We start from the raw sequence: 115343 nt of genomic DNA on the forward strand, positions 1-115343 counted from the left end.
CAGGCTCTCCGCCTCGCTATCGCACGCGCACTCGTTAAGGTGAACGCTGAGGACAAGAAGACTTTGAAGGATCACGGATTCATGACTCGCGACTCTCGTGCCGTTGAGCGTAAGAAGCCAGGTCAGCCAAAGGCTCGTCGTCGTTTCCAGTTCAGCAAGCGTTAATCCTCTGGATAGCTGGACAATGTTTAGCATCTAAACCGGCAAGACTCGAATTGCGATTACTCGCCGGCTGATTCTAACAAAAGAATAAAAAAGAAAGTAAACAAACAATTTTAAAAAGAAAAAGAAATGTCAAGAACAAATTTTGATATGCTTCTGAAGGCCGGATGTCATTTCGGTCACCTCACACGCAAGTGGAATCCTGCAATGGCTCCTTATATCTTCATGGAGCGTAACGGTATTCATATCATCGACCTGTATAAGACCGCAGCCAAGATCGACGAGGCTGCAGAGGCTCTTAAGCAGATCGCAAAGTCAGGCAAGAAGATTCTGTTCGTTGCTACTAAAAAACAGGCTAAGGACGTTGTTGCTGACAAGGCAGCTTCTGTAAACATGCCATACGTTATCGAGCGCTGGCCAGGTGGTATGCTCACCAACTTCCCAACAATCCGCAAGGCTGTGAAGAAGATGGCTAACATCGATAAGCTGATGAACGACGGAACATACTCTAACCTCTCTAAGCGTGAGATCCTGCAGATCACACGTCAGCGCGCCAAGCTGGAGAAGAACCTCGGTTCTATCGCCGACCTGACCCGTCTGCCATCTGCACTCTTCGTTGTTGATGTTATGAAAGAGGCCATCGCCGTTAAGGAAGCTAAGCGTCTTGGTATTCCTGTATTCGCTATCGTGGATACAAACTCTAATCCTAAGGACGTAGACTTCATGATCCCTGCCAATGACGACGCAAAGGACAGCATCGACGTTATCCTGACTGCTTGCTGCGAGGCTATCAACGAGGGTCTTGAGGAGCGCAAGGTAGAGAAGGCTGACGAGAAGGCTGCAAAGGAGCAGGCTGAGACAGCTGAGGACAAGCCAAAGCGCGCACGTAAGGCTGCACGCAAGGACGCACCTGCAGAGGCTGCCGCAGAGGAGGCACCAGCAGAGGCTTAATCAATGACAGTATAAAGAGATTAGGAACGTTGAATTAATGACTTACAGAATACTTAATTCAATGTTCCTTTTTCAATATTAATCCAAAACCTAATTCAATATTTAAGACTATGGCTGTATCAATAGCTGATATTCAGAAGCTGCGCAAGATGACTGGCGCCGGTCTTTCTGATTGCAAGAAGGCTCTCACTGAAACAGAGGGCAATTTCGACAAGGCAGTAGAGATTATCCGTGAGAAGGGACAGGCTATCGCTGCTAAGCGTTCTGACCGCGAGACTTCTAACGGTTGTGTTCTCGTTAAATACGCTGACAACTTCGGCGCTATCGTAGCATTGAAGTGTGAGACTGACTTCGTGGCTAACGGAGCTGACTATATCAAACTGACACAGGATATCCTCGACGCTGCTGTAGCTGCAAAGGCTAAGAGCCTCGACGAGGTTAAGGAACTGACATTGGCTGACGGAACAAAGGTTCTCGACGCTGTTGTCGCTCGCTCTGGTATCACCGGCGAGAAGATGGAGCTCGACGGCTACAACTTCATCGAGGGTGAGAACATTTCTACATACGACCACATGGGCAAGCACACTCTCTGCACAATGGTTCAGACCAACAAGGCAGCTGAGGAGCAGGCTCACGCTATAGCAATGCAGGTGGCTGCCATGAAGCCTATGTTCCTTGACGAGGCTTCTGTTTCTCAGGAGTTCATCGAGGAGGAGAAGAAGGTTGCTGCTGAGAAGACAAAGCAGGAGCTGGTACAGAAGGCTGTTGACGCTGCCCTGAAGAAGGCTGGCATCAACCCTGCACACGTTGACTCTGAGGAGCACATGGAGTCTAATATGGGCAAGGGATGGATCACAGCTGAGGATGTTGCCAAGGCTAAGGAGATCATCGCTACTGTATCTGCAGAGAAGGCTGCAAACCTCCCTGCTCAGATGATCGAGAACATCGTGAAGGGTCGTATCAACCGCATCTACAAGGAGAACTGTCTGCTCAACCAGGAGTTCATCCAGGACAGCAAGCTCTCTGTTGCTGACTACCTGAAGGCTGCCGACAAGGACCTCACAGTAGTTGACTACAAGCGCTTCTCTCTGAGCGCTGACTAATCCTGAGGATTAATCACAAACTTAAATATATCAGCCAGGCAAGGGATTCAAGAAATCGTTTGCTTGGCTTTTACTATTTTTTATCTGCCTGTAACCAATAACATTATACTTCGTATGAAAAATCTGAATAATATCATAAAATCACTGCTGCCGGCAATTGTTTCAGTGATATGCCAATGTGCATACAGCCAAATCACTGTGGTTGACGCAAACGACAAGCTGCCTGTCATCTCGGCAAGCATATATAACGGCAACGGAACAGACGTTATAGGCATTACCGACTACGACGGGAAACTACCCAAAACTGCAGAACAGCTACAAAGCATACACATCCAACACATAAACTACATGCCGGCAAACATAAACCTGCAGTCGCTGAAAGACTCTACGATTCTCCTGACGCCCCGCACACACAAGCTTCCTGAAGTGAAAATCTCGAAGCAGAAAGACGCAATGCTCAGGATGAAAGTATATATCAGACACATGACAGTTCTGAACAGCAAGCCTGCAGCAGTAAGCGAAAGCATGGCCTATCTGTATTTCAAAGAAAACAATGACGACGGCAAACCAAATTCATACAAAATACTGTCGGAAGACAAGTTCAAGGACGAAAAGGCTTATGAGGGTGAAAGCAAGATGCTGAAATCACTAGCAGACTTCAGCAATCCTACAGCTTTAGCATTCTTCGACGGATACAAACACTATAACACATTGAAAGGCTCGAGGAGAATGGGAACCAGTTGGAAAAGGGCTGGAGGAATATATTATATGAACGAAGACTCCATAAACAAACGCTGCGAAATAGTAAGAGACAGTTTGTTTTCTGACAAGCCCTTCAAGGTTCCACTCTTCGGATTCGCATTCAGTAACATATACAACAGCGAGACATACAGCACGGAATTGGGTACTCCGCGATTATACAATCTGATAAACATGACAGACAGATACCGCGTCTACCAGACAAAGACAATGGGTTACGTGGACATGGTTACGGAAATGTATATCCTTGGCATCGACTATGCCTCTAAGGAAGAAATGAAAGCGGACAAGAAACTCAAACTTTCACCTTTTGAAAGACCTGAAGGCATTGTGGCGGCAGACGACTGGCTCACAACTATTATAAAGGGCATGAAAAGGATAAAATAACAGAACATTAAACAAAACAATTATACAATGAAGATTTTCGCAGTAGGATTGAACTATCCTCAACACAATAAAGAGCTTAACGAAACGTTATACAAGGGAGAAGTCCCCGTGATTTTCACCAAGGCGGACTCGTCGCTGCTGAAGGACGGAAAACCGTTCTTCGTTCCTGACGACATGGGACGCATTGACTATGAAACGGAAATCGTAGTGCGCATCTCCCGACTGGGAAAGGCTATACCTGCACGCTTCGCCCATAGGTATTATGATGCCGTGACTGTGGGCATCGACTTCACAGCTCGCGAACTGCAGGCGGAACTGAGAAAAAAAGGTCTGCCGTGGGAGATGTGTAAGGGATTCGACGGTGCTGCTGCAATTGGTGAATGGGTGAGCGTGGAGAAATTCAGAGACGTGCAGGCTCTGCAGTTCCATCTCGACATCAATGGCAAGACCGTGCAGGAGGGCCGCACAAGCGACATGCTCTTCAAGATTGACGAGATTATTGAATACATCAGCAAGTACTTCACGCTGAAAACCGGCGACATCATCTATACTGGTACTCCTGTGGGCGTGGGACCGGTGAACATCGACGACCACCTCACTGGATATATAGAAGACAGAAAAGTGCTTGAATTTAATATAAAATAAATGATAAGAAATATACTCCTCACCATAGCAGTACTTCTTGCCGGCATGACCGCCAAGGCACAGAAGTTCTTCAATCTGACTGCCGACGAAGTCAGAATAGACTCCGTCATACCTTCATTCGGATATTCCAAAGACATGGGGTCTGCCTACGCAGACTCCACATACACCGTAACGATAGAATATCCGGAATTCATCGACATGCAGAAGGGCGACGTGGAGAAACTGAAGAAAATCAGCAACGTCACCTACCCTGCCCTGCCGGAGATAACGACAAAGACAGTGGTGGAAAGGAAGAAAGGCAGACTGGAAGTATATTTCTCACCTATCGTGATGCGCGACGGAAAATACCAGAAGCTCGTAAGCTTCATGCTGCGCATCACGGCCAAGCCTAAATCGAAATCAACAAGAAAGGCAAATGCCAGGGCTGACAAGACGAAGAGCGAGCGCTGGGCTAAGAACTCGGTGCTGGCAACGGGCAACTGGGCCAAGATACGTGTGCCGTCAACGGGTGTTTACCAGATTACTGACGCCCTGATACGTCAGGCGGGATTCAACGACCTGAGCAAGGTGAAGGTATATGGATATGGCGGAGCGCTACATTCGGAACAGCTGCTCGACAAGAAAATCGCAGAATATGACGACCTGAAAGAGGTTCCGACAGTCACCGTGAATGGCAAGAAGCTTTTCCGTGCCATAGGTCCGGTGTCGTGGGACAGCGCTACAAAGACTTCACGCATACGCAACCCTTATTCTGACTACGGATATTATTTCATCACACAAAGCGAGGGCGAACCGCTGAGCGTGGACTCGGCTGCCTTCGTGTCATCTTTCTATCCTGCCAACGACGACTACCACACGCTATACGAGGTGGATGACTACGCCTGGTTCCAGGGAGGAAGGAACTTGTTTGACAACGCTCCGATAAACCCAGGGGCAAGTCTGACATACGAATTGACCACTCCGGCACAGAAGACCGGCGAAGGGACTCTGTTCGTGAGGCTCACCTCATCGGCTGCATCTACGAGCGAGATTGCCATCAACGACTCGGTGGTGGGAACGATAACGACGAAGAATGGCGGCGAATACGACACTGGCGTATTGGCAGAAGGTTCGTTCTATCTGAAGGACATGCTCGCAAGCAGTTCGGCAAAGACAAACAAGGTGAAAATAACAAACAAGTCGAGCAACACGGTGAGACTCGACTACATCACCCTTACCTTCAATGATCCGCGACCGGAGCCACAACTCTCGAAGGCGACGTTCGCCACACCGGAATATGTGTACAACATAACAAACCAGAACCTGCACGGGGATAAGAATTACGATATGGTGATGATAATCCCGGCAAGTCAGAAACTGCTGAAACAGGCTGAGCGTCTGAAGGCTTATCATGAGGAACACGACAAGATGAGCGTTCGTATCGTGCCTGCCGATGAACTGTATAACGAGTTCTCGAGCGGTACGCCGGAGGCTGATGCCTATCGTCTGTATATGAAGATGATGTATGACAGGGCGGAAGACGAGGCGTCGATGCCGAAATATCTGCTGCTCTTCGGCGACTGTAAATGGGACAACAGAATGAAGGTCAGCGCTCTGAGGAACTATAGCCCTGACGACTTCCTGCTCTGTTTCGAGAGCGACAACTCTTTCAGTTACGTGAACAGTTTCATCGACGACTGCTACTTCACCGCTCTCGACGACGGTGAGGGTGCAAACGCATCGGCTTATTCCACCAAATCGGACAAATACGACATCGCTGTGGGAAGATTTCCGGTGAAGACTGCTGACGAAGCGAAGATAATGGTGGACAAGAGCATCAGCTATATGGAGAACAAGATGGCGGGGGCATGGCAGAACGTGGCTCTCTTCCTCGGTGACGACGGCAACAACAACGCTCACGTGACGTCGGTGGACAACACCGCCAAGGCTGTGGAGCAACTCGTTCCGGCAATACAGGCAAAGCGTGTGTTCTGGGACATGTATACAAGGGTATCGTCGGCAACGGGAAACACATACCCTGAGGTGACGAGTCTGTTGAAAAAGCAGCAGGCTGAAGGTGCGCTGCTCTTCGACTATGCCGGACACGGACGCCCGGACATGCTGTCTCACGAGCTTGTATTGTCGTCTGCCGACTTTGCCGCATTCAAGAACAAGGTGCTGCCTCTGTGGATTACGGCATCATGCGACATCATGCCTTACGACGGAACGGTGAGCAACATCGGGGTGAACTCCGTGCTTAATCCTAACGGTGGCACCTTCGCCTTCTACGGAACGGCACGCACGGTGTATATCACGCAGAACCAATATCTCAATGCCGAATACGTGAAGGCGCTGTTCACCAAGACAAACGGCAAGTTTAATTCCGTTGGCGAGGCTCAGAGAGTGGCAAAGAACAGAATCATCAGCGATGGCACCGACAGAACGGTGAACAAGCTGCACTATGCCCTGCTCGGCGATCCGGCGATAAGTCTGAAGATACCGGAGAGCAACGTAGTGATAGACAGCATCAACGGCATCTGTCTGGCTGAAGCCACCGAACTGCCACAGATAAAGGCGGGAGCGAAGGTGAACGTGAAGGGACATATCAAGAATGCCGACGGCACCACCGACGAATCTTTCACAGGAACGGTGAACATCGACGTTAAGGACTCCAAGGAGAAACGTGTGGGCAAGTTGAACAGCAAGGACACGGGATATGCATACACCTTCTTCGACTACACCAAGACGATATTCAACGGCAACGACAGCATACGCTCAGGAAAGTTCGACATCACCTTTGCCGTGACGAAAGACATCAACTATACTGACGAGAACGGAAGGATAAATGCCTTTGCAGTGAGCAGTACCGACAACAGGACAGTGAACGGATATACGGAGAACTTCATCGTGGGTGGAACGGAAATCGTATCCAACGACTCCAACGGTCCGTCGATATACTGCTATCTTAACTCTCCAAGCTTCAGCAACGGAGGCAACGTGAACTCTACGCCTTACTTCGTGGCGGAGATATCTGACAAGGACGGACTGAACACTTCGGGCAGCGGCATCGGCCATGACCTGACACTGGTAGTCGACGACGACCCGATGATGACATTCACTCTGAACGACAACTTCTCGTTCAACTTCGGTTCGTATACCGAGGGAACGACATGGTATAACATCCCGGAACTGGAGAACGGACCGCACAAGCTGAAATTCACCGCATGGGATATCCTCAACAACCCTTCGACAACGACGCTGAAATTCAACGTGGTGAAAGGTCTGACACCGAACATCACCAACGTCTATTGCTCCAACAATCCGGCAAAGACGAACACTACATTCATCGTCAGCCACGACAGAAGCGGCAGCAACGTGGAGATGACCATCGAAGTGTTTGACATCAGCGGCAGGCTGTTGTGGAATCATACGGAGAACACTCTGGCTGAGTCGGCAACATTCACATACGACTGGGATCTCACCACCGACAGCGGCGGCAGGTTGCAGTCTGGAGTATATCTGTATCGTGTGCGCCTGACAAGCGAGGGAAAGAACGAGGCATCGAAAGCCAAGAAACTGATAGTACTCAACTGAGAATGTAACTCTTTGACTGTCGTCACACAATAATATAACACAAAAAGAGTTATATAGAGGCGTGAACGAAGTTTTCATGTAATGCAGGCAGAAATGACAGACTGGCATTGAAGAATTGAGGACCATCACGCAATACATCATAACGAGAATAAAAACAAAAGACAAGATATAAATGAAGAACAGAATAAGAATCATTGCGGCAGTATTGCTCACCGTAATAGCAACTAACGTCAAGGCTCAAGACAAGCGCGAGATGTTCAACCCTATTCATACGGCTCTCGTTTCACAGACCATCGCACCGGATGCACGCGCAGCCGGTATGGGTGACGTGGGTGCCGCCACCGACCCTGACGTGAACTCCCAATACTGGAACCCGGCAAAATATCCTTTCTGTATCAGCCGTGCAGGTCTTGCCCTGAACTACACGCCTTGGCTGCGCTCACTGGTAAGCGACATGGACATCGCATATCTCGCCGGATACTACCGCATCGGTGACTATAGCGCCGTTTCGGCATCATTGAGATATTTCTCTCTCGGTGAGGTTTACACGAACTACGACGGTACGGGCGACATATCAAACGCACAGACCATCAACCCATACGAGATGTCGTTTGATGTGGCTTATTCTCTGATGCTGAGCGAGAAATTCTCTCTCGCTGCCGGCGTGCGTTTCCTCATGTCCGACATGCAGTACAGTTCTACAGAGGAGCGCTCTGCTTCTAACGCCTTCGCTGCCGACCTCGCCTGCTACTATAACGACTATATCAACATCGGTTCTCGCGAATGTCAGCTCGGCATCGGTCTGAACATCAGCAACATCGGTAGTAAGATAACATTCGGCGGCAGTGACTACAGTGAGTTTATTCCAACAAACATGAGATTGGGTGCTGCCCTGATGGTGCCTATCGACGAATTTAACCGCTTCACGATATCTGCCGACGCAAACAAGCTGCTCGTGCCTTCTTATCCTCAGCAGGAAGAGGGGGAAACGACAGAGGACTACCAGCAGCGTGTGGAGGATGAATACTACAACACGAGCAGCATCTCCGGAATGTTCAAGAGTTTCGGCGACGCTCCTGGAGGTTTCAAGGAGGAACTTGAGGAGATAAACTGGAGTGTCGGTGCTGAATATGTATACAACGACAAGTTCAGCGTTCGCGCCGGTTACCACCATGAGTCAGAGAACAAGGGTAACAGAAAATACTTCACTGTCGGTGCGGGCTTCCGCATGAGCGCCTTTACTCTCGACTGCGGTTATGTCATCGCTACTGCAAAGAGCAACCCTCTCGACCAGACTCTCCGCTTCACTCTGGGCTTCGATATGGACGGACTGAAGGATTTGTTCAAGAGAAGATAATTAAAATGGTAAAAAGTTATGAAGGTACGCGTAGGCTTTGGTTTTGACGTTCATAAGCTCGTTGAAGGACGTGACTTGTGGTTGGGCGGAATAAAGATTCCACACTCTCTCGGTCTGCTTGGCCATAGCGATGCTGATGTGCTGATACATGCTATCTGTGACGCATTGCTCGGAGCGGCAAACATGAGAGACATCGGTTATCACTTTCCCGACACATCGGCTGACACTCTCGACATAGACAGTAAGATACTGTTGAAGAAGACCATCGACCTGATTGCCACAAAAGGATACAGACTCGGAAACATTGACGCCACGGTTTGTGCCGAGCGCCCTAAGATAAATCCGCATGTTGAAAAGATGAAGGAATGTCTCGCCACAGTGATGAATGCCGATGTTGACGACATCTCCATCAAAGCTACAACAACAGAGAAACTCGGTTTCACTGGCAGAGAAGAGGGCATAAGTGCGTATGCCACGGTACTGATATACAAAGACTGAGAATCTGAATAAAAATAAGAAATCCTAAGAAAGACAGGAAATCTATACAGGAAACCTAAACAAAGACAGGAAATCCGAATAGAGACTGGAAAATTGAATAAAGGAAAAAAATCTAAATAAATACCCGGAACATTCTATATGATGCTCCGGGTGTTTTTTATATCATATTTGCCATCAAAGCTGTATCAGTCATTATGCTTTTCTGTTTCACTTTACTGAAATCACCAATAGTCTTATATGCAATTAAATCAATCTGTAGGGCATGGTCCGTAAAGGTTGTCCATCGGCACACTTGGTGATGCCAAGAAAACCAGAAGGATGATGGGACCGGCAATAGGAATCAGACACCACCAATAGTGCCAACCTGAACGGCCGGTATCATGAAGACGGCGCACCAGAACCGAAATAGTCGGAACAATGGCAACCAAGCTGTAAATTAGAGACAATACAAGTCCGATTCCCGATCCTGCCAATACACTTCCTGCATCACCGCCGCCGAAAATGCTACCGAGTACTGAACCTATAATCCCGAACACAAGCCATGCCAGACTATTAAACAAATAGAACCACCAAAATTCTGATCGTGATGCACGGCCACTGAATGTGGCAAACTTACTAAACACTGTCTTAACTGATTCTGTAAATCCCATAGTTTTTTGTTTTTATGTGTTAATAATAATTGAAAAAGCGTTCCTTTTTATAAATATTTCGACACAAAGATATTGATTATTTCAATATAAACAAACTTTTTGCTATGAATTATTAAAAATATTAGGTAATTTTGTTCACTGAATGCAAAATGGAATGTTTTTGTTCACTGAATGTAAAAAAACAGAATATTATGACAGACACGGGAAATGACAAAATCAACGTGCTTGGCAAACAAACGAACTGGGAAGATCTGTACTTCTATCAGAAGGCAGACATCATATACCAGATGTCATTTGCCTTTTGCAACAGATTCATACATCCTTATAAAGACCGCACTCGCGACCAGATAATACAGGCTGCACGGTCATGCAAGCAAAACATTGTAGAAGGTCTTGCCGACGGTGTTACGTCATCTGAGATGCAGATGAAACTGCTCAACGTGGCACGCGCCTCCCTAAAAGAATTACGTGAAGATTTCGAAGACTATCTCAAATCACGGCATCTACAGTATTACATCGCCGGCGAAGAACGGTATAACGTGATGCTCGACTACTGTCGCCATCACAACAGACTTCCTGACTACGAACCATTCTTTGACAAATGGAATGATGAACAGATGTGCAACTATGGACTCACTCTATGCCACATGATAGACAAGATGATGATGTCTTTTATGAAGCGCCTCGAACAAGAGTTCATCACCGAAGGCGGCATCAAGGAGCGAATGCACAAAGCACGTACCGGCTACCGCCAACAACAAGACACACGACTTAAAGAGCTTGAAACGCGCCTTCCAGAACTTGAAAGCGAACTTTCCAAGGCTAACGCCGAAATGATGAAATGGAAATCATCGTATGAAGACCTCCGTCAACGTGCCCTCAAATCCTACTATAAACAACAAGAAGAAATCAGCAGGCTGAAAGCACTAATCGAAGAGATGAAAAAGAAATAACAGTCTATTTCAGCTAGAAATACTAGAAAATCTAGATAGTCTAGAAGGTCTAGAAAGTCTAGAAAAACTAGATAGTCTAGAAAAACCTATATAAATAGAAAAGAACCAGAAGCCCCACTCATCATTTCTCTTTCAATATTCCCTTCAAGAGATATGTGGCATTCTGGTTTCTTGCCACGCCGGGAGAAATCTTGTAAGTATAAGTGATGGCATCTGAGAGTTTTATCTCGAAACAGAAGTTATGGAAGCGGGCAGGATATTCATCTGCCATCTTCGACAGTTCCAGGTCGTGGGTGGCAATGAGGCCGCTGACAGGCAGTTTGGCAATCGCCTCAAGAAACATACGTGACCCGTTGAGCTTGTCAAGAGAGTTTGTGCCCTTCAGTATCTCGTCGAGAATGATGAGAGTATGCGATGCCTGCCGCACATTGTCAAGAAGCTGACGAAGACGAAGCAGTTCTGCATTGAAATAGCTGATGCCATGCGTCAGGTCATCACTGGTGCGCATACTGCTGAAAAGATTGAAGACCGAAACACGCAAGCTCTCTGCAAATACCGGCATACCACACATCGCGAGGATATAGTTCACACCTATAGACCTCAAGAACGTACTTTTGCCCGCCATATTGGCCCCCGTCACGATATAATAATTACTATCCTGTATAGTGAAATCATTTTTCACCGCTTTCTCTCCGAGGAAAGGATGATACAGTCCTTTAGCCTCAAAAACGACCTCCTCAGAATCTGTAACCACCGGCATGACAGCCTGCGGTTCGTTACAGCGCATTGTCGCCATCGACACCATGGCATCCATCAGGCTCACGGCATCAACCCACCTCTCAAACGACGCCACATTATCCCGCTGCCAACGCAGATAACGCCTTACGAGAAAGAAGTCGCTATATCCCAAAGCATTGAAGATGACAAGACCAAGCACATTTGCCCGTCTGTCGAGAGCATCGAGGATAGCCTTCAGTTCCTTCAATGAATTGAGAGCCTCTGCCCCATTGCTGCCTTTAAGGACAGATGCCACCAACTTGTTGTCTTCCTCCCGGAATTGCGCTTCGGTGATTATATGCAGCAACGAGACGAACCGTTTTGTGCTGACACTTATTTTCTCCACACTTTTGCCAATCATCTTTATCGTCTTCGCCGATACTCCGATGCTGACGGCAAGCTGAGCAACAGTCCACAGACAAACGAAGTCGGCCGGGAGCGGCGTGAACACCGTGAGGATAAGTAACACGACGAATATCGCCATCGAAGAAACCACCATTGTCAGCCTTTTCCGAGACAACGCCGCTTCAGGGATTCCTGCCTCTTTCGCCTCATGCAGCGCCTTTAGTATAGCCCCGGTGTCGATATTTCCTTTATAGGCGGCTGAAAGGAAATCTGTTCGCCACTCCTCCATCTCTGCCAATTCCGAGATAGCTTTCTGCCTTCTGTCTATTTCTGAAGGAAGAGCAGGAACAGAAGTTACGCAACGCAACGACGGTTTGTCTTGTGACGCAACGAAACGGTCGGCAGCATAAGAACGGCATGCAGCACTATCCAGAATCCCGGCAAGCCTGTCTGCCCCACCCGTAGTGACAATACGACAAAGGCGGTTATACAAAGATCCCTTGCCGAATACGTCCATATCGAAGGAATATTGATGGAATGGATTCTCATATCTCTTGCCATCGTCAAATTGTGAGAAGTCGCCTTCCATATAGCGGATGTTCTGTCTGTAGACATCAATCCTCGCCTCCATCCTGTCAATGGCTACAGAATTCTGTCTGTCGAAAACCTTCACGCCCACAAACGAAGCCAGTGCGATACAGAAAGCCGGAATGAACACTGCTACTGATACATATCCACACAGATATACCACCGCCACGGCAACAGCCACGACAAACAACAGAATCTCTGCCGTTATGATATATTTCACCTTTGCCTTGCGGCTCTGAAGGACTTCATCCAGTCCTGTCATCTTGTCCGTATAATATTCCAACAGTTCTTTCTTGTTTCTCATATCTGTAGTTATGCTTTCCTTTTCAATTGACATATTATTAAATGCGAAACGGCAATTATGCCGTTTAACCCAAATCGCTTTCTATGTTAATATCCAAATGTTTTGACCATTATTTTCAATTTATGCTGAGATTTTATATTCAGGGGTGAATGTTTGGCGATTTCTGACCATGGCTGTGACCAAATGTACAAGTTTGTTCTTGACATTGTTCAGTGCAACCTGCTTCTTCTTTCCTCGTTCTACGAGGCGCATGTAGTACCTCGCCATAATGGGATTGAAGTTGACGGCAGCTAGTGCCGCTTGCGTCAGCATGGCCTTTATCTGGCGGTTAGCCATATAATGTACATGCGGATCGGAATGCACACTGGTTCCCGAATCTTTGCCAAATGGAGCTAGGCCGTAATAGCAGGCAATCTTGCGTGAGTCGTAGTTGAAACGCCGGAAGTTGTCGGTGTACACCATCAGGCACACAGCGTTCTGCGTTCCTATGCCAGGCACCGAGGTCACGATGGTGAACACCTCGGTGAGTTCCTCGTCCGACTTGATGAGATCGGCAATGCGCTTATCTATCTTCTCTATCTCCTTATTGAGTTCAGAGACGATGTGCCGTCCGCTCTGCGAAATCATTGTCTTGACTGGCGACTTCTCCATAGTGAGTCGCTTTTCGCCTCTACGCACCTGGAAACTGCATCTGTGTCTTACGATCATCTGACGGTATAGGAACAGCTCACGCAGTTGTGTAAGCGACTCGCTAAGAGGCTCGTACATAACGGCTTTATCGTAATTCCTCATGGCGTATTCTGCAATCATCGAGGCGTCAGCACGGTCAGACTTCAATCGTCTAAGACCAGATGCGTCTTTGATGCTCTTTGCGTTCTCAAGCCACATGTCGTAGCCTTTACCGTAGAGGAAGTTGCACAGTCCCTTGCTGTAGTCGCCCGTGTTCTCGCCACAGAAGAGCCACAAGGACGAGTCGATACCGCAGGAATTCTGCTCAACCCACTTGACCAACTGCCTATAGCCAGACACGGTTGTCTTGAACTCGTTGAACACTCTAGCAGCGGTTTCTGCCAGTCCGTCTGCAAAAAGGATAGCCACATCAACTTTTTCTTTCGAAAAATCAACTCCGATAAATAAATTCTTCATAACTTTGTACGAGTTATATTGTGTAGAATTGGTCAATAGTTGTATGGACTAACACTCTAACAAGGCTCAGAGCCGATAACTTTCTATCTGGTCTTTGCAACTATGTCGATGAGGACCTAAACGATTTATAGCTTTACGGCTGGGTCATTAGCTGGTTTACCTCTTCGACAGACCGATTCTACCTTTTTACAACAAAGGTACGAAACTGTCTTTAGCAATCATAGTTTTACCTTGATTATTTTGGAGTTTATGCGACTTCGTCGCAATCTTCTGCAAACTTAGAGGTCATTAGGGCTTGCTTGGATAACAAAACAAAAATGGGCAGCCAATTCAATCTGAACGGACTGCCACATTTATAACTTTTCGTTGTTCTTTAGAACCAAGCAAAGAGTCATTACTTCTTGAGGATAACTCTCTTCTCAGCGATACGAGCCTTCTTACCAGTGAGCTTGCGCAGGTAGTACAGCTTAGCGCGACGCACCTTACCAACCTTGTTAAGCTCGATGCTTGCGATGTTTGGAGACTCCATTGGGAAGATACGCTCTACACCAACAGTTCCAGACATCTTGCGTACAGTGAAACGCTTCTTTGTACCCTCACCGTTGATCTTGATAACAACACCACGGTAGAGCTGGATACGCTCCTTAGAACCCTCGATAATTTTGTAGGCTACAGTAACGGTGTCACCAGCCTTGAACTCAGGATACTGCTTCTCGATTGCAAATGCTTCCTCAGCAACTTTAATTAAATCCATTGTAATTTAACTGTTTAAAATTGTTTATCGTTCCAACGCAACATAACAGGCCACTCTTCTTCCTGCCAGCGATTACGCCGAAAAGCGGTGCAAAGGTAGTCATTATTCCCGTAACTGCCAAATAATTCAGCAGTTATCAAACTATTTTAACCCAAAACGGTCATTAGGCCGTTCAATGTAGTATTTTAATACTGCTTGCAGTTCTTTGCTTTTTATAAGGCGTCTTTTGTCCGTTTTTAATTCGCAATAGCCCGCTATTACTCATTAAAAGCCAAACAAAATCCATCCTTCTAAAAAACAAAATCCAAGCAAGCCCTAACGACCGATTTGGGTTTAATTCAAATCAAAGTCTTGATGACCGCTTTGGGGTTAAGAATTTCATTTCGGCCTCCTCATCGTGCGATAGCCGTATACGGATATCACGACAAAGCAAACGAGAGGCAACACGAACGACACGTTCACCGCCGGCATTCCCATCACCTCGTGCATGTCGATGATGCTTGCCTGCATTGCCGGCATCACGCTGCCTCCGAGGATTGCCATTATCAGACCGGCCGCTCCGAACTTGGCGTCGTCGCCGAGTCCTTCGAGGGCGATGCCATAGATAGTAGGGAACATCAGCGACATACATGCGCTGACTGCAACGAGACAGTATACTCCCCACACATTCTGCAGCATTATCACTCCCGCAACGAGGCATCCGCCCACGATGGCAAGTATCATAAGCAGTTGTCCGGCATTGAGATAGCGCAGCAGGAAGGTACACACGAACCGCGAACAGCAGAAAATGACCATCGCCACGATATTATACTGCTGCGATAGCACCTCTGCATCTATCTCCGTCATCCCCTCGTTCATAAACACCCGCGTGCCGTATTGTATGATGAAGGTCCAGCACATTATCTGCACTCCCACGTAGAAGAACTGTGCCACCACTCCTTCTCTGTAGTGCGGGATGTGGAGGATGCGCTTCAGTGTGGGGATGACGTTGAGCGACTTGTCGTTGTCTCCGTTCTTCGGCATCTTTACCATGCTTATTATGAGAAGCATCGCCAATATCACCGCTCCGATGGCGAGATATGGCATTATGAGCACCGAGAGGTCGTGTTCCTTCAGCACCTCAAACTGCTGGTCGGAGAGCCGTGCCCTCTCTGCCGTGCTCATCGGGTTGAGCTTAGCCTGGATGAAGTTCATCGCCACATACATGCCGAGCAGCGATCCCATAGGGTTAAACGACTGCGCCAGGTTCAGGCGTCGCGTAGCCGACCCCTGCGGTCCCATCGTCAGGATATACGGACTGCATGATGTCTCAAGAAACGACAGTCCGCAAGTGAGTATGAAATACGCCATCAGGAACATGGCATACTCCCCGGTCATCTTTGCCGGGAAGAAGAGAAAGGCTCCCAGGGCATAGAGCGCGAGACCGAGCATCACTCCTGCCTTATACGAAAAGCGCCGTATGAACATCGCTGCCGGGAATGCCATCGCGAAGTATCCTCCATAGAAAGCCACCTGCACCAGCGCGCCGTCTGTTGCCGACATGCGGAATATCTTCGAGAAAGCCTTCACCATCGGGTTCGTGATGTCGTTAGCGAATCCCCATAGGGCGAAACACGACGTTATCAGCACGAATGGCAAGACATAGCTCACGCCGTCTTTGCCAAAAATGGAATTGTTGTTTTTCATTATATCAGTCTATAGTTTTACATTTACCTGCAATAATATATTTGTCTATAGTATTTATTTGTCTGTAATATCATATCTGCCTGCAGCATCATATCTGTCTATAGCAACAGACACCTTTTATTATAATATAGTATTATGACTCCTTCCCCACGCCGGTTGTGGCGGCGTGGGAAAGGGAAGCATAGTTTTCGTCTTTCTATCATCCGTCATCTCCACAGGATTGGCGTTTATCTCGCCATCTTGTAGATTTCCTCCATGTCGTGACGGTTGAGTTTCTTGAATCCTCCGATGGTGCGTCCGTCGTCGTGGCTGCATTTGCGCGCCAGCTCCTTTATCTCGTCGTCGGTGATTTCTCTTCCTATCAGTTCATGGATGTTTGTAGGCATACCGATGGCCCTGTAGAATTTCTCCACAGCCTCAACTCCAGCCATTGCCGTAGCCTTGGTGTCGGTGAAATCGTTGGGCACTCCCATCACGTTCACTGCGAAGCGTGCGAATCTCGACACATTCTCGTCCATCACGTATCTCGCCCACGACGGCCATACTGCGGCAAGTCCGGCTCCGTGTGCCACGTCGAACATGGCGCTCAGCTCGTGCTCTATCTGGTGTGTCGCGAAGTCAGCATAAGAGCGGTCGCCTGTCAGGTCGTTGTGTCCCAGACTCGACGCCCACATTATGCAAGCGCGGTTACGGTAGTCTTCCGGATTCTTGAGCACATGGAACACGCTGTCTTTCACCGTTCTCATGAGCGCCTCGGCGATATTGTCTATCAGTGTCATGTCATCCACCTTTCCGAAGTATCTCTCCATGGTGTGCATCATGATGTCGGTGGCTCCGCATGCTGTCTGATATGGAGGCAGTGTGAATGTGCGCACCGGGTTCATGATTGCGAATTTCGGTCGGCAGATATTATTGGAGTATCCAATCTTCAGGTCGCCGTCTTCTTTCGTTATCACGCTCGAGTCACTCATCTCGCTTCCTGCTGCCGGTATGGTCAGAATCACTCCCACGGGGAGCATCTCCGTGGGCACATATTTCCTTGCGTAGATGTCCCACACGTCACCGTCGTATTTCACTCCGTATCCGATAGCCTTCGACGAGTCTATCACGCTACCGCCGCCAACGGCGAGTATGAAGTCAACATTCTCCTTGCGGCAGAGTTCTATTCCTTCGTGAACGAGTGTGAGGCGCGGGTTGGGCTTCACGCCGCCCAGTTCCACGAACGCTATTCCTGCGGCATTGAGCTTTTCGCGCACTGAGGCGAGCAGTCCTGACCGCTCAGCGCTGTGGCCGCCGTAGTGTACGAGCACTTTCTTGCCGCCATACTTGTTTATCATTTCCACGAGATGCTCTTCGGCATCCTTTCCGAACACCACTTCGGTTGGTGTATAATACTTGAAGTCTTGCATTTCTGATTTTATTTATATAACAGACCGCTAATGTAGTCATTATTTTTGTATTCTTCAAGCATTTCATGAATTTAGTGGCGGTAAGATAACAACTTGGTGCAATTTGAGTGAGGAATGTAACATACCTATATAGTGTCAGACCATAAAATCAAAGAAAAAGATTTCGGTGTCAGGCTATAAAAACACGAAAAAGATTTTGGTATTAGGCTATAAAATCAAAGAAAAGATTTCGGTGTCAGGCTATAAAATCGAGAAATAAATTTTGGTATCAGGCGATTTTCCTGTATATTTGCATCAAAAACAAGTATATGTCGGAAAGAATATTCAAGCGCAAGATCTACAGCAAACTTAAAGAATGGAAGGAGAACTCAAATGGCAAGAGCGCATTGCTGTTAGAGGGAGCAAGACGTATCGGCAAATCAACCGTCGTTGAAGAGTTCGGACAGAAGGAATACCGTTCTTATATTCTTATTGATTTCAACGAAGCCTCAAAAGGAGTCAAAGACCTGTTTGACGACTTGATGGATATGGACTATATCTTTCTGTATCTCCAGAATGTCTACAAAACCACACTGTATGAGAGGGAGTCTGTTATTATCTTCGATGAAGTCCAGCAATGCCCCAAAGCTCGCCAAGCAATAAAATACCTTGTCAAAGACGGCAGGTATGACTATATAGAAACCGGGGCGCTCATCAGCATCAGAAAGAACACAAAAGACATCAGCATCCCAAGCGAGGAACACAGACTCGAAATGTTCCCCATGGATTATGAAGAATTCAGATGGGCGATGGGCGATGACACCACGATGCCTATGACACAGAAATTTCTGGAAAAGAAGATGGTATTAGGCGACAGTCTGAACCGCCAGATGATGCGCGACTTGAGACTGTATATGCTGGTGGGAGGTATGCCACAGGCCATCAACGCATACATAGAGTCCAACAACCTGCAGCAGGTTGACATGGTAAAACGCCAAATCATCCAGCTATATGCGGATGATTTCCGCAAAATCGACGCCACAGGTAGAATATCCAAGTTATTCATGGCGATTCCTTCCCAACTAAGCCGCAATCTGCTGCGTTACCAACCCACTACGGTGGTAGGCAATGTGGGAAGCAGCAAGATCGGCGAAATGATTCTTTGTCTGGAAGACAGCAAGACTGTAAACGTGGCATATCATGCCGACGACCCTAATGTCGGTATGCCGCTAACTGCTGATTTCGGCAAATACAAACTATATATCGGTGACACAGGACTTTTCATAACACTGGCATTCTGGGACAAGGATTTTACGGAGAACATAATATACCAGAAATTGCTCAACGACAAACTCACCGCCAATCTTGGATATGTATATGAGAACCTGATAGCCCAGATGCTCAGGGCATCAGGCAACAAATTGTTCTACTATACATTCCCTAAAGACGAGACTCATTCATACGAAGTGGATTTCCTCTTGTCGAGAGGCAACAAACTCTGTCCTATAGAAGTGAAGTCATCGGGCTATAAGACTCACGCTTCGCTGGATGCCTTCTGCAAAAAATACTCCGACAGAATCAGCCAACCATACCTGTTATACACAAAAGACCTGCATAAGGATGGCAATGTATTGATGTTGCCTGCTTTTATGACTCCTCTGATATGAATTTCAAGAAGCAGCCGTATTGACAAGGAAACCTGAGAAACGTCATCTCATAATTGGAGAAGATATAGTCGCAATGTTGCACCTTACCGGTCGGCATTGCGACTATCGTATTATCTACCCGTTGGCGGAACTAATTTCTTAATTCTAATGACGGATTGGGCTAAAATTGGGTTCTTCCGTTAAATGCATAGATAGAAAAAAAAATTTTATATTATGATAAAAATAAAGCTGGCATCATCTATCTTTGTAGTGACCAAACTCAATGATAAATGAATGCCAGCATAATGCATAAAGCTTTTGGCATATCCTTGCAAGAATGTTTGGATATGCGTTGCGAAAGTAATAAAATAGTTTTGAATATCCAAACTCCATCAGACAAACTTTGCTGTCCGGAGTGTGGAAGCCATAATGTAGTCCGTAATGGTTTCACGGCCAGACGCTTTGTGAGCGTGCCGATAGGTTGTTCAAAGACTTTCGTCGAGATGAAGATCCAACGTGTCAAATGTTCTGATTGTGGCTGCATAAAGAACGAGGATGTCGATTTCGCAAAAGGCAAGCGCAGGCATACGACCGCTTTCGCCAATATGGTTATAGACTTGTCGCGCTTTGCAACTATACAGGACATTGCATGGTTCCTGGATGTATCTTGGGACATGGTGCGGAACATACAGATGGAGTTCCTGCAAAAGGAGTATGGCAGCCCTGACCTTTCAAACCTCAGATACATATCCATAGACGAGTTCGCTACCCACAAGGGACAAGTTTACAAGACGATAGTCGTAGACTTGGAAACCGGGCGGATTGTCTTTGTAGGTGACGGTAACGGCAAGGCTTCGCTTGAGGAATTCTGGAACAAGCTCGGAGACAGAAAGAATGACATAAAAGCCGTATGCACAGACTTGTCGTCTGCTTATACGGGGGCGGTAACGGCAAATCTCCCCAATGCCTCTCTTGTCGTGGATCATTTTCATGTGGTAAAGCTCATGAATGAAAGGATAGACCAGTTGCGCCGCCAGTTGTGGCATGCTGAGAAAGACGTTAACAAGCGTAAGGTAATCAAGGGCACGCGCTGGATATTGCTGAGAAACGGCAACGACATCTTTGACGCAAAATACAAGACAAGACTTGACAATGTGCTGAACTTGAATGAACCGTTGATGATTGCATATTACCTGAAAGAAGACTTGAGGGAAATATGGAACCAAACCAACAAGGATGATGCAGAATTGGTGCTAAACGAATGGGTGCGGCAGGCCATGGATTCAAAAATACAGCCATTGGTCAAAATGGCTGCTACCTTGCGGGCCTACAAGCCATATATACTTGCATGGTATGACTACCCGATATCAAATGGCCCTACTGAAGGTATAAACAACAAGATTAAAGTGCTGAAAAGACAAATGTATGGATTCAGAAATGATGAATTCTTCACGTTAAAGCTATACGCTCTACACGACAAGCGTCTACGCATTTAACGGAAGAACCTAAAATTGGGCACGCTGCTTGCCCAACTGGGGCAACGTGCTTACCCATCATGGGCAACGTGCTTGCCCCTGTTGGGCAGATTTGATGTCAGACGGATGCCCAATAAGCTGATGTTGTAATACTCATATTCCTGATTTCAGGATTCTGCCAACGCATGCCATTCCTGCAGTCTGAATTACTCACAGCTGACATTCCTTTCATCTGACAATTCCTCACACCTGACAATTCCTCACACCTGACAATTCCTTTCATCAGCCAAACCATCCAGACAATCGGCTGACAATCGCCAGGCAGTCAACTATCTGTTTGTCAGGATGTTACAGCCAAAAACCAGACAATCTGACAGTTTTTCGGCAATTCTTGGTTTTACTGAAAATCAGCGATATGGGCAACTTTTACTCATATCGACCAAATTAAATAAATACCACCAACGGGCTATTATCTGCGTGGCGACATCCGGAAAACCTATAAGTGAAAAACATCATTACAATAACGGAAAGCATTTTTCAGTCCTCAAACTCTTACAATTCGTTATTTAGATTAAAAAAATACGCAAAAACGCATCAGTATTTGCAGCAACATAAATCAATTTGTTGTACATTTGCAGCCGAAGCAAACAAATTAAGCCTAAATCGGTCATTAGGGATACCAAAACGGTATAATGACCGATTGGGGGATTAAACCTAACAACAAACAAAACGCAAGATGTCAGACAAGAAGATTCATTTCACCAAGATGCACGGTGCTGGCAATGACTACATATACGTCAACACATTATTATATGATGTAAACGACCCCAATTCGGCTTCCGTCAGATGGAGCGACCGCCACAAGGGTATCGGAGGCGACGGACTGGTGCTCATCTGCCGACCCACCACCGACGCTGCCGACTACAGAATGAGGATTTTCAATGCCGACGGGTCTGAGGCGATGATGTGCGGAAACGCATCGCGCTGCATCGGGAAATATCTCTATGAGTGTGGACTCACCGACAAGACGGAGATAAAACTGGAAACTCTATCCGGCATCAAGACGCTGATGCTGCATCTCGACAGCGAGGGAAAGACAGTGGAGAGCGTCACCGTTGACATGCTCGAACCGCTGACGGAGAACCACCGTCAGTATGCCGACCTCAGTGGGGGCATACTCTTGGCTGAGGGCAGACGGTTTGAGGGAACTTTCGTATGTATGGGAAATCCACACTTCGTGACTTTCCTCAACGACATCGACACGATAGACATCGCAAGATACGGTGCCGTGATGGAGCGCGACAGCAATTTCCCTGAGCGCTGCAACATCGAGTTCGCACAGATATTGTCCGACGGAGCCATCCGCACCCGTGTGTGGGAACGCGGCAGCGGCATAACGATGGCTTGCGGCACGGGGGCTTGTGCCACGGCGGTGGCGGCAGCACTCACCGGACGGGCATCGCGCCGGAGCGAAATCCGCATGGACGGCGGCACGCTGCAGATTGAATGGCGGTCTGCCGACAACCATGTATATATGACCGGACCGGCGGAAATCGTCTTCGACGGGGAAATCGGAGAATGACCTGCCGGCAGACAGAGACACAGATGAAAGAGGAAACGACAACTACACTCACAACAAGCGACAACGCTCACATAACAAACAACAACGACACTTACAACAAATAAAAAGAATTTCAATATGGCATTAGTAAACGAACATTACCTGAAACTTCAGAAGAACTACCTTTTTGCCGACATCGCCAAGAAGGTGAATGCCTACAAGGTGGCTAATCCCAAGGCCAGAGTCATCAGCCTCGGCATCGGCGACGTGACGCGTCCGCTGGTGCCTGCCGTCATCGACGCCATGCACAAGGCAGTAGACGACATGGCACACAAGGAGACATTCCATGGATACGGACCGGAGCAGGGCTATCTGTGGCTCCGCGAGGCGATAGTGAAAAACGACTTCCTGCCGCGAGGCATCCGTCTCGACCCGAGCGAGGTGTTCGTAAACGACGGAGCGAAGAGCGACACTGGAAACATCGGCGAACTGGTGAGATGGGACAACAGTCTGGGAGTGACCGACCCTATATATCCGGTATACATCGACTCCAACGTGATGTGCGGCAGGGCGGGAGTGCTCGAAAACGGCAAGTGGAGCAACGTCACCTATATGCCATGCCTGGAGACCAACGACTTCGTGCCGCAGATTCCCGACCATCGCGTAGACATGATATACCTCTGCTATCCCAACAACCCTACGGGCACGGTGATAACGAAGGAGGAACTCAAGAAATGGGTGAACTACGCTCTGAAGAACGATACGCTGATTCTCTACGATGCCGCATACGAGGCATACATCACAGAACCTCACATCCCCCACTCCATCTATGAGATAAAGGGAGCGCGCAAGGTGGCGACAGAATTCCACAGCTATTCAAAGACGGCCGGCTTCACCGGAGTGCGCTGCGGATACACCGTGATACCGAAGGAACTCACCGCCGTGACCATCGACGGCAAGGAGCGCATCGCCCTGAACACGCTCTGGTTCCGCAGACAATGCACCAAGTTCAACGGCACAAGCTATATCAGCCAGCGGGCTGCCGAGGCGATATACTCTCCTGAGGGAAAGGAGCAGACCAAGGCGGTGATTGACTATTATATGGGCAACGCCAGACTGATGTACGACGCACTGAAGAAGCTCGGCTTCAGAGTATATGGCGGAGTGAACGCTCCATACCTGTGGGTGAAGACTCCCGACGGTGTGGACAGCTGGAAATTCTTTGAGCAGCTGCTCTACGGAGCACAGATAGTATGCACTCCCGGTGTCGGCTTCGGACCGAGCGGAGAGGGCTTCGTCAGATTCACTTCCTTCGGCGAGCGCGAAGACTGCGAGGAGGCGATGCAGCGCCTTGCCAAATGGATGAAAGCATAAAATACAGCAGGCGCAAAGAACAATATTCATGACATTTATCAATAATAGACTACAAAAAGATATTAAACGCCACAAATATTATTACAAAAAGGTATACGGAAACAAGAAAAAGCATTACCTTTGCAAACTGAAAACAGAACATCAATAAAATCGACTTAAAAACAATGGCTAATTTAAGATTCCAGGTTGTAGAAGAGGCGTTCAAGAAACGCCCTGAAGAAGTTATAGCACCGGTGGAACGTCCGTCAGAGTATTTCGGAAAATACGTTTTCAACCGTGCCAAAATGTACAAATACCTGCCAGCCGACGTCTACGACAAGCTTATAGACGTAATTGACAATGGCGCCACACTCGACCGCAGCATCGCCAACGCCGTGGCTAACGGCATGAAGCAATGGGCTGAGGAGAATGGCGTGACACACTACACACACTGGTTCCAGCCGCTCACCGGCGGAACAGCAGAGAAGCACGATGCCTTCATCGAGCACGACGGCAAGGGAGGAATGATTGAGGAATTCTCCGGCAAGCTGCTCGTGCAGCAGGAGCCTGATGCCAGCTCGTTCCCAAGCGGCGGAATCCGCAACACCTTCGAGGCCCGCGGATATTCGGCATGGGACCCTACATCGCCTGTCTTCATCATCGACGACACTCTCTGCATCCCTACAGTTTTCATATCATACACCGGAGAGGCGCTCGACTACAAGGCTCCGCTGCTCCGCGCGCTGCACGCCGTAAACGTGGCTGCAACGAACGTATGCCATTATTTCGACCCTAAGGTGTCAAAGGTGACTTCCAACCTGGGATGGGAGCAGGAATACTTCCTCGTGGATGCCGACCTATACAGTGCCCGTCCTGACCTCATGCTCACCGGCCGCACACTCATGGGACACGACTCTGCAAAGAACCAGCAGATGGACGACCACTATTTCGGAACGATTCCTGACCGTGTGCAGGCGTTCATGAAGGATCTTGAGATACAGGCTCTCGAACTATCTATCCCATGCAAGACACGCCACAACGAGGTGGCGCCAAACCAGTTTGAGATAGCTCCTATCTTTGAGGAGACAAACCTCGCCGTAGACCACAACATGCTGCTCATGTCGCTCATGAAGAAGGTGGCTCGCAAACATGGATTCATAGTATTGCTTCACGAGAAACCGTTCGCCGGCATCAACGGCAGCGGAAAGCACAACAACTGGAGTTTGTCTACCGACACCGGCGTGCTGCTCCATGCTCCCGGCAAGACTCCGGAGGCAAACCTGCGCTTCGTGACATTCATCGTGGAAACACTGATGGGTGTATACCGCCACAACGGACTGCTCAAGGCGTCTATCATGAGCGCCACAAACGCTCACCGTCTGGGTGCCAACGAGGCTCCTCCAGCAATCATATCGTCATTCCTCGGTTCGCAGCTCACCCAGCTGCTCGACAAGATAGAAAACAGCGACAGCGAGGATGTGTTCAACATGGCGGGCAAACAGGGAATGAAGATGGACATTCCGGAAATTCCAGAACTGCTCATCGACAACACCGACCGCAACCGCACATCGCCTTTCGCATTCACCGGAAACCGCTTCGAGTTCCGTGCCGTGGGTTCTGAGGCTAACTGTGCCGCAGCGATGATCGCTCTGAACTCTGCCGTGGCAGAGGCTCTGGTTGACTTCAAGACTCGTGTTGACGCTCTCATCGAGAAGGGCGAGGACAAGGTAAAAGCTATCATCGACGTTCTGCGCCAGGACATCAAGACCTGCAAGCCTATACGCTTCGACGGCAACGGCTATTCTGACGAATGGGTAGAGGAGGCAAAGAAGCGCGGACTGGACTGCGAGACAAGCTGTCCGGTGATCTTCGACAACTATCTGAGCGACTCTTCCGTAGAGATGTTCACAAAGTTGGGCGTGATGACGAAGAAGGAGCTTGAGGCGCGCAACGAGGTGAAATGGGAGACCTACACCAAGAAGATTCAGATAGAGGCACGCGTGATGGGCGACCTCACGATGAACCACATCATTCCTGTTGCCACCCACTATCAGAGCATGCTGCTGAAAAACGTGCAGAACATGCGTCTGGTGTTCCCGGAGGAAAAGGCTGAAAAGCTGAGCTCGAGAAACATCAAGATTATCGAGGACATCGCCGAGCGCACACAGATTATCGAGAAGGGTGTGGAGGAACTGGTCAACGCGCGCAAGGTGGCAAACAAGCTTACCGACGAGCGTGCCAAGGCTGTGGCATACCACGACACGGTGGCTCCTAAGATGGAGCAGATTCGCTACCACATCGACAAGCTGGAGCTCACGGTGAGCGACGAGCTGTGGACTCTGCCTAAGTATCGCGAACTGCTGTTCATCAGATAACGACGGCTAACAGAAAAAGAGTTTGAAAAGACGTCATGGGGATTTTAGATTGGTCCCTCTGATATGACTACACATATTTATATGTACAATCTATTTCTTTTATTGGTTGTTTAAGTTTGGGGCTGCCTGGTTGTGAAACCGTGCAGCCCTTTTTTATGACCAAGAAAAGAGAAAACAAAAAAAACGATTTGTGAATATTTTGGACACAGTTTTGGGCACCACCGTGCCCACTTGTGGCAACGGTGGTGCCCATTTCCTGAAGAATTGCTATCCTTTCCAATGATTGTGATTTGGCTGTTTGACTCCACGTAAAACCGGGAATCATCTCACCATCACCTTGCGTGTCGTTCCGTCGCTGAGTTTCACGATGTTCAGCCCCTTCTGCTTGCCGTTGATGAGTTGTCCGGCAGCGTTGTAGCGTGCCACCTCAACGGCATTGCCACTTGCAGTGACGCTCTCAACCGATGAACCTACGGGAAAGTCGCCCTCTACAAGCACTTGGATACTAAGGTTTTTTCCGCCTGCGTCGAACTGGTTCCATGAATAGTTCGTACCGTTATACAAACACCAGTACCATATAGGAATGCTGCCATCTCCTTCTTTTACAAACGAGAGCGGAAACGAGTGGTCTTCTTGATCACCATACTGTGTGTATTCGAAAACTGCTGCAAGTTCTTCGCCTTCCTTTATGACGTAAGGCTTAGGAAAATCCTCCTGATTCCAGCCGGTTTTGCCATACTGAACGTAGTTAGAGGTAACTACCTGACCTGGAATACCATCAACAATTCGGTGAAGGTATACGCCAGACTGACCGATATCCTCACAGAGTCCGAAGCGGATGCCTACAATCTTCATACCGATATAAGGTTCAAGAATCGACTCCGTAAGGTATATGCCAACCTTGTTCTCGCCTGGATATGACGGAACTCCCATGCCATCGTCAGGGTCTGCGAGAGCATCCGAAGAGTAATAGCCCACCCAGCGCTGGTTGCTTGCTATCTTCTTCGGTGCTTTTGCCACTACCTGACTGTGCTGACGTTGAGTCATGTTCGGATTATTCTCTATCACGCTGATATTCTGCTGCGTTACACTCACCTGTGCATTGACTGCAATTGCCAGTGCGAAGGAGGCGATGGTAAGTAAAATCTTCTTCATAATTGTAGTTTTTTTATTGGTTAGTAAACGAGTTGACGAGTTGACAAGTAGACAAGGGGATTTGCTTTCCTATACAATCATTGTTTAAGTTTATAAACAAGTGATGCAAATCTCCTTGCCTACCCGTTATCTTGTCTACTTGATCGGATGCTTACGTGTATCGCTACCAGCCTGCACGAAGTAGTTCGAACCGTTGGCAGACTTGGTGAGAGTGCAATACTGCACGAAGCGCTTGCCGCCTTCCTTGGTGATGATAGCGATAGGAAGAGCGTAGGCTGTTATGCGGTAAGGATACTTAGACTCCTTGAACGTCTGCCATGAGCTCTTTGTGAACACAGCCTTCTCGAAGTTTGCACCTGCGAATTTCTTCGCTGCGGCGATACCGGCATTGCGGGTCTTGGCATCCACGGTGACGCCCTTAGGCTCTGAAACGGCATCAACGAAGTCATTCTGATAAGCGTCGAGGAGCTCTCCGATGCGCGGAGTATCGAGCTTCAGACTCAAGAGCCTCAACGAATCATCGTTCTTCGCATCCTTGTGTCTTGGCAGGAAGTCGTCAACGAGCACTTTGAGCACGAGGTGATAGAGCAGTCTTGAGAAACCGCTGCCGTCCTTTGCCGTGATGCCTGCAGCACATTCGTTGGCAAGCTTCAGCAGATTCTCGTATGGAGTGACGGTGACTGCCAGACCATAAGCCATGTTGTCGCGGTCGTAGCGCATTTGCCGGAAATTAGAAGGCAGTATTGCGTTGTCGCCGATCACGCCTGCCGTCTCGTCCTTCATGGCATAGTGGCGGATAGCTTTCACATTCATAGAATTGAGCCAAGTGTAGGCATAGACAAACTCCTTTAGAGCTTTCTCCGACTTAGGGTCAGCCATAAAACGGCAAGTCCAGAAGTTGAGAACGAACTCGTCGCAAGGCACCTGTATCTGGTCGTTAGCCAGATTCACAGGAGTGAAGTTAGGATAATGGTATGCCTTGTGAATACCGTCATACTTCAATGTTTCTGAAAACATTCCGAAGAAGATGTTGTAGAACGTGCCCTCTTCAGCTCCTATGCCGTAGAAGCGCTTGGCGTCGTCGGTGTAATAAGGTGAGTAGAGTGTAACGTCTTGAATCTGCTCATAGCAGGCATGGATATCGCCGATGCTCTTGGTGAATCCTTCCTGGATGGTCTGGTCGTTAGCCTGCGGGTCGGCAGCGAGAGCTTCCTTGCTTGGCTTATACTTGCGGTTGGGGTCGTAGTCGGCCTTCTTCATACCAGTCTTCTCCATGGCTGCGTCTTCTGCCTTGTTCCGAGCGTCGTTCTTTGCCTTTTTCACTTTATTTTCCACTTTTTCCTTGGCGGCTTTCTTTGCTTTGTTCAGGAGTCCGCCAATCTGTGCGTTTGTTGTTGCGCTGCATCCAAACAGGAGTGCGAGGGCAACGATAGTCTTTGTCATTTTCATAATCTTATAGTTTATGGTTGATGAATGTTATTGCCTCACTCTTTATATTATCAGTTTTTAATTATGGTTTCGTCTTTTCGCCTTATGTCTGTTTTCCGTCATCTATTTTCCGTCTTGAGTCAATGCATATATAATATGTATACCATTGCATCAATGGTCTTTCTCATCCTATCCATGCTGGCGGGGACTGGAGCCGGTATTGTTTATCCGGCTCCCGAGGCAAACGGTATGCCTCTGTTGATCCCCATCAACCATGATGTCTGCCTTTCGGCAACCTCCCGACGCCCACTTTCACACGGAGCGCAATATCATATATATCGTATTTTTGTGATGGTAGCGATGCAGCCTGGCTGTTCATCGCTCTTGCTGGTGCAAAGGTAAGGATGAAACAAAGGAAATCAGCTTGCATTTTCTTCCAAAAAAATTGCAAATCTTCTCAAATTGACATTTTGGTAAAATAACTTAATGAAATCGGAACAGACGCAGGAATATACAAAGATTTGAGGCATACAAGAAGGGGGATAGCCGATATAATGAATGCTAACAGGATATTACTGTATACACAGAGATGATTATTAGCATCATTGGCGATAACTTAGGAAAGCACTGAAAGATTGAAGGAAAATTGAATCTGAAGACTGGAAAATGATGTTTTTGAAGGAAAAATCAAGAATTATTGCCTCAAGGCTCTTATAGGCAACATCAAAATTGGCAAATCCTGTCAGAATCGTTATTTAACACATTATGTATCAACACTTTAGCAGTGTAAGTTTTGAAAATGTCGAGTTCGTCTAAAGTGGAAGATTTTGCTTACTGAAGTTGGCAAAAATTGCCGGTTTTGTCATCAGGGAAACGCCGCCGAAGACGGGAGGAGAAATGAAATAAGTAGGAATTGCAAGTTTTTTGAGAAGATTTGCAATGTGGGATATCCGGTTTCATCCGTAACTTTGCCCCAGACAAAAAACAAAGCGTGTCGGGAAATTTCCTCACAGAAACTGACAAAGGATAAATCCTGATAAATTGACAGAACAACAGGCAAAGGGGAGCAAAGGGGAAAGGAACTCCTCACCTGATGAAACCAAACAAGAAATATTAACCAATAAACATACTATTATGGCATACACAGAAACAACAACTACCAGCTACGGTAGCAGACTGAAAAATTCAGTAGGCGGTGTATTCTCCGGAATCCTCATGTTCATCATCGGAACCTGTCTATTATGGTGGAACGAAGGCAGAGCGGTGAAAACCACCAGAATGCTTGAAGAGGCACAGGGCAACTATGTGGAGATGAAAGACATCACAAACATCAGCCCGTCACTAAACGGCAAACTCGTACATGCCACAGGACTCGCCACGACAAAAGACACACTGACCGACGATGTGTTCGGAATCAAAGTTGGCGCAATTGCCCTGCAGCGCAGTGTGGAATACTATCAGTGGGTGGAGGTTGCCAAGAAGACGAAGAAAGACAAGCTCGGCGGCAGTGAAGAGACTGTAACCACATATACTTATGAAAAGGGGTGGAAGAGCAAACCGGTGAACTCCAGCGAATTCCACGACCCTCAGTATAAGAACAGCAACTTCGTGCTTGCCGACCTGAAGAGGGAGAGATGGGACGCTAAGGAAGTGACCTTCGGTGCCTACAAGCTGAACGAAAGTCAAGTGACGTCGCTCTCTACAAATACGGAGACAAAGGTGACTCTAACCGACGACAAGCTGCGCGAACTGGACAAGCAGATAGTGAAGATCTACAAGTCGAAACACGGCAGCAAGAGCAACGAGACGGCTGAAAACAAGGAGACCCAGAACGCTAACGACTCCGTGGAACAGAAGTCTGCTAACGCCTATAATGCTGAATGCATTCATGTTCAGGGCAACACGATATATATGGGCATGAACTCGGCTACTCCTGAAATCGGCGACGTGAGAGTGACTTACAAGCAGTGTGATCCGGGCGACGTGTCGGTCATCGCAGTGGTGAACGGCAACACATTCTCTAACTATACGGCAAAGAACGGCAAGCAGCTGTCGGTAATCAGACAGGGTGTGCAGACTGCCGACCAGATGTTCACCGAGCAGCACGAGGGCAACAGCATGCTGACTTGGGTGCTCCGCGTAATCGGCGTGCTGCTCGTAATCTCCGGTCTGCGCGGCATACTGGGCATCGCAGAGACTCTGCTGAAGGTGATACCTTTCGTGGCAAACATCTTCGCATTAGGAGTATCGCTCATCTGCGGCGTATTGGGCTTTGCATGGTCTGTAACAATCATCGCACTGGCATGGCTGTTCTATCGTCCGCTCACAGGAATCCTGCTCCTGGCTATAGTGGGAGCCGTGATTTTCGCCTTCTCTGCGAAGGGCAAAAAGCTGATTGCAGAGAAATTGAATACAAAACGCAACTAATGCAGCGAAGCCCATCGGCTGGCTGATATAGGATGGGATAAAAAGGAACCAATACTAAAAATTAATAATAACGCATGTATAAAGGAGCAGGGATCCATGGGATCAAAGAAGAAAAGAGTAAAGGATAAAAGGTTTAGGAATAAATATAGTATATAAGTTTGACATTAAGACTCCCACGGATCCTTGCTCCCACTACATGCTCAACATGATAACTAAAAACGAATTGACAATTATGAGAAAGTTTTTTTTGATGGCATTAGCCTTACTATCGCTCAGCCTCACATCATGCTCAAAAGATGATGACGGCACTGACAAGCCTAACAGCGGAACAAACACGGGCGGAACAAACACGGGCGGAACGAACAATGGCGGTTCATCGGCAAATGACCCGGGAGCGAACCTCGACGGCACACCGGGAGAAGTGGACACCACACCGCGCACAGAGACCTTCACTTTCAACGCCCTGCCAAAGAACCTGGCGGAAATGAAAGCTCTGCCCGAGGCGTCGCTCAACACTCCTCACAAGACGGCTGCTCTGTGTGTGGCTGCCCTGTGTAACATCAACAACGACCTCAACGCCACATGGGAGATGCTGGAATACCTGAACGGTCCGACACAGTGGTCGCAGTCGCAGAAGGAGCTCGTGAACAGGAGGCTGCTGAAATCGAAGGACAACAAGAGTTATATCACTTACGCCTTCTTCGACGGTGCGACACCTGCCAACAGCTACACGCCGACAATGCCGTACACCATCAAGGTGACTTCTGACAAGAACTCGTTCAGCGAGGACGGCGGCTACAAATGGGCAAAGGTGTATCTGCACAGCGGAGGCGCTGACTCGCCGGCTCCTATCACGATGAGATACAAGGAGTCTACGGGCAGATGGTTTGTAACCAACGTGATGATTGCCCTCACCGACATACGCACTCCGGCAGACAAAGACCCCTGGAAGTGACCAAGAAAACTATAACAACAACTTAAAACAATAAGACTATGAAGAAGAATATCATTATTGCTTCGCTTTTTGCGGGAGCGTTTCTGACGACAATGAGCTGTGGAAACAAGAAAGTGGACGGACCGAATCCTGACGCTGACTCTACAGAAGTGAATGAAGGTGACAAGGCAAAGGCTGGCAACGTGGACCCATGGCCATGGGACTTCCCAAGAGACGTGAAGATGGACGTGGAGAAGGGACAGACCGTTCTTACGCCGTCTTACTATCAAGAGTATCTGCAAGAAGACAAGGATCTGTCTAAAAGGACCTACGTATTCTATAGTGCTGAAGTGACGGAACCTGGAGTGGGCAGCACAAAGGTGGATCACATCGGCAAAGAATATGATGTGCCTAATGCCCTGATTATACCTCTGCCATCAGACGCCACGGCAAAGGTAGGCGACATCCTGCTCACATGGTGGCAGTCAGGATCTGGCCTGAAGCGTGCCATCGTGACCGATGCCTCTGACCCTAAGGCTCCTACGGTGTCTTACCTCGACTTGTCTTGGTCTATAAAGAACGGAGAGGTGAAGAAATTCAAAGAGGACGAGAAGATTAAGCCCGGCACATTCAGAGTGCTGAAAGAAGGCGAATGGGCTCCTGGCATGCAGGTGGCATACGAAGAGGAAGGACAGAAGAAGGCGGGATACATCATCTCGCTTACAGACGACAAGGTGCTCATCTCGGGTTTTGCAGGCCACATCTACGTTGCCAAGCGCAGCGACTGTAAGCTCATCAGTCTGAAACCTTCGTTCAAACCTGGAGACAAGGTGTTCGGTGTATACGTAGATTCTTATGAGGATAAGTTTACAGTGAAGAAGTTTGACAAGAAGAACGGTAGGGTATGGTTGGAAGACAACCGCAACACAACGTGCATCAAGAACATACTTGAAGTCTCAAACAACCTGTAATCCAACTCACAAGAAGCAACATATTTTCAAACATAAATCATGTTCTTAGAAAGTGAGGTTCTGAAATCTTGTCGCACATTATATATATATAGCGCATACAGGATTATCCTGAACAACTCGCTAATGAATTGTCAACCGCCCCGTCACTCGTTGGGAGACCAACGACGATGGGGCGGTTTTTTATCCGACACCGGTCATTAGGGTTTGCTTGGATTTTAGCCCGAATCAGTCATTAGGGTTTGCTTGGATTTTGACTTTTATCCCAAATTGCTCATTAGGCCGCTTGGAGTTTATATAACTACTGTATCATCAGCGGCGCAGCTTATGCCACTCCCCCACCGGGTCATGCTCCATCATGAATTGCTTCACTGTAATCCTGGCAATCTCCGGATCGAGCTTGTCGGTAGTAGTACTTGTGGCCTCCTCCACTTCTCCGTAGCATTCATTCACGAAGACATAATAATCTGCCTTGTCGGGGAACACGGAATATGTCCAATAAGAGACACACGGTCCTCCAGCCAACGCCGTCAGTCCTATCTTGCCGCCCTCTATCGACATGGAATAGAAAGCGAACTTCATTGGTGAGGTGTATGTCGTGATTGTCTTCACCTTGCCGTCGGTACTGTCCACGAAGAAAAAGCCTCCCGTTGCCTCATTCTCCGAAGCAAGGAAAACCACTTCGAGCCCCTCCGGCTTGTTTATCAGCGGCAGCGTGGTCCACTTGTCAAATGGTTGCTTGACGTTGGATTGCTGGTGGTCGTTGAACAGTCTCACCATCTCTTCGTATTGCTTCTTGGTGAACGGTTCGGCTGAAAGAGCCACACAGGTTTGCAGGAATGCAAAAATCATCAGTAACAATGCGCATCTTTTCATAATTCTTTCGTTTTTGTTATCGGTTAATATCTAATGTCACAAATGGCCGGCAGACCATCAATCTCGTTTTTCATCAATGAGTGCGGCAGACTACCCTACTCTTCTGCAAATATAAGAAATTCACTGGAAAAGCACAATAACAATCCTGACTAATACACTTTCAGACACATAAAACAGCCAGATCAATACACTTTTCGACACATGACGATGGCGAAAACTTACACTTTCTGACACATAATATCAATACAAAGCTACACTTTTCGACACATAAGAACAAATAAAGATTAAAAAGGAAGCGGGTTATTAAGATATTTTAAGTTCAAAACGGCAATCTGGGTTTGTTTGGAATATTCAACTCATATACTTTATTATTCCACTATTTGTCGTTATTTAGGAAAAAATGACTATTTTTGCAGACAAACAAGAGACGTACATATTACGACACTACTATCCTCGACAGACATAAAAGCATCAAGCTATGAAAAAAGACCAACTACGATACCTCTTCGCTATACTGTTGGCTATGCTAAACCTTACGGCATGCCAACGGCGAAACAATGCGTCTGAATCATACACCGAAAGCCAGCGGCTGCAGCTCGACACTTCAGCGATACGCAGCAAGAACATCGACTCGCTGACTGCACTCGTGAACAGATACAAGAAATCGGAAGAGCGCGACAAGGAGATGGCGGCATACGCCGAACTGGGTCACTGCTTCCTGAACGCCAACCGCTACACCAGTGCGATAGCGGCACACCAGCAGCAGCTCGAAATCGCCACAGAACTCGACGACACGCTGATGAGGGCTAGTGCTCTGAACGACCTGGGAGTGAACTACCGCAGAATGGGACTATACTACGATGCCCTGTCAAACCATCTCGCTGCCGTGGAGGTGAGCTCTCTGTCAATACAGGAGGCGAGATACAAATATCTGAAGTGTATGGCTATCGGATACAACGGATGCGGAAACTCGTATATGGCCGTGGGCCACTACCAGAAGGCTGACGAGATGCTGAGAAGAGCGCTCGCCATAGAGACGAGGCTGGGCAGCGACCTGGGAATGAACGTGGACTGCTCTAACCTGGGAATGGTGTTTGAGAAAAGGGGAATGATAGACTCCGCACGGATATACTACAACCGTGCCATGTATCACAGCAAGAAATGCAACTCGCGGACCGGAGTGGCATACTGCTACATGCATCTTGGAAGTCTGGAGATGAAAAAAAACAGGTATGAGAACGCCATAGAACTGTTCAGAAAATCAATGGGAACGATAAACCGCGACCGCGACGCATGGCTTTGGCTGCAACCTTGTTCGGCGCTCGCCGAGGCGTATGTGGCTGCAAATAAGCCGGACAGCGCATGGAAATATCTGGAGACTGTCAGAATGCAATCCAACGAAATCGGCACAAGGGAATATGACCCGAGAATACTGAAGATACTGTCGGAACTATACAAGAGCAACGGCAACTACCAGAAGGCACTCGACTGCTACGCCAGGGCAAAGAGCATAGAGGACAGCACGATGAACGCCAGAAACCTCTTTGAAATCGAAAAGCTGCACAGCGACCTGAACCAGAGGCAGAAGGAGAAGGACAGGATGCTGAACGAGCAGCACCTGAACGAGCAGAGGATGCAGAAAAGGATGCTTGCCGCCGCCATACTGCTGCTCGGCATCACGCTGATGATGGCATACACACTGAAGGCAAGACGAAAATCGTTTGCCATGCAGCAACGATACATGAAGATGAAGGAGAACTTCTTCACCAACATCACCCACGAATTCCGCACACCGCTGACGCTGATCCTCGGTCTGAGCCACGACATGGCGAAGGACAAGAAGAACCTGGACGACGACAGCCGGAAGAAGATGATGACGATAGAGAAGCAGGGACGCAACCTGCTCATGCTCATCAACCAGATTCTCGACATTTCGAAGATAAAGTCGAACATCGGCAATCCGGAATGGACAAACGGAAACGTGTGTGCCTACGTGGAAATGATAGTGGAGGGATACAAGCCGTATGCCACAAACAAAGGAATCGCATTGCAGTATGTGGAGAAAAACCAGATGGCAATGGACTTCATACCCGACTACATAAGCAAGGTGATGAACAACCTGCTGTCAAACGCCATGAAGTTCACTCCCAAGTCGGGCAAGGTGAGCGTCATCACATGGTGTGCCGACAACATGTTCTATCTCGACGTCTGCGACACGGGCAGCGGAATAGAGGCTAACGCCCTGCAGCATATCTTCGAACCTTTCTATCAGTCGGAAAACGGAAAGGAATATATCGGCACCGGCATCGGACTGCCCATCGTGCAGTACGCAGTGAAGGCTCTCGGCGGAGAAATCAAGGTGGAGAGCAAGGTGGGATATGGCACGACATTCCATATCTGCATACCGGTAAAGAACAACGTGAAGCGGCATTTCGAGATGACGGCAGCACCTGTCATAGTGGAGAACACGGAGTCTGAAGACATGACGAAGCAGAATGCCGACAAGAAGAGCGGAAAAGAATACACCGTGCTTGTGGTGGAAGACAACAGGAGCGTGGCACAGTATATCGGCGAACTGCTGGAGGACAGATATAACGTGCTGTATGCCGAGAACGGACAGGAGGGACTGGACAAGGCGAAGGACGCAATGCCTGACATCATCATGAGCGACGTGATGATGCCGGTGATGGACGGATATGAGATGTGCCGGAGACTAAGAGGCGACGAGAGCGTAGCGCATATACCTATAGTGATGGTAACGGCGAAGATTACCGACGAAGACAGGCTCTGCGGACTTGAAGCCGGTGCTGACGCATATCTCACAAAGCCTTTCAACAGCAGCGAACTGCTGATCAGAGTGGACAAGTTGCTGGAACAGCGACGCAAGATTGCATCTGACATACGCCCCGACAGTGAAACAGAGGCCAAGAACGAAGAAAACACGATAGGAGACGAGGACCGCATATTCATAGCCAAGGTTACCGACGCCATATATGCCATGATAAGACAGAACAAATGTGCCGACGTGCGTTCGATATCTGCAACGGTATGTATGAGTCCGAGCCAGTTCTACCGCAAGATGAGCGACACCACAGGTCTCACCCCGGCGTCATTCATCCAGCGCGTCAAGGTGAGGAAAGCCTGCATGATGCTCGATGCCGACCCTACCTCTCTGCTCACCGACGTGGCTCTGCGTTGCGGTTTCAACGACTATTCCTCTTTCATCCGCGCCTTCCGCAACGTCTGCGGCATCACCCCGAAACAATACACCAGAAGCGAATCAGCAAGACCGGTGGTGTAGAGGGAAGTAGTTTTGGCGCAATATGTAATTGAGGAATTCGCTTCTTTATGCAGACTGAGATGGAAGAGATAATTGTCAGCTGTGAGTAATTCAGTCTGCAGGAATTGCATGCGCTAGCAGAATCCAGAAAAACAGGAATATGGGTATTACAACATTAACTTATTGGTCAGACGTCTGACAGCAATTCTGCCCATCCGGGGCAAGCAGCGTGCCCCTGATGAGAAAGCAGCGTACCCCTGTTGGGCAAGCGTCGTGCCCATTTTTGTTCAAGTATGCTTGTCTACTGTCTGGCGGATATGTTTTCATCTTTGAAAATATAAATAAAAGAACTATCCGAGCTACTTGCACGAGACGTGTAGGTGGCTTTTCCTTTTATATATAATAATGTCTCCGCCCTCTATTTTCCAAAATCCCCAAATCGGCCGTTTGGGCAAAAAGCGACAAGGGCTAAAATATTGCAACGCAATATCCTAACCCTTGTATTGTCGGGATGACTGGACTCGAACCAGCGACCTCACGCCCCCCAGACGCGTGCGCTAACCAACTGCGCTACATCCCGAAACCTTGCGCATGAAAGGCGTTTGCCTTTTTAGCGACTGCAAAAATAGTCACTATTTGCGAGATTACAAAACTTTTCCGTGAGTTTTTGCTTTTATAACCACAATCAATTTATGAATATGGCTTATTCCACATAGTCTATCTTCAGCACTACGACGCGCAACGACTGGTCAGAGAATGGTGTTTTCACCTTTGCTATGTGCCAGTCGGAAGGGAAACAGATGACGAAACGCTTTGGAGTGGATGTGAAGAAATGAGACTTCTCGGGAATGTAATCGTAGCGTATCACATCTTTCTCCTCACTATATTCGCAGTTGGGAGTAGAGGTGTTGTGGTCGAGAAGCATAAAGCCCTCCGAGCCCTTAACTACATACATGAAGTCTATTTTCTTGCGGTGGGATTCCGACTTGCGCTTTTCCAGCGGTTCGTTCTTGCTGTCTTCTATGGATGCACGGATGTTGGTGCCCGGTATCATGAGTTTCCCTTTGGGGATATTCAGCAGATCGGTTTCAGCGAGCCATTTGAAGGCTGCATCCCATTGAGCCTTGTTCTTGTGATACTGCGCATAGAACTCCTGCAGGTTTACCGTGGCATCAGGCATGGCGTCGAATCCGTTTTTCCATTCTCCCTCTGCCACCCATGCAGCGGCTTTCTTCTTCGACACCTTCTTTGATTTGTTGCGCGCCTCAATTCCCTGCGCCGTGATTGCGATGAGCAGCAGGGAGAGGATGATTCTCAGACTTGTTGATTTCATTTGTGAGTAGTTTTGTAGTTTGTTCTTTATCTGTGTTTACCGTTTTGTACCGAACAAGTGATTCGTTTTTATATACTGCGTCACTTGTGGCGGCATGAGGTTGTCTGCCGGTTTCCCCTCACTGAGCAGAGTCCTTATCTCGGTGCTGCTCACATTGAAGAGTCCGGTGTCCACCAGTTTCACGTTGTGTGGCAGACTGCCGGCATCGATATGTGACCCCAGCCGCGGATATACGGCAATCTCATAGTCAGCCAATATCTCTTTACTGCCATACCATCTGTCGAAACATTCCCAATTGTCGGCACCTATTATCAGCACGAACTTCCGGTCGGGATAGTCATGGCGTATGGCATTGAGGGTATGTAGCGTGTACGACGGTTTGGGAAGTCTGAACTCATAGTCTGAGGCTATAAGCCCCGGTTCTCCTTCGAGGGCGAGCCTCACCATGTTCAGTCTGTCGACATCGGGCAGAAGCGAACCGGAGTTCTTCAGAGGATTGTGTGGTGAAACCATGAACCACACCTCATCGAGCCTGTCGAGCTGCATGATGCGCTTTGCCAGAGCTATATGTCCGTTATGGATGGGATTGAACGACCCACCGAAGATACCTGTCCTCTTTTCTGACATATTGTGTCTTTTCTGATATGGGTATATGAAAAACAGGGTATTACCCCTGTCTTTCTGTTAGTTAGTATGTTTCACTCTTGTCGCACTTACCAATCGGTCATTAGGGCCGGCTTGGATTTTTGCTTTTTAGAAGAGTGGATTCTGCTTAGCTATTTTGCTATGAACGAGCTCACCATTGAGAGAGCCTCCTGCTCGGCGGTCTGCAAGTCGTCGTTGACCACCACATGGTCGAACTTGTCGGCAAACGAGAGTTCGAACTCCGCACGCTTGATACGGTCTTCTATCACCTCCGGCGCATCGGTTCCCCTGCCGGTGAGACGCTTTCGCAGCTCCTCCACAGACGGCGGCTGGATGAAAAGGCTCAGTGCCTTGTCGCCATAATATTTCTTGATATTGCAGCCACCCTTCACGTCAACGTCGAGCACTACATTCTCTCCTTTTTCGAGCTGTTTCTCCACCTGCGCCTTCAGTGTGCCATAGAATCGGTCGGCATACACCTCCTCGTATTCCAGGAATTCCTCGTTGGCGATGCGCTGTCTGAACTCCTCTGGAGTGACGAAGAAGTATTCCACTCCGTCCTTCTCCGTTCCTCTTGGCTGTCGGCTGGTGCATGAGATGCTGAAAGCGAGGTTCAGTTCCTTGTGCTCGTTCATCAGCCAGTTTATGATGGTGCTCTTTCCGCTGCCGCTCGGTGCGGAGAAGATTATTACTTTTCCTTGCATTGCTTGTTGATTTTAAACAGATTACAGTCAGATAGCAGAATCCTGGTTAGAGGGCGTTGAGCACTTGCTCTTTTATCTGCTCCAGTTCATCTTTCATCTTCACCACGATGTTCTGCATCTCGGCGTTGTTGCTCTTGCTGCCGGTGGTGTTTATCTCGCGTCCCATCTCCTGGGCTATGAATCCGAGCTTCTTGCCCACTCCCTGAGTCTCCTCCATCGTCTCGCGGAAGTATTTCAGATGGTTGGCAAGTCTCTGCTTCTCCTCGCTGATGTCGAGTTTCTCGATATAATATATGAGTTCCTGCTCCAGACGGTTCTTGTCGTATTCCACCTCGGGGATTGATTTCAGTCCGTCGATGATTCGTGAGCGGATTTTCTCCACCCTCGCCTTCTCAAACGGTTCGATGCTTTCGAGCAGGGCAGCGATATTGTCAATTTTCTCGCTGAACTTCCTCTGGAGAGCCGCTCCCTCCTGCATACGGAATTCGGTGAGCTTTCCGAGAGCCTCATTGATGGCTTTGGTAGCAGCTTCCCATTCCTCGTCGGTTAGAGTCTCCGTTTCTGTCTTCGTCAGCACATCGGGCATTCTCATCAGCGTGGCGAGCCAGTCGGCAGGTTCCGGTATGTTGTTCTTCTGTATAATCTCCTTTATCTGCTTGTAGTAGCCTGCCACGAGCGCTCCGTTCACGGGTGTGGCATCCACCACGGTATCCTTCTCAATCCAGATGCTGAAGTCCACTTTGCCTCGTGTGAGAGCCTGCGACACCATCTGTCGTATCTGCATTTCCTTTTCGCGATAGATTGGCGCTATACGTGTTGAGAGGTCGAGAGTCTTGCTGTTAAGCGACTTCACCTCAACGTTTATTTTCTTTTCTCCGTATTCCACTACAGCCTTGCCGTAGCCAGTCATTGATTGTATCATGCTTTTATCAATATTAATTGTGCAAAATTACACATTTATTCGTAAATACGTCTATGTGGCGTGTTGTTTTTATCTTCAAGCCGGTCTGCAGACATTATGCACGGACTATGCCAGCAAATAGCCCACGAGCAGCGAACCGTTGTATATCAGCAGGAATGCCGTGATGATGCCCAGCAGCGCCCGGAGCGCAAGGAGCCTTCTGCCCTCAGCCTTCTTCATGGCAAAGGCTATGGCGATTGGGATTATGAACAGCCAGTGTGCTCCCATGATATATACCTCGTTGAGACCGAAGCCGAGAATCACATGTACGGTGAAGTCTATACCGAAGCCCAGGAGTGCCATCCACAGGAAGCGGCTCTTCCTGCCACACCATATTCCAAAGAGGAACAGCAATACGATGGCAGCCTCTACGATATAGTTGACGGCATTCCGGTAGCTTACGAACACGGGGCGGTCGCGCAGCGTGTCGCCCAGCAGGTAGTCCTGATGCAGCTGTATCGTCTCTCCGAAGACATTGTCTACAAGCGACTGCCAGCGTGGTGTCGTCATGTCGGTGTATTGCAGCATTCCCTTCTTCACCAGCGGTTTGCCCTTGTGGGCATTCCATGGCAGCTTCTGGTCTTTCCTGTATTTGGCGAGAATCCGCTTGTTGTCCCACACCTTGAAAGCCTTCTCAGCCTCAGCGGAGTCCATGATTGTGGTGGTGTCCATGAAGGCGGCATGGTTCTTTGCCCATTCTCTTTCGCTCGCCTTCTTCACGTCTGCCCTTCGCTGCTGCTCCACCGGCAGACGGTAATATCTGTATTCCGCATCCGACAGATACCACATTCCGGCACATGGTATGGCGATGGCGAAGATAAGGTATTTGGGACGGAAGAATCTCTTGCCCTCCACGAAGAGAGCGTCGATGACGATCTTCGCACCGTTGCTCAGCGTCGTACCGGCTGTGAATATGAACATGAGCACCGCCTGCCATCCGTTGAGCCGTTTCTTGTCGCGAATCTTCACTCCACAGACATAGAGCGCCATGAGCAGCATGAACATCGACGGTGCGAAATGGTCGGGCACGATGAATGTCAGCATTATATACGCGCAGCTGAACAGGAATCCGCTGAGCAGTGCGGCATCGGTGTTTCTCAGTCCGATGATGTCGCGGCATATCCTCATCATGAATATGAAGGAATAGAACATGAGGAAGAGCAGTATCAAGGCGATGATAAACTGCACGAGATTCAGTCCGGTGAGGTCCATCAGCGCCGTGTTCAGCAGATACAGCGGATATACGAAGAATGCGAGCAGAGGATGCCGGTGTATGTCGTATTTAGGTCCCCACGTGCTCAACACCACATACGTAATAGGGTCGAATCCCGACACGCTGAACTTCTTGATGAAGTTTTTCCAGAACGCCACGTGCACTTTGGAGAACGAGTCGTAGTAGCGCATTATTATCAGGGCGTTGAGGATGATGTAAACGGCGAGAGCCGAGAGAGAAGGTATCACCTCGTTTTTCTTCACTCTGAACATCCTGCCTATCTGTATGAAGATATTCTTCAGTTCTTTTATCGGATTTGTCATGCTATGCTGTTTCTTGTTTTGTCTTTTTTGTGTATTGTCGTGTTATCTGAACGGTGTATTGTCGCGTTATCTGAACGGTTTATAGAATCCCTCGTCGGCAAAGTCGAGCATTGCGATGTCGCCGCTGCTGTCGCCAAACGCCGTAAGGAAGTAGCTCTTGCGGTCGGGATGCAGGGCGAGTATCCGTCTCACCTTCTCCTTGCCGCGGCAGTTGGCAGATAGGAAACGCCCCGTCAGGTTGCCTTCCTTCACTTCTATCCTGGTGCAGAATATCTCTATGCCGGGGAATTCCCTGAAAAACGGCGCCACCCAGTTGTTGATGCTCGCACTCACTATCATCACCGTGGAGTCGGGTTCTGCCATCGCCTCCCTCACCCTCTCGACGCCTTTCGGGCGCAGGATGTGTGAATGTGTGGCGGCAAAGCGTTCACACAGGTTGTCGAACATGCTCTCCGGCATATTCTGGAAATAGTATGCGAAGATGCTTTCCTTCACTTTTCCGCTGTCAGCCAGTTTCAGTTTCATGGCTATCAGCAGATGTAAATGCAGTGCGAAACATTTCAGAAACTCTTTCCATCCTTTTGCAAACAGCAGGAAGGCTATCAGCGAGTCGCGTTTCGTCAGTGTTCCGTCGAAATCGAATGCGTAGATATTCTTCATCTCTTCTTATTTTTTAAAATGCCAGGAATGTCACGCCGCTAAAACACGTATATTATGAGCAGGAACGCCAGCAGCCACAGCACCACCACAATCTGCATCATCCTGTCGCGCAGCATCGTCTTGGTAGGGTCGCCACTCTTGTTGTCAACGAGTGTGAGCTGGAGATACCTCAGTATGCCGAGCAATACGAACACTGTGGTGAGATACAGATAGCGTGTGCCTATCCTCTTTTCCACCTCCGGCGACACGGTATACATAATATAGCATACGAGAGTCACCGTTGCCGTGATGGTAATTGCCTGGTTTATGAATTCCAGGTTGTATCGAATGGTGTTCTTCCGCGGCGCATGACCGGTTTCGTTCATCCTCACCACATCGTCGCGTCGCTTTGCCAGAGAGAGGAACAGCGTGAGCAGGAATGTCATGAGCACAATCCAGTTGCTCAGTTCTATACACGTGGCAAGTCCGCCTACGAGCAGCCTCAACACAAATCCGAACGCTATCACGCATACGTCCACTATGGCGAATCTCTTCAGCCACAGACAGTAGGCTATGTTCAGCAGGAAATACGTTCCAAGTGCCGCAGCCACTCCCATTGCCTGTTCGCCGATAAGCGTCGCGAGTCCGAAACTCAGCGCCACCATCATTGCCATGCAGACATATCCCTGTTTCACGCTCACCTTGCCCGACGCTATCGGCCGGTTGCGTTTCACGGGATGACGTCGGTCGTCCTCCACGTCGATGATGTCGTTAAGACAGTATATCGACGAGGCTATGAAGCTGAACGCCAGCGCCGCTATCAGCGAGGCTATGATGTCAGTGGTATCGAGAAGGCTGCCGCCGAAGAACAGCGGTACCATCACGAAGACATTCTTTATCCACTGGTGTGGACGGATTATGGATAGTATGTTCTTTATGTTCATTACGAAAGCTCTTGATGTTGTATGTTCTTGATGGCCATTGCAAAAGCCATTTGATGGTCATTGCAATATTCTGAATACCCTGCAGCCCATCACCTTTTCGATTATCCAATGCAGCAGGTATGCCACCGGCGTTGATATCACGATTACCAACAGTGCCGTAACGCAATATCCGAGCTTGTATTGCTGCAGCGGCAGCATGACGAACTGTATGTGAATGAGATATATCTCAAGACTAATAGTGCCGAGCATGGTCAGCACCCGGTTTATATTCTTCGGCATTACGGCTATGAGCTTGCATTCCAAAAGCAATGCCGTGACGGTGAGCGGTATGTAGACGATGCGCTCCATGAACAGCGGAAACCTTCTGTGGCCGATATATTCGAGCTGGAGACATAGCCAGAGGCTCATGGCAAAGATGATGACTATCATCCAGATGCTGCCTTTCTCCAGTGTCCGCTTTTCCATCACCCATTTCCCGGCGTTTATGCCGATGAAAAATATCGGTATGCGGCTGAAGAATATCTCCAGATGCCCCACGCTGTTGTGTATCAACGGTACATAGCGCACCATAGCCGCCAATATTATGAATGCCACAGGCAGCCAGCGGTAAGAAGGCCGCTCACGCACAAGTTCCATATATCCCGGAGCGAAGATATACAGCATCATCGTTGCCGGAACATACCAGAAGGTAAGGTCGTCTATTCGCCAGAAACTCCAGTTGAACAACACGTTGGCAATCAGATTGGGGATATCAGGACTATAGCCGCTGCCGGGAGCCTCAACGTATTTGCCGATATAGAATACCGACGCCACGATGATCCAAACGGGATAGATCCGCTTGTAGCGGTGCTTGAAGAAGCGTATCGTTGCCTGGCGGATTCCCATTGCCCCGTTGCCGTCGAGTTTCTTTCCCAGTCGCGAACGGGTCCAAGAGAACCACAGTCCCATACCGCTTACAAACAGGAACATGTCCACACCGATGTTTCCCAGCCTTCGGAGCGGATAGAAGAAATTGCTCTGCGGCATTCCTATATGAAACAGGATGACGAACAGGATGGCGAGTCCCATCAGTTCGCCACGGTATTTGCTCAGATCCTCAAACTTGACCATCTATTCAACAATGATTTGAATGTTAGAAAAATTATCGTATTCAGCGTGTCATCATTGCGCTGCCCGCCATGTGGCACTTTGACACGGCAGGCACCGTCAGCAGCGTTAGCATCAGATGCTTTTTGGCTTGGGTATGAACTTCAGCAGCTTCATGAACAGCCATGCGCAAAGGACAGACGCCACGAGATATACCACTATTCCCGTGAACACCTGTCCACGGCGCGACATCGGTATTATGATTTCCCTGAGAACAGGGTGTACGACAAAGAGCGACGATGATATCACTCCTGTCCACATACATGGTTTCAAAGCCCATTCGGGCAGGAGTTTGAACGTAGACACCGCTCCTATGACGATGAATGCCGGTACCCACAGCCATGAATGGAAATTGAAGCTTCCCCAGAACACCACCGCCGCCGACACCACCGCCAGAGCGGCATAGGCGCCCTTCGGCAACAGTCTGCCATGGCGGGCATACAGCATTCCCATGCCGAACGGCAGCATTCCTCCTATGAAATTGTATCTGATGCGGTTGAGAGAGTCCCAACTGCCATACATCTCCGGCGAGAACACCGTCTGCAGAATCCAGCATACGGCGATGAGCGCTATCGTGTAAGCCGACTTGCGGCGGTATAACAGCAAGCGGTATACGATATACAGCTGCAGGGTGAGTCCGAAATACCAGTATGGTCCCGGCTTGATGATATGGTCGGGATCGGGCAGGATGTTGATATACATGAACAGCTGCGCCACTACCCTGCCCACGGTATATCCATGATAGCCATGAGGGTCGAGATAGCTCACTACGGCGAAGGCGATGTATCCGAGGAACATGAGCCGGAGCAGTTTGGCATAGTTATACCAGACGAACGGCAGTATCCGCGTCTCCTTGTCCTTGTTCTTGTATTCATATTTCATCACCAGTCCGAAGCCGCTGATGAAGAGGAACACCGGCACTCCATAATGTCCGAAGAACGACAGTATGTGCACGAACAGATAATGGTTGAGCGAACAGAGCCTGTCCAGCATCATCATAGGTTTTTCTGCATCGAAAGTATACTCGTTCTCCTTCACGGCGAACCCCAGGAAGTGACAGTAGTTATGCAGAATGATGCCGAGAATGGCAATGCCTCTCAGCGCCTTCGATTCCGCTATGCTCAGTAATTGTTGCTTGTTCATCTGCTATGTTTCTTTATGCCCCTTCGGGCTTTCTTCTTGTCTTTCTTGTCCTTGGAGTTCTTCTTCGCTTCTGCCGCCTCCTTTTCCTTTTCGGCTTTCTCCTGAGCCATCAGCTCGTCGTAGTCGGCTTTTCCCTTGAGAATTCTTTTCCTCTTGGCGTTATACTTGTCGCTGAGGATATTCAGTTCGTCGCGGTATTGCGGACAGCTGATGCCGGCGAGGTCGAGCAGCAGATACGGCAGGGCGTCGGTCATATACGGACGCTTCCTGCTTGCCTTCACGCTTCTCCATATTTCCGGATGCGTGGCTCTGTATTTTCTTGACGCCCATATCCACATCGGTATTTCAAACTCGGCATGTGCGAGTCGTGGCGTCACCTGGGCTGAGTGCATCCTTCCGTAGAAGTGTGCACCGTCGTAGCACTCCTCGCCGTGGTCAGGCACGTAGATTACGATGGCATCCTGCTTTCTGAACTTGTCCACAATTGCCTTCACGATACTGTCGTTGTAAAGCGTGGCGTTGTCGTATTCGGCAAGTGCCGTACGCTCCTTGTCGTTCAGCTCCGGGCGCAGATCCTTGTAGTAGTCCTTGTCAAACTTCTTCTGCACCTTCGGGCAGCGGCTCTTGTAGTCCACATGCTGTCCTTTCAGGTGGAAGATTATCAGCTGTGGCTTTCCTTCTCCCTCGCCCTTCAGCGTCTCGTAGTTGTGGAGCAGTCCGTTGTCGAAGCGGTAGAGCGTTGTGTTGCGGGTGTCAAACTGTGCTTTGCTCAGCACTTCGTCATTGAGGAAGAATCCTCCGCTGAAGTCATACACCGCCTCCTTGGCTTGCGGCAGGAACTGGTTTGTCATGAACGTGACGTGATAACCTGCCTTTCTGAACACCTCGGGGAAGAGCGGATAGTCACACCATTCGCCTTTGTCTCCCACCGTGTATAGCGAGAATATATGCTTGAACACGAAGCTCGTCAGGTTCCATGGCGACACCACGTCGGTAAACGGCACCAGTTCGCCTCTTCTTCTCATCTTCACCTGTCGCGGAGTGTTCGGCGTTTTGTATCCGTAGAGTTGTGAGTGGTTGCGGTTGTAGCTCTCTCCTATGATAAGCACGATGTTGCGTGATTTGAAAGAACAGCTGTCCACCTTCACCTCGTTGAGACTCTCCTTGAGTTTCACGAGCTGCTTTGCCGTCAGTTCGTTGGCATAAAGACTGAACGCCAGTCTGTATATCGGTTGATATTGCACGGCATGCGGCTTCTTTGTCAGTTCATGCTCCACATCGCCGATGTTGTCATACGACATCAGCCTGTGGTACAGCACCTTGTTTTCCCAACACAGGTTGCCATACGAGAAGAAGAGTATCACGGCTGCCAGTCCCAGCGAAGCGCTTGCGTATGGCGCCATAATCAGGAATTTCTCCTTCACCTCTCTTGCTGTCTGCAGCAGGTTCTCGTTCTCAGCCAATTTGCTTTTTGCCCATCGCCACACCTTCTTTGAGAATGCGGCATAGAGGATATGCAACAGCATGAGCAGCAATACCAGTCCGACGCTGCTTCCGAGCAGGTCGAGACTGAGATACGACTGCAGGAATTCCGTGGCTTCATCTCCGTTTGTCTCGCCCACGAGCAGCAGCATCGTTGGAGTGAGAGTGGAGTCGAACCTCACGAAGCAATAGAGGTCTACTACTGCCGTGGCGTATGCCAGGACATAGAAAAACGGTCTTATCCATCTCCTCACCTTTTGTGGTATCACGGCGAGGACGACACACAGGAGGTAGACGTCGAAGAACAGTTCCTCCCATGCCAGACTGTATAATTCACCCTTCTTTGGTATGACGGCATACGCACATATCATACCCAGAATATACATCGTCACGAAGAAGGCGGAGTTGCGCCTTATCGGAAGCAGACCCAAGGACAATATCTTGCCCAGTTTTATCAGAAAACCCATTTGTTTCTTATTGCCTTAGTGCATGAAACCCAACCAGCGCAGCACATCATTCAGATTTGCCACCACCATGAGTAATATCAATATCGTGAAGCCCACGTATTCTGCCCTCAACAGGAACTTCTCGCTTGGAGCGCGTCCCGTCACCATTTCATATATGAGGAAGAGCACGTGGCCGCCGTCGAGTGCCGGTATCGGCAGTATGTTCATGAATGCGAGGATGATGCTGAGGAATGCCGTCATTCTCCAGAACAGCATCCAGTCCCAAACCGGCGGGAAGAGACTTCCGATGGCACCGAATCCGCCGAGCGACTTCGCGCCGTCTGCCGTGAACACGTATTTCATGTCGTCTACATATCCGCGCAACACGCCGATGCCATATTTGATTCCTGCCGGGAAACTCTCGAGGAATCCATATTCCGTCGTCACCGGCTTGTAGTATGTCATGAGACTCGTCTTGCCCACTCCCAACTGCAGCTCCGGCGACAGCACCACCTTTGCGGTGTCGAGCTGCCCTGTAGCCTTGCTCTTATACACGAGAGTAGTGGTGCGCACCTTCAGCGAGTCTTTCGTTGTCTTTGCCGTAGCCGTCATCACGTCGGTCATCACTCCTATCTGGTCGTCGAAATCGCACCATGAGTTCACCGGCGCTCCGTTGAACGCCACAATCCTGTCGCCCTTCCTGATGCCTGTCTTGGCGGCTGCCATGTCTGGCATCACGCTGTCTACCTCGGCTGGTATGATCGGACGCATGAAGGCCGGTTCTGACTTCAGCATCTTCAGCAGGCTCATGTCTTCGGGCAGGGTGATGGTGACGAGCTTTCCTTTTCTCTTCACCGTAACGGTCTTGGCATCAGCAATGTTGCGGAAAAGATCAACATCAAACTTCTTGAATTCCTTCTGGTCAGTGCCTACGGGCACGTCGCCGTCCTTGAATCCTATTGCCTTTGCCTCGGTGTTGAATTTCATACCCATCGTCATGTTCTGAACAGGCATGTATGAATCTCCCCAATAGAAGAGCACCATACTGTAGATAAACAAAGCGAGCAGGAAGTTGACGAGCACTCCGCCAATCATTATCAGTAGTCGCTGCCATGCCGGTTTGGAACGGAACTCCCATGGTTGTGCGGGCTGTTTCATCTGCTCCGTGTCGAACGATTCGTCTATCATTCCCGAAATCTTGCAGTATCCGCCCAGCGGCAGCCATCCCACGCCGTATGTCGTGTCACTCTTCTTCGGCTTGAATTCGAAGAGGTGGAACCAGGGGTCGAAGAAAAGGTAGAACTTCTCTACGCGCACACCGAAAAGTTTTGAGAAAAAGAAGTGTCCGCCCTCATGCAGCAGGACAAGGATAGAGATTGCGAGCATGAACTGCAGCAATCTGATTAAAAATATTTCCATCTTGTTTTGTTGATATTCTTGGGTTGTTATTCTTGAGTTGATGCGCCGTCATTCCAAAACGAACTGGAGTAAAACGGCTTCCACACTTTCTTTCTATATATATAATAATGTAAAGGACGATGTCTCTTTGCCGTTTCCGTCATGCTCCCATCAGCTCCGTTGCCACTCGTCTTGCCTCGGCGTCGGTAGCGATGTAGGTGTCGTACGACGGGTTGGCATCAAACGCCACCCTTGCCATGGTCTCTTCTATGATGCGCGGCATGTCGAGGAAACCGCATTTGTCGTCAAGGAATCCGCGGTTCACTATCTCGTTGGCGGCATTCAGTATGCAAGGCATGTTGCCGCCTTTGCGCATCGCCTCATAGGCAAGCGCCAGACAGCGGAATTTCTCCATATCCGGCTCGAAGAACTCCAGCGGATGCTCAAAGAGATTCAGTCTGTCGCCGTTGAGATGCAGTCTGTCGGGATATGAGAAGGCATACTGTATCGGCAGACGCATGTCGGGCACTCCGAGCTGTGCTTTCACAGCCCCGTCGACAAACTGCACCGCACTATGTACTATCGACTGCGGATGCACGAGCACCTGAATCTTGTCTACGTCAACTCCGAAGAGCCACTTTGCCTCTATCACCTCGAAGCCCTTGTTCATCATCGAGGCGCTGTCGATGGTGATCTTCGCCCCCATCTCCCATGTGGGATGGTGCAGGGCGTCTGCCTTCGTCACCTTGGCGAGCTGTTCCTTTGAGAATGTGCGGAACGGTCCGCCGGATGCCGTGAGCAGGATTTTCTCTATGTCGTTGTCGCCCTCGCCCACGATGCTCTGGAATATCGCCGAATGCTCACTGTCCACAGGGAGTATCGGCGAGTGGTTCTCTGCCGCGAGCCTGCATATCAGTTCGCCAGCCACCACGAGCGTCTCTTTGTTGGCGAGACATATCTTCTTGTGTGCCTTTATCGCACTGATGGTAGGGCTCAGTCCGGCGAATCCCACCATCGCCGTAAGCACCATGTCTATCGGACCGGCTGTCACGATGTCGTCGATTGCCTGTCTGCCGGCATATACATTGATGTCGGGACAGTCGGCGAGCAGCGACTTCAGTTCCTCGTAGTGTGCCTCGTTGGCTATCACCACGGCGGCAGGATTGAACCTGCGTGCCTGTTCAGCCAGTTCCCTCACCCTGTTGTTTGCCGTGAGGCAATACACCTCGTATAGGTCGGAGTGTTCTTCTATCACCTCCAGTGCCTGCGTACCTATTGATCCTGTTGAGCCGAGTATGGCTATTTGCTTTTTCATATCAGTTGTTGTCGTTGATGTCGATAAGACCTTCCGGAAGTTTTGCCCTGAGCAGCTTCTTCCCGGCGTCCACATCCACTATGATGTCTTCGCTTGCCGGGATGAGCGCGACGTCGCCGCCGGCGGTCTCCACCTCGAGCAGCACGTTGATGGTGCTCTCGTCGATGCCCACCACTTTGCCTACTATGGTTCCGCCCATATTGTCGTCGGCAAGGCTGAATCCCTTCAGCTCGTCCCAGGTCAGTTCGTCGTCGCCCCGGTCGGAGAGATGTTTGGGGAAATACACCTCGCTGCCCACTATCTCGCTGGCTTCCTCCTTGGTGTCGATGTCCTCAAACTTCACGAGTGCCGTCTCGCCCGACTTAAATCTCCACTCCTCCATATAGAAGGGCACGAGGATGCCGTCGATAAGGAGCACGAGATAGTCGGCGTCGACACGGTCGAACACATCGTCGTCGAAGAAGAGCGTCAGCTCTCCCTTCACTCCGTGCGGCTTGCCAATCTTGCCAATCTTATATACCTCTTCCTGTCTTATCATCAGTTTTTCACACGCTTAATGTTGGCGCCGAGAGCATTGAGGCGTGCCTCTATGTCCTCATAGCCACGGTCTATCTGGGCTATATTATCGATTCTCGACGTGCCGTTGGCGCTGAGAGCCGCTATGAGCAGCGCTATGCCGGCGCGTATGTCCGGGCTGGTCATCCTGCCGGCTTTCAGTCTCACCTTGTGGTCGTGGCCTATCACAACGGCGCGGTGTGGGTCGCAGAGTATTATCTGTGCGCCCATGTCTATCAGCTTGTCAACGAAGAACAGTCGGCTCTCGAACATCTTCTGATGCACGAGCACGCTGCCTCTCGCCTGTGTAGCCACCACGAGCAACACGGAGATGAGGTCTGGAGTGAGTCCGGGCCAAGGGGCATCGGCAAGCGTCATTATCGATCCGTCGATAAACGAATCCACCTGATAGTGAGGCACATGCGGTATGTAGAGGTCGTCGCCCTCTATCAATATCTTCACTCCCAACCGGCGGAAGGCATCTGGTATGATACCGAGATTCTCCACCGACACGTTCTTTATCCTCAGTCCGTTGCCCACCATCGCCGCCATGCCGATAAAGGAGCCAACCTCTATCATGTCGGGCAATATGGTGTGGTCGGCGCCATGCAGCTTGTCCACTCCCTCTATGGTGAGCAGGTTTGACGCTATGCCGCTGATTTTCGCTCCCATGGCATTGAGCATCTTGCACAGCTGCTGGATGTATGGTTCGCAGGCGGCGTTGTATATCGTCGTGGTGCCCTTGGCGAGCACGGCAGCCATCACGATGTTTGCCGTTCCCGTCACCGAAGCCTCATCAAGAAGCATATAGGTACCCTTGAGTCTGCTTGCCTTTATCTCGAAGGTGTTGCTGCCCTCGCTGTGAACGAACTTGGCCCCCAGATTCTTGAATCCCAGGAAGTGGGTGTCGAGCCGGCGTCTGCCTATCTTGTCGCCTCCGGGCTTTGCCACCACTGCCTTGCCGAAGCGTGCGAGCAGCGGACCGATCATCAGCACGCTGCCACGGAGCGACGAGCATTTCTTCACGAACTCCTCGCTGCCGAGATAGTCGAGATTTATGTCTTTCGATTCAAAAGTGTATTCGTTCTTGCCTATGCGCTCCACGCTCACGCCGATGTCTTTCAGCAGGAGAATCAGGTTGTTCACGTCCAGAATGTCCGGCACGTTTCTCATCACCACCTTCTCCTCTGTCAGGAGAGTGGCGCATATCACTTCGAGGGCCTCGTTCTTGGCTCCCTGCGGCGTAATCGTTCCGCTCAGCGGATGCCCGCCTTCTATGATGAAAGATTCCATAGTGGGTAGGTTAGTGGTTTTGTCTTCTTCGCTTTCCTTTCGACCCGCCGCCGCTCTTCTGTTGCGGCTGCGGCAGGTTGAAGCGGGCGTTCTGCAGTTCTCTCGGGTCGAGCTGGATTATTCCGTCGGTGAAGCGGGCGATGTCGTCTACCACCTTGTCATAATTGTTGGCGCCGTGGCTCCACTGCCCGAGGTTGCGCTTCATCTGCTCTGCGGTGAGCCTTGCCAGTTCGTCGCGCTCCTTTCCCGGCTCCATCTTCTTGAGCAGTTCGAAGCTCTCGAAAAGCAGGTGGCCATAGTGTCTCACCTTGATTTTCGTCATCGGATAAGCCAGCGGTTTCGGCTTCTCTGATATTTCCTTCGCCTTGCTCACGTCGTATGGATAGTCGATGTCGAGTTTGAAGTCGCTGATGATGGCGAGATGGTCCCAGAGCTTGCATTTGTAGTCGGCATTGTTGCGGTTCTGAGGCAACATGCGCTCCATCACTCTCACGATCGTCTCGGCACATCTCTGGCGCTCCTCCTTGGTGGGCAGATTCACGGCGATGTCTACCATCTGCTGCACCTCCCTTCCGTATTCCGGCAGGATGAGCTTTTCTCTCTCGGTATTGTAATCCAGTCCTTTTATATTCATCTTCTGTAAGTTATCTTGTTTTTCCTTAGAGGAGCTTACGTGGTGTCTTCGCCACGAAGTCCTTCAGATAGAATGGCACGAAATATGCCACGTCTTCATATCTCTCCTCTGCTATCCTCTTCTCTGCCAGCGGGTACATGAATTTCGACAGAGGTTCGATATCCTTTATAAGGTGGGCATTGGGATGGTTTATGGTCTCCATGCATTTCTCTGCTCCGTTGCCGAAGAAATACACGGGCCCCTTGTCGAGGAATTCCTTGTAGGTGTCGGCGTCTACGACGTCGGCCTGTACCTTCCTGACTTCCTGCAGACGGCGGTTGTACACGGCGGCATACACCTCCATACGCCTTGCGTCGATCATCGGACAGAGCAGTGCGTCCTCCTCTATCTCATGATGCAGCAACACGGGCACCGCCATCAGTTCGAGCGTCGGTACGGCAATGAGATTCACTCCCCTGCCGTAGCAGATGCCTTTTGCCATCGACACTCCGATGCGGAGGCCGGTGTAGGAACCGGGGCCGCAGCTCACGGCAACAGCATCAACGGGTATGGCATGACTGTCGGCGAACGACAGTCCCTCGTCTACGAATTCTCCAAGTTTTACGGCGTGGTTAGGTCCGGAATGGTCTTCTTTCGTAAAGATGTCGGCGCCGTCCTGACTCACTGTTAGAGAGCACACGTTTGTGCTCGTTTCAATATTGATAATGCACGACATATATAATAATGTATTCGAATAACAGTTTGCAAAGATAGTACAATTAGCTTGCAATTCAAAATAATTCATCTATTTTCACTTTTCACACTGTTCCGCACCTGTGTTCACCGCTACGAAATTGGGCACGGTGCTTGCCCAGTTGGGGCAACGTGCTTGCCCATGTTGGGCAACGTGCTTGCCCCGGTTGGGCACATTTGCAATCCTGTCCGTGCCCAATTCGGAAAAAATCACCGAAAACAGTCGCCGATTTGAACACACGACAATTTAGCCATCCACAAAAAACAGGATGACTAAAGATAATCTAAAGGGAACGGCCCGAACCATCCAGACAATTACCAGACAGTTCGGGTCGTAAATAAAAAACTTAAATATCTATGATTCAACAACTTACACGTTCAAGACCAGATGGTTGACGGTTTTTCGCATTTTTTTATTTTTATGCAAAAATCAGCCATCAGGGCATGTCTGTAATCATCCTTGCGTCAGACTGCATCACCCTTCACCTCCTTAATCTGCCTGAGGAGTCGGTTCATGCGCTTGAGGTTCTGGTAATAGTTGATGAAACCGAAAGTGAAACCGATTATCACTCCTATTATGCCGCCCCATACCGAACCGCGCACCAGCTCTGACTCATAGCCCCTTGTGAGATAATAGAAGAAGAAGAATATCCACACGAGCAGCAACGGGATGGCATAGAGGAACCATTTCAGTTCGAAACGCTTGTATTTCACGATGCCCAGCGCCACCTCGGTGAGATTGCCAGAAATCATGTCGGCTGAAGCATAGCGCCTGAGCGAATACACCGAAGCCACGAGCGCCGAGAGGAGAAACAACACGGTGAACACCAAATACCATGTGGGCATTCCGATGAGCGGCAGCAGCACCACCTGCAGCGGAATAGCCACCACCTCGAGCACGATGGCGAAGATAAGGTCCTTGCGCACCTTGTTGTAGTCGCCCTTCATCGCCCGGCGCGCCATCTTCTCGTTTACTATCTGCTGGTCTTTGAGCATCGACTTGAGTTCGCCGAACTGTGAGCGCATCTCGTCGAGTTCCATCAAAATATCTTTTTCCATTTATAGCCTCCTGAATAAGTTAATCGTTAGACATTTTTTTGAGCTGTTCACGAATACGCACCAGTCTCACCGACACGTTTGCCGTGGATATTCCGAGCATCTTGCCGATTTCATCATAACTGATGTTCTCGAGCCACAGCAACACGATGGCACGGTCGAACGGCTGCAGCTTGCTGATGCGCCTGTGGAGCATGCCAACCTGCGTAGTACGCTCGTCGGAGGGTTCAAAGGGGTCGACGTCCATCGTCAGCCTCACCGTGGGACGGCTTTTCTTCTTTCGTCCCATAGAGATGCAGGTGTTCAGAGCCACCCTGTAGACCCAGCCTCTCACATTGCCGTCGCGCTTCATCTGCGGCATGCCCTTCCAGAGATTTATCAGCGTCTCCTGATAGAGGTCTGCCACCTCGTCCTGGTCTTTGGAAAACATATAGCACACGGTGTAGATCGTGTCCTTGTTTTCTCGTGCCAGTTTTTCGAATTCATCTTTCCTTACATCCATCGCAATACTGTTTTATCGGAATATCTACTCTTAATACGCAGGAGTGGCGCGATTCACTACGCCAGGGGTGCGTGTTTTTTCTTTTTTTCCCTTTTTCCTTATATGTCCAACTTTCAGAGAGGCCGTGTGTCGTCTCATCTGTTGCTGAATGTCTGTGTCATCATAAGCCCCAACCGGCATAATCACCGATTGGGGCTATAATAGTCGCCGGTAGACCGTCGTTACAGATATTCCTCGCCGTGGTCCATCCTCACCTCGTTGATGTATTTGCGCACGAGGGCTGACGAGTCTTCTTTCTTGCAGACAAGGAGCACGTTGCCCTTCTCTGCCACGATATAACCGTCGAGACCGTTGAGCACCGCCACATGGTCGTCGGGCATCTTCACGATGTTGCCATGGCAGTTGTCGAGTTTCACCTTGTTGCCTATCACCACATTGTCGCCCATACACTTGCTCATCGTTTCATACATGGAATGCCAGGTGCCGAGGTCCGCCCAGCCGAAAGAGGCGTTCTTGACATACACATTGATGCCCTTTTCCAGCACGGCAGAGTCTACCGAGAGGTTGGGGTAAGCCGAATAGCGCTTGGCGATGTGTGCCTGTTCTGCCTCAAGGGAATATACCGACGCCGAATCGATGACGCTCAGCACTGGCGGAAACAAGGCTTTCAGGCTGTTGCGCATCGTGGAGCAGCGGGCAATGAAGAGTCCGGTGTTCCAATAGAACTCGCCGCTGTTCATGAACATCTCGGCAAATTCCCTCTCCGGCTTCTCCGTGTAGCTCTTCACCTTGTATATGCCGCTGGCATCGGCTTCGCCTTCAAACTGAATGTATCCATATCCCGGCTCCGGACGTGTGGGTTTCACCCCTATGGCGAGCAGACCGTCATGGGCACCCACCCAGTCGAGACCATCGCAGACATCACGCCTGAAGGCATCGGCATCCATCACCATCTGGTCTGCCGGCACCGTGACGATCCTTGCCTTCTCATTGCGGTGGAGGATGCGGTAGGTGGCCCACTCCACACTGGGAGCGGTGTTGCGGCTGACGGGTTCGAGCAGCACATTCTCTTCGGGCAGCTCGGGAAGCTGCTCGCTCACGAAATGTCCATACTCCTCATTGGTTGTCACGAGGATATTCTCAGGAGCGATGATATTCTTCATCCTGTCGAAGGTCTGCTGCAGGAGCGTACGTCCGGTGGAGAAGAAGTCGAGGAATTGCTTCGGAGCGTTCTCACGGCTTGCCGGCCAGAGCCTTCTGCCCTTTCCGCCGGCAAGTATCACGCAGTAGTTATCGTTGTTGTAATTCATATCGCATTAAATTCAATGAATGGTTTTTATCTTTATTACGCACTAAGTTACTCATTATTGTAGAGTCCCACAACATTTTATGTTTTTTTCTCTTTTATTCGAAGTGCTTAGTAATGTTCAAAAACAATTTGGACATTACTTAAAAAGAAAAATCCGCAAAAGTTTGCGTATTGCAACAAAATGTATTACCTTTGCACCGCATTTAAGCCCAGATGGCGGAATCGGTAGACGCGCTGGTCTCAAACACCAGTGGGGCAACCCGTGCCGGTTCGACCCCGGCTCTGGGTACGAGTTTAACTTGATAGTAATCGCTAAACCCTTAAAAATAAGAGGTTTAGCGATTTTTCTTTCCCAAAATTTCCCCACATCTTCCCCACATCTGCAAGAGTTTGTGCAAAGTGAGCCCCATTTTCCCCACCAGAAAAACACGAATTTGGGATGAATCGTAGATCTATTCCGGAATGAAGAGTGTATTGCAGGAAGTCAATAAATGTCTTTAATCGTCAATCAATACGATTAAACAATCTATATTTCGGCAGTTAGAACTGCCAAATTAGGATTCTAATCATTTCGACGAACGAATTTTACTTGCATCCTCCGCCTTCGTAGGGAGTGACAAGTCGATATTGCACTCAAAGATTGGTCAAGGCCTCTCTGCCTTTGTTGGTTAAGTAGTAGGACTGCATCGGATGATGCGGTGTTTCTGGGTATAGCATGGCTATATATCCAGTCTCTATGTTAGGAGTAATATATGTGGAAACGAACCCCTTCCTATCCTTACGCTGCATCGCTTCCATAAGAACTTTCAGGCTAGCACCATTTTCTCCTATTGCAGATAATAATGTTCTCAACCGTTTCAACTTAGCCGCCTCTCGCTTGGAGGTTGAGGGGGTTGTGGGGGTTGAGGGGTTTTTATCTTGTGGGGTTGTGGGGGTTGAGGGGCTGTATGCTTGTATGGCTGTCCTTCTAAACGTAACCCAAACAAAAGATGCATTCTGATTATATTCAGGTTCAGGAAGGTTAGCCTCTCGACAAGCATCCATGATTCGACCAACACCACTACCCCAATTCTCCAAGAATGTTGTCTTGAAGAGTACATCGGCAATGGTTGGGTTCTGTGGGAAGGAATGATGTGACTGTTTGATGGTCTCAGTAGTCAGTTCCTCTGGCAGATGACCAGAGTTCTCAATCTCGATACGGTCATCGTATATGGCAATACCAACAGAACTACTTGTATTGTGGAAAAATCGATGGCAAAGAGCATTTGTCAGTGCTTCTCTCAAGGCTTCAGCAGGAACTTCCAACTTCTCTTCTCTCGTAAAGCCAACAATCTTACCGCTAATAGAAAGATGCTTGAAGAAGAATGCCATGCCAGCATCTAATAGCGTGAAGAAGTTTCCATAGGCACGTTGATTGTCGAAAAACTCATTCTTATCCGTGCCACGGAAACGAGCCATACGGAGCAGGAACTGAGGGAACTGGCTGGTGTCATGCAGGAACAAGGCGGCAGCAGCATTCTTCAGTTTCCCATCTTGAGTGGTCAGTTTCAATTTCTTGACAAGGCTTTCTGTTGTTTCCATCAATGAAGACTCTGGCATTCGGCCACGTTCAACGCCAAGACGCACTCCACCTCTAATACGTTGCTCCTCCAAGTCTGCAATGGTGATGCCTTCGCATACTTGGTCTTCCCATTTGTATCGGTTGTTCTTGCTCCGCATCAGTCTATCTTCAAACATGTCACGAGGCATAACAACGGTTGTACTTTCTATCCGAATGTAGGGTTTGCTATCGTAAGTATAGGGAGCATTCCAATAGCCAGCTGCATTCACATGAATGGCAATGACTTGATGACCTGGACGATCTGGCACATCAATGTATTCTACCGGCAGGTCTATCAGCGGTTCCAGTTTGGCAATCTCTCTGGCAATCTCCTTTCGTGTATTATCTGTCACCTCCTGACCGAGAATCTTCAAGGTTGTTGGGGTAATGCCGAAAAACAGCCAGCCGCCAGCAGTATTGAGGAAAGCACAAACAGAACGCATACCATCCTTCAACTCGCCCGTTGTCTTCTTCAGTTCCAACGTGCGAGTCTCATCACCATGAATCAATGCTTGTATGTTTTCTATTGTCATACTGACTTACCCTAAAAAACTTGACACTTTTGGATGCCTAAAACAAAAGTGTATGAGAACAAAAGTAAAACGTGAAAGAGATCGTGTCCTAAATGAAGCGACAGGTCAGTATGAATGGGTATGGGTAGAATCCACTCGCTACATTCATGATGAAGAAGATCGAGTACTTGCTGCACTTGATTTCCTTAAAGGCGAGAATACGCCTGAGGAATTAGTTGAGAAACATCATATTTCCAACATTCAGGTGCTGTTTTCTTGGGTAGGTCGTTATCTTTCTGAAAATCGTTTAGTATCTTTGCAGGAGAACAACGATGACACTATGGCAAACAAAAGTAAAGACGAGCAGATCAGAGAATTGAAAGCAGAGCTCAAGAAAGCAAGAAAAGAGGCAGAACTAGAGAAACTACGTGCCCATGCCTACGACACAATGATTAACCTTGCAGAAGAACGATTCAATATTCCAATAAGAAAAAAATCTGGCACCAAACAGTAAGTCTGCTCCGCGAAGAGTCTTCACCAGCATCGATGAATACCCTTTGCAGGCTGTTTGGTTATAGCAGACAGTCGTTCTACAACCGTGAAGATCCAGACAATGACTTTGTCGATAATGCCTTAGAAACCATGATAGTGGAGAAGGCCAGAGAATACCGTAAGGATAACCCTGGACTTGGTTGTGCCAAACTATACCTCATCGTCAAACGCTTGTTTGAATCCACTGATCGTATGCCTGGACGAGATGCGTTCATAGAATTGCTCCGTGCCAATGGATTGATGGTGCAGTTGAAAAGACGTCGTCACTACAAGACAACTGACTCCAGTCATCATTACCACAAGTATGACAACTTGATAAAGGATGTGGTTCCCATGCGACCTAACGAAATATGGGTCAGTGACATAACGTACATAGAAACAACTGAGGGTGTGTGTTACTTGTCGCTTATCACGGATGCCTATTCTCATAAGATTGTGGGATGGGCAGTAGGACCGACCTTGGAAACCATATACCCATTGGAGGCACTGCGTATGGCACTGGCAACAATTGACGATGAAACAGCATCCCGTCTCATCCATCATTCTGATAGAGGAAGCCAGTACTGTAGTGCTGCATACGTTAAGGAGCTAAAGGCACATAATATAATGATAAGCATGACCCAAAGCGGTGATCCTCTCGAAAATGCCATTGCAGAACGCGCCAATGGCATCATCAAAACAGAATGGCTCTACAAGATGAGCATACCGTCAATAGAGAATTGTAAGGAAGAACTGACTCGTATCATACGTTTCTATAATACAGAACGTCCGCATATGAGCATTGGATACAAGACTCCCGAAACGGTACATACAGAAGTTGGAGAACAAAAAAGGTGTTGGTGCAATCCATGGAACAGACCTGCTGCCACAGGCAGCTGATAGGTTTTTCTTAGCCATACAGCATCTCCTAAAATAATGGGCGCTGCCCCGAAAGACAACGCCCATACCACTATTTCAGTGTGATGCAGAAACCTATTGCTGGCGAGTTGCTCCTCAGCAGAGCTCGCTTCCTCTTCGGCTTCTGACAGCAAAATTACGAAATATTTTTATTTCTTGCACTAATCAAAGGAATAATCATTAACTTTGCAATTGGAATGCGAGAAGGTAGTAAAGCAAATCAGTTTACTGATGAAATCTTGTAAAACAAATCAGTTCAACTAACAGAACTTGTAAAGTAAAACAGAGAACTGAATAAAAGTAGTAAACCTAATTAGTTAATCGCATCCAATTCTGTCAACTAATTTTAGGAATAGTCAAATAATGCCTTTTAACCCAGTTTATGCTACAAAATCATTATTTTATAAAAATAAATCAGTAAATTTGTCCCAGAATTTAATAAGTTAAAGAATGGAGAATTTGAATCGACTAAAAGCGGTACTCGCTGATTCTGGCAAGACGAACAAGTGGCTGGCCGAGCAACTTGGCAAAGATCCAGTGACCATTAGCAAATGGTGTACAAATACGACTCAGCCAGATTTACTTACATTGTCTAAAATATCAGAATTGTTACACGTTAATATTAGAGAAATATTAGTGGACCAAATTTTCTAAGTATATTTTGTTATTATGAGTACAATTTCCGAACACATATTCAGTCTATACAATCAACTGAAAGATAATGAGAGTCAGCACATTGATGATTATGTTATTGATGAAGCGGTGTCTGTTGTTAAAAACACCGAACTTACGGACTCTTATTCGCTTTTCTATATCCTTGCAGCTGTAAATCTTCTAAACACAGCTATAAAAGTAGAACGGTATAAATCCCAACTGTTTTATGGATTTATCAAGTCAAAAATTAGTAAACTAGCAGACATCTCCCTTGTTAATCCGGAAAAGTTTGAAGCTGTTGCCATTTATTACGATAATAATCAGAAATGCATTTATTTTGACGTTTATGGAGTAATATTCAGTTTTCATCAGATTCAGGAGTCGAAATATATAAAGAATATAGCTTCTAACAATGAACCTATCATTTGGGCTGGCATTAGACTTCAAAGGATTGCTCAAAGCGTTTTTACATATGCAAAAGAAATATATGAAAGATATAGTAATAAGGATAATTTGCTTGGACAAGAGTATTTAATCGGCAATGTGGGGTCCAAAACGCTTTTAAGTGCAAAGAGAAATCTATTTCCATGTCCTGATTGTCAGCATTTAATATCCCCTTCAGCTATCTTTTGCCCTAATTGTGGATGTACACAGATAAAAGATAATGATATAGCTGAAGGGGTCGTTTTAGGAGACGCTGTTCAAGTTATGTGTGACGGGACAGAGCACTCTGGGATAGTTAGCAACGTAGGCAAACTTTATTTGGAGATTTCATCTGGAAGCGAAAGGTTAAGAATAAGATATGACGCAATTAGAAGCTTAAAGATTCTTGAAGTTGACTCTACCAGCCTGCAACACGACTCATCAGCAGAATCTTTCATACAACAAATCAAAACCAATTTAAAGAATATTTTTGATATTGAGGGCATAAATGAAACAAGTGCTATTTCAACAAATGCAACCATTACTAAAGGCGGAACGGGCCCATTTATGGTAATTACAGACGAAGGAAAAACAATAACATGTACTAAACAAGGATGTGTCATATGGGGCAACAAGAAGGCATTTTTGAATGACAACATAATAGGGAAACGAGTATTTTGTGGCAGTTTGTCACCTGATGGAATCTGCAGATGTTCCATTGTAGAGATGACATACGACGCCATATTGAGGCAAGTAGAAAAGGGGGTTACAAAGAAAGGTTCCAAAGCACGAACGATTCTATTTGCAGTCATTTCATACCTAAACCATTTTGTAAGCAAGCCTAAGGCATATTTAGAACTCAAGGAATTTGAAAAGAATGCCGAATTTTTCTTTGGAAAGTTTGATGTAATTATTAATAAACCTGACGAGAGGGATGATAAAGAGATCAATAATGAAGATGGAGAAAATGCCAGAAATAAATCAGTAGCCTTATTTAAAACTGAAACTGAACAGCTTCTTGCTACATCAGGGTGGTCGCCACAGCTGAAGATTATAGGGAAAATAGATATTGACCCTATCTCTGGAAGAATAAAGAATCGAAGTGATATTACTTCGTTAAGAAATGACACTTTTGAGAAGCCATCTATTTTGACATCTACAGATACATTAGATTTTTTGAATAAAAAATTAAAAAATCTTTCGGAGTCAAGGTGTAAAGCTTTGGAAAAAGAGTTAGACTCATTAATTAGAAATGGCAAGAAGGAAGAATGCCTCAAAAGGTCCTATGATATAATCAGCACAAGTCGACCTACGCCCAAATATTTAAAAAGCTATTTGGACCGAATAGTTAATACAGAAATCGCATTGGATCATGTTAGTGAGGCAATCCGTTCTCTGGCCTTCCTTATTGCTGTTACAGAACAGCAAGACGGTTTAAATGCGAATAGTCTTGGCCATTTATATTCAACTATGGCAAGATTGTATTTGAAAGAAGAAAATAAAGATGAGGCTTTAAAGGCTATTTTATATGCAGAGAAGTTAAGACCGGACAACAACGCCATTAAGAAGCTGAAGGAGTCAATAATGAATTTGGGAGCAGATGAAAACGAGAAAAAGCCGGGAGAAATTAATAGTTTTATTGACTCTCTTTCTCGCGATATTGTTGATGAAAACATAAGCAAAATGCTTCTTCAGGATGTTGAACAAGAAGCTCATCGTCAAGAATTGTTGCCAAGTAGTGAAATAGTGCCTGCAGAACAATTGTTTGGAAAAGCACAGAACAATAGAAACAGCCTGTCAGACACTTACGATGACAAGGCATATTCTTTTTTGGAAGCTGCTGCAGCATATTATAACAATAAGCAAACGGATACTGTCATGTTCAAAATTTCAATTGCAAATTATGCGCGATTTAAAGGACATGGTATGTTTACTCGTTTCTCAAATCATTTAAAAGCGAACTCCTATAGCCTTAATGAATTGCAGGCTTTCCGCGATAGTGCTTGTAGTTATTACATAGAGGCCTTGGGTATTTTTAATACATTGGGGGAGAAGAACCATCTACAAGAACTGTTATTAAAATATCTTCAACTGCATTTTGTTGTTTCGCAATTGGAAGGTGGTAAAACGCCAGATCCAGAGTGGGATTCATGTACACTGAAACAACTTCAGCAAGATTGTTTAAATAATGATAGTACCGAAAATTTTAGAACGTTATTATCGGCTTACATAACAGTAGGTGCTGCTGCAGAAGGAGCTTGGGGTACATTAGCGAGCGATGCAGATGGTACAGGGGTTTTCACTGGTAAGTGTAAAACAATGGAATTTAGGCGCAAGGCTTTTAATTTGTTTAATGAAATCGAACATTCGACGATTGAAAACAATTCTTCTGTAAGTTTTAATTCATTTGTCAAACAAATTTTTTCTCATCGAAAAACAAGAATTAAAGAACTCCAATTATTCTTGGACAACTGCCTTTCATGGGGATTCAGCACGTTTGACATTTCTACATTTGAAACGAAATGGAGTAAAGTTGCTGAATTTGAAGAATTAATGACATCAACAGATAGAATTGTAATGAAATCTATAAAAGAAGTCATTGAAGTTTTGAAGCCTTATGCTGGAATACTAAGAGAAAATGAAAGGACAAAATTCCTTGTCCGTTCTCAGCAAATCTTGTTGGGAGCACAGAAAATGGTCACTGAGACAGCGACGTTTTATGGAAGGACATTCTTCTCTCATCTAATATCTGCGTGGTTAAAAGAAATTGCTCAACTATTGGAAGAACGATATGTTAGCACGTATCCCAAGTTGGAGATAACACCAGACCCCTGCTATATAAAAGAGAATGAAGATGGTTATGGAGTCATTGACTTCTTGGTAACCAATATAGGTGATTCAACGGCTCAATCTTTTACAGTAAGAGCAAGCATCAATGGTAAAGAATATACGATTAATCATAATGACGAACTTTCAGCAGGAGATTGCTGTGTTGAGAGTTTCGTATCTGCAGATTTTCTTAATGTAGAGTCTCTTGACGTGAATTTCAGCTTGACATCTAGATACGAAGGAAAAGAGTTACCATCAACAGAATCAGAAGCAACATATGAGGTTGAAAGTGGAGAAGTACTAACAGACGAGATTCAAATTCCATGGAAGATTTCTGACACGCCCAAAGAAAACATTTTTAAAGGGCGAGAAGAAAATCTCTCCACTTTAATTAACCATTATTTGTCGAAAGACAGGACACAAACATATATTCTATATGGCTTAACTCGGACAGGAAAGTCATCTATTCTTGACTATCTTTGTGAAAGAATCGATGGGCAACCACTACGTGAAGATTCTGAGAAAAAAATAAAGACATTCAAGTGGGACTTCTCAAAAATCTCGTTTAAGAATGCCTCTGTGGCTGATTTATGGATGAATCTTCTTGAAATAAATATTTATAACAAACTTCCAGAAGACATTCTTGATGTTGTTGATGGCTTCTTTCCTAATAGGAAATTACCAGAGACTCTATGTCAGTCTGACTTAGATATCATGGTTGGCGCATTAAATTCATGTGGGTTCATACCGTTAATTACTATAGATGAGTTCTCTAATATAAAGCCCATGTTAAAAGAAGGCTTGGTGGATGCAACCTTTATTTCTGAATTGAGAGATTTGGCATTAAAAGGAAAAGCTTGTTTCGTTTATGCAGGAACTTATGATATTAAAGAATTGCCAAAAGAAAAAGAATTTGGTATTGAAGGTCAAATGACCAATACCCTATCTATGCCTATTAATGAAATAAAACAAGTATATGCTGACGAGCTGATAGATGCCTGCGAATCCATTGTTTTTGTTGAAAAAGCAAAAGCATATATTCGTTCCTTGTCAGGTTGCGTTCCCTATTGGATTCAATGGATTTGTCTTGATTGTGGAAAATATGCAGTTGCTCATAAAAAGCGACATCTTGGATATAGAGATGTGGATCATGTTGTTAAAGTTCTAACAGGGGAAGAACAACCATCAAAGATGGACACATGGGAAGCTATGGATGAAACCAACTTTCATAACAACCAAATTTCGCCAAAAAATATCGCTGAGCATCAACTAATCTCTTGTATTTCATATCTTATCAGAGAGAGCACACAAATTGAAAGAGGAGTTAGTATGGATGAATTAACAAGGCTTTGGGACAAATACAATGTTCCATCTGATAAACGTTTAAATATGACACGAGCTCTTAAAAATCTGGAAGAAAAAAGAGTTGTTCGCCAGTTCACGGATGAAACACGTGAAGTTTATAGGTTGAATGTGGATCTTTTCCGACGCTGGTGGTATATGCATCATAGAGATTTAGCACTCGAATTTTCACTTTAAAAATACAAAGTATAATGGAACCGTTCATTGTTGGAGTTGACATCACAGATGTAAATAAACTGTATGGTCGTAAACGTCAAATAGACATTCTAACCTCATGTGCTAAGCGCAAAGGGAATGCAGGCATCATTGGTGCACGTCGATTTGGCAAAACATGCTTGTTGAAATCGTTAGAAAATTATCTAAGATTTAGCGACGAGTCCTGTGCTTATCCAGTATATTTCGATGTTAAAACTCAGACAGGGATAAAAAAAGGTTCTTCCGTTAAATGCGTAGACGCTTGTCGTGTAGAGCGTATAGCTTTAACGTGAAGAATTCATCATTTCTGAATCCATACATTTGTCTTTTCAGCACTTTAATCTTGTTGTTTATACCTTCAGTAGGGCCATTTGATATCGGGTAGTCATACCATGCAAGTATATATGGCTTGTAGGCCCGCAAGGTAGCAGCCATTTTGACCAATGGCTGTATTTTTGAATCCATGGCCTGCCGCACCCATTCGTTTAGCACCAATTCTGCATCATCCTTGTTGGTTTGGTTCCATATTTCCCTCAAGTCTTCTTTCAGGTAATATGCAATCATCAACGGTTCATTCAAGTTCAGCACATTGTCAAGTCTTGTCTTGTATTTTGCGTCAAAGATGTCGTTGCCGTTTCTCAGCAATATCCAGCGCGTGCCCTTGATTACCTTACGCTTGTTAACGTCTTTCTCAGCATGCCACAACTGGCGGCGCAACTGGTCTATCCTTTCATTCATGAGCTTTACCACATGAAAATGATCCACGACAAGAGAGGCATTGGGGAGATTTGCCGTTACCGCCCCCGTATAAGCAGACGACAAGTCTGTGCATACGGCTTTTATGTCATTCTTTCTGTCTCCGAGCTTGTTCCAGAATTCCTCAAGCGAAGCCTTGCCGTTACCGTCACCTACAAAGACAATCCGCCCGGTTTCCAAGTCTACGACTATCGTCTTGTAAACTTGTCCCTTGTGGGTAGCGAACTCGTCTATGGATATGTATCTGAGGTTTGAAAGGTCAGGGCTGCCATACTCCTTTTGCAGGAACTCCATCTGTATGTTCCGCACCATGTCCCAAGATACATCCAGGAACCATGCAATGTCCTGTATAGTTGCAAAGCGCGACAAGTCTATAACCATATTGGCGAAAGCGGTCGTATGCCTGCGCTTGCCTTTTGCGAAATCGACATCCTCGTTCTTTATGCAGCCACAATCAGAACATTTGACACGTTGGATCTTCATCTCGACGAAAGTCTTTGAACAACCTATCGGCACGCTCACAAAGCGTCTGGCCGTGAAACCATTACGGACTACATTATGGCTTCCACACTCCGGACAGCAAAGTTTGTCTGATGGAGTTTGGATATTCAAAACTATTTTATTACTTTCGCAACGCATATCCAAACATTCTTGCAAGGATATGCCAAAAGCTTTATGCATTATGCTGGCATTCATTTATCATTGAGTTTGGTCACTACAAAGATAGATGATGCCAGCTTTATTTTTATCATAATATAAAATTTTTTTTTCTATCTATGCATTTAACGGAAGAACCTAAAAAAAGACACCCCTGCTGTTTATAGATCCATGGCAGCCTTGCTGGCATCAAAAATGTGTGATGACGGGCTGTTACAAGAAGGTGATTTCAAGATATCGCGTCGATGCACTCTGGATGTTTCAGATGACAAATTGGACATGCTCGTACAAATGAAAGACTGGAATCCAGAATATCAGAAAGAAGTGCTTTTCTTCCTTGCCGATAAAGTAGCTGAGTCAGGTAAATATGTGCTCCTTTTATTAGATGAAATAGATTATCTATTACTTGAGGCGTTGGAAAGTCCTTCTGATTTTTCTAGGATTAGAGGGGCTGCAACAGAAAAAAGCTGTAATCTCAAATTTTGGGTTGCTGGGACATCAACATGGAGTTCCATATGTACAACTATCGGTTCACCTGAATTAAATTGTGGTTTGGAGAATGTTTCTTTACCACCGTTGACTAAAGATGATTTTGAAGAGATGTGGAAACAAGAATGTTCTCTCTTCGATGATGAGGAACAAAGGGGGAAATTTCTTTCAATTGGAGAAACCATATACAGACATACAGGTGGTATTCCATATTATGCAAAGTTTGTAGGTTCACACATGATTAATAATGGAACGATTGAGATTCCTGATTATCAAATAATTCGTGATTATTTAGCAGAAATTGTAAACAATCGCTTTACATCCGATGTGGAGCGCTCAGTTTTATTCTTACTCTCTAGTGGAGAAAAAACGTTTGAGGATACCATACCTGATGGTGTTAGTGGATTATTATCAAAGGGGCTTATAAAAGTTGACGGCAATGTATACAGTATAGGTATAGGCTATTTACTCGATTACTTAACAGCTCGTAAACAAGACACTTCTGTCTCTGATGATGCAATAGATATTGAAAAGAAAGAACGAGATTCTTTAGTAGATGAGATTGCGCGATTGCGCGATTGCGCCAATAATTCATATGCTACAAATAAGCCATTCATTGCAACAACAAAAGACACATCGTATTTTAATGTCATGAAGAAACCTTGCCTAGACGAAGGGGCTTTGACTGCCTTTGCAACATCTGTTTGTATTCTTTATTATGAAGGTAGCGAAACTGGCAAACGCCTTCCTTCTGACTTTTATACGCATGAATTCTGCTACATGATACGAGCATTGCGTAACAAATATGATCATAGTGACCATAGCTATGAGGCAAGGCAAATGGACGATGACAAGCTTTTTCTCATTGTAAACGACGGAATTGTACCTTTTACTTTAGAGCATTATAAGAGCATTCAATCAAAAGTGCTTAATTATTTTCGTGATGAACTACTATTGATGATAGAAAGAGCACCCCAAAAGAAAAAAAATATAAAAAAAAGCAACCAAGTATCGGTACCATCTTGTTCGAAAAATCTAGAAAATGGGAAATATTATGAAGGAGTTGTGGTTGAGGTGAACAATCAATATGGAACATTTTTGAATGTTAAATGCAATTTGTATCCTTACCCACTTCAAGTCAAATCTAAGCGTGGGGAAATCTTTGAAAATGATAAGGTCTCTTTTAAGGCCGTGAGTGAACCTAATTGGGCAGATCCTAACAAATTGTTTTGGAAAGCTGACGATGTCCATCGAACTGAATAAAGGCTATGATACGCAAGAATCTCTTTGATGGCGATTGTGATTTTGCTGCTTTTGCACAAATAGCATATAAATTACTCATGACACGTGAATGGGTAACATATAAATCCATAATGGATATTTGTTACCCAAAAGATAAACAATTTACCGTTTCTTCAGGAACAGGATATGGAGAATTGAAGAAGGCATTTCCGGCAGTTAGAAAATCTATTCAAGAAAAACTTGGCACAGAATGCTTTGAAGAAGAAGGAAACAACAGAAACAAGCGATTTCGCTATATCGGAAATGATGATGACCCCTTAGCGGATATGCGTAATGCGAAAGTGATTAATGACTTGAGACAATATTGGAGGTTCTGTCAGGATTCTGCAGGTTTCTTTCCATCCTCTTGGCTTGAATACTTCTTCAAGGATAGCCGAGATTTATTAGAAATAAAGACTAAAAGGAAAAAGGGTGAACAAGTGTTGAGTGTGAGTATAGATAGGATGCTGACAAACATTGAGATTCTACCTTTTCTCTATGAAGCAATCGTCCGCAAGCAAGTGCTTTCTATTGTTTATAAACCATATAATGAGGAAAAACGTACACTTATTTTCCACCCCCGGAATACAATGGTAGGTGGAACCTTTTTGGACATGCGGAAGGCCATTCTCCAGAGAATGGTTACAATATTCCATTGGATCGTATTCAGGCCAAGCCATGTGTGAGACCAGGAATAGAGTATATTGCTGCGCCACCATTGTTTTACGAACATTTTTTCAAGGATATTGTCGGAGTTAGCCATACAAAAGATACCACAAAATATGATATGGTTTTACGCGCGCATACATATTATATGTATAAACTGACCGAAACGAAACCAATACATCTGTCACAGTCCATTGCCACTCCATGGGGTGACCATGAAGATGGAACCTATGGTGAGTTTTCTCTGAAAGTGGAGGTGAACAATGAGTTCTTTGGGCGAATTCTACAAATGGGGGCAGGACTTGAAATTGTATCACCAAAAGAGGTGAGAGATTTATTCAAACAACGAGTAAAAGATTTGGCAAAACTGTATGAATAGCACATCATTTGCGCCATAGTCTCTGTATACGAATGGTTCCAAATAGAACGGAACCAATGTATTGATAACCATTCTTCATAGCACGAAGAAAAGTCAATATCTTTGCAGCGTCAAAACATCGAAACTACCACGATGATTGGCGCTGCAAACTGTTGGTAGGAACAAAACGAAAAACTATGGAGAACAAGATGAACTTCAACTCCCCCAAGACCGGACTTTTGAAGCTCGGTTATGTGACGAACCTCAAAAGCTGCAAGGCAGAACTCAACGAGTTGCTCACCGATGAGAAACAAGTGAGCACGGCGGAACTCAACGCACTTGTTGATGGAGCAAGTATTGTGTACCTTAACAAGTATGGCTACGCTCAGAGTCGTTCAGGTGAGGACGTAACACGCAAGGATGCCGCCTACCTGTATTTTGAGACAGGGCTGGCAGACACTACAGGCAATCCCATTATCGGTTGGTTTGAGAAAAGAGGAAAAGAGCCTGTCTTCAAGGGCGTGTCATGGGGTTATAAGGCAACACTTGATGCGAAGATCCGAGCCAGCAGGATGTTCCACTGGGGAGACCTCTACTTCAAGAACGAGGAAGAAGGTCTTGCATTCCTTGAGGACATCGCCGCCAGCACTATTCCAGAGACGTGGTCGTTCAAAAACAAACCGTCTGCTGTCAACCATCCCATTCTGAAGTCGTACATTGAGAACACCTTCGAGGTCCTCAAGAAGGAGGCAGAAAGGGGGGCGAAGAACAAACTCGTGTATAGTCAGGATAGCAGGTTCCTCGTCTTCAACACCAATTTGCTGGACAAGTTTTTTCACGAAATTCTTATTGTGGTGGAGGTGCGTAAGCAAAAGGATGGAAGTGAACTGCTGATGAGTCCAAGGCGAGTGAGGAAAGAACTGGAGTTGCGCAAACTCGGGTTTGCAAAAGATGTTCACCCAGAGCAGCCGCACTTCTTTGAGAAAGTGGAGGAGGTGATATACCAGCCGACCTGGACAATAGACAAGGACTTCGACAAGTTCACCCACATCATCGAAGAACGTAGGCAGCGATTTCCGATAGAGATGCAGGCCGCTTCCTCTGACGAACTCGGTCGCAAATTGGATGATGCGATTACGTTCGCTGTTGCAATCGCTCAACGCAACTACAAGTTCATCGTGCCGATGTATCGCCCACAGACAGGGAAGATCCAACTGCTGATGCCCATTTACTTGAAAGGTACGTATAGCAGCAAGCCAGACTTTGCACTCATACTCACTCCTGACAAAGAGAACGAGTACTACACACCTGAAACGATCTTACCCCTGGATGCCGTGTATCAGAATGCGCGCTTGATTGCTAAGCCTGATGACACTTGGCTAAATCCTGACACCATCCTCTGATACTCAAATGATGTTCCCCTTGGGGTGGCAAATGGTTCCACCCTACAGGGAACCAATCATTCCGAAAAACTCTTTCGCTGGCAAGAAAACGATATGTATCTTTGCAGCGCAAAACAGAACAACAAACCCCAAAAATCGACAACTATGAAGAACAACAGCAACAACGAAAAGACCGTGATGAACAGCTCAAAGAAGGCAAACAAGAAGATGAGGCAGAGAGCTAATCAAAAGCGCATCCAGACAGAAGCCAATGCCCGACGCAAGGTGGCAAAGAGTTGGGAACTTGTGGCCAGAGGCGTCAAATATCGGAAGGCTGCGGCGAAAGAGTCCTGCGGCCGTTTGACTCAAATCTTGGAGGGAGAACTCTTTGACGGTATACTTCTCAACCTGAAAGGGCGTAACGGAATGAAATCGTATGCTTGTCAGAAACGCATTCTCCGCCGGATTGTTGAGAAGCGTCAGGCACAGTCAGCCCATCGTCGGGCTGGGAGGAGTGGCAACAGGTTTACAAAGCAATTGCAGCACTACTGCGCAAGCCAAAGTCTGGATTGCTTGAAGCGCTATCAGCTATGCGCTTAAAGTAAACAGGCATTGGTTTCCATTCTGCAAATGGTTCCAAGTCAGAGGGAACCAATGTCTTTGCCAAAAGATTCGATAAACAGAAAAATAGGTTGTAAATTTGCATCGCAATTCCGAGAGGGTTGGTTTCGTTTAATACATTATTTAATATCATCGGCGACGGCCTATTCCGTCAAAAACACAAAAACACAACGAAAATGAGCACAGAACTCGCACTCGTTGCCGCAAAGGCACTCCCAGCCCTCTCGGGCAGTTCTCTCACCTACAATCCTGAGAAGAACGTGTATCTCACCCTCGGTTACACCAGCGCAGCTGGCAACACCTACTACCGAGCCATCCGTCTCTCAAAGAGACTGGCGGTGTACTACCACATCGGTGAAGGCTATGCTCACACGTTCCTCAACGGCATCACGCTGTTCTGTTGGGATGGGCAGAAAGCAAAGATCATCGCCCAGAAGTTCTGGGGAGGTTGCAACTGGAGATGCTTCTCTGAGCAGTTCGCTAAGGAACAAAGCATCATGATGCTGAAAGATTTCCTAACTGGACAGGCAAAGGCACTCGGCTCACACGTCAGCGAGCAGCAGATGCTCTCCTTCTCTCGCGAGATGATCGAGGAAACACAGCGTAAGCAGCTTGTATAAAGCAGCTGCTACGCTAAACAGAGAACAAAGCGAAACAAATAACAAACCTCAAAATCGAAACACATGGCAACACTGACAAAAGCAATCAGCAAGAACCTGTTCGATAGCATTCTGCCAACCTTTGGCAGCCCAAGAGTTCATGTCCCTGCATGGGATAACGGTCAAAAGATGTTCATCTGCGACGAGTACGAAAGTGCCAGTGGCAATCGCTACTATCGTGGCATCCGCTTTTGCGACCGAGTGGTCATTGTTGAAAAGGTAGGCCTCTACCACAACTGGACCTATATCGACGGTATCGAACTCTACGCCTTCAATGGCAAAAGGGTCGAACTCATCCAAAAGCGTGACTATGACAAAGTGCATCGTAACGAGGCATTTGTCCGCATGGAGTCCGAGGCTATGGTCAAAGACTTCCTCGCTGGCATTCTGAAGGCACAACGTACGTCAGTACCTGCAGATCAGCTCGAAAGCCAAACAAAGGAACTCATTGACGGATGCTACAAGAGTTTCCTCGACAGCGATTTCAACACACGTCTCACCCAAATTCTCCCAGCAATCGAACAGCGATGAACATGGAACACACACAGATAGACACACAGAACCAGCAGCAAGTGCTCGCATACGAGCTCATTGCCAACACCAACAGCAGCTTTTTCCTCACAGGCCGTGCAGGAACCGGTAAGACAACCTTCCTCCGCAATGTGCAGAAGATGGTAGACAAGCAGTTCATCACACTGGCACCAACCGGTGTGGCTGCAATTCTGGCAGGTGGTGACACCATACATTCCTTCTTCGGTCTGCCGATGGAGGTGTGCACACCAGGAACATGCGGCAAACTGAATGAGGCACGTATTCTCACTCTTCTCCATGCAGATACCATCATCATCGATGAAGTGTCAATGGTAAGATGTGACATCGTGGACGCCATTGACTACACTCTCCGCAGAGCGCTTCGTACAACTCAGCCTTTCGGTGGGAAGCAAATCATCTTCGTAGGTGATATGTTCCAGTTGCCACCGGTTGTGAGACAGGGCGCTGAACGTGAACTCCTTCACGACATCTACCAGACAGATGATTTCTTCTTCTACAAAGCAGATGCGATCAAACACATGCGCCTCGTGAAGATTGAATTTCAAAAGGTGTATCGTCAGGACGACGACCAGCAGTTCCTTCACATCTTGGAGAACGTTCGCATGAACAAGGTAACCCCAGAGAATATCATGCACCTCAATCAGCGTGTGACCCATCCGCAAAATAAAGATGGCATGGTCATTACGTTGGCATCGCTCAACAAAACCGCTGACGGCATCAACCAACAGCGTTTGGCTGAGATTGATGCAGAAGAGTTCACTTACGAGGGAACCATCGCAGGAAAGTTCGATGACAAGAAACTGCCCGTAGAGCTAAACCTACGATTGAAAGTTGGTGCTCAGGTGATGTTCACACGCAACGACCAGCAAAAACGCTGGGCGAATGGCACTCTGGCAAAGGTGGTCAAACTCACAAAAGACGAAATCCACGTAGAACTGAGCAATGGCGATCAGTACGTGGTTCCATGTACTTCATGGGACTCGGTAAGCTATGAGTACGACCGTGAAGCACGTAAACTGAAGAAGGAGGTGACAGGAACCTTCACTCAGTACCCACTGAAACTGGCATGGGCCATCACCATTCATAAGAGCCAAGGCATGACATTTGACAAGATGTCGCTTGACCTCAGCAGAGGCCTCTTCGCTGCAGGTCAACTCTACGTTGCACTCAGCCGTGTTCGGTCGTTGGATGGACTGTTCCTCTCAAAGGATGTTATCCCACAGTATGCTCACACAAGTCGTGAGATTTTAGCATACGCAAGTGGCTACAACGACGAACAGGTAATCAACAACGAGATAGAAAGTGGAAAGGCTGTCTATGGTGCGCTGCAGAAGAACGACTACGACGAAGCTGCCAAGCAATACCTCTTGTTGGTATGCAAGAAAGCACAAGCCGGCGACATCAAAGAGGCAATGCAACAGGCAAAGCGATTCCTTGACACTCTCATCTGTGACGATGATCTCATGGGGTGTATAGAGAGTGTTCCTGAGGAGCTGCTGACGTCGGGCCATTGGACATCCCAGTTCCTTGCAGCCTTGCTTAGCCTCTATTCTGGCAAGTACGAGCAGGCATTGGAATTTGCAGATGCTGTACTCGAAAACCACCATTGCCAGGAGGCTCTCTATGTGAAGTCACGCGCTTTAGCCATGCTTGAGCGTTACACAGAGGCTGACGCAGTGAACGTTCAGATGGGTGATGTGTTTGACATGGCAACACCAGATGCCAAGGTGCTCTACATGATTGCCATGCTCAACGAAATGCACATCGGTGACCCGGGACTTGATCTGATGCGTAAACTTGTTGAAGCAAAGCCAAAGTATGACAAAGGCATCCATGCGTTGCGCTTGCTGATGAAGCGTCATAACATCATGCTTGACTCTCCAAAAGAAAGCGAACTGATAGAAGCATTCAACTCAGACCTGTCAGACGAAGACTTTGATGCTCAGTTGAAAGAGTGCCGTTCCAAGGCTCCGAAGTCCGTCAGCTACCTGATTCAAAGAATCAAGAAGCAAGAGTTCAACGAAGAGTTACCCCTTGAGCAATAAGGGGTTATCTTCGTTTGACTCCAATTGTTGAGAGTTAATAAAACAGAATATTCACAACCCAAAGTGACATGAAAAACAAAATTGTTGAAAGAATTCAATCTCTTTCGTTTTACGCCATTACTACCTACCATCTTCGATGCTTGCAAAAGGCATCTTCTGCGGTAGGCATCCTCCTCTTCATCAGGGTTGCGCCCATCCCATCTCAAATCGGATGTCGTACCTCCACCTCCTCCAGATGACGGGATTGGCCTGCCTCCAATAAGAGCATCGGCAATAGCTAGAACCTGGACTCGTAAGGATGGTACACTCAACTGGTCAAGCAACTGGCGATAGGCATAATCTTGCTGATGACTGCTGTCCGTTAGGGATTCGTAGTCACCACGCAATTGATTCAACTCTCGATAGTCTGCCAGCACGTTCTTCTGTGCTGCCTTCACTTGACGTTCTGCATCCTGCATATAAAGAGACTCAATCTTTCTGACTATTGATGTGAAGCGTTTAGCTATCTGGTCGTTCTGTTTGTCAAGCCATTTGTCAACACCGAACAATGGCGGTTTCTCAGTAATCCTTGGCGGGTCAAACTCGATCTTGTGGTTGCGGAACGGCTGAATGACACTGCTGACAGTTTCCACCTCCTTGGTCAGTTTCGCCAACTCGCTTTCCTTCCTGCCGATGGCAGCCATCTTGTCATAGACTTTGTTATGTAAATCTACAATCTGACGCTGCAAGCTTTTCCTCTCGTCCTCATAGTCTTGCAGGTGTATCTTGCCACTACGCAGCTTTCCTTCGAGGTTTTCCAATTGCTTTTGCCGTTCCTCTATCTGAGTCTGTAGATTCGCCAGCATAGTTTTGAGTCCTTTGATAGCTTTCTCTGACTGTTGTATGTCCTTGTTGAGCTTACGGATGTAGTCACGCTTGCCAAGATGTTGAACTTGCCGTCCGTCTATACTGTCACCACGGTCAAGGCCATACTTGTTACCGACCTCCTCATAGAGCGACGTATGCATTTCCTTCAGAATCTGGCCATATTCATACTTGTTCTTTCCGAACTTGGCCGACCACATGACGCATTCCAGACCACTCTTTCTGCTGCCAACAGGAACTATCAAGGCGTGAATGTGCGGTGAAGTTTCATCCAAGTGGACCTGAAAGCCGATGATGTTTTCCCGTCCATAGCGACGTACGCACCAGTCATAGACATCCATCACCCATCGTTCAATTTCTGGGCAGCGGTGCAAGTGGCTATTGTCTGCACCTCTGTCTGTACTAACAGTCTGGTCACCAAATGCCATCTGGAGTGTACGGTCATGGTTCCCACCGAAGATAAATTTGGCACACATGTTTGGTTGGTTCTTGCTTCCTTCCTTGAAACTGTGCCAGCCCAGTAGCTCCAATCTCTCTGCCAGACGCACCTCCAAAGATTTCTCTTGATAGCCGAGTGGGTGAATTTTCCCGTCTGGGCCAATCTCAAAGTTAAGATGCTGCCGGGTTTTGTCATAGTGATTGGTTGGATCCTGGTTCTTTTGGTCAAACCGTTCCTCGTTCCAACGACGTTCATTCTCGTTTGCTTCTGCCGTGCTGAAGGACTTCGCTGCATCCATGTGCATGGCTTGTTTGATATCTGTTCTCATAATGTTTCCGATATTTTATAAAGGTTGTTGATTGAGCTTGCTCGTAACGGTCGGGGCTGGTGCTTGCCAGATACCCGACGGGACTTTATTGCTGAAACGCAAAAAGTCCTTATTGTGTTATGGACTTTTATTCTCAGTCCAAGAGAGCAAGCTCTTGGTTACTCTACTAATTCCAGTTGCAGTTTGTCGATTAGTAGTTGCAAAGCAGGATTGCGTTCTATCATTCGCTGGAGAATCATCTGCTTAGTTTCCTGCATCAGGAGAAAGTCGGAAATGTCAAGTCCTGCTTCACGCTGTTCATCAGTTGCCATCTGTTCCAAGACAGTTGAAATGGTTACGCTCTTGCAGATGGGAGTGAGGATGGCGGACTTCTTCGTCCATTTCCCTGTCGCCCCCAGGTCCGGCATCAGAATCACATCCCTGCCATGAAGTACCTGCATGGTTTCCTCATTGAAACAACCATCTTTGCCACCTGTGGCGAGCCAAAGGAAATCTGGCATGAAGTGGGATGCTATCAGACTGGTTTTTTCACTTTCCACCAGCATGACAGTGGCAGAAGATGTAGCAAGCAGATGCTCTCCGAACAGGCATTGCTTCAGATGGAAGTCTGGCAGTTTTAGTTCTGAGTGTACCCAGCAGACCTGCGGTATCGGCTCTTTGATACGGTGTCCGTCCTTGGGATTATACCCCATCAGCTTTCCTGATCGGACGTTACCATCTTTATCAATCTGCCAAAAGACTGTCGCACCTCCCCATTTCTTGGATGTTCCCACCTTATAGCGTTCAAACTGTCTGTTGACTGCTTCCTTGCCAATGGTCCTGCATAGGAACTGGTATAAGGGATTGATGTCGTAGTGGGAAAGAGTCTTTTGAATAGTGTCGGGAGGGATAAAAGACGGAGTAACAGGCTCAGCCTTAACCTTGGCTGGCATGATAGGCTTGTTAGTCATATCATATCTCCATGTTTCATTATCATAGTTGTTGGGCTTCATGTCGGGATTGTCCATGAAGAAGTCTTTAGGCGTATAATGGTAGCCACACGAATTCTCATGGTCGCATCTTCCCACATAGTCGGGGAACTAAATCTTACCTTCCTCGTCAACATATCTGACAAAGCATCGCTTTCTGCCGCATTGGGGACATGTTTGTTTTGGGGTCTTCCCAGCTATGTATTTCTGTAAATGGAATCGGTATTCATTCATAATTATAAATCTTTTTGAGTTATTGAATAAGGGTCGTTACACGACGGAACTTTACACTTTTACACTTTGGGAAAATGTAAAGTGTAAAATGTATCGGGTGTATCAGAGTCGTTTTTTGTAAACACCATGTGCCGTTTTCTGAAGAATCCGTTCCTCACACATTCTGGCTAAGTCCTTCTTCACAGTACTCTCGCAGACACCAATTTCTGCACCTGCTTTGATAGCATCAGCAGTGGTAAAATCTATCTGTACTAAATCAAGAAAGGCTTTTTTCAAAGGAGGCATGGTCTCTGTCCGGATGTGTGACTTGATGCTCTGGTACGACAGTTCCAGATAGTCATACAAGCGGATGGCAGCCTGAACAGAACGGACATCTATGTACTGCATGTGGATTTCGTCACAAGCCCAGCCCAAGAGCTGAAAGACCAGAGCAAGTCGGGCCACATTGGAATCGGCTTTCATCATACGACTGTCAATAAGCCTTTCGTCCTCAATGCTATTGGCTTTCTCAACGAGGGCATTTTTCCATTGGGCAAAGAACCTGTAGGCTTCTTCGCTCATGTATAATACCTTGGGCAAGATAATACCTTTCTCATCATGATCAGGTTCCAGTGAAAGTAGCTTATCAATAATCGCTTTCCACTTCCGATAGACACTCTCTGCCCTGTCGTTACCTTGGGAACCAGCATTCAGGTTTTCCTCCATCTTTGGGATGTCACGATTCTTGGGATGAAGGAACAAGATGCGATCTATCAGTCCACTTGATACATTCTCTTTCGTGAAGAGTTCCCCAATGCGTTGCGTCTGGGTAGTGCCGATAATGTTGACACATGGATGTGGAATGATGATGGGAACTGGATTATTACAACGGGACACCTTCAAGGGTTTTCCGCTATAGGCAGTCAGTAGTTGAGTAAGCAAAGGACTGTCATTGTAGCGATAGATACTGTTGAAGAACCCCATGATTTCATCCACAAGGATAACAATACCACGTTGATTATCATTATGGATCCTCATCATAGCCTCCTGTGTGAGATCGGAGAGAATGGTCTGCACGAGAACTGGTTTGCCGGTATCAGTGGCATTGCCTTTGTTTCCGGCATTCAGTTCTGCATAGCGTTTGTTTTCTTCAATGAACTTGCTGATCAGGAGAAAGTCATGTTCTTGAAGTGGACGGAACGCATAGTCAAGTGGTGGAGTTTTACCCTGCCCAGGTCTTCCTATCAGGATGACATACAGGGCTGGGCAACTCTTCCATGAGCCACGGATGCGAATGTGACAGCTGTTTCCGATAGCGGTAGCTGCTGCCGACAGCATACTCAGGGTCAGATACTCCAAATCGAACTGCTCTATGCGGGCCACCTCAAAGATGATGTCCTGCAACTTGTGCGGGAAGGCATCGAGGGGAATACCGATGTCTTTCACGCCTTTGGCTTCCATGCGGATTTTGTTGGTTAGAGCCAGAACACCTTGGCTGTTATTCTCAATCTTTTCCATAGTCACCAAATGATTTGTTCTGAACTCCGAGAATCTTCTTTACATCCGATTCACGATACTTTACTTTGGAACCAACCTTAACAGGCTTCAGATAGCTCTTCTTGTCCCAATGCCAGAGGGTGGCATCGCAAACACCGAGGCGTTTCTTTGTTTCTTCTTTGGTTAGCAGACAATCTTGCTTGTTGTCTTGCATGACCATCGCAACCTCATTGACTGCGCGACTTATCAGTTCCTCAGAGAAGTTGCGCAAGTCCTCACCAGTAATTTCTAACTTGATGTTAGCATTACCTGTTGAAAGAATAGACATTAAATCTGTCATAGCCATACATGCGCCACCAGATTTTTGACCCTCTCATCTTGGTGGCATTATAGATGAAAAAGCCACCGCTCCACTTGGAACGATGGCACAAAAGTATAGCTAAAAATAATTGATTTTCAACGATTTGCAATTCTTGTATTTCAGCGAAACAGGAAGCGAAATACAAGAAATCGATTTGGACTGAAAAACATTGAAGACGTGCTCAAATATTCGGATTATTGAGCAGAATTATCCGTTGATTGCAACTTCTTTTTGAAGTCATCAATGTACTTCCGTTCAAGGTTTGTAGGCAATAGCAAGTCCCCTGCCTCATCAAAGATTTTGCGAAACGCAATCTGGAAATTCCTTGTTCCTTTCAAGTCTATTGTTGGGACAAGTTCTTGAAGTAATTTGTGGAAGGTTGTAGCATTACACCTATCAAGGAAACCGAGTTCCTGCAATGCAGCATAGAGATACGACATATCTGGGGCAGTATGCCTGAAAGCGAGTATGGCTTTGATGCGGTCTATCACCTCTTCCTTGTTTGAGCAAAGAAGGTAATCCTCGAATGAAATCTTTGGCGTTGCAATGTCTGCCTTTTCGACTAATGGACTTGTACTCTTCACTTCCTCGATAACATCATCAGCCACATTTCCATTTCTCATAGCTTCTTTGTCTGCCTTAAAGAGGGCCCAGTCTTCCTTGGTTCGCATCTTGTTCCTGATACTTCCTTTGATGACGAACTTAATCATAACCTTGTATATCCATCGCTCTGCCTTACCACATTTAGGATCAGCGATTTCTGTCTCCAGACGTTCCACCATTGTTTCATAGCACTTGCCATAATAAAGCCATGCTAAGAGACAGGGAACAATCGATGAGGATTCCACGTTATGAAACTCATCGACTAACTTGGATGCAGTACCTTCGTCTGCGACAAACGTTTCAAAGTCTTTCTCTTGGGGAGTTATGTCACCATGAAACTCACTCCTTGCCTTTTTCATCAGCTTGGGTGCCAATCGCATCGCCAGAGAGTATACCTGTTGAATACTCTGGTATGACTTGCTATTGATGTCTTCCACGAAGGCATCGTATTCATCGAGATGGTTGTCAAGCCAGTTCTTTATTTCCTGCTTGAATTGCTCAAAATCTTGCTTAGCCATAGTCTAATCCAATAATTTAACCAAGTCTTTTTTCATTTCCTCATCAATATCTCTATATCTCTGGAAAGCCTTGCTGCCTTCTTTATGACCAGACAGGGCTGAAACGAGATTGGGGTCCTTTACCTTTCTATAAATGTTACCGATGAAAGTCCTTCGTGCCATGTGGCTACTGGCAACTTCGTGTATGGGGCGTTTCACCTCTTCTCGTGTCAGAGGGTCTAACGTGGTGACAATCCTATCAATGCCTGCAAGTTTGAAAAACTCTTTGATGGCCGTATTGTATTTCTGTTCTGAAATGAAGGGAAGCAGTCTTGGTCCATCATAGTCCTTATAGCGCTTGAGGATTTCTTTCGCTTTTTCGTTTAGCGGAACACGAACCGTTAAAGGACGACCTTCTTTTGTCTTCTTTGGTATATACTCAACAGCACCATTGACAACGTTCTGCTTAGTCATCCTATAGAGGTCGCTCACACGACAACCTATGAGCGACTGAAAGATGAAGATGTCACGTTGGATGGCAAGTTGTGGCCGGGCAGACAGGTCTGCATTCCATATTTTTTCCCTTTCTTCTAATGAAATATAAATAGGTGTACCATACTTGCACTCCTCAATGGGGAACTTGTCAAATGGACGATTGGTAGTTTTGTCATTCTCGTAGCACCATAAAAAGAAAGTTCTGATTCGCGAGAAGCAATCTATCAGCGTATTCTTGCCTCTGGGTTGTGGCGTTCGCTTTTCAGGAATATCTTCGTAGATTTGAGGATATTTCTCAAAGTACTTATATTCGTTCTCAAAGAAGTCCCACATGTCAGCCAGCGTCTCTTTGGTGACATCATTCACATCAAGCACAAAGTCTTTCTTGTTCCGCTTAACCTTCCTAACATAAAGTTCGTATCGGAGCATGGAGCGTTTGACAACCTTGAAATTCTTTTTGCGAACTTCAGAAAGGCGGTGCTTCTCCAGAAACTCATCAAAAAGTTGCTCAAAGGTCTGTTTCTTTTCTCCTTCGGGCGTAAACTTATCGGGATTATAGTATCTGACAAGAGCTGCCTTCAACCAGTCCTTATCCAGATTATCCTTGTCTCGGTTGTATTCCTTCTCGATGAAGCCTTTGAGTTTACGCAGTTCCTCATTGGTCTCAGAGCGAAGTTTGGGGTCACAAACAGCCTTTGACTTGACGCATTCATTCTTTTCATCCCATAAGTTGGGGTTAATGGAAAGTGCAGTTTGAGCAACGGAGTCTAATCGCCTGCCATCCCTTAGGCGCAGGTATATGGTGGCAGTCGATTCCGTGTCATAACGCTTTGCTGACTTTTTGATAATGAACGTAACTTTCATACTTCTTTATTGATGGTGGGGAAATCTGGGGACAGAGGTAATACTTTTTCTGGGTACCACCAAAGATTTTCCCCACATTTTCCCCACATCTGCTAAATATCTCGCAAACTGACTAAATGCGATTAAATTTATAAGTATAGCGTAAATTGTTGGAAATCAATGTGTATTAAGCGAATTTGAATGATTTCCATTTTCATCCCCTTTAATCGATTTCAGAATATTCAAATGCGGCTCTGGGTACTGAAAGGAGAGAAGCTTGCTTCTCTCCTTTTTTTGTTGCCTCCCTTTGATTACTCATATCCTATTGACACCCGTTGGCGAATTAATTTTGTGCGACACTTTTATGAGTACAAGAAGACAAAAAATTGCATAACAAAAAAAAGAGCAAGCGGCTTCAGAACATGTAATGTAATGTCATGATTCTGAAACCGCTGAACTAATATTTTCACAAAAAGCCATCAGACCGTAAATGCGGTGTTAAACTGATGACAGATTGAAGCAACTTTCCAAACGACTATTCGTCTTCTCTTTCCTCACGGTAGCATTCGTATACCGATGCCATGTCTGGACAGCACACACTTGCCTTCATTGCCAGGCTGTCAAACTCCTTGCGCTGCTTGCTGGAACCGCGTGCCATGGTGCCGGCAACGATGAGGTCTGCCGTATAGCTGCTCGACGAGAAGGGCACGTTGACTCCGTTCGTCATCGCCGACAGTTCCTTATACCACGGCAACGGATTGATAGACACGGTGTCGATCTTGATGCGGCGCTTCGATGCCTTCTTTGCCTCATGGCGCCAGTCAATCTGGTTGCGCACCACATAATTCTTATAGGTGTAGCCCAGTTCGTGGGGTTCGGCGTCGGAGATGAGCAGGATGCTGCGTGTGGAACCATGGCGCCACGAAGTCTCCTCCACTATCTTCTTTATCACCAGCTCGTAGAACTCGTCGCCGTCGCCGCCGCAGGTATCCTTGGTATTCTTTATAAACTTTATGATGCTGTTCTCATTCCGCGTAAGCGGCAGACACTGATAGGCGTCGCCGAAATCATTCTTGCCGTTCATGTCGCAATAGTCGCCGAAAGCCACAATGCCGAGACGCAGGTCGTCATTGTCCTTGAAGAGTCGTGGAATAAGGTCGGCCACCTGACGGCGCACGTCGTCGATATATGCCGCCATCGAACCGGTGGTGTCGAAGGCAATCACCATATCGAGCATTCCCACCTTCTTGGGAGCGATGTCTTTCATACCCTTCTCGTCTGCGCCACCGATAGTTGTAGTCGTGTTCTCTACGATAGTAGTTTCTTTCTTTGTATTGAAAATCTTTTTCATAATGGTAATGTTTAATTGTTTACTTCTTTTCTATTTATAAGACCATTTCAGAAAAAAATTAAGCAAGAAACGGAAAATAATAAGTTTTTTCAGAAGAACAATGGAATCTTTCAATAAGACAAGCGGCACCTCAACAATAAAAACAAGCAGGCTTGCTTTGTATTGTCTTCGGTTTGCATTATCTTTGAATAAGATAAGCGGCACCTCAACAATAAAAACAAGCAAGCTTGTTTTGTATTGTCTTCGGTTTGCATTATCTTTGCCATGGAGAATAAAATCGGCATACAATAACAACATTCAGCTTATGGCTCATCTTCCAGACGACATAATACTAAACGGCTTCATATCCTTCAACGGCGATATGACCAAAGAGTACTTCTATGGCTACTGCCGGCGTGCATACAGCATATACGACAGGAAATACCAGCTACACGGCAAGGCGGGACTTGACTTCTATTCACTCGCCCACGACTACTACATACAGTTGCTCACCCACCATTTCGAACCTCTGCTCAAGAAACCGAAAGCGGCCAAACTGTCTACATGGATGGTGAGGGGTTTCCATTTCGTGGTGCTCGATGCACTGAAGGCTTACAACAAGGAGTATGAGCATCTCTCTGAAGAGGCTTCCGATGTGGTGTTGGAATATGTGCGGTCCACCGACAAGGAGGAGGGCATGCTGCTGCAAGTGGCAGAGGCTGTGGCATCACACTACCACGACCGCATGATGCAGGAGATAGCCCACATGGTGTTTTATGCCGGATTCAAACAGAAGGACGTGGCGGCACAGCTCGGCATCACTCCGGCTGCAGTGAACATGAGATACAAGAAGATGATGGAGGAAGTGGTGACTCCCTACGTAATCGAGAATTACGGCGAAGGTCTCACCATGGCTCCGGTCATGGAACGCTGCATGGAAGACAGTTCGGCAGACGCATGCTTCAGCAAGGCAAGTCCGATGTCAGCAGCTTCACTCTCACGCTTCGCCAACTGGCAACAGGAATCAGAACAAAATACAGATATCATGAACAGAAGAATCACACCATCACTAATCACCGCCCTCAAGCCGAACGAGATATTCGTGTTCGGTTCAAACCTGCAGGGCATCCACGCCGGCGGCGCGGCACGTGCGGCGAGACTGCATTTCGGTGCCGTAATGGGACAGGGCGTAGGAATGCAGGGACAGTCGTATGCCATCCCAACCATGCAGGGAGGCACGGAGACCATCAAGCCCTACGTTGACGAATTCGTGGAATATGCCCGTAAGCATCCCGAACTCCATTTCCTCGTCACTGCCATCGGCTGTGGCATAGCGGGATTTGATGCCGACGACATCGCCCCACTGTTTGAAGAGGCAAAGGACATTGAGAACATCTCGCTGCCCGATGAGTTCTGGGATGTGCTGGAATAAGCCAACAACAGACTGATGACCGATTGGGGAATAACAGAGTATGATGACAACAGGACGTTCTCTCCACCAACGACAACGCATAATAGATAAGGTATAATCAAGAACAATAAAAAACAATAACATCATGAAGAAACTGAAGATGCTACTGCTGACCTGCTTTATGGTCATGACCAATGCCGCCATGGCGCAAGACCACCTCAATCTGCCATACTTCATCTCCGGACCGATACAATACGGAATGGTGTCGGAGACGGCACTGACATACCAGGGAGAGGCCACCGTGCAACGGTGTATGGAACCGGGCCTGAAGCATGTCAAGATTCCATACAATGTGTCAAGAGGACTGACGAACTGGACCATAGAGGTGATTGCCTGCGGTGCCTTCGACGGTTGCTCGCTGGAGTCGATAACGCTAAACGATGCCATAAAGTTCATCGAGTCACAAGCATTCACCAGATGTCCGCTGAAGACTTTCACCTGTCCTGCCAAGCTGCGCCACATCGGCATGAGTGCCTTTCAATGGTGTACGGAGCTTGAATCGATACATACCGACAACAACCTCAAGGGCATCGGTAACGCCTGCTTCTGGGGATGCATCAAACTGAAACGCTTCGACTGTCCGAAAGACATGCACACTATCGGTGAGAACGCTTTCAGATGCTGCACCTCGTTGGAGTATGTCACTCTTGGCGATGACATGATAAACATCGGCGAAGGTGCATTCAGCGACACTCCAAACCTGAAGGCGATAGCAATAACCAACAGGAATCCTCACGACGCTCCTAACGCTTTCTGCCGCGAAGTGCTGCAGAACACATGGCTCGTAGTTCCTGACGGATGTGTGGGAAAATACAAGGCGAAGAAAGGTTGGCAGGACTTCGTGCACGTGATTGAGCGGAGCAAACTGAAATAAGACCTTGCATCTGCTCCACCAACCTTTTTATCCCAAAACGGTCATTAGGCCTTGTCGACCTAATGACCGTTTTGGTACTTATATACATAGCTGAAAAATTCTACAACATAGTTCGGAATGAATCCACCACGCCAAGCAGATGCTTCTCCTCGTCAACCACGAGAACACAGTGTATCTTGTTCTGATGGAGCACCTGTTCTATGTCGGTAATCTTCATTTCCGGCGACACCATCTTCGGCGTCTTCGTCATGATGTCGGCAACGGTGAGTTGGAAGAATCTGTCCTGCGAGCTCTCCATTGCACGGCGTATGTCGCCGTCGGTGACGAGACCCACCACCTTGCCGTCAACCACCGGCACACACAGTCCCAGTCTGCCGTTGCTCACATGTATAACGGCCTCGCCGAGCTTCGTCTGAGGGTCTACTACAGGCAGGTCGTCGGAACGCATCACGTCCTTAGCCCTGGTGAGCAGTCGTCTGCCGAGCGAACCGCCTGGATGGAACTGTGCGAAATCGGTAGCCTTGAAGTTGCGTGCCACCATCAGCGCACATGCCAGGGCGTCGCCCAGGGCGAGGGCTGCCGTAGTGGATGATGTGGGAGCGAGTCCCAACGGACAAGCCTCACGGCTCACTCTGGAGTTCAGATGGGCAGTGGCATATTTGGCGAGCAGCGACTCCGGGTTTCCGCTCATTCCGATAACAGGGATCTTATGTTCGATGAGATACGGCAGGAAGCGCAGCAGCTCATCGGTCTGTCCGGAATTAGACAATGCCAACACCACATCCTCTGCCTGTATCACGCCGAGATCGCCGTGGAAGGCATCAAGGGGATTGATGAAGAAGCTCGGCGTTCCCGTTGAAGAGAGCGTAGCGGCAATCTTCGCACCGATATGTCCGCTCTTGCCCACTCCGGTAACGATGAGCTTTCCCTTACACTGTAGTATGATATCGACAGCCTTGTCGAAATTGTCATCGATATTGGGTATGAGTTCAAGGAGAGCCTTCGACTCGTCCTCGATACATTTTATTGCTGTATGTGTGTATTTCATAATTCTACTTTTGTTTTCCGATTATTCCCATCAGCACAGACTGACGGGACGGCAGTTTCTGTTAGTCAAGCAGACTCTTCACCACTCCTTCGAGGTCTTTCAGATAGAGCATGTTCGGTCCGTCGCTGAGGGCATGGTCCGGGTCGGGATGCGTCTCGAAGAAATATCCCTGTGCTCCGAACGCCTTTGCCGCCAACGCCATCATCGGCACATACTGACGGTCGCCGCCAGTCTTTCCGCCGGCTCCTCCTGGCCGCTGCACGCTGTGTGTGCAGTCCATCACCACGCGGTCGGCATACTGCGACATGGCTGGCAGATTGCGGAAGTCCACCACAAGATTATTGTATCCGAAGCTGTTGCCTCTCTCGGTAAGCCACACCTCCTTGGCACCTGCCTCACGGCATTTCTCCACGGGATAGCGCATGTCTTCGCCAGAAAGAAACTGCGCCTTCTTGATGTTCACCGTGCGTCCGGTGCGTGCTGCCTCTACGAGGAGGTCGGTCTGGCGGCACAGGAATGCAGGAATCTGCAACACGTCCACCACCTCTCCGGCTGCCTTTGCCTGCCAGCTCTCATGGATATCGGTGAGCAGCGGCAGATGGTATTTCTCTCTCACGTCGGCAAGCATCTGCAGTCCGCGTTCCAGTCCCGGGCCGCGGAAGGAGTGTATCGACGTGCGGTTTGCCTTGTCGAAGGATGCCTTGAAATAGAATGTGCGGCCCGTCAGGTCGCTTAGTCGCTTTATCTCTGCCGCTATGGTGTCGAGCAATTCTGCCGACTCTATGACACATGGTCCGGTGATAAATATTGGATCCATTTGTTGATGATAAGTTTTGTTTCTAATAATTATAACAATCCCTGCCTTCTCCCGCCCTCACCTCAACGGACTACAAGGACGCAAAAAAGCATATTTCTCAATTTCACGGCAAATATAACACATCAACTCCAAGCAGCAAAGGATTTTCCTGAAAATCTTTGGCCACTATATTCCTTTAGCCCATCCGATACAGAAACTAAAAATCACATGAACATATATGAACATCTGTTTAGAAGGCTTGCCATGTCAGCAATAATCATTAACGACCTATTATCGCAATAAGGTGAGATTGGTGTAATTCTTAACAGTTGTTTACGAGCACAGCATATTCTAAATGTTAATATTTTATAAACTAAACATATTATCTTACTTATTTTATCTATCAGAATAAATTATATATATATTTGCAATACATAATAGCTTGTAAGCAACAAAGTGTTAATTAACATAGTACGAACCTAATTTTTTACATCATGAAAAAAGTACTATTTTATTTATTATTATTTATCTGTAGCTTTTCCACGGCAACATTTGCTCAGAGCTATCGCAGAGTTTCCGAAAAAGAAGCACTGTACATTGCCCAAAAACAATTTACAGGTAAAGATGTTGATTATTACATCAACAAGGACATGAATTCAGCCGTATGGATAATCTTTGTGGATGCAGAACCTATGAAAGGTTGGGAACACGACTGTTTCATTTTGGGCATTCCAAAGTCAACATGTGGCAGCATCGATGAGATCGTACCTAACATTAAGCGAATGAGCATGCCTCCAAATGACAAGTTCACACCACTTCTTGTAAAGAACAGGTACGGAAACAATGTGAATTTAAAACCTCAAGTTAAAAAGAGCAATTCCACAAACGAAGTTCCCGAGGTTGCACAAAGAACTTATGCCATCATTATAAGCGGTGGCGGAAATATGAATACCAACTATGAGCGCTACTGGAATGACTGTTCTTTTATTTACCAAACATTGGTAAACAAATATGGTGTACCAAAAGAAAATGTATACCCCATAATGTCTGACGGTAACAATCCTGCAGCAGACATGAGATCCATATCTGGAACTTACCTGTCTCAACCACTCGACCTTGACAATGATGGCGTAGACGAAATCAAGCTTGCCGCATCAAAAGAAAACGTAAGAAAGACCCTTGATCTTTTAAGCAGCAAACTAAGGAAAGACGATCATCTGTTCCTATATGTTATAGACCATGGCGGAACGGATGACAAGAAAAGCATATCTTATATTTGTTTGTGGAACAATGAAAGACTATACGATTACGAATTAGCATCATTGCTTGAACCGTTTACTTCTAAGCTCGTTAATGTCAACGTTGTCCTTGGACAATGTTTTGCCGGCGGTTTCAATGATAATTTAACAAAAGTGGGATGCGTCGTGGCGGCAGCCTCAAAAGGAAGCGAGTCGTCATGGTCTTGCAAAGACATCCCTTACGATGAGTTCGTATATCAATGGACCTGCGCAGTAAATGAAGCGACCCATGATAATGCCCACATACAGTCAGACGTTGACAACAATGGTAGAGTAACCATGGAAGAAGCTTTCAATTATGCAAGAGCCAATGACAGGCGACCTGCAGAACATCCTATGTATGTCTCCACGCCTGTTTCCGTAGGAGAAGATTTGGCATTTAACCATCTGGCTCCATCTGTAGACTTATATATTAAAGACAACCCTGAAGATACAGGCAAAGAACCCAACTTGACTACTAAGGAATTTTGGAAGAGCCCTTCAATTTGGGTACGAAATAAAAAAGACAGCATATACGAGCATCAAAATCCAGAATATTCTTCAGACCACCCTGCAGCATTTGTATATGTCCGCATTCACAATAGGGGCAAAGAAGATTTCAATACCAATAACAAATGGCTCTTGGTATATTGGGCGAAAGCATCTACAGGATTAACGGCAAAAGCTTGGAAGGGGCGCGAATTATACAATGGCGAATATGTGACTGGCCATTATATGGAACCTCAAAATATCGGCACAATCAAAGCAGGGGATTATAAAGACCTCTGCATTAGTTGGGCACTACCTGTAATCATGTCCAAAGAGCCAGACGACGACTCTCATTATTGTCTATTGGCTAGAATAATGGATACCTCATACGATGACGGATATGAAAAAGGTAAAACTTATTTCGACTTGCTTGGAAACAACGACCAAGCTCAGAAGAACGTGACAATCATTCGGAAAGAAGACGTTGAGAAGACGTTTAAGGTATATGTGAGGAATGTGCACCCCGTAGACAAAGCGTACACGCTAGAACTTATTCCTGCAACCCACGCTGACTCAACTATATATAATAGAGCGAAAGTAGAAATAACGATGAGCCAAAAGATATATGACGCTTGGGAACGAGGAGGATTTCAATCTCAAGATATAAGGCAAACCAATACGTCGAGTCCGCGAAAAGTGAAGTTTGTATCTCCACAGAGCAAGATCCTAAATTTGTCTCTTAAGGCAAATGAATTTGATGTGATTCAACTAAAATTCGATTTTAACCGGTATGAAATAGGCAGTTCTACGTACACACTTGATCTGGTTCAGAAAGACATGGATGGGAATATTATAGGCGGAGAAACGTTTATCGTCGAATCGCCAACAGTCCCAACAAGTATGCCTGTTACTCCTGTAGTAATGTCAACTCCACAAAATGACGGGAAATACCTGCTTGAAGTTGAAAATTATAAAGAATTTACTAATCTGAAATGGATTGATGGAAGAGGTGAAACTTTAGGAAACAACAAAACCATTGAAGTAACGCCATTAGAAAACGGAAACACTTTCACAGTTGCTGCCATGATGGACGACGGGAATGTTGTGACAGAAAACATATCTTTAAGTAGCAACATCGGAATAAAATCTGCATCAGCAAAGGACAAAACCATTTTCATTAATTTGAAAGGCAATGCACCTAAGAATGCGGCAATATTAGTAACTTCTACAATTGACGGCACCACTAAAATAAACGAGATGGTACAAGAAGGGAATGCCACTATGACATTGGACGGTTCTAATCTTAAAAAGGGAATATATGTCGTTTCCTTTAGCGTAAATGAAAATGTGGTTGATCGACAAAAAATCGAAATTGAATAGTTGTGACAAGAAGGAAATCATAGCGTTTCCATAGTCAATATGATTTCATATATTACAAATTAAAATAATAATAATTATGCGTTTATTTTATTTATTCTTTTTGCTAATTTGCTCACTATCAGCACATAGCATATCTAACGACACGATTCCTCTCTGCATAAGACAAGCTGACGTTGCCAACAGATTGTCTATGAGGTATCCTTTTAGGTCGAACAATGCCGATGAAGTTCGAGAACAGCCTGTATATCTGAACGTCACGACTACCGCCGCCGGTCAACTGGCAGAAAAGGTTGGTGACGATATAAACAATGTGGATTCATTGATAGTAAACGGCCCTATCAACGATACGGATTTCTACACCCTCTGGAGTGGGACATTCTATGGCAGGCTATCCGTCATCAATTTGGAAAACGCCGAAATTATTAATGGCGTAATACCGGAATGGGCTTTTTGCCGTCCAAAAGAACAAGTGATTGATGGATTTATATACTCGATAGGCCTAAGAAGAATCATTTTCCCTGAAGGATTGAAAGTAATAGGTCAGAGCGCTTTTAATTTTGTGGATAATTTAGAGGACATTAACATTCCAACCAGTCTCCAACGCATAGAAAGTTCTGCTTTCGAGAATTGTTGGTTATTGAAGACCAACCCTCTGGTGTTTCCCGAAGGCTTCGAAAAGTTAGAAGAGCGGGCATTTATAAACTGCTCAGAATTGAAAGGCAGCGTCGTGTTGCCTTCCACAATCAAAGAAATAGGGGCATTAGCCTTTTATTTATCTAAAATAACATCTATAAACTTCCCTGAAGGATTGGAGGAAATCGGGAATGAGGCGTTTAGGGGTTGTCGGCTTAAAGAGGTGGTCATCTCGAATCCGAATATTATCTGGTCAGGCGAATCACAGTTTGGATATAATTTCAAACTGGAAAAAATATCTTTGCCCGAAGAAATGACATACATCCCTCCTCGATTTCTTGAGTGTTGTATAGAATTGAAAGATTTCAGCATACCATCTGATGTCAAGGTCATCAAGAGTGGTGCATTCAACGAATGTTATAATTTACAGAAATTGGAATTACCTGCAGGATTGGAAGAAATTGAAGATCAGGCGTTTAGCGAATGTAATGCATTAGAAGAAATTGTTTTCCCCGCATCCTTGAAGACCCTTGGAGCTGAAAGCTGCACAAATTGGACAAATATAAAACGCATCTACAGCATGGCTGCCGAGCCGCCAGTATGCAAAGTCAATATGAATTCAGGAGCAACGCCTTTCTATCCAGGTACTCCTAATGACATCCCGGTATATGTACCTACTGGTACAGCCGAGAAATACCGCAATGCCAAGGGTTGGGATTATTTTACGAATTTCATAGAAACAGACGATTTCCCGACTTCAACTATAAATGACATCAATATAGAGCAGCAGGAATCCAAGCAAGGCATTTATGACCTGAGCGGCAGAAAAGTGACAACTACCGAAAAAGGAAAAGTATATATCATCAACGGCAAGAAAGTAATTACTGACAACAACAGCCATTAAGAAAGACTTTCAGTTATCATTTGAAGGCCAAAAGGCTATAACGACATATTAGAAACGATAGCGGTCATCCCACATTGCAAATACAGCAAAGAGGGATGACCGTTTTGGGTATTACGTTGAACGACCTGATGACCGCATTTTGGGGGTTATGCAGGTCTACGCTCTGCAAATCACAGTTTATAGAACTCCGTGAATGCCTTGATGCAGTATTCATGGTCTGCCACAGAACCCGTCTCACGCACGGAGTGCATGCCGAGGACAGGGTTACCCATGTCTACGCCACGCAGAGGCAATGATGAAGCAAGGATATTGCCGAGGGTGCTGCCGCCTGCCACGTCGCTATGGTTGACGAAGCGCTGGCATGGCACACCGGCTTTCTCACAAATGCCTGTGAAGATGGCTGCCGAAACGGCGTCGCTGGCATACTTCTGGGCTGCATTGAACTTGATGCATGGACCACCGCCAAGCATAGGATGGTTGGTAGGGTCGAACTTCTCAGGATAGTTAGGATGCCAGGCATGGGCATTGTCGGCAGAAATCATGAACGACTTCTCCACGCTGCGGTAGAAATCCGACATTTGGCCACCCTGTGCGAACACCAGACGCTGCAACAGACTGCTCAGGAACGGGCTGCCGGCTCCCTGCTTTGTCTGGCTGCCCGTCTCCTCATTGTCGAATACGGCAAGCACCTGTGTAGTCTCCGGCACACCGCCACTCATCATCAACGCCATGAGTCCGGCATGAACCATGCTCAGGTCGTCGAGTCTGCCGGCAGAGATAAACTCGTCATGCACGCCGAAGGTGCTGGCAGGAGCAGTGTCGTAGAGATAGAGGTCGAAGTCGAGGATATCCTGCGCCTTTACACCGAGTTCGCCGGTGATGACGTTCATCAGCATGTTGCCAGCCTCAAGCTGGTCGTTCACGATGCCGAGCAGCGGGAGCATGTCTTTCTGCTTGCTCAGTTTCACACCGTCGTTTACCTGACGGTTGAAGTGGATGGCGATATTGGTAATCTGCAGCAATGGTCGCTTCACATGCAGCAGACGGGTTTCCGGCTGCAGCGGATTGCCGGTGCGCAGGATGACTCTTCCGGCGAGGCTCAGCGGACGGTCGAACCATGTGCTCATGATAGGTCCACCATATACCTCGGTGTTGAGTTTCGTGATGCCTCCCTCACATACCATTTCCGGATTCGGCTTGATACGGAAGGTGGGCGAGTCGCAATGGGCGCATATCAGATGGAATCCCGCATCGGCGATAGTCTGCCTGCCTATGCGGACGGCATAGAGCGAGGAGTCGTTCTTGGTGAAGAACAGCTGGTCGCCTGGCTCAATGGTGCCTATGGGAGCAGTGGAATCCATCTCTTTGAAACCGGCAGCGGCAAGACGCTCCTTGAGGGTCTTCACTGCGAGGAAATTCACTGGCGATGCATCGAGAAATGCGAGAAGGTCTTTTATCATAGTACTTTGTTTTTAAGTTATACAATCAAGGCACGTCGGAGAATGACAGACGCCTCATTCACACCATATTATATATAACAAGAAAGGGACATGCCCGACGTGACGATGCATCATCCGGCTGTCCCTTTCTTTGTATTTGCTTATCAGTCGTTCTGCTTGCTTCTATAATTGTCCAAGCCCTCCTGGAGGAAGTTCAGATAGTCTGACACGTCTTCCTTGAATGAGAATGGACGAGAGAGAGGCATACCGTCAGGACCGAGGGTCACGTAGTATGGCTGTGCGAGAGCACCGAACTTGCTCTGCTGCAGATAGCTCCACTTGTCACCGACAGTACGCAGAGTGCGCTTCTGTCCGTTCACGGTCACCTCGATAGGCTTGGCCAGCGGCTGCTTGTCGTCAACATAGAGAGAGATGAGCACATAGTCGTTGTTGAGTTTGTCGGCAACGCGTGGGTCTGTCCATACGGCAGCCTCCATCTTACGGCAGTTCACACAACCGAAGCCGGTGAAGTCGATGAGGATAGGCTTGCCCTGTGCTGCAGCGGCAGCTACACCCTCTTCATAAGAAGTGTACTTAGGTTTCACCTCGTTGGTATTGAGGTTGAAGTCCTGTGTGTTCATCGGCGGTGCGAAGGCGCTGACAGCCTTACAAGGAGCACCCCAGAGACCAGGAATCATATATACGGCGAATGCCAGAGAAACAAGACCGAGCATCACGCAAGGCACTGGCATTGGCTTTGGCTCACCGAGCATCACGTCGCTCTGGAACTTGAGCTTGCCGATGAGGTAGAGACCCAAGAGGAAGAAGATAGCTATCCAGAGAGCGAGGAATGTCTCACGGTCGAGGATGTGCCATCCGTAAGCGAGGTCGGCAACAGAGAGGAACTTCAGAGAGAATGCGAGCTCCACGAAACCGAGGCTCACCTTCAGTGTGTTCATCCAAGAGCCAGACTTAGGAGCTGACTTGAGCCATGCCGGGAACATGGCAAAGAGTGTGAACGGCAATGCGAGGGCAATAGAGAAGCCAAGCATACCGACTGCCGGAGCGGCGATGTTACCCGATGTAGAGAACTCAGCGAGGAGCAGTCCGATGATAGGTGCGGTGCAAGAGAATGACACGAGCACGAGGGTGAACGCCATGAGGAAGATAGACACGAGACCTGTTGTTGCAGAAGCCTTGTTGTCTACGGAATTTGTCCACTTAGAAGGCAGCTCAAGCTCGAACCATCCGAAGAATGACACTGCGAATACAACGAGCACGAGGAAGATGATGATGTTGAACACGGCGTTGGTAGAAAGACTGTTCAGTCCGTTACCACCCGAAATAAGAGTGATAAGGAAGCCGAGCAACACGTAGATCACGATGATGGAAACGCCATAGGTAACGGCGTCGCGGATACCCTTCTTCTTGTCCTTGTTGCGCTTCATGAAGAAGCTTACGGTCATTGGGATGATAGGCCAGATACATGGCATGAGCACTGCGAGCAGACCGCCCACGAAGCCCATGATGAGGATATAGAAGAGAGAGTGGCTTGCGTTGCCACCTTCCTGATATGCCTTCAGCTCATTGATAACCGGTTTCCAGAGGTCGCCGTCGGCAACTACGGATGCCGAGTCAGCCTCAACAGCCTCGCCGGCCGGTGCCACGGCTGCAGTGTCGGCAGCGGCAGCCTCCTCTGTAGCTTCCTCCTGAGCCTCAGGAGCATCGGCAGGACCGTTGCCCTTGTATGAGAACTCCACAGAGGTTGGAGGCATACAGCCAGAGTCGTTGCAGGCGCCATACTCCAGATAACCCTTCACAGAGTATGTCTTGCCCGTAATCTTATAGCGCTGCACGAAGGTAACGCTGTTCTCATAATAGCGAAGCTGCATACCGAAAATCTGGTCGTACTCCTTGATTTCCCTGCCCTGGGCCTTGAGCTTGCCTACAGCCTTCACGCCCTCAGCCTTCTCGGTGTGCATAGTGGCAGGGATTGGTCCGTCAGCAGGGATGTTGGGGGCATATACATGCCAGCCCTTGGCGATCTTACCCTTGAAGACCACATCGATTTCGGTGTCAGAAACCTGCTTCTGACTAACTGTGAAATGTACTGGACTTCCTTGTGCCCACAGCATGATAGCCATAAGCATCATGAGCGAAGTCGTAAACATTCTTTTGATTACTGAACTTTTCATTATTACTTTATTGTTTTTTTATTTTTATTTTTCTTCGATTGTTTATCAAGGTGACTCCAACAGGAATCCTTATATAGTTACGTCAATCCTCCTTCACACCTTTGTGGGTCATGATGTCGAGCACGAAACGGTCGGTATCGTTCATGCCGCGGCTGCCGATGGCTGTGAGGTTGCGGATGCTCTGGTCCACATCGTCGTCGATGATTCCCTCGTATGAGGTGACATATTTGTGCTGCATGGCGAGCATCGCACTGAGCACTGCCGTGCTCACGCCGCTGGTGAGCTTCAGGGCGCAACTTGGCTTCGCACCGTCGCAGATCATTCCCGTAAGGTTTGCTATCATATTCTTCACCGAGAAGCAAATCTGCTCGAAGTTGCCGCCCATGAGATATGTGATACCGCAGCTGCTGCCCGTGCTGGCAACCACGCATCCGCAAAGTGCAGACAGCGTGCCAAGGTTTTGTTTGATATATATTGCCGTGAGGTTACTCATCACAAGCGCACGGATAAGCTCCTCCTCGGTGTTATGGTTCTCCTTGGCAAATACCACCACCGGCATGGTGGTGCAGATACCCTGGTTTCCGCTGCCGCTGTTGCTCATCACCGGCACCATGGCTCCCGCCATACGTGCGTCGCAGGCACAGCTTGTGGCAGACAGTATTCTGGAGAAGATGCTGTCGCCCATGATTCCATGACCGAGCGGACTGCAGAGCGTCTTGCCCAGCTGGTGGCCATAGTTCTCGCGCAGTCCTGCCGCAGATGCAGCCTCGTTGAGCTTCTTGGCGTCGAGGATGAAGCGGATGTCGTCGAGCTTGGCAGTGTGGGCGAATTCATACACTTTACCCAGCGTCAGCCTGATGTCGTCGGCAGCCTGTGAGGCTTTAGCGGCACACGAAGCCACGTTGAGCAGTTCCTCTGCGTCCTTGCGCATGAAGACGAAATTGGTGTGGGAGCTCTTGATGCGAGCCTCAGCTTCCTTTCCGCCAGCCTTGCAGAGGGCGTTGATATACAGTTTGTCGGCGTCATCATGTTCGAGGGTTATCTTGATTCTTCCCTCGTCGATGTATTTCTTTCCACGCTCCACATCGTCCTTCGTGCAGTCGCGGAGCACTTCCAGACTGAGTTCAGGCTTTCCCGCCAGCGCTCCCAAAGCGATGGCGATGGGAAGACCGATCATTCCCGTGCCAGGGATGCCTACTCCCATGGCGTTCTTAAAAATGTTTGCACTAAGTCTGACATCAATAGTATCAGGCTCCGCTGCAAGCAGCTCTGTTGCTTTTGCCACACAAAGTGCCACAGCAATTGGCTCGGTACATCCAATAGCAGGCACAACCTGACGATGCATCAAGTCCAAAATAGCATTATACTCTGAAGGTGTAATCATAATATAACAAGGATAATAAAAGTATTGCACAATTATGTAGCTGCAAAAATAAGCATAATTATATTAACAAACACGTTTTTAGCCAATTTTTTATTTTGTAATTATGAAAAATATGCCTATCTTTGCAAAAATAATAGACATTTGGTGAGAATATAATGGATTCCGGCAATAATTTCTCTGCCGGAATCCATTATATTATATTGCCAGGAAACACATAAAATCAAATAAAAAATAATTTTCATTATGGCTTACATGTCACAAGATGGCTACGACAAGATGGTAGCCGAACTGAAACGTTTGGAAAGTATTGAGCGTCCGAAGGCATCTGCCGCAATCGCAGAGGCTGCCGACAAGGGCGACCTTAGTGAGAACTCTGAGTATGATGCGGCAAAAGAAGCACAGGCTCATCTGGAAGACAAGATCAACAAGCTGAAGCTCGCCATCGCTGAAGCGAAGATCGTTGACACGTCACGCCTCAGCACCGACACCGTACAGATTTTGTCGAAGGTGGAGATGACAAACATCGCCACTAAGGCAAAGATGACATACACTATCGTCAGCGAGAGCGAGGCGAACCTCAAGGAGGGAAAAATCTCCATCAAGACTCCTATCGCACAGGGACTGCTCAACAAGAAGGTGGGCGACGAGGCTGAGATAAAGATTCCTCGTGGCACCATAAGACTGAGAATCGACAAGATTTCCGTAGAATAAAAACTATAGATTATGGACATTTTTTCTAAGATTGCTGCAGGCGAGATTCCAAGCTGGAAATGCGCCGCAAACGAGAAATTCTATGCGTTCCTCGACATCAACCCTCTGGTGAAGGGTCACACTCTGGTGATTCCACGCCGTGAGGTGGACTACTATTTCGACATGACCGACGAGGAGATTGCCGAAATGGCGGTGTTTGCAAAGAAGGTGGCAGTTGCCATCAAGAACGCTTTCCCATGCCGCAAGGTGGGCATGGCGGTGCTCGGACTGGAAGTGGCTCATGCCCACGTTCACCTCGTGCCGATGCAGAACGAGAAGGACATGCTCTTCTCTAACCCTAAGCTGAAACTCACCGACGAAGAGTTCAAGGAAATCTCCGACAAGATCTTCGCTGAGTTCAACAAACTGTAATTACGCTGCCCCACTCTGGCTGAAGGAAAACTAAGAGCAGGGCACGACGGAAACTCCAAGAGATTTTTTAACCCCAAACGGCATGATGACCGTTTGGGGTTAATTTTTTTATGGACAAATCGCCATATAAGACAAGAAATGACGACACTCCTACCCTATCTCCGGACGGCTTTACTATTTCAACACACACTGTTCCACATTATATCCCGTAAGCTCGACAAACGGTACTTGCTGTCGCGCATCGGCATTGTCCCATCTGATATTGACAGTGCGCTCCTCTCCGGGCATGAGGTGGAAATAATTGTCTGAATAGTCCACGGGCAGCACCTGACAACCATCGCCGGTCTTGAGGTTCAGCCTTATCATCATTGCCGGTGTGGAATCGGTGTTCCGCAAAGTCAGAGTCATGCCGTTGCCGGACGGGCGTTTTACTGAAGCCGCCACATTCACCTGGGGCAGTGTGGCAAGCTGCTGCAGATTGCCTTCGTCGGTAGACAGCACATAGAAATTGGTAGACAACGTCGCGTTATTGCTGTCGGCAAGTCTCAAACGGATGTAATACACCGTTCCGTCGATATTCCCGGGCACGGAGTCGGTGGCGAGAGCTGCCAGTTCTACGGTGGAGTCACCATTGGAGTTTACCATATTGCTATCCACACGGACAATATTGCCACGGATATCGAGCAGTTCGCGGGTTGCCACAAGGTCTTTATAGTTATCCGCCGTGCGGTTTACCACCTCGATGCTGCGTGTCAGGGCGTTACGCTGGATATGCAATGGTTCGCAAGCCTTGCGTGCGCCGAAGAAGGCTGCCGTAGGTTCGAAATAATAGTCATAACACTGCCATGTATAGCTTGGCCAGCAGGCGTGGCTCATCCAGATGAGCAGTCCCTGGCGGTATTTCGAGTCTGCCTCATACATCGCACGATAACCTTCATAGTTTTCCCATTGTGCCAGACGGGTGAAGTCGTCGGCAGACTCCGGTTTGCCGAACATACGTTCGACGATTGCCATGAACGAAGCGCCTCGCTGAGCGCCTGCCTGTGTGAAATCATGCTGTCCCCAGGCGTCGCCGGGTTCCCATTCTATCGGTTCTGCGAGTGTGCGGCGTGTGCCTTCCGGCGTCATCACGTTAGGCATGCCACGCTCGGTATGCAGTTTTCCGCTCTGCTTGGCGAAGTAGGTACGTGGCGGTTCCGCCCAATACGGTCCGTGTCCGCTCACTCCATCATCAGCCGAAGATGATATGTAGAGTAACTTCGGGTTCATCTCTGCCACAGTCTGCCGCAAACCGTCGTCGAGGGTCTTTGGAGGATAACCTTCGTTTCGTCCGCAATAGAGAGCAATCGACGGATGGCGGCGCATACGGCTTGTGAAATCACGGGCATTGCGCATGAACATCACCTCGTCGTCGGGATCCGGTCCGTCGGCAGGGTTGGCAAGCCAGAAGTCCTGCCACACCATGATGCCATACTTGTCGCAAGCGTCATAAAACTCCTCGTCGCCGGTCATTCCCACCCAGTTGCGAATCATGTTGAAGTTCATGTCGCGGTGCAGGCGCACGGCAATGTCGTATTCCCTCTGGCGATAGTTGAGGTTAGACTCCGGGAATCCCCAGTTTCCGCCGAGCGGCACGATGCGTCGCCCGTTGACGAAAAGTTTCAGCTGCGTGTCAGGGTCGGCATATCGCATCTCCCTTATACCTGCCTTGTAGTGGATGCGGGCAGTGGCGTTGTGGCTCTGCTGATTGTCTGCCAAAAACTCAAATCCGGCATCATGCAGATATGGCTCGCCTTGTCCGTTTGGCCACCAGAGGCGTATGCGCCGGTCGCACAGGGTCTGGTATTCGTCGGGACTGAACACCACCTCTCGCTGTTCTCCGGCTTTCAGCGTGATATTCTTTTCAAACTTCAGATTGCCTATCCATCCTCTCAGCGTTCCGCTCACTTCCTTGTCGAGCCAGTTGTGCGCCAACACGCGTGGCGTCATGGTGGCAAGGGTGTCGGGCAGATTGTCGAAACGGGTGCTTACTACGGGGTCTGCGAGTGTTACGGAAGCAGTAGAAGTAAGATAGACATCGTTCCAGATACCGATATCACGACCGCGGATAGTTGATATCCAGTCCCAGCCGATAGTGGCATGGAAGGTGGGGTTGTCTGCTCCGAGTATGCCGCCGTTGAAATCGGTGTTCAGATGGTTTTTCTCCTTTATCGCTCCGGGATGTGCATTCTTGTGGATAAGCACGGCGAGTGTGTTTCCTCCTCCGTTGAGATATGGAGTGATGTCGGCTACGGAACGGGTGAAGGCTCCCTCTATACGGTCTATCTTCTTGCCGTTGACCCACACATCGGCTTTCCAGTTGATGCCGTCGAAATTCAGAAGCACCCGCTGTCCGGCCATCTCCTTCGGCAGGGAGAAGGTGCGGCGATACCAGAAGTCGGAGTTGAAATATGAATCGCTGATGCCGAACATATTGTCGGCATAGTCTGGATTGGCAAGAGCGCCATAGTTGACGAAACTGGTGAGCACGGTGGCTGGCACGGTGGCTGGAATCCAACTGTCATCGGTGGCAAACTGTCCGGTGGATACCTTCTCACCTCCTGCTTTCACCTGTGACGCGCGGCACACTTTCCAGTCTCCGGCATTGAGCATCATGCGGTTGTCGGCATATCCACCGTTTGCTGATTCCATACCGGGGCGGGTTGCAGACTCCGTGTCGCGCCGAACGCCCTTTCCTTCAACCTTCAGTTCGCTCAGCACGTATGCCTTGGTTGGCACATCGCCGGTCTTCGCCACATCAATGCTGCCGCCGTCCATGGTGACTCTGACATAGCGGCAACTGACGCCGCTGAGTTTTATGCGGTCGGTGCGCCGCTTGCTGTTGTCGGGCAGCGTTGCCACACGGCGCCATTGCCGGGCATCGTCGCTGACTTCTATATATCCATGCTTGGGTCGGCGTATCCACGAAAGGTCAACGAACGACACCTCTGACTTTGCCGCCAGGTCTACCTGTGCCCATTCATGCCCCTCGCCGGCACTCATCCAGGCACTTCCGAAACGGGAGTTTGGTATGACATCGGCAAGCACCCGCCCACCGTCCTTGTAGAAGTCGATATTGAAGACTGTCCAATATACAGCTCCTTCCATATCCAACTCCAGGCGCATGGCCGTGATGTCCCGGCAGTCAGCGGGCAGGTCGAACTGCAGATTGATGTCGCGCTGCGGCAGCATGCTTGTCCCGGTCTGTTTGTTTGGGTCGCTGCTCACCTTGCTCTTCGACAAAGTGCCGGGCAGCTTGCCGCCCCGGTCTTCTGCCACCACACGCCATCCGCCTTTCTTGCCGGTCGGCACAAGCACTTTTATACTGTAGCCTCCATGTGCCTTCGCCTCATCGTATGCCACGTAGCAGCGCAACTTTATGCGGTCGGCTTTCACCGACATCGCCGTCCACTGATATTGCAGGCTGTTGCTGCTGCCCATCAGCGTGTTGCGGGTCCACTCCCCACCGTCGATTGCCCATTCCCGCTCGCGTCTTGGCAGCGGTCCGGCGGCATCGCATACGGTGAGTGTCGGCGGCATCGTGGTTGTCACGATGCCATCGGTGAGAAGTTGTCCTGTGAGATTGTAGTCGAAACATGATGATGTGCGCACCTGGCGCATCAACGACAGGTTGTCATCGGCATCGGGATTGGCAGCAAAGGCTGCTGATGCGAACAAAAATGCCATTAGGCTATTGGCTATTCTACGGTAACAGATCATATATAATAGGTTTTAGATGCGAAGTTAAGAAAAGTATTTGAAACGGCAAGCGTTAATTCATGAAACAAACGTTCAGTGACGAAAAAAGCCAGAGACCATCGGGCTATCAACGCCCATTGGCCTCCGGCTATATCACAAGCGGCTGTCATACCGCGCAAAAGTCCGTTATGGCATCTTACCATGTCACGCTCATACCCATCGATATGCTGGCGTTTGAGCTGAGAGGGATACATTCCTTGCTGGTCTTGCCAAGGATGTGGTCCATGCCGATGAAGAAGTTGTAGCCCTTCGGATGGATGTTCACCACATATCCCATGCTTGTAGCAAAGCTGCTTGCCGCAAAGCTGATGCCCCCGTCAAGCCACTTGAGGGGTTTCCAGTTGGCGCTCAGTCTGCCTTCTGTCCATGAGTATTCTCCCTTGATGCGTGTTGTGCTGAGCAGACCAAAGCTTATCTTGCGGTATGCCGGCAACTGATACTCACAGCCCACATTCAGTGTGGCTCCCAGACCTGTGGTGCGACTTCCCTTGTCGCCTTTGTCCTGCAGGTTTATGAAGTCTGTTATCTGGTCACTGTATTTGTCTGTCTGGTCATCGATGGTTCCCGGGCGGTCGCTATTCACTGAAGTGTCATGGAATCCGCAGAACTCGAAGCTCTTGTTCTTGTTGGTTGCCAGCATATCGTTGCTCCAGCTCATGAATCCGAGGTCGAGCACCGAGGCGCTCACCGTCCAGTCTTCGTTGATCTTATACACGGCACCCAGGTCGAGAGCCATACCGAAGCCTCCGAGTCCGGCTCCATCCACATCGATGTCGTCAATCTTCTCGTATGTGCCGGCACCTGCCGTTTCATACTCCTTTTCCTTCATCTTATACTGGAATCCCTTCATCGAGACATCTGCCTGAGCGTCACCGCTGATTGTCCATTTCTCCGGTGCCGAGAGGTCTGCCTTCACGTCCTTGAACTTGAAGTCGGCACGTGCCACTCCGAAGAGGAGTTTGAATTTCGCACCTACTCTCAGCTTCTCGTCGATATTGCGTGAATGACCGAACGCCAGTTCCACATACGACTGTGCGTGGGCGCTGATGTCACCGATATTGTAGCTGTTGTTGCCGGTGTTGCGTGCAAACTCGAAGAGTTCGTATGGCAATACCATACCAAGCGATGACTTTGAATTGAGTTCCACGGTGTTGTATCCGCCGAACGCCTTGAAGCCGGCAGCGAGAAGCGCCACTGACACGTTGCCCACCACTCTGTTGTTGCTGGTGGAGAATCCGTCGAGCGCCTTGGCATCTGAGATATAGGGGTTCATGAAGGTCGTCATCTTCTTGTTGCTGTCGATGCCGAAGCGTGGATTCTTCATCACCACGTCTTCATAACCGAAATTTCCCTGAAGACTGATGTTCACGTTGCCGAGACCTGGAATGGAAACGAAGTTCTGGTCGTTGCCGAATGCCGGGTTCATAGTGTTGCGGGATGCGAACTGGTCGGTGAAATACGCCGAATTCAGGTTCTGCGCCATTGCCGAGCTGCCGGCGGCAAGCATTGCCACGGCGAGCATATTCTTTATCTTAAGACTTGTCATAATCAGGTTTTGTGTTTAAAGGTTAATTAAAGTCGCCTATCACCTTGCCCACCATCTTTATCTTTATATCGGTGAGCTTCAGAGTATGTTTCTGCGCATTGAGCGTGATGCCCGTCACGGCGTTTCCTTCACCGCTTGCCTTTCCGACAACGATGAGCACCAGTCCGTCGAGTCGCTTCATGACATCATCGTCGGTCTGCATGATCTTCACCTCCAGGGGTGATGTCTGCGATTCCACTCCGTCTGCCGATGCCTTCACATCCTTCTGAACGAGCTGCACCTCGATGCCCTTGAGTTCCTTCTTGTCGGCATCCACCGGTATGACATCCAACGACATATATGCAGGCACACAACTTGTCACGTTTGCCGTAGCCAGCAGATAAGCACCGTCTGCAAGCTTCATGTCCTTGATGTCGTCGTGCCATCCGTCGAGGGTGTCACGGTATTCTATCACCGCATTCTCTGCAAATGCCAACGGTGCATCAACATGATACGAAGGCTGTATCACGTAGGTATGTCCGAGTTCGAAGCGTCCTTCCTTCTTGCTGTCTGCCATTGCCGTAGCGGTGAACTTGATGTTGTCCGGTATGGTCTTTATGAGGTCTGACAGATTGCTCTTGGTGATTACCTGGTCGTAACCTTCCACTCCGTTTCCTCTGCGACAGATGCACACATGGGTTGTCTTGCCGCCTGTCACACGTATTCCCTCTACATCCACCGAGGCTGTCTCGCGTCCGTTCTTGAAGGCTTTGATAGTACCGTTTACGACACCATCCACCTGCATGTCGTTGCTGATGTCGAGCGAAATCTGCGGATTATACAGGTCTGCCACCACATTTCCGTCTTTCAGGAAGTCCGGCACACCGGTGATGTCCACGTCACCGAGGTCGTTGAGGGCGATATCCGGGTTGAAGCGTCCTGTGGCTGATTCGATGGTGAAGTTGTCGTTCTCATAGGTACAGGTGATCTCTCCTCCGACATTTCCTGCATCTGCTGCAGAACCGGTATATGGAGCTGAAACATTCAATACGATAAAGCCGTCAAGTTCCACATCCTTGCCGTTTATCTTTATTGAAGAACCTGGATATTCCTGCTTAGTCTTGAAGTCGATAGCCTTGATATTCACCTTTACCACCAGGTCTTTTGAGGTTGGCACATCATTGAAGACTACCTTTCTTCCATTTACAGTCGGCGTCATCAAACTTCCGTTGTCTGCCAGTTCCATATAGTTAGGGAATGTCAGCGAGAGTTCCTGGAACTTCGGAATGCTCCTCTTGATATTGTCATCGAATTTGAGTCTGAGTGTTACGGGTGCCTTCAATTCAGCCTTCTTCATTTCGATTACATCTGCCGGTTTCTCACCCCTGTAATGGAACTCCACAAGGTATCCTACGCCACTTATGTCGCCAACATACGAGTCATTGCGACGCACGCCTTTCGACTTTGTAGGCGATACGACACCTACAGGCACTGGAGTGATGATGGGCTCGGACTTCTTCCAAACTACAATCTTGTCGATAAGCGGATGCACGGGGGCAACGTTTCCACCATCCTGGCGGAACACATAATCGCCGTTTGCAGCCTCTACTACACTTCCGTTTTCCTCGAGCTCCAAAATGTCGCCCAACTTGATGTCTTCGGTTGTGCTGACAGGAATCTGGAGCCCATCGCTTCCGATACCAATCGTGGAATCGATGTTTCCAAAATCATAGTCACTGTCTGAACATCCTGTGAACACGAGCGCACCTGCGACGAACAGTGCCGGTAGCAATCTCGCGGAAAGATTTGATTTCTTCATGTTATTTTTTTGTTGGTTATGTTGCAGTGTTGTTATAGTCAAGTCCACTGTGTCGTACTATATATCATGTCTGAATATTCTGTTGCAGAACATGCAGCAGTCCATTAACGTACCTGTTTTATCAGTAGTCTAACTTTTCTTTGTTTATTCTTGTGCAAATGTAATGAAAAATATGTTAAGACAATAATGTATGTCAAGATATTTTTCCATCTGTTTTTTTTGCATAAATTTTCCCCATGACGTGGGGAATGAAACCCCACATTAGGGGGGTCTGTTCCCCACGCTATGGGGGATTTTAGCTATATATTTTTGTCACCGGAATTATTTAATCCAACAAAGCCTCTAATCTAAAAAAATCCTAACAAGCCCTAACGACCAATCTTGGTTAAACCCAAATCGCTTTCTATGTTAATATCCAAATGTTTTGACCATTATTTTCAATTTATGCTGAGATTTTATATTCAGGGGTGAATGTTTGGCGATTTCTGACCATGGCTGTGACCAAATGTACAAGTTTGTTCTTGACATTGTTCAGTGCAACCTGCTTCTTCTTTCCTCGTTCTACGAGGCGCATGTAGTACCTCGCCATAATGGGATTGAAGTTGACGGCAGCTAGTGCCGCTTGCGTCAGCATGGCCTTTATCTGGCGGTTAGCCATATAATGTACATGCGGATCGGAATGCACACTGGTTCCCGAATCTTTGCCAAATGGAGCTAGGCCGTAATAGCAGGCAATCTTGCGTGAGTCGTAGTTGAAACGCCGGAAGTTGTCGGTGTACACCATCAGGCACACAGCGTTCTGCGTTCCTATGCCAGGCACCGAGGTCACGATGGTGAACACCTCGGTGAGTTCCTCGTCCGACTTGATGAGATCGGCAATGCGCTTATCTATCTTCTCTATCTCCTTATTGAGTTCAGAGACGATGTGCCGTCCGCTCTGCGAAATCATTGTCTTGACTGGCGACTTCTCCATAGTGAGTCGCTTTTCGCCTCTACGCACCTGGAAACTGCATCTGTGTCTTACGATCATCTGACGGTATAGGAACAGCTCACGCAGTTGTGTAAGCGACTCGCTAAGAGGCTCGTACATAACGGCTTTATCGTAATTCCTCATGGCGTATTCTGCAATCATCGAGGCGTCAGCACGGTCAGACTTCAATCGTCTAAGACCAGATGCGTCTTTGATGCTCTTTGCGTTCTCAAGCCACATGTCGTAGCCTTTACCGTAGAGGAAGTTGCACAGTCCCTTGCTGTAGTCGCCCGTGTTCTCGCCACAGAAGAGCCACAAGGACGAGTCGATACCGCAGGAATTCTGCTCAACCCACTTGACCAACTGCCTATAGCCAGACACGGTTGTCTTGAACTCGTTGAACACTCTAGCAGCGGTTTCTGCCAGTCCGTCTGCAAAAAGGATAGCCACATCAACTTTTTCTTTCGAAAAATCAACTCCGATAAATAAATTCTTCATAACTTTGTACGAGTTATATTGTGTAGAATTGGTCAATAGTTGTATGGACTAACACTCTAACAAGGCTCAGAGCCGATAACTTTCTATCTGGTCTTTGCAACTATGTCGATGAGGACCTAAACGATTTATAGCTTTACGGCTGGGTCATTAGCTGGTTTACCTCTTCGACAGACCGATTCTACCTTTTTACAACAAAGGTACGAAACTGTCTTTAGCAATCATAGTTTTACCTTGATTATTTTGGAGTTTATGCGACTTCGTCGCAATCTTCTGCAAACTTAGAGGTCATTAGGCCGTTTAATGTATAATTTTAATAACTGCTTGCAGTCTTTTGCTTTTTATAAGGCGTCTTTTGCTCGTTTTTAATTCGCAATAGCCCGCTATTACTCATTAAAAGCCAAACAAAATCCACTCTTCTAAAAAACAAAATCCATGCAAGCCCTAATGACCGATTTGGGTTAAACGAGCGTTTCGGGATTATCAAACCGTCTGAAAACAATTAATGACAGTCCATTACAACCTGCTGATTGTATTGAACTGTCATTACCAATTCGTATCATCTGATTGAGATGTCATGTCACTTGATCGAATAACGCAAACCTAGCTTCATGTTGAAATTGAAAGGATTGTCGCTGTATGCCGTTTTCACATCACTGCCATTGTCGAAATAGTATCCCACGCCCGGCTCGGCGTAGATGCCCACCTCCTTGGTGATGTTCAGCTGTATGCCGGCAGCGGCATTTACTGACCATTGCAGTTCCTTCATGCTGAGCTTGTTGGTCTCGGTATTCATCTCCCTGCCGTTGAGGACATACGATGTGGTGGCTTTGGCTCTCAGACTCTTCTCCACCATTCCGCCGCCTGCCACATATACGTTGAGCAGCTTGTTGCGCCAGATGCTATAGTCCACAGTCAGCGGAATGCCTAAGAAATGCACTTTCTGCTTTGTGTCGTAGCGGTTGTCGCTCTTGCCTGCCGTAGTCTCAGAATAGAGATATGAGTATGTGAGTCCTGTCTCCAGTCCCCACTTCTCAGAGAGGGAATAGTGCAACGACAGTCCTACGCGTATCGGCTGATGATGGTCAACGCTCTCATCGTTGAGCGAACTGCCGGAAGTCCTTGTGTTTACGGCACTGTAGGCATCGCTCAGTTCGGGATAATCATTGAACATCATATCGCTCATCGCAAACATCGACCTGTCGCTGGTTATGCTGTTGCCGCTTCCGCCCATGGCATTGGCAGCGAAAAGACTTGCCGTGAGACGTCCCTCTGATGCTGAATGGCTGACATCCACAGTTTTCGACGAGGTGTTCATATAACGAGCTGAAGACGCATTACTGCCACGACGCACCACGCTCTCACGCATCGCACCGACGGCATTAGCCTGTGTCTCTGGTTTCTTTTCTATAGAAGCATTACCATTGTTGGCTGCAGCAACAGCCGCTGCCTCCTGCGGAGCATATTCCAACTGTTCCGTCTGGGTTTCCTTCTGTGCGTAGCTTATCGCCTCTCTCACTGCTGCCGGGATATCCGCCTTTGCCAGAAGCTTGCCCACAGCGTCGTGTCTTTGCGGCATCATGCCATGACCGTCGCCGTTTGCCGGAGTATCAGTCTGCATGCCATTGCTGCCAGCTGCTTTGCTTCCGTCTCCCAAGGCATCTGCCACCATGGAGTGTGCGCCCTTGTCGTGGTCCGGCATACTGAGATACAGTCCCACTCCACAAGCAACGCATGCTGCGGCAGCGGCAATCCTCAGCGCCACCACCTTTGTACGGTTCTTGCCAGGCAGCGGTATCACCTTACCTGCATCCTGCATCACGCCGGCAGAGGCAGACATAGCTTTCTGTATGTCTTCCCACAATCCGTCTGGGGCAGACTGTTCATAGTCTGCCAGACTTCTTTGCAGTTTGTATTTCCACTCTTCCTTCATCGTGAAACAGTCAATGGGTTCTTTTATATTCTACTATCATTTTCGCCATCAGCGCCTTGGCATGAAACAGCTGCGACGCCGACGACGTCGGCTTTATATTCAATAATGCGGCGATTTCCTTGTGGCTCTTGTCCTCGAAGACATATAGGTTGAGCACCGTTCTATAGCCGTCGGGCAAGCGCATTATCATCCGTTGCAGTTCGTCTGGCGGCACTCCTTCGGCATCCGGTTCCTCGTCCTCCACAATGTCAGCCACCTGTGTGTCGTCTCTCACCACGCTCAGACGTCCGGCATTCTTCAGATAGGTCAACGATGTGTTGACGGTAATCCTCATCAGCCATGCCTTCAGCGAACCTTCGCCACGGAAGGTGAACGAGGCAATCTGTGTGAACACTTTGATGAACACCTCCTGCATGACGTCCTTCACGTCGTCGGCATCTGCCACATAACGGGAACAAACGGCAGTCAGACTCCCCACATACTTCGCGTAGAGAGCCTTCTGCGCCATAGCGTCACCGCTTTGCAGGCGTTCATAGAGTTGCTGTTCCGATATGTACATCATTGTTCACTATTGTTAAGAGAGACTTGCCTTCATTCTATATATATGCATTCCTATAGTTATATTATATAATAATGTATAGGCAGCTCCTTCTTTTGTTAAATCTCAACGGGGTCTGATGTCCGATTGAGGGTGAACAATGTTTCTCCAACAGTTTAACCTCTTGAAACGATTTCTATAAGGTTAACATCCGTTAGCAGAAAACATTGCATGAGAATTGTAATTATTTGCGGATTAAATGCAGTTTTCACATTTCATCAGCAGTCTGATACCCTGATCAGCCTCATCCCTTCCTTCCGAAATCCGCCGGCACTTCTCCCCAGCGTTTCGTCTCCCATTTCAGTATCGGCACACGGAAGGGGTGTGTCTTGAGCCACTGTTCCGCCCGTGCTATCACATTGTATAGCTGTGCAGTCTGTGGCGTGCGTTCCAACTTGGTCTTGCATTGCTTCTTGCTGACCCACAGTATGGCATTGTGGCTGTCTGAATATATTGTCTTGCGTATGCCTTTCTGTTCCATCAGTGCAAGTGCATGCACAATGGCGAGGAACTCACCGATATTGTTAGTGCCGTGCACAGGACCATAATGGAATACCACGGCTCCCGTGGCGAGGTCTATACCCCGATATTCCATCGGACCGGGATTGCCGGAACATGCCGCATCAACCGCCCACGCATCGGCGGTCACTTCCATCGGCAACGGCAACACGGTGTCGTTTCTATACGACGGAGGGTTTGTCAATTCATAATCCATATTTCATAATTCATAATTACAGACCGGAGCATATTCCCGGTGCTATACATTTGCCCAAACGGTCTAATGACCGATCCGGTGGGGGCATCACATTTCTGTCCAAGTCTGTAAATCCGACGTCACCGACTTCTTCCATAAGCAAAAGTCAGGGTGACAGAATATCTTTTAGTGACGGTAAAATAATAACTTGATACGATTTGAGTGAGAAATGTAACATCTCAAAAAGGTGTCAACCTCATCTTTTTGGCTGTTTTCATCCCTCTCATCGGTCATATAGCCCGCTATACTCCCTCTTCGAGTGAAGAAAACATCTCAAAAAATACGAGGCTCAAATCATACCAAGTTATTTTTTCACCGTCACTTATCTTCAATTTCCGCCACCCTTTATGCTTTTCCACCAATTCATGATTGATGCCCGAACGATATCATCCACCAACCACGAATTGCAATTATGAATCAACTACATTCTCTCAGGCACCTCGATGCCAAGCAGTGCCATACCGTTCTTAATGGTCTTTGCCACGTTCTTGGCGATGACAAGGCGAACGACTTTCTCCTCTTCGGTATCAGCGTTGAGGATGCTGTAGTCGTGGTAGAACTGGTTGAAGTCCTTGGTCAGCTCATAGCAGTAGTTGGCGATGCCGCTCGGAGAGTAGTCCTTGCCAGCCTGACGCACTGCGGCACCAAACTCGTCCATCTTCTGTATCAGCTCCGTCTCCTTCTGGCAGAGAGGCATATTGTCGGCGAGCGCATCCGGGATGGTGACACCCTGACCGGCTGCCTTGCGAAGAATACTGCGGATGCGGGCATAGGTATACTGGATGAACGGACCGGTGTTGCCGTTGAAGTCGATGCTCTCTTCCGGATTGAAGAGCATGTTCTTGCGGGCGTCAACTTTCAGTATGAAGTATTTCAGCGCTCCCATACCCACGATGCGGGCTATCTCGTTGCGCTCCTCCTCTGTCATGTCGTTGAACTTGCCCAGTTCCTCACTCGTCTTCTTGGCGTCGGCCACCATTGTCTCTATCAGGTCGTCGGCATCCACCACTGTTCCCTCACGGCTCTTCATCTTACCGTTTGGCAGTTCCACCATACCATAGGAGAAGTGTACGAGCTCCTTGCCCCACTTGAAGCCGAGGCGGTCGAGAAGTATCGAGAGCACCTGGAAGTGATAGTTCTGCTCGTTGCCCACCACGTATATCATCTTGTCGATAGGATAATCCTTGAAACGCATCTCGGCGGTACCGATATCCTGAGTCATATACACCGAAGTGCCGTCAGAACGGAGCAGCAGTTTCTGGTCGAGTCCCTCGTTGGTGAGGTCAGCCCACACGCTGTTGTCCTCGTGGCGCTCAAAGAGTCCCTTCTCCAGTCCTTCTTCCACCTTTGCCTTGCCTTTGAGGTAGGTGTCAGACTCGTAGTATATCTTGTCGAAGCCTACTCCGAGGTTCTTGTATGTCTCGTCGAAACCGGCATATACCCATGAGTTCATCTTCTGCCACAGGTCGCGCACGTCTTTGTCGCCCTGCTCCCATTTCACGAGCATCTCGTGGGCCTCCTTTATCAGCGGAGCCTCATCCTTGGCTTTCTTCTCGGCAGCCTCTTCGTCCATGCCTTCTGCCACGAACTTGGCTTTCAGTTCCTTCACCTCCTCGCGGTAGTGCTTGTCGAAAGCCACGTAGAAGTCACCGATGAGGTGGTCGCCCTTCATGCCGCTTGTCTCTGGAGTAACGCCGTTGCCCCACTTCTGCCATGCGAGCATAGACTTGCAGATGTGGATACCGCGGTCGTTCACGATATTTGTCTTCACCACCTTGTTGCCGTTGGCCGCCATGATCTGCGCCAGCGACCATCCGAGCAGGTTGTTGCGCACATGACCCAGGTGTAGAGGTTTGTTTGTGTTTGGCGAAGAATATTCTATCATCACCAGCGGAGAGTCTTCCGTTGCCTGCTTCTCGCCATAGTGTTCGTCGGCGTTGATGTCGTTGAGCATCCCTATCCATGCCGCAGTGTCGATTACGATGTTGAGGAATCCCTTCACCACGTTGTAGTCTGCCACTGCCTTGCAGTTCTGTTTCATCCATTCTCCGATTTCAGCCGCTGTGTCTTCAGGCTTTTTCTTTGAAATCTTGAGGAATGGGAAAACCACGAGCGTGAGGCTTCCCTCAAACTCCTTCTTTGTCTTCTGCACTTGCACCATCTTCTCTGGTACATCCTGTCCGTAGAGTGCTTTCACGGCTTCGAGCGCCGCCTTGTTTATTTCGCTGATTATATTCATAATTCTGTTTATAGCATATAGTTTATGGGCGCATCCGATGAAGATACGCCCTGAAAATCATTGCAAATTTACAAAAACCCTGTCGAATAAGCAACACCACGCTTTCTTATGACTGATTTAATGTGTATTCTTGTTGTTTTTTAACAATCAATGGCAATATTGTCGGTCAGCGGCGACTTATAGGCATCCCAGTCTGTCGGCGACACTTCGGTCTTGCGTTTGAAGGCGCGATAGAGGTTTACCCTGCCGGCAAATCCCGCCTCTGAAGCGAGAGCATCATTAACATAAACACACCTCATTAAGGGAATAATAACGATAATCATTGAGCACCGTACGGAGGAACTGCAGACTGTCGGGATTGCCGGGAGCCTGAATGGCGGCAGCCACCTTACGGGAAAGGTTGGCGAGGGCCGACTCATCACAAGCCCCGTGGCGGTCCGCCACGTTGACGAAGCGCTCTATCAGTTCTGCCTGACCGAGCGACAAAAGCTTTGCGCCTGCATAATGGGGCTGGTAGTCGGGGAAGGCATACTGGAATTCTGACAGCGAGATATGCATCAGAGAAGGGTCGGGACGGGCTATCACCATCGTGCCGGCGGCAAGATCGCCGAATCTCTGGTGACGGCGGGTGGTGATGATGGGGATTATGCCAACGAAGAAGAAGGTGACGTCTACGATTTCGAGCAGCCAGCGCAGAAAGAGGCTGCCCATCGTGGGACACGACCCGTCGACGCTGACCGTGCGTATCTTCATCACCATCTTGCCTATGGTCTGTCCGTTGAAAAGCAATTCACACAGGAAGGTGTATAACACCAGCGGCAATCCCACGAGCAGGACCAGCATGAGCGACCAGAAATCATCATCGACGCCACTTGGCACCCAAGTGAAGAACACCAGAGCAACGATGACATAGGCCACGCGCACCATCATGTCTATGATGCGCGCTATGATGCGGTCGCCGATGCTCGCCGATGTCTGGTCGAGTATCACAAACTGTCCTGTCAATATGTCTGCCGTTGCCATGTTGTAAAAAAAACGAGTGGTTATTATCTTTGTATGCAAGTTTTATCGCTTGCCGTTTGCAAATATATGGAAATCTGACTACATTTGCGACATATTTGCCAAAATATTATCGGCAAAGGACAAAATCAGACTGTGAGGAATGAAGGAAATCATATTCATAAGAAACAACATCAGGAAATGGCAAGACGTGGAGAGCATCGCCAACGACCCGTCGGCATATTCGCCCGACGACCTTGCCGATGCCTACACCGACACCACTGCCGACCTCGCCTTTGCCTATACCCACTATCCCAACTCGCGCATAACGCTGTATCTCAACAACCTCTGCGTAGCGCTCCACAACGGCATATACCGCAACAAGAAGGAGAAGTGGAGCCGCCTCATCACCTTCTGGACTCAGGAGGTGCCCGACACGATGTTTGAGGCAAGGCGACTGCTGCTGGCTGCCTTCATCATAATGATGGTGAGCGTGGTGACAGGCATCGTGTCGCAGCTCGGCGACCATGATTTCTGCCGCATCATCCTGGGCGACGCTTATGTGGACATGACACTGGAGAACATCAAGGAAGGGATGCCGATGAACGTTTATACCGGCGGCAGAGAGATGAACTCGTTTCTCGAAATCACCCAGAACAATATCGGGGTGTCGTTCAACATCTTTGCCATGGGAATGCTGACATGTATAGGATCGGGCATCATGCTGTTCTACAACGGCGTGATGGTGGGATGCTTCGAGACGCTATTCTGGCAGCATGGGCTGTTGGGCGAGTCGATGCTGGCGGTATTCCTGCACGGCACACTGGAGCTGAGCGCCATCGTGGTGGCAGGTGCTGCCGGAATAGCACTGGGCAACGGCATACTGTTTCCCGGCACGTATTCACGCATCACGGCATTCAGGAGAGGGGCTAAACGGGGACTGAAAATCGTCGTGGGCACAGTGCCGATATTCATCGTGGCTGGATTCATCGAGGG

88 protein-coding genes, 2 tRNA genes and 1 pseudogene (2 of these 91 only partly in view) are annotated in these 115343 nt (G+C 47.8%); 38 read left to right on the forward strand and 53 right to left on the reverse strand.

Annotation, left to right across the window (positions count from 1 at the left end):
• The 8 genes from rpsI to ispF form a co-directional block, all read left to right on the forward strand.
• Window positions 1-165 carry the end of a 30S ribosomal protein S9 gene (gene rpsI, locus ACDC99_RS09045; protein WP_042520160.1) on the forward strand. The gene continues 222 nt to the left of window position 1, outside the view, so 165 of the gene's 387 nt are visible here — the last part of the coding sequence; its start codon lies off the left edge, out of view; the stop codon is at window positions 163-165.
• Window positions 166-291: 126 nt separating this feature from the next.
• Window positions 292-1113 carry a 30S ribosomal protein S2 gene (gene rpsB / locus ACDC99_RS09050; RefSeq protein ID WP_042520161.1) on the forward strand — a complete coding sequence of 274 codons (822 nt, stop codon included), beginning with the start codon at window positions 292-294 and terminating at the stop codon, window positions 1111-1113.
• A 110-nt stretch (window positions 1114-1223) separates the two neighbouring features.
• On the forward strand, window positions 1224-2216 hold the full coding sequence (gene tsf, locus ACDC99_RS09055) for a translation elongation factor Ts (RefSeq protein WP_022316628.1): 993 nt from the start codon (window positions 1224-1226) through the stop codon (window positions 2214-2216).
• A 114-nt stretch (window positions 2217-2330) separates the two neighbouring features.
• Window positions 2331-3362 (forward strand): hypothetical protein, encoded by a 1032-nt coding sequence (locus tag ACDC99_RS09060; RefSeq protein ID WP_288745021.1) that lies wholly within the window; start codon window positions 2331-2333, stop codon window positions 3360-3362.
• A gap of 27 nt (window positions 3363-3389) precedes the next feature.
• Complete coding sequence (locus ACDC99_RS09065) at window positions 3390-4007, forward strand: fumarylacetoacetate hydrolase family protein (RefSeq protein ID WP_370756605.1); 618 nt, start codon at window positions 3390-3392, stop codon at window positions 4005-4007.
• Window positions 4008-7580, forward strand: a complete 3573-nt coding sequence (gene porU, locus ACDC99_RS09070) for a type IX secretion system sortase PorU (protein WP_370756606.1) — start codon at window positions 4008-4010, stop codon at window positions 7578-7580.
• Between the two features lie 172 nt (window positions 7581-7752).
• Window positions 7753-8937 (forward strand): type IX secretion system outer membrane channel protein PorV, encoded by a 1185-nt coding sequence (gene porV / locus ACDC99_RS09075; protein WP_022316632.1) that lies wholly within the window; start codon window positions 7753-7755, stop codon window positions 8935-8937.
• An 18-nt stretch (window positions 8938-8955) separates the two neighbouring features.
• Window positions 8956-9435 (forward strand): 2-C-methyl-D-erythritol 2,4-cyclodiphosphate synthase, encoded by a 480-nt coding sequence (gene ispF / locus ACDC99_RS09080; RefSeq protein ID WP_044080734.1) that lies wholly within the window; start codon window positions 8956-8958, stop codon window positions 9433-9435.
• Between the two features lie 248 nt (window positions 9436-9683).
• On the opposite strand, the gene ACDC99_RS09085 is transcribed toward ispF, so the two are convergent.
• A complete protein-coding gene (locus ACDC99_RS09085; RefSeq protein ID WP_287072102.1) occupies window positions 9684-10085 on the reverse strand; it encodes a DUF805 domain-containing protein in 402 nt (133 codons plus the stop codon).
• 191 nt (window positions 10086-10276) lie between these two features.
• Here ACDC99_RS09085 and ACDC99_RS09090 point away from each other — a divergent pair, with 191 nt between their 5' ends.
• Entirely contained in the window at window positions 10277-11038 is a 762-nt protein-coding gene (locus ACDC99_RS09090; RefSeq protein ID WP_320875169.1) for a four helix bundle suffix domain-containing protein, read from the forward strand.
• 121 nt (window positions 11039-11159) lie between these two features.
• Here the strand turns inward: ACDC99_RS09090 and ACDC99_RS09095 are convergent, their stop codons facing one another.
• The 5 genes from ACDC99_RS09095 to ACDC99_RS09115 form a co-directional block, all read right to left on the reverse strand.
• Complete coding sequence (locus ACDC99_RS09095) at window positions 11160-13052, reverse strand: MutS-related protein (protein WP_370756607.1); 1893 nt, start codon at window positions 13050-13052, stop codon at window positions 11160-11162.
• A 120-nt stretch (window positions 13053-13172) separates the two neighbouring features.
• The gene (locus ACDC99_RS09100) at window positions 13173-14198 is read right to left on the reverse strand and encodes an IS110 family RNA-guided transposase (RefSeq protein ID WP_042517114.1); all 1026 of its coding nucleotides are present in this window, start codon (window positions 14196-14198) and stop codon (window positions 13173-13175) included.
• A 394-nt stretch (window positions 14199-14592) separates the two neighbouring features.
• Window positions 14593-14952 (reverse strand): 50S ribosomal protein L19, encoded by a 360-nt coding sequence (rplS, locus tag ACDC99_RS09105; RefSeq protein ID WP_042520167.1) that lies wholly within the window; start codon window positions 14950-14952, stop codon window positions 14593-14595.
• A 378-nt stretch (window positions 14953-15330) separates the two neighbouring features.
• A complete protein-coding gene (gene fucP, locus ACDC99_RS09110) occupies window positions 15331-16638 on the reverse strand; it encodes an L-fucose:H+ symporter permease (protein WP_370756608.1) in 1308 nt (435 codons plus the stop codon).
• A 227-nt stretch (window positions 16639-16865) separates the two neighbouring features.
• Complete coding sequence (locus ACDC99_RS09115) at window positions 16866-18047, reverse strand: iron-containing alcohol dehydrogenase (protein WP_370756609.1); 1182 nt, start codon at window positions 18045-18047, stop codon at window positions 16866-16868.
• Between the two features lie 308 nt (window positions 18048-18355).
• Between ACDC99_RS09115 and ACDC99_RS09120 the strand changes: the two genes are divergently transcribed.
• The 5 genes from ACDC99_RS09120 to ACDC99_RS09140 all read left to right on the forward strand — a co-directional run bounded on the left by ACDC99_RS09120 (window position 18356) and on the right by ACDC99_RS09140 (window position 26436).
• A complete protein-coding gene (locus ACDC99_RS09120) occupies window positions 18356-19693 on the forward strand; it encodes an ATP-binding protein (protein ID WP_370756610.1) in 1338 nt (445 codons plus the stop codon).
• 269 nt (window positions 19694-19962) lie between these two features.
• Window positions 19963-21168, forward strand: a complete 1206-nt coding sequence (locus ACDC99_RS09125; protein ID WP_042517111.1) for an ISL3 family transposase — start codon at window positions 19963-19965, stop codon at window positions 21166-21168.
• Window positions 21169-21883: 715 nt separating this feature from the next.
• Window positions 21884-22729: a diaminopimelate epimerase gene (dapF, locus tag ACDC99_RS09130; protein WP_370756611.1), complete on the forward strand. Its 846-nt coding sequence runs from the start codon at window positions 21884-21886 to the stop codon at window positions 22727-22729.
• A 117-nt stretch (window positions 22730-22846) separates the two neighbouring features.
• Complete coding sequence (locus ACDC99_RS09135; protein WP_370756612.1) at window positions 22847-24082, forward strand: LL-diaminopimelate aminotransferase; 1236 nt, start codon at window positions 22847-22849, stop codon at window positions 24080-24082.
• A gap of 164 nt (window positions 24083-24246) precedes the next feature.
• On the forward strand, window positions 24247-26436 hold the full coding sequence (locus tag ACDC99_RS09140; protein WP_022316644.1) for a glutamine synthetase III family protein: 2190 nt from the start codon (window positions 24247-24249) through the stop codon (window positions 26434-26436).
• 321 nt (window positions 26437-26757) lie between these two features.
• Here the strand turns inward: ACDC99_RS09140 and ACDC99_RS09145 are convergent, their stop codons facing one another.
• The gene (locus ACDC99_RS09145) at window positions 26758-27591 is read right to left on the reverse strand and encodes a hypothetical protein (protein ID WP_022316645.1); all 834 of its coding nucleotides are present in this window, start codon (window positions 27589-27591) and stop codon (window positions 26758-26760) included.
• Between the two features lie 135 nt (window positions 27592-27726).
• A complete protein-coding gene (locus ACDC99_RS09150; protein WP_288745350.1) occupies window positions 27727-29040 on the reverse strand; it encodes a hypothetical protein in 1314 nt (437 codons plus the stop codon).
• Window positions 29041-30153: 1113 nt separating this feature from the next.
• Between ACDC99_RS09150 and ACDC99_RS09155 the strand changes: the two genes are divergently transcribed.
• The 3 genes from ACDC99_RS09155 to ACDC99_RS09165 all read left to right on the forward strand — a co-directional run bounded on the left by ACDC99_RS09155 (window position 30154) and on the right by ACDC99_RS09165 (window position 33351).
• Complete coding sequence (locus ACDC99_RS09155) at window positions 30154-31446, forward strand: TMEM43 family protein (protein ID WP_370756613.1); 1293 nt, start codon at window positions 30154-30156, stop codon at window positions 31444-31446.
• A 232-nt stretch (window positions 31447-31678) separates the two neighbouring features.
• On the forward strand, window positions 31679-32401 hold the full coding sequence (locus ACDC99_RS09160; RefSeq protein WP_022316648.1) for a DUF6935 domain-containing protein: 723 nt from the start codon (window positions 31679-31681) through the stop codon (window positions 32399-32401).
• 38 nt (window positions 32402-32439) lie between these two features.
• Complete coding sequence (locus ACDC99_RS09165) at window positions 32440-33351, forward strand: hypothetical protein (protein ID WP_370756614.1); 912 nt, start codon at window positions 32440-32442, stop codon at window positions 33349-33351.
• Window positions 33352-33660: 309 nt separating this feature from the next.
• Here ACDC99_RS09165 and ACDC99_RS09170 read toward each other — a convergent pair whose 3' ends face one another.
• Complete coding sequence (locus tag ACDC99_RS09170; protein WP_156139329.1) at window positions 33661-34224, reverse strand: hypothetical protein; 564 nt, start codon at window positions 34222-34224, stop codon at window positions 33661-33663.
• Window positions 34225-34702: 478 nt separating this feature from the next.
• Here ACDC99_RS09170 and ACDC99_RS09175 point away from each other — a divergent pair, with 478 nt between their 5' ends.
• Complete coding sequence (locus ACDC99_RS09175) at window positions 34703-37525, forward strand: hybrid sensor histidine kinase/response regulator transcription factor (RefSeq protein WP_370756615.1); 2823 nt, start codon at window positions 34703-34705, stop codon at window positions 37523-37525.
• 485 nt (window positions 37526-38010) lie between these two features.
• Here the strand turns inward: ACDC99_RS09175 and ACDC99_RS09180 are convergent.
• The 20 genes from ACDC99_RS09180 to ACDC99_RS09275 form a co-directional block, all read right to left on the reverse strand.
• Window positions 38011-38084 (reverse strand) — tRNA-Pro (locus tag ACDC99_RS09180).
• Window positions 38085-38207: 123 nt separating this feature from the next.
• Window positions 38208-38837: a NanQ anomerase/TabA/YiaL family protein gene (locus ACDC99_RS09185; protein WP_044066163.1), complete on the reverse strand. Its 630-nt coding sequence runs from the start codon at window positions 38835-38837 to the stop codon at window positions 38208-38210.
• A 36-nt stretch (window positions 38838-38873) separates the two neighbouring features.
• Entirely contained in the window at window positions 38874-39464 is a 591-nt protein-coding gene (gene nadD, locus ACDC99_RS09190; RefSeq protein ID WP_288745145.1) for a nicotinate (nicotinamide) nucleotide adenylyltransferase, read from the reverse strand.
• Between the two features lie 149 nt (window positions 39465-39613).
• Window positions 39614-40186 carry a guanylate kinase gene (gene gmk / locus ACDC99_RS09195; protein ID WP_022316654.1) on the reverse strand — a complete coding sequence of 191 codons (573 nt, stop codon included), beginning with the start codon at window positions 40184-40186 and terminating at the stop codon, window positions 39614-39616.
• Between the two features lie 46 nt (window positions 40187-40232).
• On the reverse strand, window positions 40233-41108 hold the full coding sequence (locus ACDC99_RS09200; RefSeq protein ID WP_042520180.1) for a YicC/YloC family endoribonuclease: 876 nt from the start codon (window positions 41106-41108) through the stop codon (window positions 40233-40235).
• 105 nt (window positions 41109-41213) lie between these two features.
• Window positions 41214-42683 carry a DUF6080 domain-containing protein gene (locus ACDC99_RS09205; protein ID WP_287074537.1) on the reverse strand — a complete coding sequence of 490 codons (1470 nt, stop codon included), beginning with the start codon at window positions 42681-42683 and terminating at the stop codon, window positions 41214-41216.
• A gap of 66 nt (window positions 42684-42749) precedes the next feature.
• The gene (locus ACDC99_RS09210) at window positions 42750-43343 is read right to left on the reverse strand and encodes an HAD family hydrolase (RefSeq protein WP_278841998.1); all 594 of its coding nucleotides are present in this window, start codon (window positions 43341-43343) and stop codon (window positions 42750-42752) included.
• Between the two features lie 38 nt (window positions 43344-43381).
• Window positions 43382-44266, reverse strand: a complete 885-nt coding sequence (locus ACDC99_RS09215) for a decaprenyl-phosphate phosphoribosyltransferase (protein WP_370756616.1) — start codon at window positions 44264-44266, stop codon at window positions 43382-43384.
• A 57-nt stretch (window positions 44267-44323) separates the two neighbouring features.
• Window positions 44324-45376: an acyltransferase family protein gene (locus ACDC99_RS09220; protein WP_042520181.1), complete on the reverse strand. Its 1053-nt coding sequence runs from the start codon at window positions 45374-45376 to the stop codon at window positions 44324-44326.
• 111 nt (window positions 45377-45487) lie between these two features.
• Window positions 45488-46555 (reverse strand): acyltransferase family protein, encoded by a 1068-nt coding sequence (locus ACDC99_RS09225; protein WP_042520182.1) that lies wholly within the window; start codon window positions 46553-46555, stop codon window positions 45488-45490.
• Window positions 46552-48504, reverse strand: a complete 1953-nt coding sequence (locus tag ACDC99_RS09230) for a phosphoethanolamine transferase (RefSeq protein ID WP_370756617.1) — start codon at window positions 48502-48504, stop codon at window positions 46552-46554. Before ACDC99_RS09230 ends, ACDC99_RS09225 begins: the two co-directional genes overlap by 4 nt.
• 15 nt (window positions 48505-48519) lie before the next feature.
• On the reverse strand, window positions 48520-49902 hold the full coding sequence (gene rseP / locus ACDC99_RS09235; RefSeq protein WP_370756618.1) for an RIP metalloprotease RseP: 1383 nt from the start codon (window positions 49900-49902) through the stop codon (window positions 48520-48522).
• Window positions 49903-50041: 139 nt separating this feature from the next.
• Window positions 50042-51196, reverse strand: a complete 1155-nt coding sequence (locus tag ACDC99_RS09240) for a 1-deoxy-D-xylulose-5-phosphate reductoisomerase (RefSeq protein WP_370756619.1) — start codon at window positions 51194-51196, stop codon at window positions 50042-50044.
• A 1-nt stretch (window position 51197) separates the two neighbouring features.
• Window positions 51198-51734, reverse strand: coding sequence for a ribosome maturation factor RimM (gene rimM / locus ACDC99_RS09245; RefSeq protein WP_370756620.1), 537 nt, complete (start codon window positions 51732-51734; stop codon window positions 51198-51200).
• Window positions 51734-53044 carry a UDP-N-acetylglucosamine 1-carboxyvinyltransferase gene (murA, locus tag ACDC99_RS09250; RefSeq protein ID WP_022316665.1) on the reverse strand — a complete coding sequence of 437 codons (1311 nt, stop codon included), beginning with the start codon at window positions 53042-53044 and terminating at the stop codon, window positions 51734-51736. Before murA ends, rimM begins: the two co-directional genes overlap by 1 nt.
• Before the next feature lie 10 nt (window positions 53045-53054).
• Entirely contained in the window at window positions 53055-53678 is a 624-nt protein-coding gene (locus ACDC99_RS09255; RefSeq protein WP_044080761.1) for a DUF4290 domain-containing protein, read from the reverse strand.
• Between the two features lie 25 nt (window positions 53679-53703).
• Window positions 53704-54393, reverse strand: a complete 690-nt coding sequence (gene tsaB, locus ACDC99_RS09260; protein WP_370756621.1) for a tRNA (adenosine(37)-N6)-threonylcarbamoyltransferase complex dimerization subunit type 1 TsaB — start codon at window positions 54391-54393, stop codon at window positions 53704-53706.
• 482 nt (window positions 54394-54875) lie between these two features.
• A complete protein-coding gene (locus ACDC99_RS09265) occupies window positions 54876-55469 on the reverse strand; it encodes a hypothetical protein (protein ID WP_044066152.1) in 594 nt (197 codons plus the stop codon).
• Window positions 55470-55488: 19 nt separating this feature from the next.
• On the reverse strand, window positions 55489-55968 hold the full coding sequence (locus ACDC99_RS09270) for an RNA polymerase sigma factor (RefSeq protein WP_287074523.1): 480 nt from the start codon (window positions 55966-55968) through the stop codon (window positions 55489-55491).
• A gap of 221 nt (window positions 55969-56189) precedes the next feature.
• Window positions 56190-57278 carry a mannose-1-phosphate guanylyltransferase gene (locus tag ACDC99_RS09275; RefSeq protein WP_370756622.1) on the reverse strand — a complete coding sequence of 363 codons (1089 nt, stop codon included), beginning with the start codon at window positions 57276-57278 and terminating at the stop codon, window positions 56190-56192.
• A gap of 206 nt (window positions 57279-57484) precedes the next feature.
• Here ACDC99_RS09275 and ACDC99_RS09280 point away from each other — a divergent pair.
• A tRNA-Leu gene (locus tag ACDC99_RS09280) sits at window positions 57485-57566 on the forward strand.
• Between the two features lie 344 nt (window positions 57567-57910).
• Here the strand turns inward: ACDC99_RS09280 and ACDC99_RS09285 are convergent.
• Window positions 57911-59410, reverse strand: coding sequence for an ATP-binding protein (locus tag ACDC99_RS09285; protein WP_370756623.1), 1500 nt, complete (start codon window positions 59408-59410; stop codon window positions 57911-57913).
• A gap of 52 nt (window positions 59411-59462) precedes the next feature.
• Between ACDC99_RS09285 and ACDC99_RS09290 the strand changes: the two genes are divergently transcribed.
• From ACDC99_RS09290 to ACDC99_RS09305, 4 genes are all read left to right on the forward strand, one after another.
• Window positions 59463-59903 carry a hypothetical protein gene (locus ACDC99_RS09290; protein ID WP_052484576.1) on the forward strand — a complete coding sequence of 147 codons (441 nt, stop codon included), beginning with the start codon at window positions 59463-59465 and terminating at the stop codon, window positions 59901-59903.
• A gap of 32 nt (window positions 59904-59935) precedes the next feature.
• Window positions 59936-60820, forward strand: a complete 885-nt coding sequence (locus tag ACDC99_RS09295) for an IS3 family transposase (RefSeq protein WP_042517742.1) — start codon at window positions 59936-59938, stop codon at window positions 60818-60820.
• Between the two features lie 468 nt (window positions 60821-61288).
• Complete coding sequence (locus ACDC99_RS09300; protein ID WP_370756624.1) at window positions 61289-61492, forward strand: helix-turn-helix transcriptional regulator; 204 nt, start codon at window positions 61289-61291, stop codon at window positions 61490-61492.
• 15 nt (window positions 61493-61507) lie between these two features.
• Window positions 61508-66283: a hypothetical protein gene (locus ACDC99_RS09305; protein WP_370756625.1), complete on the forward strand. Its 4776-nt coding sequence runs from the start codon at window positions 61508-61510 to the stop codon at window positions 66281-66283.
• Window positions 66284-66547: 264 nt separating this feature from the next.
• Here the strand turns inward: ACDC99_RS09305 and ACDC99_RS09310 are convergent, their stop codons facing one another.
• Window positions 66548-67753, reverse strand: coding sequence for an ISL3 family transposase (locus ACDC99_RS09310; RefSeq protein ID WP_042517111.1), 1206 nt, complete (start codon window positions 67751-67753; stop codon window positions 66548-66550).
• Between the two features lie 252 nt (window positions 67754-68005).
• Here ACDC99_RS09310 and ACDC99_RS09315 point away from each other — a divergent pair, with 252 nt between their 5' ends.
• The 8 genes from ACDC99_RS09315 to ACDC99_RS09350 all read left to right on the forward strand — a co-directional run bounded on the left by ACDC99_RS09315 (window position 68006) and on the right by ACDC99_RS09350 (window position 75767).
• Complete coding sequence (locus ACDC99_RS09315) at window positions 68006-69466, forward strand: hypothetical protein (protein WP_370756626.1); 1461 nt, start codon at window positions 68006-68008, stop codon at window positions 69464-69466.
• 5 nt (window positions 69467-69471) lie between these two features.
• Window positions 69472-70170, forward strand: coding sequence for a hypothetical protein (locus ACDC99_RS09320; RefSeq protein WP_370756627.1), 699 nt, complete (start codon window positions 69472-69474; stop codon window positions 70168-70170).
• The gene (locus ACDC99_RS09325; protein ID WP_462686412.1) at window positions 70167-70529 is read left to right on the forward strand and encodes a WCX domain-containing protein; all 363 of its coding nucleotides are present in this window, start codon (window positions 70167-70169) and stop codon (window positions 70527-70529) included. Before ACDC99_RS09320 ends, ACDC99_RS09325 begins: the two co-directional genes overlap by 4 nt.
• Before the next feature lie 176 nt (window positions 70530-70705).
• Window positions 70706-71911 (forward strand): DUF3825 domain-containing protein, encoded by a 1206-nt coding sequence (locus ACDC99_RS09330; RefSeq protein WP_370756628.1) that lies wholly within the window; start codon window positions 70706-70708, stop codon window positions 71909-71911.
• Window positions 71912-72055: 144 nt separating this feature from the next.
• On the forward strand, window positions 72056-72490 hold the full coding sequence (locus ACDC99_RS09335; RefSeq protein ID WP_370756629.1) for a hypothetical protein: 435 nt from the start codon (window positions 72056-72058) through the stop codon (window positions 72488-72490).
• A 197-nt stretch (window positions 72491-72687) separates the two neighbouring features.
• Entirely contained in the window at window positions 72688-73131 is a 444-nt protein-coding gene (locus ACDC99_RS09340) for a hypothetical protein (RefSeq protein ID WP_370756630.1), read from the forward strand.
• Between the two features lie 168 nt (window positions 73132-73299).
• Window positions 73300-73701 (forward strand): hypothetical protein, encoded by a 402-nt coding sequence (locus ACDC99_RS09345; RefSeq protein WP_370756631.1) that lies wholly within the window; start codon window positions 73300-73302, stop codon window positions 73699-73701.
• A 2-nt stretch (window positions 73702-73703) separates the two neighbouring features.
• Window positions 73704-75767: an ATP-dependent DNA helicase gene (locus ACDC99_RS09350; RefSeq protein ID WP_370756923.1), complete on the forward strand. Its 2064-nt coding sequence runs from the start codon at window positions 73704-73706 to the stop codon at window positions 75765-75767.
• Here ACDC99_RS09350 and mobV read toward each other — a convergent pair.
• The 7 genes and pseudogenes from mobV to ACDC99_RS09385 form a co-directional block, all read right to left on the reverse strand.
• Window positions 75716-77398 carry a MobV family relaxase gene (gene mobV / locus ACDC99_RS09355; protein WP_370756632.1) on the reverse strand — a complete coding sequence of 561 codons (1683 nt, stop codon included), beginning with the start codon at window positions 77396-77398 and terminating at the stop codon, window positions 75716-75718. The genes ACDC99_RS09350 and mobV overlap by 52 nt on opposite strands.
• Before the next feature lie 158 nt (window positions 77399-77556).
• Window positions 77557-78600 (reverse strand): annotated as a pseudogene (locus ACDC99_RS09360) (DUF6371 domain-containing protein).
• 102 nt (window positions 78601-78702) lie between these two features.
• Window positions 78703-80097 (reverse strand): DUF3987 domain-containing protein, encoded by a 1395-nt coding sequence (locus ACDC99_RS09365; RefSeq protein WP_370756633.1) that lies wholly within the window; start codon window positions 80095-80097, stop codon window positions 78703-78705.
• Window positions 80084-80416 carry a helix-turn-helix transcriptional regulator gene (locus ACDC99_RS09370; protein ID WP_370756634.1) on the reverse strand — a complete coding sequence of 111 codons (333 nt, stop codon included), beginning with the start codon at window positions 80414-80416 and terminating at the stop codon, window positions 80084-80086. The genes ACDC99_RS09365 and ACDC99_RS09370 overlap by 14 nt, the downstream gene beginning before the upstream one ends.
• Window positions 80417-80631: 215 nt before the next feature.
• On the reverse strand, window positions 80632-81558 hold the full coding sequence (locus tag ACDC99_RS09375) for a DUF6043 family protein (RefSeq protein WP_370756635.1): 927 nt from the start codon (window positions 81556-81558) through the stop codon (window positions 80632-80634).
• A gap of 3 nt (window positions 81559-81561) precedes the next feature.
• Window positions 81562-82896 (reverse strand): site-specific integrase, encoded by a 1335-nt coding sequence (locus ACDC99_RS09380; protein WP_370756636.1) that lies wholly within the window; start codon window positions 82894-82896, stop codon window positions 81562-81564.
• A 514-nt stretch (window positions 82897-83410) separates the two neighbouring features.
• Window positions 83411-84226, reverse strand: coding sequence for a vWA domain-containing protein (locus ACDC99_RS09385; protein ID WP_022317571.1), 816 nt, complete (start codon window positions 84224-84226; stop codon window positions 83411-83413).
• Window positions 84227-85250: 1024 nt separating this feature from the next.
• Here ACDC99_RS09385 and ACDC99_RS09390 point away from each other — a divergent pair.
• The gene (locus ACDC99_RS09390; protein ID WP_042520236.1) at window positions 85251-85637 is read left to right on the forward strand and encodes an A1S_2505 family phage non-structural protein; all 387 of its coding nucleotides are present in this window, start codon (window positions 85251-85253) and stop codon (window positions 85635-85637) included.
• A 124-nt stretch (window positions 85638-85761) separates the two neighbouring features.
• On the forward strand, window positions 85762-86550 hold the full coding sequence (locus ACDC99_RS09395; protein WP_370756637.1) for a leucine-rich repeat domain-containing protein: 789 nt from the start codon (window positions 85762-85764) through the stop codon (window positions 86548-86550).
• Window positions 86551-86650: 100 nt separating this feature from the next.
• On the opposite strand, the gene ACDC99_RS09400 is transcribed toward ACDC99_RS09395, so the two are convergent.
• Together ACDC99_RS09400 and kdsA are read right to left on the reverse strand one after the other, a co-directional pair.
• Window positions 86651-87598, reverse strand: a complete 948-nt coding sequence (locus tag ACDC99_RS09400; protein WP_042520191.1) for a KpsF/GutQ family sugar-phosphate isomerase — start codon at window positions 87596-87598, stop codon at window positions 86651-86653.
• Window positions 87599-87659: 61 nt separating this feature from the next.
• Entirely contained in the window at window positions 87660-88442 is a 783-nt protein-coding gene (gene kdsA, locus ACDC99_RS09405) for a 3-deoxy-8-phosphooctulonate synthase (RefSeq protein WP_262503257.1), read from the reverse strand.
• Between the two features lie 446 nt (window positions 88443-88888).
• Between kdsA and ACDC99_RS09410 the strand changes: the two genes are divergently transcribed.
• Both ACDC99_RS09410 and ACDC99_RS09415 read left to right on the forward strand, forming a co-directional pair.
• Window positions 88889-91540 carry a C13 family peptidase gene (locus ACDC99_RS09410; RefSeq protein ID WP_308007238.1) on the forward strand — a complete coding sequence of 884 codons (2652 nt, stop codon included), beginning with the start codon at window positions 88889-88891 and terminating at the stop codon, window positions 91538-91540.
• A 190-nt stretch (window positions 91541-91730) separates the two neighbouring features.
• A complete protein-coding gene (locus tag ACDC99_RS09415) occupies window positions 91731-93077 on the forward strand; it encodes a leucine-rich repeat domain-containing protein (RefSeq protein ID WP_308007239.1) in 1347 nt (448 codons plus the stop codon).
• A gap of 170 nt (window positions 93078-93247) precedes the next feature.
• Here the strand turns inward: ACDC99_RS09415 and ACDC99_RS09420 are convergent, their stop codons facing one another.
• From ACDC99_RS09420 to ACDC99_RS09430, 3 genes are all read right to left on the reverse strand, one after another.
• Window positions 93248-94537, reverse strand: coding sequence for a M18 family aminopeptidase (locus ACDC99_RS09420; RefSeq protein ID WP_044080771.1), 1290 nt, complete (start codon window positions 94535-94537; stop codon window positions 93248-93250).
• A 143-nt stretch (window positions 94538-94680) separates the two neighbouring features.
• Window positions 94681-96711, reverse strand: coding sequence for a protein-disulfide reductase DsbD family protein (locus ACDC99_RS09425; RefSeq protein WP_022317578.1), 2031 nt, complete (start codon window positions 96709-96711; stop codon window positions 94681-94683).
• Between the two features lie 82 nt (window positions 96712-96793).
• Window positions 96794-98092, reverse strand: coding sequence for an L-cysteine desulfidase family protein (locus ACDC99_RS09430; RefSeq protein ID WP_197065834.1), 1299 nt, complete (start codon window positions 98090-98092; stop codon window positions 96794-96796).
• Window positions 98093-98338: 246 nt separating this feature from the next.
• Between ACDC99_RS09430 and greA the strand changes: the two genes are divergently transcribed.
• Both greA and ACDC99_RS09440 read left to right on the forward strand, forming a co-directional pair.
• Window positions 98339-98806 (forward strand): transcription elongation factor GreA, encoded by a 468-nt coding sequence (gene greA, locus ACDC99_RS09435; protein ID WP_022317580.1) that lies wholly within the window; start codon window positions 98339-98341, stop codon window positions 98804-98806.
• 12 nt (window positions 98807-98818) lie between these two features.
• Window positions 98819-99217, forward strand: coding sequence for an HIT family protein (locus tag ACDC99_RS09440; protein WP_022317581.1), 399 nt, complete (start codon window positions 98819-98821; stop codon window positions 99215-99217).
• A 174-nt stretch (window positions 99218-99391) separates the two neighbouring features.
• On the opposite strand, the gene ACDC99_RS09445 is transcribed toward ACDC99_RS09440, so the two are convergent.
• The 10 genes from ACDC99_RS09445 to ACDC99_RS09490 form a co-directional block, all read right to left on the reverse strand.
• Window positions 99392-102943, reverse strand: a complete 3552-nt coding sequence (locus ACDC99_RS09445) for a glycosyl hydrolase 2 galactose-binding domain-containing protein (RefSeq protein ID WP_370756638.1) — start codon at window positions 102941-102943, stop codon at window positions 99392-99394.
• 208 nt (window positions 102944-103151) lie between these two features.
• Window positions 103152-104561, reverse strand: coding sequence for a DUF5723 family protein (locus tag ACDC99_RS09450; RefSeq protein WP_370756639.1), 1410 nt, complete (start codon window positions 104559-104561; stop codon window positions 103152-103154).
• A gap of 22 nt (window positions 104562-104583) precedes the next feature.
• Window positions 104584-106359, reverse strand: a complete 1776-nt coding sequence (locus tag ACDC99_RS09455) for a hypothetical protein (protein WP_370756640.1) — start codon at window positions 106357-106359, stop codon at window positions 104584-104586.
• Window positions 106360-106801: 442 nt separating this feature from the next.
• Window positions 106802-107827 carry an IS110 family RNA-guided transposase gene (locus ACDC99_RS09460; RefSeq protein ID WP_042517114.1) on the reverse strand — a complete coding sequence of 342 codons (1026 nt, stop codon included), beginning with the start codon at window positions 107825-107827 and terminating at the stop codon, window positions 106802-106804.
• A 577-nt stretch (window positions 107828-108404) separates the two neighbouring features.
• The gene (locus ACDC99_RS09465; protein ID WP_370756641.1) at window positions 108405-109757 is read right to left on the reverse strand and encodes an outer membrane beta-barrel protein; all 1353 of its coding nucleotides are present in this window, start codon (window positions 109755-109757) and stop codon (window positions 108405-108407) included.
• A gap of 10 nt (window positions 109758-109767) precedes the next feature.
• Window positions 109768-110319 carry an RNA polymerase sigma factor gene (locus tag ACDC99_RS09470; RefSeq protein ID WP_042520200.1) on the reverse strand — a complete coding sequence of 184 codons (552 nt, stop codon included), beginning with the start codon at window positions 110317-110319 and terminating at the stop codon, window positions 109768-109770.
• 280 nt (window positions 110320-110599) lie between these two features.
• Complete coding sequence (locus tag ACDC99_RS09475; RefSeq protein WP_022315845.1) at window positions 110600-111070, reverse strand: RNase H family protein; 471 nt, start codon at window positions 111068-111070, stop codon at window positions 110600-110602.
• 460 nt (window positions 111071-111530) lie between these two features.
• Window positions 111531-113348, reverse strand: coding sequence for an arginine--tRNA ligase (argS, locus tag ACDC99_RS09480; RefSeq protein ID WP_042520202.1), 1818 nt, complete (start codon window positions 113346-113348; stop codon window positions 111531-111533).
• Window positions 113349-113488: 140 nt separating this feature from the next.
• Window positions 113489-113647: a hypothetical protein gene (locus tag ACDC99_RS09485; RefSeq protein WP_370756642.1), complete on the reverse strand. Its 159-nt coding sequence runs from the start codon at window positions 113645-113647 to the stop codon at window positions 113489-113491.
• A complete protein-coding gene (locus ACDC99_RS09490) occupies window positions 113628-114371 on the reverse strand; it encodes an RDD family protein (RefSeq protein WP_370756643.1) in 744 nt (247 codons plus the stop codon). The genes ACDC99_RS09485 and ACDC99_RS09490 overlap by 20 nt, the downstream gene beginning before the upstream one ends.
• Window positions 114372-114510: 139 nt before the next feature.
• Between ACDC99_RS09490 and ACDC99_RS09495 the strand changes: the two genes are divergently transcribed.
• A protein-coding gene (locus ACDC99_RS09495) for a stage II sporulation protein M (protein WP_288576764.1) crosses the window boundary here: on the forward strand, window positions 114511-115343 show its 5' portion. The gene runs 217 nt beyond the window's last position; only the first 833 of its 1050 coding nucleotides appear in the window; its start codon is at window positions 114511-114513; the stop codon falls past the right edge of the window.

Origin of the sequence: Prevotella pectinovora, assembly GCF_041323955.1 — a bacterium.
GTDB classification, from domain to species: Bacteria; Bacteroidota; Bacteroidia; order Bacteroidales; family Bacteroidaceae; genus Prevotella; species Prevotella pectinovora.

Bases quoted from the DNA above. Each gene is read 5' to 3' on its own strand.
- rpsB (WP_042520161.1), top strand. From the start codon at position 292: ATGTCAAGAACAAATTTTGATATGCTTCTGAAGGCCGGATGTCATTTC.
- tsf (WP_022316628.1), top strand. From the start codon at position 1,224: ATGGCTGTATCAATAGCTGATATTCAGAAGCTGCGCAAGATGACTGGC.
- ACDC99_RS09060 (WP_288745021.1), top strand. From the start codon at position 2,331: ATGAAAAATCTGAATAATATCATAAAATCACTGCTGCCGGCAATTGTT.
- ACDC99_RS09065 (WP_370756605.1), top strand. From the start codon at position 3,390: ATGAAGATTTTCGCAGTAGGATTGAACTATCCTCAACACAATAAAGAG.
- porU (WP_370756606.1), top strand. From the start codon at position 4,008: ATGATAAGAAATATACTCCTCACCATAGCAGTACTTCTTGCCGGCATG.
- porV (WP_022316632.1), top strand. From the start codon at position 7,753: ATGAAGAACAGAATAAGAATCATTGCGGCAGTATTGCTCACCGTAATA.
- ispF (WP_044080734.1), top strand. From the start codon at position 8,956: ATGAAGGTACGCGTAGGCTTTGGTTTTGACGTTCATAAGCTCGTTGAA.
- ACDC99_RS09085 (WP_287072102.1), bottom strand. From the start codon at position 10,085: ATGGGATTTACAGAATCAGTTAAGACAGTGTTTAGTAAGTTTGCCACA.
- ACDC99_RS09090 (WP_320875169.1), top strand. From the start codon at position 10,277: ATGACAGACACGGGAAATGACAAAATCAACGTGCTTGGCAAACAAACG.
- ACDC99_RS09095 (WP_370756607.1), bottom strand. From the start codon at position 13,052: ATGAGAAACAAGAAAGAACTGTTGGAATATTATACGGACAAGATGACA.
- ACDC99_RS09100 (WP_042517114.1), bottom strand. From the start codon at position 14,198: ATGAAGAATTTATTTATCGGAGTTGATTTTTCGAAAGAAAAAGTTGAT.
- rplS (WP_042520167.1), bottom strand. From the start codon at position 14,952: ATGGATTTAATTAAAGTTGCTGAGGAAGCATTTGCAATCGAGAAGCAG.
- fucP (WP_370756608.1), bottom strand. From the start codon at position 16,638: ATGAAAAACAACAATTCCATTTTTGGCAAAGACGGCGTGAGCTATGTC.
- ACDC99_RS09115 (WP_370756609.1), bottom strand. From the start codon at position 18,047: ATGCAAGACTTCAAGTATTATACACCAACCGAAGTGGTGTTCGGAAAG.
- ACDC99_RS09120 (WP_370756610.1), top strand. From the start codon at position 18,356: ATGTCGGAAAGAATATTCAAGCGCAAGATCTACAGCAAACTTAAAGAA.
- ACDC99_RS09125 (WP_042517111.1), top strand. From the start codon at position 19,963: ATGAATGCCAGCATAATGCATAAAGCTTTTGGCATATCCTTGCAAGAA.
- dapF (WP_370756611.1), top strand. From the start codon at position 21,884: ATGTCAGACAAGAAGATTCATTTCACCAAGATGCACGGTGCTGGCAAT.
- ACDC99_RS09135 (WP_370756612.1), top strand. From the start codon at position 22,847: ATGGCATTAGTAAACGAACATTACCTGAAACTTCAGAAGAACTACCTT.
- ACDC99_RS09140 (WP_022316644.1), top strand. From the start codon at position 24,247: ATGGCTAATTTAAGATTCCAGGTTGTAGAAGAGGCGTTCAAGAAACGC.
- ACDC99_RS09145 (WP_022316645.1), bottom strand. From the start codon at position 27,591: ATGAAGAAGATTTTACTTACCATCGCCTCCTTCGCACTGGCAATTGCA.
- ACDC99_RS09150 (WP_288745350.1), bottom strand. From the start codon at position 29,040: ATGAAAATGACAAAGACTATCGTTGCCCTCGCACTCCTGTTTGGATGC.
- ACDC99_RS09155 (WP_370756613.1), top strand. From the start codon at position 30,154: ATGGCATACACAGAAACAACAACTACCAGCTACGGTAGCAGACTGAAA.
- ACDC99_RS09160 (WP_022316648.1), top strand. From the start codon at position 31,679: ATGAGAAAGTTTTTTTTGATGGCATTAGCCTTACTATCGCTCAGCCTC.
- ACDC99_RS09165 (WP_370756614.1), top strand. From the start codon at position 32,440: ATGAAGAAGAATATCATTATTGCTTCGCTTTTTGCGGGAGCGTTTCTG.
- ACDC99_RS09170 (WP_156139329.1), bottom strand. From the start codon at position 34,224: ATGAAAAGATGCGCATTGTTACTGATGATTTTTGCATTCCTGCAAACC.
- ACDC99_RS09175 (WP_370756615.1), top strand. From the start codon at position 34,703: ATGAAAAAAGACCAACTACGATACCTCTTCGCTATACTGTTGGCTATG.
- ACDC99_RS09185 (WP_044066163.1), bottom strand. From the start codon at position 38,837: ATGAAATCAACAAGTCTGAGAATCATCCTCTCCCTGCTGCTCATCGCA.
- nadD (WP_288745145.1), bottom strand. From the start codon at position 39,464: ATGTCAGAAAAGAGGACAGGTATCTTCGGTGGGTCGTTCAATCCCATC.
- gmk (WP_022316654.1), bottom strand. From the start codon at position 40,186: ATGCAAGGAAAAGTAATAATCTTCTCCGCACCGAGCGGCAGCGGAAAG.
- ACDC99_RS09200 (WP_042520180.1), bottom strand. From the start codon at position 41,108: ATGATACAATCAATGACTGGCTACGGCAAGGCTGTAGTGGAATACGGA.
- ACDC99_RS09205 (WP_287074537.1), bottom strand. From the start codon at position 42,683: ATGACAAATCCGATAAAAGAACTGAAGAATATCTTCATACAGATAGGC.
- ACDC99_RS09210 (WP_278841998.1), bottom strand. From the start codon at position 43,343: ATGAAGAATATCTACGCATTCGATTTCGACGGAACACTGACGAAACGC.
- ACDC99_RS09215 (WP_370756616.1), bottom strand. From the start codon at position 44,266: ATGAACATAAAGAACATACTATCCATAATCCGTCCACACCAGTGGATA.
- ACDC99_RS09220 (WP_042520181.1), bottom strand. From the start codon at position 45,376: ATGGTCAAGTTTGAGGATCTGAGCAAATACCGTGGCGAACTGATGGGA.
- ACDC99_RS09225 (WP_042520182.1), bottom strand. From the start codon at position 46,555: ATGAACAAGCAACAATTACTGAGCATAGCGGAATCGAAGGCGCTGAGA.
- ACDC99_RS09230 (WP_370756617.1), bottom strand. From the start codon at position 48,504: ATGGGTTTTCTGATAAAACTGGGCAAGATATTGTCCTTGGGTCTGCTT.
- rseP (WP_370756618.1), bottom strand. From the start codon at position 49,902: ATGGAAATATTTTTAATCAGATTGCTGCAGTTCATGCTCGCAATCTCT.
- ACDC99_RS09240 (WP_370756619.1), bottom strand. From the start codon at position 51,196: ATGAAAAAGCAAATAGCCATACTCGGCTCAACAGGATCAATAGGTACG.
- rimM (WP_370756620.1), bottom strand. From the start codon at position 51,734: ATGATAAGACAGGAAGAGGTATATAAGATTGGCAAGATTGGCAAGCCG.
- murA (WP_022316665.1), bottom strand. From the start codon at position 53,044: ATGGAATCTTTCATCATAGAAGGCGGGCATCCGCTGAGCGGAACGATT.
- ACDC99_RS09255 (WP_044080761.1), bottom strand. From the start codon at position 53,678: ATGAATATAAAAGGACTGGATTACAATACCGAGAGAGAAAAGCTCATC.
- tsaB (WP_370756621.1), bottom strand. From the start codon at position 54,393: ATGTCGTGCATTATCAATATTGAAACGAGCACAAACGTGTGCTCTCTA.
- ACDC99_RS09265 (WP_044066152.1), bottom strand. From the start codon at position 55,469: ATGGAAAAAGATATTTTGATGGAACTCGACGAGATGCGCTCACAGTTC.
- ACDC99_RS09270 (WP_287074523.1), bottom strand. From the start codon at position 55,968: ATGGATGTAAGGAAAGATGAATTCGAAAAACTGGCACGAGAAAACAAG.
- ACDC99_RS09275 (WP_370756622.1), bottom strand. From the start codon at position 57,278: ATGAATTACAACAACGATAACTACTGCGTGATACTTGCCGGCGGAAAG.
- ACDC99_RS09285 (WP_370756623.1), bottom strand. From the start codon at position 59,410: ATGACAATAGAAAACATACAAGCATTGATTCATGGTGATGAGACTCGC.
- ACDC99_RS09290 (WP_052484576.1), top strand. From the start codon at position 59,463: ATGAGAACAAAAGTAAAACGTGAAAGAGATCGTGTCCTAAATGAAGCG.
- ACDC99_RS09295 (WP_042517742.1), top strand. From the start codon at position 59,936: ATGAATACCCTTTGCAGGCTGTTTGGTTATAGCAGACAGTCGTTCTAC.
- ACDC99_RS09300 (WP_370756624.1), top strand. From the start codon at position 61,289: ATGGAGAATTTGAATCGACTAAAAGCGGTACTCGCTGATTCTGGCAAG.
- ACDC99_RS09305 (WP_370756625.1), top strand. From the start codon at position 61,508: ATGAGTACAATTTCCGAACACATATTCAGTCTATACAATCAACTGAAA.
- ACDC99_RS09310 (WP_042517111.1), bottom strand. From the start codon at position 67,753: ATGAATGCCAGCATAATGCATAAAGCTTTTGGCATATCCTTGCAAGAA.
- ACDC99_RS09315 (WP_370756626.1), top strand. From the start codon at position 68,006: ATGAAAGACTGGAATCCAGAATATCAGAAAGAAGTGCTTTTCTTCCTT.
- ACDC99_RS09320 (WP_370756627.1), top strand. From the start codon at position 69,472: ATGATACGCAAGAATCTCTTTGATGGCGATTGTGATTTTGCTGCTTTT.
- ACDC99_RS09330 (WP_370756628.1), top strand. From the start codon at position 70,706: ATGGAGAACAAGATGAACTTCAACTCCCCCAAGACCGGACTTTTGAAG.
- ACDC99_RS09335 (WP_370756629.1), top strand. From the start codon at position 72,056: ATGAAGAACAACAGCAACAACGAAAAGACCGTGATGAACAGCTCAAAG.
- ACDC99_RS09340 (WP_370756630.1), top strand. From the start codon at position 72,688: ATGAGCACAGAACTCGCACTCGTTGCCGCAAAGGCACTCCCAGCCCTC.
- ACDC99_RS09345 (WP_370756631.1), top strand. From the start codon at position 73,300: ATGTTCATCTGCGACGAGTACGAAAGTGCCAGTGGCAATCGCTACTAT.
- ACDC99_RS09350 (WP_370756923.1), top strand. From the start codon at position 73,704: ATGGAACACACACAGATAGACACACAGAACCAGCAGCAAGTGCTCGCA.
- mobV (WP_370756632.1), bottom strand. From the start codon at position 77,398: ATGAGAACAGATATCAAACAAGCCATGCACATGGATGCAGCGAAGTCC.
- ACDC99_RS09365 (WP_370756633.1), bottom strand. From the start codon at position 80,097: ATGGAAAAGATTGAGAATAACAGCCAAGGTGTTCTGGCTCTAACCAAC.
- ACDC99_RS09370 (WP_370756634.1), bottom strand. From the start codon at position 80,416: ATGACAGATTTAATGTCTATTCTTTCAACAGGTAATGCTAACATCAAG.
- ACDC99_RS09375 (WP_370756635.1), bottom strand. From the start codon at position 81,558: ATGGCTAAGCAAGATTTTGAGCAATTCAAGCAGGAAATAAAGAACTGG.
- ACDC99_RS09380 (WP_370756636.1), bottom strand. From the start codon at position 82,896: ATGAAAGTTACGTTCATTATCAAAAAGTCAGCAAAGCGTTATGACACG.
- ACDC99_RS09385 (WP_022317571.1), bottom strand. From the start codon at position 84,226: ATGAAAAAGATTTTCAATACAAAGAAAGAAACTACTATCGTAGAGAAC.
- ACDC99_RS09390 (WP_042520236.1), top strand. From the start codon at position 85,251: ATGAACAGAAGAATCACACCATCACTAATCACCGCCCTCAAGCCGAAC.
- ACDC99_RS09395 (WP_370756637.1), top strand. From the start codon at position 85,762: ATGAAGAAACTGAAGATGCTACTGCTGACCTGCTTTATGGTCATGACC.
- ACDC99_RS09400 (WP_042520191.1), bottom strand. From the start codon at position 87,598: ATGAAATACACACATACAGCAATAAAATGTATCGAGGACGAGTCGAAG.
- ACDC99_RS09410 (WP_308007238.1), top strand. From the start codon at position 88,889: ATGAAAAAAGTACTATTTTATTTATTATTATTTATCTGTAGCTTTTCC.
- ACDC99_RS09415 (WP_308007239.1), top strand. From the start codon at position 91,731: ATGAGGTATCCTTTTAGGTCGAACAATGCCGATGAAGTTCGAGAACAG.
- ACDC99_RS09420 (WP_044080771.1), bottom strand. From the start codon at position 94,537: ATGATAAAAGACCTTCTCGCATTTCTCGATGCATCGCCAGTGAATTTC.
- ACDC99_RS09425 (WP_022317578.1), bottom strand. From the start codon at position 96,711: ATGAAAAGTTCAGTAATCAAAAGAATGTTTACGACTTCGCTCATGATG.
- greA (WP_022317580.1), top strand. From the start codon at position 98,339: ATGGCTTACATGTCACAAGATGGCTACGACAAGATGGTAGCCGAACTG.
- ACDC99_RS09440 (WP_022317581.1), top strand. From the start codon at position 98,819: ATGGACATTTTTTCTAAGATTGCTGCAGGCGAGATTCCAAGCTGGAAA.
- ACDC99_RS09445 (WP_370756638.1), bottom strand. From the start codon at position 102,943: ATGGCATTTTTGTTCGCATCAGCAGCCTTTGCTGCCAATCCCGATGCC.
- ACDC99_RS09450 (WP_370756639.1), bottom strand. From the start codon at position 104,561: ATGACAAGTCTTAAGATAAAGAATATGCTCGCCGTGGCAATGCTTGCC.
- ACDC99_RS09455 (WP_370756640.1), bottom strand. From the start codon at position 106,359: ATGAAGAAATCAAATCTTTCCGCGAGATTGCTACCGGCACTGTTCGTC.
- ACDC99_RS09460 (WP_042517114.1), bottom strand. From the start codon at position 107,827: ATGAAGAATTTATTTATCGGAGTTGATTTTTCGAAAGAAAAAGTTGAT.
- ACDC99_RS09465 (WP_370756641.1), bottom strand. From the start codon at position 109,757: ATGAAGGAAGAGTGGAAATACAAACTGCAAAGAAGTCTGGCAGACTAT.
- ACDC99_RS09470 (WP_042520200.1), bottom strand. From the start codon at position 110,319: ATGATGTACATATCGGAACAGCAACTCTATGAACGCCTGCAAAGCGGT.
- ACDC99_RS09475 (WP_022315845.1), bottom strand. From the start codon at position 111,070: ATGGATTATGAATTGACAAACCCTCCGTCGTATAGAAACGACACCGTG.
- argS (WP_042520202.1), bottom strand. From the start codon at position 113,348: ATGAATATAATCAGCGAAATAAACAAGGCGGCGCTCGAAGCCGTGAAA.
- ACDC99_RS09485 (WP_370756642.1), bottom strand. From the start codon at position 113,647: ATGAGGTGTGTTTATGTTAATGATGCTCTCGCTTCAGAGGCGGGATTT.
- ACDC99_RS09490 (WP_370756643.1), bottom strand. From the start codon at position 114,371: ATGGCAACGGCAGACATATTGACAGGACAGTTTGTGATACTCGACCAG.